The organism is Rhodococcus sp. 14-2496-1d, assembly GCF_002259365.1.
Taxonomy (GTDB): domain Bacteria; phylum Actinomycetota; class Actinomycetes; order Mycobacteriales; family Mycobacteriaceae; genus Rhodococcoides.
In genome coordinates this window covers 115,223-230,565 of sequence record NZ_NPFV01000009.1, presented here as the reverse complement: position 1 = coordinate 230,565, position 115,343 = coordinate 115,223, and the positions used below count along the sequence as shown (strand labels likewise).

Here is a 115,343-nt window from a genome sequence, read left to right as displayed (position 1 = left end):
GGATGCACCGAGCCAGACGAAATACAGTGGCCCCAGAAAACCTTCGGTGATGGCAAACAGTTGTTTCGCAAGTCGTCGCGGTTCTCCGATGGCAGCGACGGCCAGCCCGAAGCCGAAGCCGGCCAGCATCACCGATGCGTGGGTGTGGACCGCGAGGGCCGCGAGGCCGAACAGCAGAATCAGGTTGAGGCGCAGTTCGAGCGCGAGTTTGCGTTGGGCAGACACATGATGCACGCGACGGCGCAGTCCCGAGGCGTCGAAGTGGCGCAGGACGACAAAGATCACGGCGGCGGCGATCAGGACCGTCGCCGATCCGAGTGCGGCGGGACCGGCCTGCCGTGGATCGATCACGAGAGGCAGCGCGACGATACAGACCGCGTCCGCCAGCGCGATCTGCGGCAGGAGGGCCATCAGACCGGGTGCGGTCATCGTGGTGGACTCGACGATCGGCATGATGACAGCGGCCGAGGACGATGCCATCAACACCGCGTACAGGCCGAGGTGAGGTGGATCGAACGCGGCGGAGACGGCCCAGCCGAGCACGGTTGCCAGCAGCCCGACGGTCACCGCCCGCGCAGTACCGACCCCGAGACCGATGCGCAGTCGCGGGTCGCGAATCGGTATCTGACTGCCGGCCACGAACATGACGAGCGCAAACCCCACCTGTGCCAGGAAGCTCAGCGTCTGCTCGCTGGGGTCGACGATGCCGAAGCCTGTGTGGCCGAGAGCAATTCCGGCGACGAGTTCGCCGACGACGACGGGTATCCGAAGCCCGCGCGGAAGCGCCAGCAGTGGGCCGAGCAATCCCACTGCGGCACACAGGGCGAGCGTCTCGAAGGTCATACGCCCGCTCCGACCTCAAGCAGAGTTCAGAAGGGGTCGTCGACTCGACGGCAGCGCCGACGCCACGAGGTCGCGAGGGTGCAGCGCGCCCTGCTCGTCCATCATCACCTGTATTCGAAGATCGACCACGCGTAATTGTGCAGCCAACGGGCTGCACATGAGCGCACGCTCGTAGTCCGCACTCGCGGAACAGAATTCGGTGCCGGTACCGATCATGTCATCGCCTCCTCGAACGTGGGAGCTTCGTGTCGACGAGTTCAAGGACGACGGTCCTGAGCGTACGACTACACACGCGATGTGCCATCGGCACAAAGGCCTTTTTTCGAGGACGCTCGGCCCTCCTCGTGGTGACCGGCCGCGTCGCCGGGCTTCGACGGCGCTACCGCGAGCGATGGTCGCGGGCCTGTAGAAAGTGTTGCCAATCTCTGTCCCACTGCCGCATTCGTGAACGTTCGCCGGCTTTGGTGGTGAGATAGACCAGACCGCCGATGACGAGGGCACCGAGGAACCATACGAACACGGCCGTGGCAGCTCCGTTGACGACGGCACCGGCAGCAGTGTCGGGAGCGCGCACCAGATTCCCGTCCGCATCACGCCAGATCGGAGTCGTGTCACCGACTCGCAATGCCGACGGTACGTCGGTTGCCCCGGAGCGCAGCGAGCCGTCCGGCGCGCTCCACTGCACGGTCGCGGTACCGGCCACGGTCGTCACGCCGTCGGTATCGGACCGAGCGGATTTCGTGGCGTCGATGACACGGGCGTCGACTCGAACATATTCTGCGCGTTGCTGTTGCGAGCGCAGCGACAGGTCGCTGTAGGTCACCGAACCGATCGTCGCTGCCACAGGGATGAGCAACAGAAGCACCGCGATCCCGACGGCGACTGCCGCTCGTTCGATCCTGCCCGGCAGCCGCATCAGTGGATTGGAAATCCATGGACTGTGTCGCCACGATCGGTGCGCGAGTTTCGAGAACATGGCCGCCACCTACTCCCACCCGAAGTGCATTCGTCTCCTACGAGTGTCCGGCGTCGAGCAGTGGATCCGTAAGGGCACAAGGTCCCGATGAGGCGGGGGTCGTCGGCTGATCGAGGGCTCAACGCACCACGAGAATCGGACAGCACGATGCGTGCACGAGAGACTGTCCGACCGACCCGGTACGCGGACCCGTCCGTGGTCCGTGGGTGCGGCTGCCGATCACGAGAAGGTGTGCGGTAGCCGATGCGCGTCGTAGCTCGTGCTGCGCCGATGCGTCGAGCAGGTGCAGATGCACGTCTACGGTGGAATGCGCGGACGCAGCAGCATCGACGCGACCTTCCAGCCACTCCAGCCCTCGGATCTGTTGCAGCTCGATGTCGTTCGTGACGGGCCTACTGTGGGGCGATCCGACGTGCAGCGCGGTGAGGGGGACTTCGAGCGCATCGGCGAACCAGAAGGCCGCCTCGATCGCCCGGGTGCAGGAGTCCGAGTGATCCACGCCGACGACAACCGGAGAGGTCGGCGTGAGGTCTGCGTGCTGGGGGCGCCACACCAGGACGGGGCACGTCGATTCTGCAACGATACGAGTTGCGTTGCGGCCGAACAGCACATCGCGGATCGGACCCGATTCACGGCCTCCGATGACAATCAGGTCGGCGGTGTGCGACAGCGCGCCGAGAACGGGGGCGATCGGGTCGTCCGTCAGAATCGAATCGATTGCGATGCGGGGATCGAGACCGACGAGTTCACGGCGAGCCGATCGAAGAAGGCGTCGACCGTGCAGTCGCTCCAACGACCGGGTCGATTCGCGGGGTGTGAGTGCGTGCACGAGCCGAATGCGTGCCCCGGTGACCGAGGCCAGACCCGCTGCCCAGGACAGTGCGTCGCGGGACGTCGGGGTGCCGTCGAGCGCGACGACGATGTCACCCCAGTCTTTCTTCGCCCAGAAGCCGGGAGCGACCGGGGTTCGGGTGGGCTGGGGTCGCGGCTCCGCGCTCACCATGATCGCTCTGCCATGGGCGGCAGGGTGCGGCGAATCTCGGCCGCGACGACTGTGGGGGTCAGATCGGGGAACCTCGCGGCGAGCATCGAGGCAAGCGACGTCGATTCGTCGTTCACCAGCCGAGTGGTCGGTCCTGCGTCGGTGATGGTCATGAAGATCGGCTACCTCGCGGTCCCGGAGACGGAGTGCTCCTGCCTCGAGGGTGCCCGGCGCGGCTCGTGCGGTATAGAGCCTTTCGACCCACGGTTCCGGCCCGACATGGGGCCGGACAATAGCGAGATCAGCTCAGGAAGGCCGCGTCGACGACGACGTACCCGGCCACTGCGAACACCAGGTAGGCGAACAGGCGTTGCAGCCGTGCGGTATCGACCCGCATTCCGAAGTGCGCGGCCAGGAGGGAGCCGACAATTGCGGTGCCTGCGAACGCAAGGGTGATCGACCAGTCGATGGTCGTGCCGCTCAGATGTGAGAACAGACCGGCGACGGAGTTGGCGACGATGATGACCAACGAGGTGCCGACCGCGACCGACATCTCTATCCCGAGCATCAGCACCAGCACCGGAATGATGAGGAAGCCGCCTCCGACGCCGAACAGCCCGGTCATGAATCCGACAGCAAGGCCTGCCGGAATCGAACGTGGAGCGCAGTGTCTCCAGTTGATGCCCGATGCCGATGTCACGCAGGCTGTTCCTGTATCTCCTCGCTCGGCGAGCATCCGGGCTCCTGCGGCAACCATCACGGCGGCGAAGCCGAGCAGCAGGATCCTCTCGGGAAGCAACCGGCCGAGTGCGCTGCCGGCGAAGGTCGCTGGAATGCCGGTCGCAGCGAACACCGCCGCCAGTCGCCATTCGACGCGGCGTGCTCGCAGCTTCGGTATCACTCCCACCGCCGAGGCGGTGCCGACGACGATCAGCGAGACGGGGATCGCTTCCTCCACGCCGAGGCCAAGGGCGAACACCAACACCGGGACCGCAAGAATGGATCCGCCTCCACCGAGTAGGCCGAGGAGAATTCCGATCACAGCGCCGAATCCGAGCGCCAGCCCCAATGTCATCGTGTGTTCACTCCAATCCTTGGTGCCACGGTATACCCCAGGGGGTACTTGACATACCCTAGGGGGTATTACACACTGTGTCTACCACCTCGCGAAACTCGCCCGGAGACGTCTCAGACGGAGGAATCCATGATCCTCGAGCAGTACTACCTCGAATGTCTTTCCCACGCTTCGTATCTGATCGGAGATCAGAGGACGGGGCGCGCGATCGTCGTCGATCCGCGTCGCGACATCGCGGAGTATCTCGACGACGCCGAGAAGTACGGACTCGTCATCGAAGGGGTCGTCAACACTCACTTCCACGCGGATTTCGTCTCGGGCCACCTCGAACTGGTCGACGCGACCGGTGCCTGGATCGGCTTCGGCGAGGCTGCCGAGACCGACTATCCGATCCGGCGACTGCGAGACGGGGAGCGGTTGTCCCTCGGCGACGTCGAACTCGAGATCCTGTCCACTCCCGGTCACACGTGGGAGTCGATCTCGGTGCTGGTTCGCGAGCATCCCGGGGCCACCCCTACGGCCGTGCTCACCGGTGACTCCCTCTTCATCGGCGATGTCGGACGACCGGACCTGGTGAATCTCGGGGACGGCTCGACCACGGACCTGGCCCGTGCGATGTATTCGACGATCCACGACAAGCTGCTGACGCTGCCCGACGACGTCGTCGTCATGCCCGCTCACGGTGCCGGCTCGTCGTGTGGAAAGAACCTCTCCACCGAGCTCACCTCCACCATCGGTGAGCAGCGCGCGAGCAACCCGTCGGTGCAGCCGATGACCGAAAACGCTTTCGTTGCGCTCGTCACCGACGGCCAACCGGCGGCACCGTCGTACTTCTCCGCCGACGCAGCCATGAACAAGCAGGTGCACCCACTGCTGTCTCCTGGCCGCATCATCCCTGCGCTGACACCCGAGGCCGTGAGGGCCGAGCTGGTTTCCGGCACACGAGTGCTCGACGCACGAAGTGTGGACGATTTCGCTGCCGGTCATCTGCGCGGATCGATCAACGTGGGGTTCGACGGTCGCTTCGCCGAGACCGGCGGCATGGTCGCGGAGGTCGGTGGTCGCATCGTGCTGATCGCCTATCCGGGCGAAGAGCAGGAGGCAGCACTGCGGTTGGCCCGAATCGGATCCGACAACGTGACCGGATACCTCGGAATCGGCAGTGACGGTGCGTTTCCAGCCGAGCTGGCGACATTGGTCGAGACGGCACCGCGCACCACGGTCGAGCAGCTCGATGTGATGCTCGCCGCGGACGAGGTGACGCTCATCGACATTCGCAACCCGGGTGAGCGCGACTTCGGCACGATACCGGGAGTGATCCCGATCCCGCTGGCGCAGTTGCGAACTCGCCTCGACCAGGTGCCGACCGGTAAACCTATCGTGATGCACTGCGCCGGAGGATGGCGCTCGAGCGTGGCGGCGTCGCTGCTGCGCGCTCAGGGATTCGAGAACGTCTCGGATCTGCTGGGCGGTTACAACGCCTGGGCCGACGCCCACGTCCCGGCCTGACTTTCGACCGACTCGTACCAGGAGGATTCTCATGTGTTATCCCGTCACCTGCAAGAAATGCCACAAGACCGGCTGGGGCGGTTGCGGCAGACATGTCGACTCCGTCATGCGTACGGTTGCCGCAGCCGACCGCTGCGCCTGCAACGAGGATTCGAGCCCGCCCGTGAAGGAGCGTCGAAGCATGCGGTCGTGGTTCGGACGCTGAGACCTGATTCAGGTAGTCGAGCGGCAAGTACTTTGTGCTCTAGCGCAATTGATCTCTTGCCGCACAGACTGGAACGATGACATCGACAACGCGAGTGGCAACCGAGCGCAACCGGCGATCGCCGTGGCTCGGCGCAGTCTGCGGAGGGGTATCGATCAACGCGTTCGGTGCTGCGATCGGATTGGCCTCGGGTGCAATCGATCCGAGTTCCTACGTCGAGGCGAAAGTGTCTGTGACACTGACAGCACTGTCGCTGGTGTTGGTCGTCGGCGTTCCCATGGGGCTCGCTGCGGCGTCTGCCTTCGCAGGCGGCGGACGGTCGGGTCCGATGGCTCATATCGCCGGCGTGCTCCTGGTTGCCTGGATCATCGTGCACTCGGCGGTGACCGGTGAGACGAGTTGGCTGCTGGGATCGTTCGGAGTACTGGGGTTCGTCATTGCGGTCCACGGATGGCGGATGACGGTGGCGGCGGGCAAATCCGCATACCTCCTGTCGGACGAGACATGAAAATACTTGTCTCCACCGCAGGTCGGCATGGAGCGACCCACAGTCTGGGCCAGGAAATGGGTCGAGTCTTCGAGCACTGTGGTGTCGACGTCGATGTGCGGGCACCGGAATCCGTGGTCCGCGTGGACGGCTACGACGCTCTGGTCATCGGGAGCGCTGTCTACTCGGATCGCTGGGTTCCAGCCGCGAAGGCTCTGGTCGACAGGTTGTCGAGGTCCGAACATCCACCTGTGTGGCTGTTCTCCTGTGGGCCGCTGCACTCGAGCGACAGGCCGGTCAACGTCACTTCCGACGCGGCACACGCAGTATCACTGATGCATGCGACCGCACACCGAACGTTTCCCGGGAAGCTGGTGCCAGAGCGACTTTCGGCGGGGGAGCGTCAGATTTTCGAGAACTCCGGGGCAGTCGCAGGAGACTTCCGCGACTGGGTACTCGTGTGCAATGGGGCCCGAGAGATACTCGCGTGGCTCAATGCAGAGAAGCGTGGTTCGTGACCTGTTTCGCCGGTGATGTCTCTGCACTCGTGCGGTGCGCCGACGGACAGACGTGCGTGTGAATCTCGGCCGCCAGCTGCGCCACCGATTCCGTCAGGACGGTATTGGCCTCGATCATGTCCTGGAGTAGGGCGGTGTTCGAAAGTGTGTGTACGGCAACCTCACTGCTCACCGAGTCCGCGCGTTTCGCCGAGATCAGCAGAATCGCTCCCTGGAGTCCCGCGATCATCGACAGGAACAGGTTGAGCAGGATGAACGGGTACGGGTCGAATCCGTCGCTCTGGTTGTAGGCGGCCCACAGCGCCATGGTGCCCAGAAACAGGAACACGAACGGCCAGGAGCCCATCCCGTTTCGGACGTAGTCCGCCGCTCGCTCACCGGCGGTCAGGGCATCACCGGTCCGGACGCCCGGGTGTCTTCGCCACAGGTTCATCGCTCGCAGGTCTTCGATCGGGAGTGTGCAGCAGAATCCATGCTGCCGAGTGTGGTCCAACTCGTCGATGAGCGTCAGGGGCGAAATCCCCTGCTTCTCGGGCCTTTCTGCTCCCGAGCTGCCGGTTCGGTAGACGTCCCCAACCGGCGGTGACTTCCGGCCCTACATGCCGAGTGCCGCAGCGCCGACCATCGACAGTGTGCATTGCTCGATGGTCGAGAACGGCACTGGTTTCGATAGTTGGAGGAAATCCACGATGAAAGCTGCTGTTGTCACCGAGTTCGGCGGACCCCTGGTCGTCAAGGACATCCCTATCCCGACACCCGCACCGGAGCAGGTGCTGGTGAAGATGGAGACGTGCGGAGTCTGTCACACCGATATTCATGCAGCGCAGGGGGATTGGCCGGCCAAGCCGACCCTGCCGTTCGTTCCCGGGCACGAGGGAATCGGCGTGATCGAGGCCGTGGGATCGCAGGTCGACACGAGTCGAATCGGCGAACGCGTGGCGATCGCGTGGCTCGGTTCGGCGTGCGGCGAATGCGATCACTGCGTGTCCGGATGGGAGACGCTGTGCGAGACACAGCAGAACAGTGGCTACTCGATCGACGGGGCCTACGCCGAATACGCTGTGGCCCATGCGAAATACGTCGTCCGCGTTCCCGACGGCATCTCCTCGTTCGACGCCGCTCCGCTGACGTGTGCCGGCGTCACCACCTACAAGGCAGTCAAGGTCGGCGGTGTCACACCGGCTCAGCGCGTGGCCATCTTCGGCGTCGGCGGACTGGGCCAAATGGCGGTGCAGTACGCCAAGATCGCGGGCGGATTCGTCACCGCAGTCGACATCGAGGAAGAGAAGCTCGAACTTGCACGTGAACTCGGTGCCGATCACACGGTCGACTCGTCGAAGGTCGACCCCGTCGAGGAGATCAAGGCGCTCGGCGGAGCCGATGTGGCCATCGTGTTGGCCGTCATCCCGAGCGTGTTCGATCAGGCCTTCCGTTCGCTTCGCCGCGGCGGTCGACTGGTGTGTGTCTCGATGCCCGCTCACGGTGTGTTCCCGGTCCCGATCTTCGAGACGGTCGTCGGCGGAATCTCCGTCCTCGGTTCGATCGTCGGTACGCGAAAGGACCTACGTGAAGTATTCGCACTGCACGAGGCCGGGCGGACCACGGTATCGGCCGTATCGCGCAAGTTGGACGAAGTGAACGAGTGCTTCGACGACCTCATGGGTGGCCGCGTCACCGCTCGCCAGGTGTTCGAGTTCTGACGTGGACCTCGTCGGTCGCAGTGGACCGATCCCGGTGCTCCTTCGTCCGAGCGACTCGGCTGTCGGTGAAGCCGTAAGGTCGGGGTGGGCAGGCGCATACCCGAAAGGCATGTGTGCCCACAACGGAGTGAGCAGTGATGAACGCAGGGGAACACGAAGACGACCTCCGGTCGAGCCTGGTCGACCTCAGCAAACTGCCGATGACCGATCTGTCTCTGTCCGACACCCTCTCTCACGTGGCGCAACTTGCAGTTCGGGCCGTTCCCGGCGCGGACGGTGCCGGATTGACGCTCCTGCATCCCGACCGCCCCGACACGATTGTCGCGAGCGCGGAATTCGTCCGTGCCGTCGACGACATTCAGTACGGACTCGGCCAAGGCCCCTCCATCACCGCAGCTGCCGAGAGCATCACCGTTCGATCCGGTTCACTCGAAACCGACCCTCAGTGGCCGGAATTCGGTCCGAAGGTCGGTCGAATGGGAGTGCACAGCGTGTTGTCTCTTCCGCTGATCACCGCAGGCGGTGTGCTCGGCGCGATGAATGTCTACGCGCGCCGGCCCGACGCGTTCGATGCTCGCGCTGCAGAGTTGGGCGACCTGTTCGCGGTACCGGCTGCGGTCTCGGTGCAGAACGCGCGGGCGCTGTCGAGTGCCGCCCGGCTCACCGAGCAGCTCGAGATGGCACTGAGCAATCGCTCCGTTATCGACCAGGCGATCGGGGTGCTGATCAGCCGAAGCGGATGCACCGGAGCCCAGGGGTACGACAAGCTCCGATCGTTGAGCCAGAGCGAGCACAAGAAAGTCGCAGTGGTCGCTGAGGCCATGGTGGGCGAGGCGATGAAGACGGCCCGCTCCCGTTCCCGCACGTAAGGGCGTAGCGTTCGAGCCGCGAGCGCATTCCGAGGCATCGAGTCCGACTTTTCCTCGCGCTCGCATACCCGCCCGGCAGGATGCCGCGGGTATATCGGACGAATCGAATCGGCGATCGGGCCGCACCTGGATTCTCGATGAAACTTCCGCCTCGATTGCTGGACGATCTTGCGACGCTGACCGAATCACTGGACAACTCGTCCGTCGATCTCGCGCGCTTGGCCGGGCAGTTGGCGGCCGACATCGATGTGGCCGTCTCGGATGTCGGCTCGATCACCCTGACGTCGATCGTCGACGGTGAACGGTTCGACGTGGTGATAGGGACCAGAGATCCGGTCCGCGGCGGAACCGATTCCCGGGCTTCCGAGCCGCGATCTCTTGCCGATGTGAGTGAGGTGAACCAGGCAATCGGTGTTCTTGTTGCCAGTGGCCGCACGGTTGCCGAAGCGCGTGCAGAATTACGCAGAGTCGCCGAGCGCTGGAACCGATCGACAGTCGACGAGGCCGGCCGCACCCTGCGTGACGCTCGGGGTTGGTTTCCACCCGCTCGGCCGTAGGTCCCGGAGCCGAGCACCCAGGTGGACGAGGGAGTCCGCGGTCACTCGTCTTCGGCGTTCAATTGAGCCGAGAGGCCTCATCGGCCTGGAGCACAAAAGGTGTGAGATGGGAGGCGATGACCACCGCCCACGACATGACCTCTGCTCGTGATCTGCTGTCACCATCGGAGGCACCGATCAGTCGCACGACGGCACGCTCGAACAGTGACAACCGCGAGTTCGTCAGCTTGCCACCGAACACGCGATGCTCGATCACCCAGTCGGCCTCGGTCTCTTTCGGCCGAGCTCTCGGCGGAGTGCTGTCGTCCACCGGGCCACTCGAGAAGAGCCACACAGGAATTGCCTCCAGTTCGGCCTGTTCCCTGGTGACCAGCGCGCGTGCGTCTCGGAGCCATCGGCCCATGTACACGCCACTGCCGATTATCGCGGCGTCGTACTCGGCAATGCTGTCCACGTCGCGGGCATCACGAACATCGACTGTCGTCGTGCTGTCGATGCTGGACAGTTCCCGCAGAATCGACGAGCCCAGCCACTGTCCGATTTCTCGGGTGGCGCCGTGGCGGCTTGCTGTTGCGATCAGTATGCGCATGTGGATGTCCTGTCGGTTCGGCTTCGGTTGAATTGCAGTGCAAAATGATTCATGTCCGTCAGGTGCTGCAGTCGATCCGGATCGGCGCACGCATGTCGCGGGTCGAACAGTTCTTCCGCAGTTTTCACAGGTACTCCTTCGTCGCAGGCGTTCTGTTGCGCGCGGCACTGGGCACAACGGTGACCGGACACGATGCGCGTGCCATCACCGAGCGGCTGGTCGAGCCGAGCATCATTCCGGCGAATCCTCCGCGACCGTGACTGCCCAGCACCACCAGTTGGGCGCTCTGCGCGTGGTCCAGCAGTGCGTGGACCGGTCGGTCTCTGACCGCCACCTGTCGTAGTGTCACCGTCGGATGCCGACGCGCGCAATCATCGACGGCCCTTGCCAACACGCCGTCGGCTTCGGGTCGATGGTCCGCCCAATCGAGGCCGGGAACCGACATCCCTATCGACAGATCCGAATCGGCCCACGCGTGCAGTGCGGTGAGTGGAGCGCTTCGGACTTCTGCCTCTTCGAACGCCCGCTCCACCGCGGCCATGGCGGCCGAGGTCCCATCGACGCCGACCACGACCGCCTCGAACCCCGTGTAGCCGCTCATCGGCCATGCATGTACGACCGTGACCGGGCAGTGTGCATGCGTACTCAGCGCGACGCTGACCGAACCCAACGACGTGCGTTGTGCCGCACCGAGTCCGCGTGTCCCGATGACAACCATCCGAGACGTCTCGGACATCTCGAGTAGAGCGGCAGCGGCGGGGCGGTCCGACAGAACCACGTCGACGGCGATGGTGGACACGGCCGACCCCGTCGGCCGGGCTATCGACATCGCCTCGTCCAGAATGCGGTTCGTCTCGAACCTCAGATGCGCGGATGTCCGTTCGGGTAGGGCATCGAGGCCCGTGAGAACCGTCGGGACGGCCGAGACGATAGTCAGGTCGGAGCCGTGCAGTTCGGCATCGAGCACGGCCCACCGGACAGCGTCCAGAGACGCGGCTGAACCGTCGACTCCGACGACGGTGTGGGATCTGCCCATCTGATGAGTCCCTTCGAGGTGGTGCCAGAGCTCCATCAGACTCTTCGGCTCGGCATCCGCGCGCCAGGACAACTACACCGAGATCAGGGACTTTCGACCCCACTTTCGATGACCAAAGGTCGAGCTCTCCCGTGTGCGGGTCCGTAGTGTTGGGAAAGGATGCGCCCACCGAGGACGCGGGTGAGGGGTTGGACGTGGTCACAGTGTTCTTGGTCGACGACCACGAGATCGTGCGTCGAGGTCTGATCGATCTCATCGATTCCGATCCCGATCTTTCCGTGATCGGTGAAGCCGGAAGTTGCGCACAGGCACTCGCTCGTATTCCCGCGTTGAGGCCGGACGTCGCCGTTCTCGACGTTCGACTGCCCGACGGCAACGGCATCGAGCTCTGCCGCGAATTGCTCGACCGACTGCCCGATCTCAAGACCATGATGCTGACCTCGTTCACCGAGGACCAGGCCATGCTCGACGCGATCCTCGCCGGCGCGAGCGGCTACGTCGTCAAGGACATCACCGGTATGGAGCTGACTCGCGCGATCAAGGATGTCGGCTCCGGTCGGTCGCTGTTGGACAATCGCGCAGCGGCCGCGCTGATGGACAAGCTGCGGGCGGGCACGGCCGCTCCCGGACCGATCGATCACCTCACCGGGCAGGAACGGACATTGCTCGACCTCCTGGGGGAGGGGCTGACGAATCGGCAGATCGCCGCTCGAATGTTCCTGGCGGAGAAAACCGTCAAGAACTACGTCTCCCGGTTGCTGGCCAAGCTCGGGATGGAGCGCCGCACCCAGGCAGCGGTGTACGCGTCGAGGCTGGCCGAAACGCATCCGCGAGCGCAATCCGGGCCGTCGGATGGATGATCACCGCGGACCGGGTCTTCCGCAGCTCCGCCTCGGTGAACTGCTGGCCGAGGTGCAGGACCGAATCGGTCGCATCGCGGATGCACGAGTACAGGCGGACGGTCTGCTCGATGCGATGTTCGTCATCACCTCGGGCCTCGACCTGGAGGTGACGTTGCGGTCGATCGTGGAGTCGGCCGTCAACCTCGTCGGTGCCCGGTACGGTGCACTCGGCGTGCGCGGCGAGGGTCACGAGCTGAAGGCGTTCATCCATCACGGCATGGAAGAGCAGGTGCGCGAGGCGATCGGCCCACTTCCCACCGGACGAGGTGTGCTGGGTCTGCTCATCGACCAACCTCATGTGCTCAGACTCGACGACTTGTCGTCGCATCCGGAGGCAGTGGGCTTCCCTCCCAACCATCCGCCGATGAAATCGTTTCTCGGCGTGCCCATTCGGGTGCGTGACGAGGTGTTCGGAAACCTGTACCTCACCGAGAAGAAGGACGGAGCCCAGTTCACCGAGGACGACGAGGTGGTCACCCGGGCTCTCGCCTCGGCGGCCGGAATCGCGATCGAGAACGCACACCTGTACGAGGAGTCGCGGATCCGGCAATCGTGGATGGAAGCGATGCGGGACATCGGTACCGAACTGTTGGCCGGGAGCGACATCGACGAAGTGCTGCACATGGTGTCGAGGCGGGCATTGCATCTGACCGGGGCCGACAGTGCGTTCATCGCTGTTCCCGCCGACGCGGCTCCGAACTCGGACACGGTCTCCCGGTTGGTCATCTCGGTCGCCGAGGGGCACGACGCAGACGCTCTGGTGGGTTCGCTCATCCCGATCGAGGGATCGAGTTCCGGTGCGGCATATCGCCTTCGGACCGCTACCCGCAAGGAGGAGCTGGACTACCGACCCAACGCGCATGTGGCGAACACCTTCGGCCCGGCCCTGATCTCGCCGCTTCGGGTAGCCGACGGCGTGCGAGGCGTCCTGGTGACGCTGCGCCGAAAGGGCGGACCGGTCTTCAGCGACTCTCAACTCGATCTCATTTCCAGCTTCGCCGACCAGGCCGCACTCGTGATGGAGATGGCCGACACCACGCGGCGCATGCACGAGCTCGACGTTCTCGCGGACCGTGATCGGATCGCCCGAGACCTTCACGATCACGTCATCCAACGGATCTTCGCGGCCGGATTGTCGCTGCAGAGCACGTTGCAGAAGACCGAGCTCGACGACATTCGTCAACGTCTGACTCGCACCATCGACGACCTGCAGGACACCGTGCAGGACATTCGTACGACGATCTTCGACCTGCAGAGCTCGACACACTCGACCACTCGTCTACGGCAGCGCGTCAACGGAGCCGTCCTCGAACTCACCGAAAGCGTTCCCATTCGCGCCGTGGTTCGCATGTTCGGGCCCCTGTCGGTCATCGACAGTACCCTCGCCGACCACGCCGTTGCCGTCATTCGCGAAGCGGTGAGCAACGTCGTCCACCATGCTCGGGCCCAGACCGTCAACGTCACCCTGGCGGTCGGGGACGATCTCCGCATCGAGGTCTCCGACGACGGAATCGGACTGGACGAGAACATCACTCGCAGTGGACTGGCGAACCTCGAGGCGCGGGCAGTCGACTGCGGCGGCACGATGACCTTCGGGTCGTCCGCGGCCGACGCAGGTGGCACCGAGCTGATCTGGTCGGTACCGCTGCCCTGACGGCGGACGACCTAGGTCACTTGTTCCGATGACCTCGGACTGCTGTGCCAGGTGTGCCTGCGCTCGTAGCGTTCTCGTCGTAGACGCGCACCATCGAGAGGCATCTGATGAACACTTCACATTCCACCGGACCGGTCGTGGTCGGAATCGACGGATCGGAGACCGCACTCGATGCGGTTCGGTTCGCCGTGCAGGAGGCACGCGGGCGGGGCACGTCACTTCGCTTGATCCACGTGATCGACAGACATGCGGTGCCCGAAACCGTCTACGGCGCTCCGGATGTCGACGGTGACTATGCCCGCGCGGCATTGAGTCGCGCAGAGGATGCGGCCGCAGCGATCGATCCGGCGGTTCTCGTGGAATCGGTCGTTCTGCAGGGTCGGCCCGAATCGGTGATGTCGACCGAGGCCGGATCTGCGTCTCTGCTGGTACTGGGGACCACCACCGGCAGTGCGGTGGCCGCCTGGGTACTCGGATCGATGGTCGGTGCCGTGGTCGAAGCATCGCCCCACCCCGTCGCGATCGTCCGTCATTTCGACGCCGAACGCCGCGGCCCGGTCGTTGCAGCCCTGGGTGACGCCGACGTCTCGCAAGCCGATGTCGTGGTGGCTCAGGCATTTCACGAGGCATCGATCAGGGCGGCCAGCGTCTTGGCGGTGCACACTCAGGCTGTCTCCTCCATTCTCGCGTCCGCTCTCAGCGGCCCGGGCGACGGGCTACACCCCGAATCGGCAATGGACGTTCGGCTCGAACCCTTCGGCGCGGACTATCCCGACATTCGTGTGGCGTCGGTGTATGCCGAGGCCGACTCGGGATCGGAACTGGTGGCGGTCTCCGAGACAGCCCAGCTGATGGTGGTCGGTCACGAGCGAGACCGAGTGCCCGGACGAACACTGACCGCCGTACTGCGGCAAGCCCATTGCCCCGTCCTCGTCGTCCCGCACGCATGAGTACCTCGAGGCAGTCTCCGATCGTTGTCGGTGTCGACGGTTCCGGCTCGTCGCTCGACGCAGTCGGATGGGCCGCGCATGCGGCCGAGTTGCGTGGGGTACCGGTGAAGCTGGTGTCCGCATACCAAGTCAAGGCTCTGTACACCAGCTTCGTCGCGTTGCCGTCGCACATCGGCTCCGAGGAGCACACGGCCGCAGAGTCGATCCTCGCCTGGGCGTCGCTGGTCGCTCGACGTTCGGTGAACAACCCGGACGCGCTCGTCATCACGAGTGAATCGATTGTGGGACCGACGATTCAGGCCATGCTGGAGCAGTCATCGAGTGCCTCGATGATGGTGGTCGGTTCGCGTGGCAACGGCGAATACTTCGCCGAACTGCTCGGCTCGGTGAGCACCGCGGTGGCCGTTCAAGCGCACTGCCCTGTGGTCATCGTGCCGGGAAGCGTGGAGCTGCACTCGTCGGGAGGCCCTGTTGTCCTCGGAATCGACGGGTCGCCGCACAACCAGAACGCTGTTCGGTTGGCCTTCGACGAAGCCTCACTCCGGGGAGCGGAACTGGTTGCAGTCCACGTGTCGACGGACGAACTGATCTCGGCGCCCGACGCGTCCGCCACCGACAGGTCCGATGCGATCCTTTCGAACGGTCGAACCGTGTTGGCAGAGAGCCTGTCCGGCTGGAGCGATCAGTACCCGGACGTCGTGGTACAGCAGAAGATATTGCGCGGCAACGTGGTCGAGAAGATCCTCGAGGTATCACCGCGGGCGCAGGCCGTCGTCGTCGGTTCGAGCGGCCGCAACGGTTTCAGCGACCGACTTCTCGGATCCACCGTCCGGTCGCTGGCCCACCGCGTCGACTGTCCGCTGATCATCGCCCGCGGGTAGTCACCTCGCGGTCACGACCACCGCCATTGTCGAATCTCGGGAAGATCCTCGAAATGTTCCCGGATGTAGGCATCGTGCCGAACGAGTTGGTCCTGGCAGTGCTGCCGCAGTCGTTCGGCACCGGCCGGCGCAGTGCCCGCTCGGTCGAGTGCTGCGAGCGCGAGGTGATAGCGACTGATCTTGTTGAGCACCACCATGTCGAACGGTGTTGTGGTGGTGCCTTGTTCGATGAATCCGCGAACATGGAACCGCTGGGCGTCGGGTCGGCCGTGCATCAGTTGGTGCACCGCGCGGGGATAGCCGTGGAACGCGAAGACCACATCGACAGAGGCGGTGAACAGATCGACGAACTGCTCGTCGGAGAATCCGTGCGGATGATCGACGACGGGGAGCAATGCCATCAGATCGATGACGTTGACCACGCGGACCCTGAGCTCGGGAGTCCACGTGCGCAACAACTGTGCGGCCGCCAGGGTTTCCTCGGTCGGCACGTCGCCGGCACACGCCAGAACGATCTCGGGATCTTCCTCGGTACCGGTCTCCTCGGTGCCGGCCCAGTCCCAGCGGGACGCACCCGCCGCTGCATGCGCCCGTGCCTCGGGAAGCGTCAGATACTGCGGGTGACTCTGCTTGTCCACCACCAGAACGTTGACGTGACCTCGACTGCGGAAGCAATGATCGGCAACGGCGAGGAGGGTATTGGAATCCGGTGGTAGCCATACGCGCACGACGTCCGGTGCCAGGGGAATCACCGCGTCGATCAGTCCGGGACCCTGATGGCTGAATCCGTTGTGGTCGTTGCGCCAACACGTGCTGGTGAGCAGCACGTTGAGCGACGCGACCGGTGCTCGCCATGCGAGTGTGGCGGCGTGCTGCAGCCACTTGGTGTGCTGAATCAGCATCGACACACTCACCATGGCGAAGGCCTCGTAGCTCGCGAACAGGCCGTGTCGACCCGACAGCAGATACGCCTCGAGCCAGCCCTCGCACAGATGCTCGCTGAGCACCTCCATCACGCGGCCGTCGGGACCGAGATCGTCGTCGAACTCGGTGGTCGGCAGCTGCCAGCACCGGTCGGTGGCCTCGAACACGGCCTGCAGGCGGTTGCTCGCGGTCTCGTCGGGACAGAACAGGCGAAAGTTGCCGCCGCCGTTGGGCTGGGCGTTGTCGAGGTAGATATCGCGCATCATCTCCCCGAGTACGGTGGTCGTCTCGTGCGACGTGCGACCAGGGGACTCGACGGTGAGCGCGTAGTTCTCGAGGTCTCGAATGACCAAGGGCTGCAGCAGCACACCGCCGTTTGCGTACGGGGTGGCACCGAGACGTTCGGTGCCCGACGGTGCGAGCTCCCGAATCGACGCCACCGGGGCACCGTTGTCGTCGAACAACGATCGGGGATCGTAGGACAGCAGCCACTTCTCGAGCAGTTCCAGGTGTGCAGGATTCTCTCGGACACCCGACAACGGCACCTGGTGCGCCCAGTGGGTGCCCTCGATGCGCTTGCCGTCCACCTCGTGCGGACCGGTCCAGCCCTTGGGCGTACGCAGAACGATGGCGGGCCAGGCGATGTCGCCTCGTGGGTTGCCGCCTCGTGCGGCGTGCCGAACTCTCCCGATCGCATCGTGGGCGCGGGTGAGGGCAGATTCTAGGGCCGGGAACACCTCTCGCGGGTCGGTGCCCTCGACGAAGATCGGTGTCCACCCCTGGCTCCGTAGGAAGCGTTCGACTGAAAGGTCGGCGCTACGACCGAGAACCGTCGGGCCGGAGATCTTTCCATCGTTGAGATGCAGGATCGGCAACACTGCGCCGTCACGGACCGGGTTGAGAAATGCGGGGATCTTCCACGAACCGGACAGGGGACCGGTTTCGGCCTCACCGTCCCCGACTACACAGGCGACGATCAGATCGGGATTGTCGAACGCTGCGCCGGCGGCGTGGACGAGGGCGTAGCCCAGCTCGCCGCCCTCGTGAATGCTGCCCGGGGTCTGGACGCTCACGTGGCTCGGAATGCCTCCGGGAGTAGAGAATTGACGGCACAGCCGTCGGACTCCGTCGTTGTCGAGCGAGACGTCCGGGTAGATCTCGCTGTACGTGCCTTCGAGGTAGGTGTTCGCCACCATCGCCGGGCCGCCGTGTCCCGGCCCGGTGACGTACAGCCAGTCCGAATGGGTTCGGCGAATCACGCGGTTGAGGAGGGTGTAGATCATCGACAGGCCGGGACTGGTGCCCCAATGCCCGAGCAGCCTCGGCTTGATGTGCTTCGTTTCCAGTGGCCGACGCAGCAATACGTTGTCCTGCAGGTAGATCTGAGCCACCGTCAGATAGTTCGCCGCAGCCCAATAACGCAGGTCTGCGTCCAATTTCTCGGAATCGTATGTGGTGTCGACGGTCGGCGTGGTCATCGGTTCGTGGGAACGACGACGACGGGAACGTCCACCGAATGCAGCACCGCACGTGAGGTGGAACCGAGAAGCATCGACGCGAATCCGCCCCGACCACGGCTCCCCACGACGATCAACTGCGCAGTATCGGACGCACGGACCAGTTCACGAACCGGCCTGTCCCGAACCACCACCCGGTGGATGGTGACGTCCGGATAGTCCTCCGACCATCCGGCCAGGCTCTCCGCCAACGACGTCTTCTCGGCGAGTTCGGAGTCGACCCACGGTCCCTCGTCGTCGCGCGTCAACACGCTGCCCAGTTCGAGGTCACTCCAGGCGTGCACCGCAACGAGGTCGACCCCCCGCAGCGATGCTTCCTGGAGGGCGAACCCGATGGCCGGTTGGCTGTTGGACGTGCAATCCACACCGACGACGACCGGTCCGTCGCCGACGATGGTCGATTTGATCACTGCGACAGGGCATTTGGCGTGCGATACCACCGCGGTGCTGACCGACCCGATCAGTCCACCGGTGAACTCGCCGAGACCCCTCGACCCGACGACGATCATGGCGGGTGCGACGTCGAAATGCGTCAGGTTTCTTGCAGCGGAGCCGTGCTCGAGGCGAGTGTCGAGAATCAGTGAATTACCGGCCGCCGTCTTGTGCGCAACGTCGACCGCTGCGGTCAGCACACGCTTGGCCTCGATATCGGGGTCCGTGAACGCGCCCATCCGAAGGCTGATGGCGTCACCGTAGGTTCCCGGTGCAAACAGCGACGACGTGACCAGCTCGAGCGGGGCGTGGCGTCGAACAGCCTCGCGCGTCGCCCAGCGGACCGCGCCGAGGGATGTGGCGGATCCGTCGACTCCGACGACTATCCGGTTCGATGCAGTCATGACCTTGTCCCGTCCATTGACCTTCGCGTGTGGAACACCTCGAGCATTACCGAGTGGGGCCGATGCGGACAGAGGCGGAAGTCCTTCGGTGCGGGGCGGAAGTCCCTACCAGTTACCCCTAGGGGGTATGTCTTGCTATCGTCGATGTCATGCATTCAGTGATCCGACGCAGTCGCCCGGGCTTCGCCTCGGCGACCGGATTGCTGATCGCGCTGACGATCTTCGGGGTGCTGCTGATGCACTCGGTGACACCGACCATGTCGGTGAGCAGCGAACACGCTGCCATGGCGTCGACGACCCACCACGAGGATCCGGTACAGGTGGCGGACGGCGAACACGACTGCCCGTCGACGCATCAGATGATGCATCCGTGCGCGGGAACCACGGTGGCGTGGGCTGCGTTGTCGGTCCCGGCGACGAGCGTCGATGTCGTCCACGCCCCGATGTCGGACGACGGTATCGGTGGGCGCACCGACTCCATCTCGGAGCGTGCGCCGCCGTGGACCCTCTGGGAGCTGGACAGATCGGTGACCTTACGAGTGTGACATGCAGTCCGGTGGAGGCACACCACCGGCGGATCGGCATACCCAGATCCCTGTATTTCGCACTTGTTCAAGGAGTTTCACATGCGTACAACACTCGTCGCGTCGCTGGCTGCCGCCACCGTGAGCGTATTCCTCGTCGCCGGCTGCAGCAGCGACACTTCCGACATGCCGATGGAGGGCCATTCGATGGGCGCGTCGAACTCGTCGTCGGTGCCATCTACCCAGGCCGACGCATCCGCTCAGTTCGATGATGCGGACGTGATGTTCGCTCGGATGATGTACCCGCATCATGCACAGGCAATCGAGATGGCGGCAATGGTCGAGGGCCGCACCGACAATCCGGACGTCGTGGCATTGGCGTCGGCGATCGAAGCCGCGCAGCAACCGGAAATGGAGCGGATGACCGCCTGGCTCGCCGAATGGGGTCAGCCCGCACCCTCGTCCGACATGGGCGAGATGGACCACGGCTCGGGCACAGGCATGATGACCCAGCAGGACATGGACGCGTTGACTGCGGCCGCCGGTCCCGAGTTCGACCGCCGATGGCTGACGATGATGATCGAGCACCACGAAGGTGCGATCGAGATGGCGAACATCGAGATCGCCGACGGCTCGAACCCCGACGCGCAGGAGATGGCTCGCACGATCGTGGCCTCACAGCAGCAGGAAATCGACACCATGCGGACGTTGCTCGGCTGAGCTGCACCGAAGCGAGGGCCGCATCCCCGTATCGGGGGTGCGGCCCTCGAGTAGGCTGAAAAATCGGAGAATCCTTCTCCGCACATCGGTCCGAGGGAGACAGTTCGCAATGGCACGTCGACGGGTTGTGGTCATCGGTGGAGGATTCGGCGGACTCCACGCGGCACGGCGTCTGCGCAACGAAGACGTCGATGTCACTGTGCTCGAGCGCGGTACCTCGCACGTCTTCCAGCCGCTGCTCTACCAATGCGCCACCGGTCTGGTGTCGGAGGGCTCGATCGCCAGTCCGCTGCGACACCTGCTGCGCAAGCAGAAGAACGTGTATGTGGCATTGGGTGAAGCGACCTCGGTGACCCCCAGTGTCGACGGCTCAGCGGGTGACGGCGGAGTGGTGACGGCGAGTCGGTTCGACGGCTCGACGTTCGAGCTGCCCTACGACTACCTCGTCGTTGCCGTCGGAATGCAGCAGGCGTACCACGGCCACGACGAATACGTGCAGTGGGCACCGGGGATGAAGACCCTCGACGACGCCCTTGCGATCAGGCGAAAGTTGATCTCCGCCTTCGAGATGGCCGAGTCTCTCCCCACCCCCGAGGAGCGCAGGCCGTGGCTCACCTTCGCGGTGGCCGGTGGAGGCCCGACCGGAGTCGAATTGGCCGGCCAGATAAGAGAACTCGCCACCAGAGCGTTGGCAAAGGAGTTCGATTCGATTCACCCGTCGGAAGCGCGAGTTCTGCTGTTCCACGGCGGCGACCGCGTACTCGAATCGTTCCCCGACTCGTTGACGAAGAAGGCGCAGCGCACCCTCGATGCCGTGGGTGTGGAGACGCATCTCGGGGTGCACGTCACCGATGTCACGGCCACCGACGTCGAGGTCACGGCCAAGGCCGAGCCGAAGACGGTCACTCGCTACGACACTCACACGGTGCTGTGGACCGCAGGCGTCGAAGCCGTTCCGTTCGTGAAGCAACTCGCCGACGCGATGGGCGTCGAACAGGACCGATCCGGGCGCATCGCCGTGCAACCGGATCTCTCGATCCCGGGACACCGCAACGTCTTCGTCGTCGGAGACATCATGTCGCTGAACAAGCTTGCGGGCGTCGCCGAAGTGGCGATGCAGGGCGGCCGAGCAGCGGGCGCGGCGATCGCAGCGGACCTGTCCGGTTCTGCGCGAAAGGATTTCGAGTACCGAGACCTCGGCACCGCGGCCTACATCGCCCGTGGTCACGCGCTGGTGCAGGCCGGGCCGCTGCGCATGTCCGGGTTCCTCGGCTGGGTGTCGTGGGGCGTCATCCACATCGCGTTCCTGGCCGGCAACCGCAACCGCGTGGGGACACTGATCAACTGGGCCGCAACCTTGGCCACCGGCACCCGACGCGAACGGGCCATCACGTACGGCGACCCGGAAACGGCGCGTAAGCCGTACAACTGACGTGAGCGTCCACTATTTTCACCCTCACACGGAATCCCGCTTTCGGGGGCGAATAGTGGACGCTCAGGTCAGTTGCTTCCGGTGTCGACGGGGTCAGCCGATGCCGGGGATGAAACCGGGGTAGACGAAGTGCCCGGGACCGCCGCCGGGCAGCAGCTGGCCCGTCGAACCCGGATAGTTCATGTTCAGCAGAATCAGCTTGTGCGGGTTGCCATTCGAATCGGCCTGCCAGCAGGAGCCGAGCACGCCGTGAAATCCGGTGCACACGATGCGGGTGCTGTTGCCGTAGGGCGAGGTGAGTCGATTCTCGCTGACGAAGGGGTTCCAGTAGTCCGGGTCCTGAGGCGTGAGGAACAGTCCGGTGACGTCCTGTGGAGCAGACGGACTCGGATACGGCGGCGGAGTAGGCCACTCGTCGGCGGCGGCCGTTCCCATGCCGAGGGCGGCGGCACTTGCAATGACGCAAGCAATGACGGCGGTGCGACGAAACATCTCGATCGACTCCTTCGCGGGGCGGGCACCCAATAGACCACAGACACTCGTCTGGTGGGAACACCTCTAGGTTGAAGGCATGATCGCGGATCGGTACGGGCCCGTTGCGGCAACGGTATGCGGTGGATTTGTTGCCGGACACTCGATTCGGGAATCGCTCGGCCAGGATTCGTTCCACATCGAGTCCTCGGGTAAGTGGTACGGGGCATTCGTGACCGCGCAGTGGGCAGGCTCACTCGCCGTGATGGCCGCTGTGGTCGTGCTCGCGGCAATTCATCGCCGCCGCCCCCGGGTGTCGGCTGCAGTGGCCGCCACGCTCGGGGCGGTGGTGATCGCACTGCCGTCATTCGTACCGATCGCTTCCAATCAAGCTGTGACGACCAACGCCCTCGGCTCCGGCGTTTTGGTCGGCGTCTGCGGATTCATCGCCGCTGGACGGGGGTTTCCGTCCGCCGGTATTGCAGCAGGACTGCTGGGCTCGATGCTGTTCTACAGCGCAATCTCGCCACTACGCGGACCACGTGAGGGACGGTGGATGGACAGTTTGGCGCCGCAGTACGTCGAATCGACCGTCCCTCTGCTCGTTCTCCTCGTGACCGCAGCGCTGCTGGTCACCATGACCCTGCGATCACCCGTTATCGGATTGGAGGCGTCCGATGCTGCAGTCGTCGGCGTACTCGCCCTCGTGTACCTGATCGTCTACACCTACCTCGGCAACACGGCGTCGACGATGAGGATGTGGATCTTCGCCGTCGCGATCGCCGTCGCGCTGACCTACGCCGCCGCGCTGAAGCTCGACGGTCGCGACGGCCGATACCTCATGCTGGGCTTGGCGATCGCGGCGTCCGGGGTGAACTCGCTGGCATGGTCGGACGCGTCGTGGTGGGTATTCGCCGTCGCCGCTGTGCTGTTCGTCGGCGCGATACGGGTGGGTCTGCACCGAGACCTGTCGACCCTCGCGCTCGTGGTCCTCGCCGTGGTCACGGCCACCGGTCTGATCGCGATGGACAACAGTGCGGTCAATGTCGTTGGAACCGTTGCGTATTGCACTCTGTATCCGGTCGCCCTCGGCCTGGCCGTCGGATCGATGCAACCGGTGCGCGCGGTGGCGTCGAGCATCACGCCCCTGATTCCGTTCGCGCTGACGCTGTTCTGGGTGTCTGCTCCGGTGCCGCCGCGAGAATTCTTCTGGACGGACGGCACATCCGACGACCACGAGCGGCCCATCGTCTCGCTGTATTCGCCGCTACCCGTGGGTGTGGTGACTGCGGTGATCGTCGTCGCGGCCTGCATTTTCGCCACCCGCGGCGACCGCCCGGAGCATCACGATCGAGTCTCGGAATCGTCCGGTCCGTGACGCTTCGGACGGTTGCTCGAGGTAACGTCACCTCATCTTCGGCCGATGTAGAGACTCGACCGGTGTAACTCGACGAAAAGGTGAAACAGCGTGCCACGATCTCGACGACACGGCTTCCGGCGAATCGGTTCGGCTACGGCCGTCGCCCTCGCAGTGGCGATTCTTCCGACCGCGCTGATGACGCCCGTCGCGTCCGCAGACGAACTGCCTGCGGCCACGACGCAGTCGAGCAACGGATCGCGAATCGAGTCGGTGAACACCCTCGACAACCGCCAGGTTCAGCTCCAGGTGTTCTCGGCGTCGATGAACCGCACCATTCCCGTGACGGTGCAGCGCCCCGCCGACGAGAGCGTGTCCCGCCCGGTGCTGTACCTGCTCAACGGCGCAGGCGGCGGCGAGGATGCAGCATCGTGGCAGTCGCAGACCGACGCCGAGGCATTCTTTTCGGACAAGAACGCGTACATCGTGACCCCGCAGAAGGGCAAGTGGTCGTACTACACCGACTGGCTGCAGGACGATCCGAAGCTCGGTAGCAACAAGTGGAGCACCTTCCTCGGCGAAGAACTGCCCCCGCTGATCGACGCCCAGTTCGACACCAACGGCCGCCAGTCGCTCGCAGCGCTGTCGATGACGGGCACCTCGGTTCTCAACATCGCGATCAAGTACCCGGGCAAGTTCGCCGGCGTCGCTGCCTACAGTGGCTGCGCTCAGACCTCCGACCCCATCGGTCAGCAGTTCGTCAAGCTCGTCGTCGAGACCTACGGCGGCGGCAATGTCGAGAACATGTGGGGCCCGCTCGACGGCCCAGTGTGGCGCGAGAACGATCCGCTGCTCAACGCCGAGAAGCTCCGCGGAACGCAGATCTACATGAGCACCGGTAGCGGCCTGCCGGGTGCACCGAACGACACCTTCGCCAACCCGCGCCTGAAGAACGATCCGGCGACGCTCGCCAACCAGGTCATCGTCGGCGGCGGCATCGAAGTTGCCACCAACTTCTGCACCTCGAACCTGGCCAAGCGCCTCGACCAGCTCGGCATCCCGGCCACCGTGGACTTCCGCCCGATCGGAAACCACTCGTGGGGCTACTGGCAGGACGACCTGCACAAGTCCTGGCCCTTCCTGGCGGGATCGCTCGGCATCTGATCCTCGGAACACCGAACAACGGCCACCTGCACCCCGCGTGCAGGTGGCCGTTCTTCGTTTCCCGAGGCGGTGGATCGGTGCAGAAATCGAACGTATGATCGAACGATGGCACGGCGCGCACAACCTCGACCGGCGTCCGCCGTGCGCCCCTTCAAGTTGCTCCGCCCGCCGCTGAAGGTCTGGATCGACCTGAACATCCTCTATCCACTACCGCCACACCACGCGTCGAAGTTCAACCCCGAGGGATTCGACGTACGACGCGTCGTACCGGGCGACCTGGTCGAATGGTCCATCACCGTGGACGGGGATTGGCTCGGTCGCGTCACGTACGAGTTGATGTCGCGAGACCGAAGCGAAACCGTCACGCACTGGGTGCCGAGCCGGGCACTCAAGCCCCTGTAGGGACGACAGAAGCTGTAGGGACGACAAAAGCTGTAGGGACGAGAAAGCCCCGCCTCGATGGAGGCGGGGCTTTCTGCGCAATTACCTTCAGAAGCTGTGCTTGCGGGCCTTCTTGGCGAGCTTGCGGGTGGTGCGCTTCGACGGCACGAACAGGTGCGCAGCACTGTTGCGACGGTTGCGTCGACGGATCAGCACGAACGCGACAGCGCCGGCAACGGCTGCGATGGCGGCGATGACGGGGGTGCCGACCTTCGCGGCCTGGGCGACATCGTCGCTGTCGATGTTGCGAACCGTGTTCCTCACGTCGTCGGCGACGGCGGAGGCCTTGTCGGCTGCCTTGTCGGCGACCTGGGAGGCCTTCTCCTTCACGTCGTCGGCATCGACGTTGGCGACCTTGTCCTTGACGGTGTCCTTGACGTCCTCGGCAACGTCGGCCGCCTTGTCGGCGACGTCGGAGGCGGCATGCTTGGCCTCCTTGGCTGCACCGGCAGCGGAATCGGCAACATTCTCTGCTACGTCGGAAGCCTTGTCGGCGGCCTGGTGGGTGTTGGCCTTGGCCTGGTCGGTGGCACCTTCGGCGCGGAGGCTGTCGTCACCGGTTGCCTCGCCTGCCTTCTCCTTCGCAGTCCCGGCCAGTTCTTCTGCCTTGTGCTGAGCCTTGTCGATGAAGTCGGCCATATCGGTGCGTACCTCTTTCGTGTAGGTCGTCTCCGGTCATCCGGAGCTGGGGGCGTCGCGGAGGACGCCGATAAGTATGAGTCGAACCGGCTGCTCCGAAACATACGTCCGACGGGAGTGTGATGGGTCACTATCGACCGGGCGCACTCGGCGTTGTGCATTGTGTCCATCCAGGCGGTCGAAATGTCGGTGAAGTGCACCTGTCGAAAAGATCGGTTCTACGCCACAGTCGACGGGTGTCCGCACGGATGCGCCGACCGCCACCGTGGTCGATTCCATGCCGAGGGGAGCGCCCAGAACCGTGAGCGGCAACAGAGTGTTCGTCATCGGCGTCGGGATGACCAAGTTCGAGAAGCCCGGCAGCAAACCGGGGTGGGACTATCCGGACATGGCCCGGGAATCCGGTACCGCGGCCCTCGCCGACGCAGGTGTCTCGTACGCAGACGTCGAACAGGCGCATGTGGGGTACGTGTACGGAGATTCGACGTCCGGTCAACGCGCCGTCTACGAGCTCGGCATGACCGGCATTCCTATCACCAACGTCAACAACAACTGCTCCACCGGATCGACGGCCCTGTATCTGGCGACTCAGACGATCCGGGGCGGCCTCGCCGACTGCGTCCTGGCGCTCGGGTTCGAGAAGATGCAGCCCGGTTCGCTGTCGGTGGCCTACGAGGATCGAGCCATGCCGCTCGGGCTGCACATCCAGGCCGAGGCAGAGCTGTTCGACTTCCAGTTTCCGGCCGCGCCCTGGATGTTCGGCGCGGCGGGGCGCGAACACATGGACAAGTACGGCACCACCACCGACCAGTTCGCGCGGATCGCGGTGAAGAACCATCGCCATTCGGTGAACAATCCGTACGCGCAATTCGACGACGAGTACTCGCTGGACGACGTCACGGCATCGAAGATGATCTACGAGCCTGCGGGATTGACACGCTTGCAGTGTTCGCCCACCTCCGATGGATCCGGTGCGGTGATACTCGCAAGTGAGGCATTCGTGGAGCGGCGTGGACTGTGGGATCGGGCGGTCGAAATCGTGGGGCAAGCAATGGTCACCGATCTGCCGTCCACGTTCGACGACCACAGTGCCATCAGCATCGTCGGCGCGGACATGACCCGTCACGCAGCTCGAAAAGTGTACGAGCAAGCGAACATCGGCCCCACCGACATCGATGTCATCGAATTGCACGACTGCTTCTCGGTCAACGAGCTGTTGACCTACGAGGCTCTGGAGCTGTGCGACGAGGGCATGGGCGGGACGTTGATCGATCAGGATCTGACCACCTACGGCGGCACCTGGGTGGTCAATCCCTCCGGTGGACTGATCTCCAAAGGTCATCCCCTCGGTGCCACCGGTCTGGCCCAGGCCAGCGAATTGACGTGGCAGCTGCGTGGGACAGCCGGGGACCGTCAGGTGCCCGGTGCGCGAATTGCTCTGCAGCACAACATCGGGCTGGGCGGTGCTGCGGTGGTGACCGCCTACCGTTCGGTGATGTGAAACCTGGGCACCGCGCGGTGCCGGACTTGCTGACGTTGAACAGGGATCGCGTTCGTCGCCTCGACGGTTTCTACGATGTGGATCGCTTCACCGTCGACGACGAAGCGCGAACTCACATGCAGCACTGGCTCTTTCGAGCTGCAATCGATGTCGGGGCGATAACGTGGGATATCGCGAGGTGGGGGCATCCGGAATTCGTTGCGGTGTTCGCGCATCGGAATCAACACGAACTCGAATTCGCGATAGTCTACGACGTTCGGTCGGCGCCTCCGGTCGTGTCCAGTGACGTGACGGCTTACCCTGCGAATGCTCGCTCGCTGTCCGGCGACGCATTCGCTCGCCTGCCTTCGACTCTGATTCCCGATCCTCCGACAGAGTTGGCGTGGCTGGCGTATCTGGTCTGCCGTTTCAACGATCTGCATCGTCGCACCGCAGCGCTGGTGGACAGGTGGCCTCGATGAAGACCACGAGTGTCTCAGCGGCATCTCATTGCTTGAGCTTCGCCAGGATCACGAACACAGGTTCTTCCGGGTCGATCTCGACTCCGGTTCGCTCCAGGAAGGCTCTCAGGAGTCCGCCGATCAGATCGGTCAGCTGGTCCACGAACCGATCGATATCCATGGTCTCGGATTCCTCTTCGAGCCACAGATCCGTCGTCGCGACGATCGCGCCCACCGCAGCTCGACTGGTGAACTCGACCCCGTCGTTCTCGAGGCCTATCGACTGCAGCACGGAGGTTGCCACTCCGGCGAATCGGCGCGCAACGTCCCTTCCGATATCGAACGCACCCGAGGAACTGTCCTCCGTCCACGAACGCGATTGGGCCAGAACGCGGAACACATTAGGGTGTCGATCCACGACGTTCGAGTAGCCACGCAGCGCGTGGCGCAATGCCGACGACGGAGCGTCCAGAAGGAAGTTGAAGTCCGCGACGGCGAGTTGATACACCTCGTCGGCCATGCGTTCGCCGAGCGCGGAGAGCAGGTCGGACTTGTCCGAAAACTGTCGGTACAAGCGCGGTTTCGTCGATCCGGCCTCACGAGCAATGGCGTTCATGCTCGGATTCGGACCATCGGCATCGATGACTCGGATCGCAGCATCGACGAATTCCTCGCGGGCGCGGGTCTGCCGGGAGTTCGGAGATCTTCGAGAGTCGGGCACGGCGGTCAGTCTAGGACGCTCTCGCGAGCTCGGTGTTGTCCGACAGGGGTTGACATACCGCGTCGGACTGCGCCATGGTGTAGCCGTAACCGCCGGTAACGAAAAGCGTACCGACGGTCCATTTCACTGAGGAGCGTCCTGCCGATGCCAGTCTCCTACGACCGGTCGTTTCAGCCACAACACAGAACGGTGGAGGTAACCGGTGCGCAGCTGTCGGTATTCGAGCAGGGAAACCTGCACGGTCCGACGGTGATTCTCGTGCACGGGTGGCCGGACACCCACCACCTGTGGGACGGCGTCGTGCCGGGTCTGGTGGATTCGTTCAGGGTGGTCACCTACGATACCCGCGGTCATGGACGGTCCACCTCGCAAGGAACTGTCGCCGAGATGCGGATCGAGCAGTTGGCGGACGACTTTCTCGCTGTCGTCGACAGCGTTCGGGCCGATCGACCCGTTCATGTTCTCGCGCACGATTGGGGATCGGTGCAGGTGTGGGATGCCGTATGCAGGCCAGGAGCCCATCGGGCCATCGCATCGTTCACCTCGATCTCGGGACCGAGTCTCCATCACATGGGTCGGTGGATGCAGTCACGGCTCGCCGCGCGAACCCCGATAGCGCTGTGGCAGTGGTTCACTCAAGTCATCTCCGGCATGTACACGCTCTTCTTCATGTCGGGGATTCTGTCGAGGACCTTCTTCAGGGTCTTCGGGACGCGGTATCTGTGGTCGTTGTTCCTGCGCATCGTCGAACGGGTCGACCGTCGAGACATCCACCTGGCAGAGAGTTTCACCGACGACATGGTCTCGGGTCTACGGATATACCGGGCCAACATCTTCCGCACCGTTCTGTTTCCGAGCAACCGTTTCACCTCGGTGCCGACCCAGTTGCTGATACCCACTCGCGACCCGGCCGTTCGCCCGGCCTCGTTCTCGGACATCGACCAGTGGGCCGCCGAGGTCGACATCCGTCGAGTGAAGTCCGGGCACTGGCTTCCCTTCAAGAATCCCGAGCTGGTGGCCTCGGCCACAACAGCTTTCATCGACAAGCACACAGCAAAGGATTAGCCGTGGACCCCCTCGATCCAGGTGTCGTCTCGCTCACCGCGCGCAACGTCGAGTTCGATTGGACGGATACACCTCTGCACTGGCTTCCCGACGAGCCCGTGGCCTCGCACACGATCAGCGCCCTGAACTTGTTGCTCCCGGAAGGTGAGCGCTGGTTCTGCGCCACGTACGCCGAAGCCCTCCCGTTGATCGAGGACGACAGGCTGCGCGAAGACGTCCGTGGCTTCATCGGACAGGAGACGATGCACGCCGAGACCCACAATGTGGTGCTCTACGACTTTCTGGACACCCATGGCATAGATCCTCGGCCGTTCGCTGCGCAGGCAGAGTTCCTGATGCGACGTGTCCTCGGTCCACGCCCCGGCCGCTCACCGAGGGGTGAACGTCAGCAACTCGTCGAACGTATTGCGTTGATCGGTGCCATCGAGCACATGACGGCATTTCTAGGTGACTACGCACTGAATTCGCAGTGGGACACACTGGGCGGCGACCCCACCATGATCGATCTCTATCGATGGCACGGTGCCGAGGAGGTCGAGCACCGGAATGTCGCACACGATGTCGCCCAATACTTCGGCGTCGGCTATTTCCGACGCAACATCGCCATGATCATTGCGTTCGTCGGGTTCTTGATACTCATGCTCCGCGGCACGAAGTACATCGTTCGACAGGACCCGTCGTTGAAGAACCGGGGATACCTGCGCATCTTCGTCGCCTGGATGGGCGCGATGAGGCGTGACGCATTGCCATCGCTTGCGCATCTGACCTGGGGAGTCGCACGATATCTCAAACCTTCCTACTCGCCGGAACACGAGGGCAACACCGCGCAGGCGGTGGCCTACCTGGCCTGGTCTCCGGCCGCGCGAGCGGCTGCGCGATGACAAGCGCACGTCCGGTGCCCACGGCCGTTCCGCCGGATCTTTACGGACGCCGCCGCCGGGATCTGTTTCTCGGTGTCATCTCCAACCTGATGAACGCGCACATGGCCGCGGTCGGTCGGCTCCGCAGGACTATGCCCGTCGGGCAACCGGTGGACAGATCCCTCACAGTCGTCGTCAGCGCCCGTAGCGTCGAGGCCCGCGACGACAACGTCGTCGCCCTGACCTTCACCCGACCGTCAGGAGACGCTCTCCCGCCGTGGCGACCCGGCGCACACATCGATCTCACGCTCCCATCGGGGCTCCGCCGTCAGTACTCGCTGTGTGGAGATCCGGCCGACGCGGACCGATACCGGATCGCTGTGCGGCGAATCCCCGATGGCGGGGGCGGGTCGGTGGAAGCGCACGACGTTCTGGACGTGGGGACCGAGATCGTGATTTCGGAACCGCGCAACGCGTTCGCTTTTGCCGTGCCGGGCTACGGATCGCCGGCCCGGCATCTGCATTTCGTTGCCGGCGGTATCGGGATAACCCCCATCCTGCCGATGCTGCGCCTCGCAGACAGCCTCGGCATCAGCTGGTCGATGGTCTACACCGGTCGCAGCACCGATTCGTTGCCGTTCGTGCCGGAGGTGCTCGCATTCGGTGACAAGGTGACTGTCCGCACCGATGATGTCGACGGCCTACCGACCTCCGCCGAACTTCTCACCGGCATCCGCCCGTTCGCAGCGATCTATGCCTGCGGACCCCCGCCGATGATCGGTACGTTGCGGACCGGTGCCGATGCCCTCGCCGACTGCGAGTTCCATTTCGAGAGATTCTCGGCACCGACGATCGTCGACGGTCGAGCGTTCACGGTCGAACTCGCCCGATCCGGTCGAGTGGTCGACGTGCCCGCCGACGTCTCTGCACTCGACGCGATCGTTGCGGCGCAACCCGACACCACGTACTCCTGCAGACAAGGATTCTGTCGCACGTGCATCGTCGGAGTGCTGAGCGGTACACCGGATCATCGCGACGGCGCTCTGACCGATGCCGAGCGAGCGGACCACATGCTGATCTGCGTATCACGCTCGCAGGGCGAACGGCTCGTGCTGGACCTCTGACCCTTTTCAGGACCACATCCCGAACCAGAAGGAGCACCAACGATGCACGACTTCGATCTCGTCGTAGAGAACGGGCTGTGGTTCGACGGCACTGGTGCCGAAGGGCGGATGCGCAACCTGGGCATTCGCGACGGACTCGTTGCCGAAATCTCCGCCGACCCGCTTCCCGTGGGTCGTGACACCGACGTTCTCGATGCCCGGGGAAAGTGGGTGATGCCCGGATTCGTGGACATACACACGCATTACGACGCAGAGGTACTCGTCGATCCACTGCTGCCCGAGTCGGTTCGGCACGGGGTGACGACCGTTGTCATCGGCAATTGCTCGCTCTCGACCGTGTTTTCCACCCCGGAAGAATGTGCGGATCTGTTCAGTCGAGTCGAGGCGATACCTCGTCAGTCGATGCTCGACATTCTCGACGATCACCGAAGCTGGACGAGTCCCTCCACCTACGTGTCGGTACTCGAATCGCTGCCGCTCGGTCCCAACGTCGCGGCGTTCATCGGTCATTCCGACATCCGTACCACGGTCCTGGGAATGTCCAAGGCCACCTCGACCCGCTACCGCCCCAGCGCATCCGAGCTCGATGCAATGGGTGAGATGCTCACCGAGAGCCTCGATGCCGGGTTCCTGGGCCTGTCGTCGATGACCAACAAGCTCGACAAGATCGACGGCAAGGAATTCCGGTCCAGGTCACTGCCCTCGACGTACTCGCGGTGGCGCGAACTGCGTTTCCTGAACCGAATTCTGCGTGATCGCGGACGAATCCTGCAGAGCGCACCGACCATCAACTTTCATCCCAACATCGCCGCGTTCTTCGCCGAGAGCTCCGGTTTGAGCGGCCGCCCCAAGCTGAAGACGTCGTTGCTCTCGGCAGCGGATTCCAAGGCGTATCCACCGATCGTCTACCTCATGCTTGCCGTGGCTCCGCTGCTGAACAAGTTCGCCAAGACCGACTTCCGCTGGCAGCACCTACCGGTTCCGTTCACGGTGTACGCCGACGGTATCGACCTCGTCGTGTTCGAGGAGTTCGGTGCCGGCGCCGCCGCATTGCATCTGCAGGACGAAGTGGAACGAAACGAACTGCTGCGCAACGAGAATTATCGTCGGTGGTTCCGCAAGAACTACGACGACAAACTCAGCCCCCGTATCTGGCACCGAAACTTCTACGACGCGGTGATCGTGGCGAGCCCCGATGCATCCATGGTCGGCAAGACATTCGGCCGACTAGCCGATGAGCGGGGAATCCACCCCGTCGATGCCTACCTCGATCTGGTTGTGCTGTACGGAAAGTCGCTGCGTTGGCGGACGACGATAGCGAACGACCGGCCCAAGTATGCGGACAGACTGGCCCGAAGTTCGGGAGTGCACATGGGTTTCGGCGATGCCGGGGCACATCTGCGAAACATGGCGTTCTACAACTACCCGATTCGATTGCTGAAGCGAGTGCACGACACCGGATTCATGAAGGTCGAGCACGCCGTGCACCGACTGACCGGTGAACTGGCCCAGTGGTTCGGAATCGATGCCGGTCATCTACGGCTCGGTGACCGTGCCGATCTGGTGATAGTCGACCCATCGGGACTGAACGCGAGTGTCGACGGCGTGTACGAGGCACCGATCGAACAATTCGGCGGAATCTCTCGCATGGTCAACCGCAACGACGAAGCGGTCGACGCAACCGTCGTTGCCGGAGAAGTCGTGTTCCGCGGCGGGCGATTCACTGCGGGCAAGAACGGCGGTAAGACCGGCCGCTTCCTCAGAGCCGGTGCGTATTCCAGAGACATCGACTCGACCGAACAATTGATCAGGAGTGCACTGTGAGCGTCAATTTCTTCGTCACCGGCGGAACCGGATTCCTCGGCAGGCGAGTGGTCCAGGAGATACTCGATCGGGATCCATCGGCCTCGGTCCACGTGCTGGTGCGAGCGGGATCGCTGGATCGCGTTGCGTCCCATCACCGGGTGCTGCCGATCATCGGGGATCTCACCGAACCGGGTCTCGGTATCGACGACGGGGTGTTGCCGGACCGTCTCGATCACGTCGTGCATCTCGGTGCGGTCTACGACCTGACCGCGGGTGACGATCAGGCCGTGACGAACGTGGAGGGAACACGCGAGGTAGCGCTCCTGGCCCTGCGCACCGGTGCCGTCATGCACCACGTGTCGTCCATCGCAGTCGCGGGCGATTTTCGGGGACGATTCACCGAGCACGACTTCGATCTGGGGCAGGGCTTTCCGACTGCGTACCACCGCACCAAGTTCGAGGCGGAGAAGCTCGTGCGAGGCATGGACGGACTCGAGTGGAAGGTCTATCGCCCGGCAGCGGTGATCGGAGATTCGAGAACCGGCGAGATGGACAAGATCGATGGTCCGTACTACTTGTTCGGCGCGTTGAAGTTGCTCTCCGCGCTCCCTGCCGGTCTTCCGGTGGCTGTGCCCGCTATCGGCGCGACAAATCTGGTTCCGGTCGATGTGGTCACTCGCGCGCTGGTGCATCTGATGCTCACCGACACCGGGACGGAGCGGGTGTTCCATCTCGTCAACCCCACACCTCAGCCCGTGCGCGAGGTGTACAAGGCATTGGCTTCTGCGGCCGGAGCTCCGCATCCGGTCGCCTCGCTGCCCGGGTCCGTGGGGCGATTCGCGTTGCGAAATCCTCGTCACCGGCAACTACGGCTGCTCCGGTCGGCGGTACTGAGACGTCTGGACCTACCGAGCGTCGTGCTCGAACACTTCGCGATCCCCACCGAATTCTCCTCCGCGATAACGTCGTTGGCCCTGAGGGGGAGTGACATCACGTATCCGCCGCTCGCCGACTACGCCACAGGGCTGTGGACGTATTGGTACAACCACCTCGATCCCACTCGCGCCCGGCGCCCGTCCACCCGGGGCCCGTTGGTGGGCCGACACATCGTCATCACCGGGGCGTCGTCGGGCATCGGCCGCGCGACTGCGATCAGGGTGGCCGAAGACGGCGCCCTCGTCGTACTGCTGGCCAGAAACGAAGAACAGTTGATGGCAACGGTGAACGAGATCCGCAGCAACGGTGGGCGGGCGTTCGGTTACGTGTGCGACGTGACGGACACAGAGGCCGTGGACGCCACCATCATTCGTATTCTCGCCGACCACGGTCACGTCGACATGCTGGTCAACAATGCCGGCCGATCCATTCGTCGCTCTCTTGCTCGGTCGACGGATCGGTTCCACGACTTCGAGCGAACCATGGCCGTGAACTACTTCGGTGCCGTCAGAATGACCATGGGTCTGCTTCCGCAGATGCAGGCACGCAGATTCGGCCACGTGGTCAACATCTCCAGTGCTGCGGTGCAGAATCACGCGCCCAGGTTTGCCGCCTACGTGGCGAGCAAGTCGGCACTCGACGGATTCAGCGAGGTGGCAGCGACCGAGCTGTTGCACGAAGGGATCACGTTCACCACCATTCACCTCCCGCTGGTCGATACGCCGATGATCTCCCCGTCCGACGGCTATCACGCCGGACCGATCACGAGTCCCGAGACGGCGGCCGCCATGGTGGTGCGGGCTCTGGTCAAGCGACCCCGGAGAATCGACGTTCCTCTCGGCACGATCGGCGAATGGGGACATACGTTCACACCGCGCTTGAAGCTGTGGATCGCGAGCGCCATGCATCAGGCCATGGGCGACTCTCCGGCTGCCCGGGGTGCGTTGCGGGCCGACATGTCCGACACCTCGGTGCTCGAGGACGTGCCCGCATCGGATCGACGTGATCGGCACGCGCCCAAGCCCTTTCGTCGTCTCGCCGCGATGGTTCCCGGCGCGCAGTGGTAGACCCTCCGGCGTCGTCGTTCGGGAAACGGCGTGATCCGTCCCGTCTGGATAGTCGGATTCGATTCCGATGCAGGCAAATTCGACTCTGCTGGCACCAAGTGAAAATACATCTTGTCAGATAGGTGTGGTGTGGCTTACGCTGATTCTCGGAAGCCACTCGGCTCACTCTCACCCTCTCGCGGGTACTTCGTCGGGACAGCAGAACGGATATCTCATCCAATGATCGATTCAGGTGGTCGGTGGGCGCGACGCGCTCAGGTAATTCTCTTGGTGGTCGGGGCAGTGCTGGCCGGGGGAGGAGTCGCAGAGGCGAATCCGCAATTCCCACCGGCCTTTCCGTCGGACCAGAATCAGCTGCCACAGCTACCGTCGGAACCGCAGTTGTACGAGGTGCTGCCTGTGCCGGTCCCCGACGAGGATCCCTGGTACGACGACCCGTCGGATATCGAGAACTTGGAGCCTGGTGCAGTCGTGCGCACGCGTGAGGTGCAAACGCGCATTCTGGGTATTCCTTTTCCCGTCTACACCCGGCAAATTCTGTACCGGACATCGGACGTGCACGACACACCGACCGTGACTGCGACGACGGTTGTCGTTCCGGGAATTCCGTGGACGGGAAGCCCGCGACCCGTGGTGTCTTTCCAGGAAGCGATAGATTCCACCGACTCGTCGTGCAACCCTTCCTTCACCCTTCAGGTCGGAACGATGAAAGAGTCTGCGCTGCTTGCAGGGTGGTTGGCGCAGGGATTTGCCATCAACATTCCTGACTTCGATGGCAAGAACAACACGTTCAACACGTACGACGAGGGCAAGATGGTGCTCGACTCGCTGCGGGCGATGAAGAACGAGATGAACCTGGGGTTGTCGGAATCCGCGATTGCGCTGTACGGCTACTCGGGCGGCGGTTCGGGATCGTTGCGTGCTGCCGAACTTCGGCAGAGCTACGCGCCGGACATCGCGTTGAGTGGTACGGCGATCGGCGGGACGCCCGGCGACCTCGTAACGCTCTCGAATTACGCGACCGAACCCCAGACGGGAATTGCAGGCACCGGGAACTTCACGATGTGGCTCGGATTCGCTGCGCTCTCGCGTCAGTACCCCGAAGTCTTCGACAGCAGTGAATTGTTGACCGTGGAAGGTCAGCAGTTGGTGGCCGATCTGGAGAGCCGCTGCGTCTACAGCGCAGCCCTCACCGGCGTGTATCGGCCGATCAGCGAATACTTCCAACCCGGAAAATCTCTGGCCACCGCACCGGGAGTCCTGAAGGTGCTGCAAGACAACAGTCTCGGACAGCACATTCCGGACAGTCCGATCCTGTGGTGGCACGGAGTGTGGGATGAGCTCATTCCGCAGTCTTCGGTTCTGCCGACGGTGGAAAAATACTGGGCGAGCGGAGCCGATCTCCGGTTCTACACCTCACCGATACCGGAACATCTCGTGAACTCCACAGTCGGTTTTCCGCCGGCGGTGGCATGGATTTCTGCCGTGCTTCGCGGACTTCCCCCCGGCCCGACCTTCAAGGCGGATTTCGCGCCACTGCCGGAGGGATTTCCAGGAAGTTGAGGTGACGGGCTCGGTTGGTCAGCCGCCGTCGGCCATGCCAACGCGCCGGGAAGCCACAGAGCTGCGCCGACGGTGTGGCTGATGGTGTCGTACTCGTCGTCCTGAATGGACAGGCCGGCGTCGCACCCGATCAGCCCGATCTCTGCGTCGTCGTCGATTGCGGGGTAGCGGCAGTGTGGTGAGGCGGGAGTGTCGGTTCTCTCCGAGGCTTCCTGATGCGTCGACGCATCTCGGCGGCCTCGTCTTCCAGGCTGCTTCGGGAGATCACCGTGCCCATGCAGACGGCCAGCATGGTCGACACGACCAGCCATAGAAGAAAAGCGATGTAAACGACGAGCCACATCGTGCACCTTCTCTCGCTGCCACACAGCACATAAGCCATCACCGGATGGTTCATCGATAACTGGCATGCTAGCAGGGTGCATGTCCGGGCGCATCGCGTGACCTGGGGAACCTCACGGCAGCACGCCCGGCTCGCTACCGCCGTTCGTTGTCCAACTGCACAACCGGATGCGACCGGGGGTACGCGAATGTCCGATGGACCACGGCGCTGTGCCGGTGATGAACTGAACGAGTCCTGTCACGCACTCGATGACGGGACCGAGCGCGAACGCGGTTGCAGCAGTTGATCGACAGAGACGGAGGCGTCGATGCGTAACTCGACCGAGGATGCGATGCTGCTCGATTTCGCGGCGCAATGGCAGCCGTACGGCGGTCCCGAGGCGTCCGAGATCTTTCTCCGGTTCGGCATCGGGCGCGGTGAATTCCGAGCCCGAGTCCACCGGGCACTGATACGTACCGGCGCTGTCGACATGGACATCAAGGTCTATCGGAGCCTGCTGCGATATGCGACCGGATGACGGCGAGATCGTCGTTCGCTCGGTCGTGATCCACCAGAGCTGCCCTGGCCAGTTCGACCAGGGTGTCGACGTACGGCGCGAAAGTGGCATCGGGCGAAGGTGCAAGTGCCCATTCCTGGGCAAAGATGTTGGCAGCACCGATAATTGCGAGAACGACCAGCCGATAGTCCCTGTCCGCCAGTTCCCCTCGGGCCGCCGCAGCCGATGCAAGTCCACCGAACATATCGACGATCACGTCTCGCTGGCGGGTTCGCCACAACTCGATATCGGTGCTGACGCCGACGACCTCGACGTAACAGACGCGAGCTGCTGTGCGGGTGTGGCACGTGACGTCGAGATACGCGCGAATCGCGGCTTCTATCGATGTCGTCACCGGTTGCGGGCCGGTCGCACCGATGGCATCACGCGCCGCGTCTTCGCCGCTGCGGTTCAGTGACGTGACGAGCAGCTTGAGCAACTCCGAGCGACTGCCGATCTCGCGATAGAAGTGTCGCGTCGAGACATTGGACTCGGAGCAGAGCATGCCTATCGTCGTCGCGGCGTATCCGCGGGTGCCGAACAGCGTCAGGGCTGCGTCCAACAGTCGGGTGACACGCTCGGATGCGCGCTCCTCCGCAGATCTGCCTGCATACTTCCTGTCGGACATGACGCGAGCTTACTGACCGGTGTTGTGGGCGGTCAGCTCGTCGAGCGCAGCCTGCACTTTTCTCGGGGAGCGCGCGCCGAGCTCGAGGCGTACGCCGCCGTGAGGGAACGTCGGTTGAAGTCCAGACCCGATCCCCTCGACGCGAGTAGGACGAGGGCGATGACTCCTGCGGCCCCGACCACCACAGGAGTCATCGGGTACTGGTTCCGGGCGCGATGGGGGTGCAGCCAACGGAGGGAGTGAAGTTCATGAGGGGTTCCTGTCTTCGGTATGCCTTGAAGACTGTCATTGACACCACCACTCGTCAATGGCACATTATGTGATGTAAGTCGCGATCCGCTGCTTAGTCGGTCGACATTGCGATGGTGTTCGGCAAGACAGTGAGGCGTGGCGTGACGAAAAGCCCAGGTAGATGGCCCGAGGTCGACGATACTGTCGACAACTTCAAGGACGTTCTCATCATCGGTGCCGGCATATCGGGCGTCGGCGCCGCATATCGCTTGCAGGAGATGGCTCCGGAGCTGAGCTACTCGATCCTCGAGGGCCGCGAGCGGGCAGGCGGTACCTGGGATCTGTTCAAATACCCCGGAATTCGGTCGGACAGCGACATCTTCACGTTCTCGTTCCCGCACACGCCGTGGCAGGGAGACACTCTGCTCGCGCACGGCGAAGACATCCGCAACTACATCGTCGATACCGCCTACGCCAACGGTATCGACGAGCACACGCATTTCTCGACCATGGTCACTGCGGCGAACTGGGATTCGTCGACGGACCTGTGGACGGTCGACGCGCTGACGAACGGTGTTCCCACTACCTACCGCAGTCGATTCGTGTTCCTGTGCACCGGCTACTTCGACTACTCGGGTGGGTACACCCCCGATCTTCCCGGGCTCGAGGAGTTCAGCGGGCAGGTGGTGCACCCCCAGCAGTGGCCGGAAGGGCTCGACCACACCGGCAAGAGGGTCGTCGTGATCGGAAGTGGCGCAACCGCAATCACATTGGTGCCCTCTCTGGCGGCCGACGCCGCGTCGGTGACGATGCTGCAGCGTTCACCCACCTACATCGCGTCACTACCGATGACCGATCCGTTCACCACGATCACCAAGCGCCTCCTGCCGGACTCGCTGGCGCACAGTGCATTGCGGTGGCGCAATGCACTGTTGATGGTCGGCTCGTACCAGTTGTGTCGACGGGCACCGAAGACGGCCCGCAGGGTGTTCCGGGCGATGACGAAGGCGCAGCTGCCGCGTGGATACGACGTCGACAAGCATTTCAAGCCGACCTACGCCCCGTGGGACCAGCGTCTGTGCGTCGTGCCGGACGGCGATCTCTTCAAGGCCATTCGTTCCGGTCGCGCGACGGTGGTGACCGACCGGATCTCCGGTGTTACCGCCGACGGTATTCGCGTGGAATCGGGAGAGGAGATTCCTGCCGACATCATCGTCACCGCAACGGGGTTGAAGCTCCAGGCCTTCGGCGGAATCGAGCTGTCCCTGGACGGAACGCGGTTCGAGGCGCACGACAAGTTCGTCTACAAGGGCCACATGCTCGAGGATGTGCCCAACGTTGCCTGGTGCATCGGGTACACCAATGCTTCGTGGACGCTCAAAGCCGACATGACGGCCCAGGCGGTAGCGAAACTGTTGGTGTACATGCGATCTCACGGATACACCCACGCGACCCCGGACCGTCAGGGCAAGGCCGTGGAATCTCGTCCGGTCGTCGATCTCGCCTCCGGCTACGTCACGCGGTCTCTGAACGAACTCCCCAAATCAGGGACGGAGCGCCCGTGGTCGGTACGCCAGAACTACATTCTCGACAGAATCGACGCGCGCTTCGACGATCTGACGGAATCGATGACGTTCGGCCGTGCGGCGCAACCGAAGGTGGCCGGATCGAACCCGCCGGGTATGGAGAACGTGTACCGCATCGAGTCGAGAAAGATTGGTATGCAGTGACTTCGGAAATCGATGGGCTGACTCTGGCGCACACGATCCGGGGTGAGGGCCCGACGTTGGTACTCATCCACGGCATCGTGCACCGGCAACATGCGTGGGACAGTGTCGTCGAGACACTGGCACGGCACCGGCGAGTGGTGACGGTGGACCTGCCCGGCCACGGTGATTCGCCGGAGCTCCCCACCGAGGAGTTCGACCTCGGCCCGTGGATCGTCGCCGAGCTCGAGCGGTTCCTCGAGCACGTGGCGGTGGACGGTGAGAAGCCACATGTGGCCGGGAATTCGTTGGGCGGATACTTCGCACTCGAACTCGCCGCCCGTGGGTCGGTCGCCTCGGCCACCGCGCTGTCTCCGGCCGGCTTCTTCCGCGGACACTGGGATCAGACACGTGCGCTGCTCGTGTTCCGATTGCTGCGCGCGTTGTCCCGAGCGATCAGTCCGATCGCACCGGCCGTGATGCGTTCGGTCGTCGGTCGCACGATCGCCAATGGCGTCTTCTACGCCAAGCCGTGGCGAGTTCCCGTGGCCACGGCCACCATCGACGCGCTCAGTATCACCACCAACCGCGCGATCGACGCGGCGGGTAACGCAGTGCCGCGCTTCAGCATTCCGGTTGACGAGTCCGTTCCTGTCACGGTCGCGTGGGGCCGTCGCGACTGGGTTCTGCCGGTGTATCAGGCACCGCTGGTGCGTCGAACCTTTCCGCAGGCGGACGTGACGACGTACCCCGGCCTCGGGCACGTACCGATGTCGGACGACCCCGAGCTGGTGGCGTCGATTCTGTTGAGGGGATCACGAACCGTCTCGCAGTCGGCGTGAGCGTTCCGGAGAAGGTCGACGGGCGAAGCCACCGGTGGCGCGATCACCGGATCGCCCGGCGGCGTGAACTGCTCGACTGCACTCTGGCCGCGATTCGTCAGCAGGGGCACAACATCGGTATGGACGACATCGCATCGGCGAACGGTGTCTCGAAAACCGTTCTGTACAAGCACTTCGCCGACAAGAAGGGCCTGGCGGACGCTGCGATGGCTCGATACGTCGAGACGGCGCTGGTGCCTCGTATCCAGGACGCGATGTCCGACGACCTCGACGAGTACCACCTCACCCGCGCAGTGATTTCCGCCTACGTCACGACTGTCGCCACCGATCCCGAGATCTACATCTACGTTCACGCCAACAACGCCGTCTCCGGCAACCGAGACGTCATCACCGCCGCGGAGGGACTGATCGCAGAATTGCTGGCCGGTGTCATCGCCGACAGATTTCGAGAGCGACAGTTCTCCACGGCCGGCTCGATGCCCATCGCCTTCGCGATGATCGGTGCCGTTCGGCTGGCGTCACACTGGTGGATCTTCGATCGGACCATGACGGTCGACGAGCTCGTCGACTACCTCACCATGATGGTGTGGGGTGGAATCGCGGGTATAGCGCGCGCCGCGGGATCTGCTGCGACGTTCACGTCGGCACCTCACTCGTTGACGCTGGAGAGCTGAGCCTCCTCGCCGTCGGTGATCTGTTTCAACTCGTCGCCGGTCGCGAATTGTGTTGCGCCGTTCACCTTCATTGCAGTCGGGGTAACTCGGCGAACGCAGTGAGGTCGGACATGACACGGCGGTCGATCTTGCCAGTGGTGGTGCGAGGGAGGTGGTCGACGAACACCACGTCGCGCGGAGCCTTGAAGCGGGCGAGTTCGGTTCGGATGTACGTTCGGACGGCCTCCGCAGTCAGAGTCGGATTCGATCGCACGATGACCGCAGACAAGCGCTGACCGAACTCGTCGTCGGGTACGCCTGTCACGGCCGCTTCTTCGATGTCGGGATGCGCGTACAACGTTGCTTCGATTTCGCCGGGAAACACGTTCTCGCCGCCGGAGACGATCATGTCGTCGTCCCTGCCGTCGACGAACAACAGCCCGCTCGAATTCCAATGCCCTACATCGCCGGTGGACATCAGGCCGTGTGCGAAGGCCTTGTTCCCACCGGACGAGTAGCCCTGGAACGAGATGGAGTTTCCGACGTGGATGGTGCCCCTGCGGTCAGGTTCGGACACCACGTCACCGTCGGCGTCGATCAACTTCACGACGATGCCGAGGGGTGGACGCCCCACGGTTCCAGGACCCGCCAGCCAATCTGCCGGAGTGGCGACAGTGGCCGTTCCGGTCTCGGTACAGCCGTAGTAGTTGTAGATGACGGGGCCGAACTTCTCGATGGCGCGGTTGCCCAGACTCGGAGCGAGAGCTGCTCCTGCAGTGAAAATGATGCGCACGCTCGAGGTGTCGTGAGTGTCGATGTCGGGGGAGCAGAGAATGCGGTGCAGCATCGTCGGCACCAGGACGACGGCCTCACATCGGTGAGATTCGATCTGGCGCAGAGCCTTCGCGGTATCGAAACGCCCATGAAGTACTACGGTGCATCCCAAATTGATGGCAATGATGAACTGAAACAAAGCAGTTCCATGGAAGAGGGGAGCGCACAGGAGCACTGTCTGACCGGTCTCGAGGGGTACTCGGTCGAGAAATTGAGCCGAAGCGAAGGCCGAGCCGACCTCACGCGGTGCGCCCTTGGGGGTTCCCGTCGTCCCTCCGGTCAGCAGCACGAACTGGCCCTGCCGAGTGGGTGCCGGTAGCGCAGTGTCGATGCTGTCGTGACCGATTCCGTCCCTCGCCCTTCCGAGTCGGGTGATGTGTGGCGGTAGTTCGGTAAGAACGGCATCGAATTCCTGGTCGTGGACGACTGCAGAGATCCGCTCTCGCACTGCAACATCCGCGAACTGCCTGCCGCTAAACCCGGTGTTCATCAACACAAGCCTGGCACCGAGCTTGGCTGCGGCGACCATCGCCAGTACCAAACCGCGGTGATCACGGCACAGCACGGCAATGGTCGATTCTTCGCTCAGGCCACATGCATGCCAGTTGTGGGCGATGGCGTTGGTGGCACGGTCGACCTCCCGATAGGTCAACGGACCGGCATCGTCGATGATCGCGACCCGGTCTCCGTGCCACCTGGCTCCGGTGGTGATTCCACTGGCGATCGGTCCGAGAGTGCGCACTGCTCTGGACTTCTGCCGAACGCGCAGCGGACGCTTCAGATCGATGATTCCACTGCGCTGCATGACTGCGATCTGGCGAGCTCGCAGCACTGTGGACTCCAAGGCTGGGTATGTGGACATCGAAACGTGAGCCCCCTCGGTGTTTCCGTCGCATCGATGAGACGGGTGAATTCGGTGTGCCACCGATCTCACTGCAGCTCGAACCGTCCGCACAGTGACGATCCGACGATGCTGAACATCCACTGTTGTGCATAGTGCCAATGGGTGGAAGTGTGAACGGATGGACGACGATTCGGTGCCAGGTTCGGAGTCCGCAGTCAGCGAGCGCGTTGCGGCAGTCATCGGTTGGTACGCAAGCCAGGGCGGACCGTCGTATCGTCGTGTGCCCAGTGAGCTGGTGGCACACGAATTCTTCGACGGAATCGAGTTGAACGTCAAAGCACTGTTGGCGTTCATCGAGAGCGGAAAGATGCCGACCGCGCACGATCTTCGGCCGGTGACCGAACTCGCTATGGCGCGCTTGGCCAACGGGGCAAGTCTGCAGGAGGTGATCGGGTCGTACCAGGTGGTGTCCGCCGACCTCTGGCGCCGGTTCATCTCCGAATCCGACCCGTCCGAGCGCGAAGGCCTGCTCGAACTGATGCCGAAGGTCACCGACTACATCTTCAACGTCGTCACCCTCATCGCCACCCAAGCCGCGCACCGGTCGGCCGATCCTCGCGCCGAGGCACGCGAGCGGGACCGCGCGGCCGTCGACGCTCTACTCGCCACCGGTGAGGCTACGGGGCCATTCGAAATCGATCACCCGTGCTTCGTGATCGCCGTGTTCACGCTCGCAGGCTCACCGGGTGCCGGCTCGTCGGTCGCCGCATTCAAGTCCGGAATCGAATCGATTCCCGATGTGCGAATTCGACTCGACCTCAACGGATGGGTGGCGGTGCACTGGTCGTCGCAGGGACGCGAGGCTGCCACAGCACATTTCAGGAACGCGCTCGAACTCGCGCACGACGCCGCGGCAGTGCGGTGCTGGGCAGGTATTGCAGCGTCGACCACCGCCCACGGTGTGCCCGACGCGTTCCGCGTGGCGCGAGGGCTGTCCGGTGCGGCACACAAACTGGACAGACCCGAATTCGTCGCCGATCTTGCGCACCTGACAGTCGAATACCTGGGCGTGGCATCGGGGCCCGATCTTCCTGCCGTCGCGGAGCTGGTCGACGCGCTGTCGACGGCCGACCCGATTTTCGAGGAAACTCTGCGAGTCTTTCTCCAGGAGAACTGCAATCAGCTCGCAACTGCCCGCCGCATGCACGTGCATCGAAATTCGGTGACCTACCGGCTGGGCAAAGTGCAGGCATTGACCGGCTTGAATCCCATGGTGTTCAGCGAGGCATCGTCGCTGCACGCTGCACTCGTCGCCCGCGACATGATGTGAGTCTGTTGTCGAAGTGCACAACTGGGCACTGCCATTACTCATGCTTCGACTGTGGCCCCTCTGATCGGCTCGTGTTGCACTGGACGCACCGTCGCGCGTGCTAACTCGGGTAGTCGGCGTCGGGTGGAGCGATCGTCGGAGAGGATCTTCGATGGATATTTCAGGAACGACAGCAGTGGTGACAGGGGCGGCGTCGGGACTCGGTGCGGCGGTTGCTCGCCGGCTTGTCGACGGCGGAGCACAGGTGCTGGGGCTCGATGTGCCCTACTCGATCGAACGCGCCGGAGACCGCGTGCCCGACGGCATCACCTTGGTCGCAGCAGACGTCACCAGTGAGGCGGAGGTGCAGGCGGCGCTGAGCGCGCTGACCGGTTCTGCCCCTCCTCTACGGGTGGTGGTCAATTGTGCGGGAGTGGGGTGGGCCGGTCGCATAGTGTCGAAGAACGGGCCCCACGATCTCGAGATCTTTCGCACGGTGATGACGGTCAATCTGCTCGGGACCTTCAACGTCATGCGGCTGACAGCGGATCGGATGCAGTCACTCGACCCCGTGAACGACGACCGACAGCGAGGACTGATCGTCAACACTGCCTCGGTCGCTGCATTCGAGGGACAGGTAGGTCAGATCGCGTACGCCGCATCCAAGGGCGGCATCCATGCCATGACCGTCGTGGCGGCACGTGATCTGGCGCAGTTCGGTATTCGTGTCAACACCATCGCCCCCGGCACCGTCGACACACCGATGCTCGCGAGTATGGACGCCGGTTATCGAGCCGCGTTGGAGGCAAGCGTGCCGTTCCCCTCACGACTGGGGCGACCGGAAGAGTTCGCGCAGCTGGTGCAGATGTTGGTCGAGCACGACTACATCAACGGGGAAACGACTCGAATGGACGGTGCGATCCGAATGGCGCCCAGGTGAGGGCGGTCAGTCGGGCAGCGTGATGTTTCGCGCGAGGGCGGCGGCCGCGACCTCGTTGGGCAGTATGTTTCGGAAGAGGAAGAGATCTCGGCCCAGTATCCAGTCGGGAGCCAGTGTGGCCGAGTATCTTTCGAAGTAGCCCAGTTGTTTGCCGAACAAGACCAACTCTTCCGGCGTCGCGACGCCCCAGCGCCTACCGGTCTCGACGAGCGACCCCACCAGCCTGCTCAGATCCAGTCGGCCGGCACCTCGGCCGAGAACCGGCTCGAACAGCTTTCGCAACTGGAGGCCGATCAGTTTGTCGCCCAACGTCGTTCCCTCGGTGATGCCCAGCATGCGGATGCGTCGCGCAGCCTCGGTGTAATTACCGTCGAACAGAGATGCACGGAACATTTCGCGCAACACGTCGCGCCACTCTTCGGGCAGCTCGCCGACGATCCCGAAGTCGAGGAACCCGACCCGTCCGTCGTCCAGCTCCCACAGATTGCCCGCGTGCACATCTCCGTGGAACGGCCCGTGCAGCACAACGGCTTCCAGCCAGACCTTCACGCCACGACGAAGCTGTAGCTCCGAGTCGACCGTGGCCAGACCGTCCGACATGATGCGGCCGACCGGAGTGCCGCGAACTCGCTCCATACAGATCACCCGAGGTCCGCAATGGCTCCAGAAGATCTCCGGAACCATCACGTGGGAATTGTCCCCGAACACGTACAGATTGTCGCGAAAACGTTCCTGGCGCAGCGCTTCTGCTGCGCTGTTGAGTTCCTGGGCCGTCAGGTCGTTGAGATCGCGGACGACGGCCGTCGCATTCGTTATACGGAAGAACTCGAAGAATCTCTCCAGCAACGCGGCTCCGGTGTATGCGACCCGGAGATCGACCCGCATGCGACGTCGAATCTCCGGCCGTTGCACCTTCACCACCGCCTCGCGGCCGTCGGGTAGCACGCAGGCGTGTACCTGCGCCACAGATGCGGCCGAGAGAGGCACGTCGTCGAACGACCGAAACAGCTCAGCAATGCTGCCGCCCAGGTCGCGCTCGACCGCGCGGCGAGCCTTGTGCGCCGGGACGGGTGGGACACCGTCGAGCAGTCGTAGACATGCATCGGCCAGAGCCGGGGGAAACACGCCGGGCGACGAGGCCATGAACTGGCCCAGTTTGACGAACGTCGGCCCCAGCGCCTCGAACCCCTTCACCACACCTTCTGCGAGAGCAACCGTGAAGCGACGGCGTTTGGATAGCCAGGACACCGGCCATCGGATGACGGCTATCGCAGCGGCAGCAACGAGGACCACAGTGATCCAGGCGGCGCGGCCCAACTCCTCGAGTCCGAAATGCGTGAGGTCCGGGTATTCGATGTCGAGGGCTTCGGGAGGCGGGCCGTCCGAGTACGGTCCCGCGGAGAACGCGTCGCCCGAACTACTGCGCGGAGCTGGGATTGGCGACGTCACTGGTCAACCACCTACCGTCTTCCTGCTTCTCGAGCGTCATGACCACTGCATTCACCGCCTCACGGGGTTCGGTGACCGTGGCGTTCGAGGCCGTCTGATCGATGATCACCAACACTTCCACCCGGTCGACGGCCGTGGACTTCGCAGCGATGTCGAGGACCTGCGCCGTCGATGTGGCACCGGCCTCCACCAGAGTCGCCTGCAAATCGCTGCTGGTCTCGGTAAACGTATCAGCCAATGACCCAGTGGCACCAGATAATACGTCGTCGACGTAGGTGTCGAACGTATCCGCACTGTAGGTGAACAGGGTGATCGCGAAGGTACGAGCGGTATCGACGGCCTCGGCGCGGGAGGTGTCGAGCGAGCGTCGGTGTTCGAGCTGGTACGCGAAGACGCCCGCACCGGCGATCGCGGCGATCAACGCCAGCACGAGAGCAGACACCACTGCCGACGGTCGCCGACGTGTGCGAGCCTGCACCGCGGGCTCCTCGGGGATCTCGTCCAGATTTTCGTCGGATATCGGGTCGTCGGTTCTCAGGTCGGTCATGTGTACTCCTTCGTTGGGAAGACGGTCGAGGGGTCGGTCAGCCGCCCGTCCGCTCCTGCCCGGTAGCGCCGGCGGGGGGACCGCCGGTGTCGTCGCCTGGTGGACGAGGAACGTTCTGCGCGCCCCGAACCTGCAGCCCCGGGTCGGTGCTGTTGCAGTACATGTACTTCAGCGGCGGAGTCATCGCGGCGATGGACGGCGAGACAGTGGGGTTGAGGTAGTCGCAGGTGGGTCTCGGATACGGGTCGGCGACGACATTGAGCTGGTTGTCGTGGCCGGCGAGCCCGAACGCGCCTGCGCCGGCCGACATCGCCGGGAACAGGGCCTCGATCGCGGGTGTGTGCAGGCGAGCGGCCCTGGCGATGCGGGCGAGGTTCTTCAGAAGATCCCCGCCGGCATCGCGATTCTCCCCGATGGCCGCCTTGGCGGAATCGAGTCGAGCAGGGGTGTCGTCGAGCAGAGCGCGTATCTCGGCGTCCGACGCAGACAACTGCTCCGCCAACGCCGTGCCGCCGATCGAGAGTCGGGTCAGATCGGGTTCGATGTCGCCGACGGTCTGCAGCAGCGTCCGACCGGTGCGAATCAGGGTGATCGTTTCGGGAAGAACGGAATCCAGACCGGTGAGCAGTGCGCCGCCGCCGTCGATGATCGCTTGCAGTTCCGCGGGCCCACCCGCCATCGCAGCATCGAGCTCGTCGATGATCGAGGACAGCTGCGCGGGGTCGATCTGGCTCACCAGATCGGTGACACTCACGAGCATCGTGGCGAAGGGGACCGGGGTGTCAGTTCGATCCTGTTCGACCACGTCGCCGTCGGCCAGGTACGGAGCATCGTCGGAATCGGGGCGGAAGTCGATGTACTGCTCGCCCGCAGCGGACAGCGCTGCCACCACGACGGTGCCGTCGGCCGGAACGCGGTGCCCGGCCGAGATGTCCAGTTGCGCTTCGACACCGTCGACGGTGATGTCGACAGCAGCTACTCGCCCGATTCGTTGCCCGCGCACGGAGACATCTCCGTTCGTCTGCACCCCACCGGATCCGTCGAGCCGCACGGTGACGCGGTAGTCGTCCGAGAGCGGATCGATGCGCAGCGCTCCGACGGTCAGGTATGCCGCCCCCACGAGAAGGACGAGCGCGAGTGCTGTGTTCGAGACGAGTACAGGATGTCGAGTCACCCAGTGGCGCAGTATCATCGGCCGGCCCCCGTGTCGTCGGGAGACGGGGTGCCGGTGGGGGTCGGCAGTTCGACGGTCGGCGCGGGAGTGAGTCCCTGTCCGGTCACCCGACCGTACACACGGTTCAACGTGTCGGTGAGGCTGCCGACGAAGTCCTCGCCGTCCTGGGCCCCCGGCCAATGGCTCTCCGGATCGTCCAGCGCAGCCAGGCTCAGCCAGGAGAGCCGAACATAGATCGCGACGGAATTACCCTTGGTGTTCGAGGCCAGTTTCGGTGCGAGCTGCTCGAGTTGCTTCATGGCCACGTCGAGGTCGTCGCCGATCGCAGCGACCGACGAGAGCGTCTGCTCGGTGCCGACCAACAGATCACGCAGCGCCGGACCTGTTTCGTCGGTGAAGGTTGCGAGCTTGCCTGCCGCACCTCCCGCGGCGGCGATGACGTCGGTGATGCCTTTGCTGTTGTCGGCCAGCGTCTGGGTGAGTTCGGGTAGCTGCTGTGCGACCGCGTCTATCGCGTCGGTTCTGGCACCGAGAATCGAACTGAGCTCCTGCGTTCGGTCCAGCATCGAATCGATTCGATCGGTGCGCTCGTTCAGGTCCGTCACCGTGGCGGTGAGCTCGGTGAGAATGTTCGACGCGTCGGCGCTCCGACCGTCGATCGCGGTGTCCAGTTCTGCGATGATGGTCTGCAGTCTGCTGACCCCACCGCCGTTGACGACGAGCGACGCCGAGGCGAGCAGTTCCTCGACACTGGCACCCGCGGAGGTGGAGGTGATATCGATGGTCGAATCGGGTTGCAGCCGAGGGGTATCGGGACCTGTGCCGGGCGAAGACAGAGAGACGAAGACATCTCCCAGCGGAGTCGCCTGCCGCAGTTCGGCCCGTACGTCGCTCGGGAGGTTCACGCCCGACCGAATGGCCATCTGTACCCGCGCCGTGTAGTTCTCGGCGTCGATCTCCTGGACCTGACCGATGTCGACCCCGCCGAGTTTGACCTTCGCCTGCTGAGGCAGGTTGAGTGCATCGGTGAAAACGGCGTCGATGCGGTACGAGTCGGCCCCGACCCCCGGGCTCGGCAGCGGCAGGTCCTCGAGGGTGGTACTGCAGCCGGTGAGAACCGCCGTCGCCGAGATCGCTGCGATCGGCATCGTCCAGTACTTCACGGCTGACTCAGCCCCAGCAGCGCGGCCGAGATGCCGAAGTCCGGTCCGAAGTCGTACACGCGGCCGGTACGGCAGCCCTCCGACTTCGACTGGATTCGCTGGCAGAACTCGTTGACCAGTTCGGTATCGAACAGCGTTCTGTCGGTGAGGAAGTGGACGCGCAGAGCTCTGGAGACCGGATCGGTGGCGTTCTCGAGATTGCGGAACAGCGTCGGTGCCGTGTCGATCGTCTCCGACAGTTCACGGCTGTGGTCGGTCAGCCCCGCGACCGTGGTCTCCAAGTTGGCGAACAGTGCAGGAAAGGACTCTCGATTCGCGTCGATCAGGCCCGTCAGTCGACTCGTCAGCCGATTGATCTGTGCGACGGTATCTCCGAGCGCGGCCGACTGATCACCTGCTTCACCGATCACCTGCGCCATGTCCGTCGAGAAACCACGAATCTGCGTATCGTTCTCTGCCGCAACGCGGGTCAACTCACTGACGGAGGTGATCAGGCGGGTCAAGGAGTCCTTGTTGTCCACCCCGACCGCCAACGCTGCGGACAGATCGTCGAGAGTGGACCGGATCTTGGCCCCGTTTCCCGTCAATCCCTCGTTCGTCACCGCCAGTAGATCTGCGATCGGCCGATTGCCGTCGCTGCTGTCCGCGAGAGTGGCCGACAGCTCGGTGACGGCGTCGAGCACCCTGTCGATCTCGACGGGTACGTGCGTTCGGGAGAGGGGCACATGCGCCCCGTCCTCGAGAACCGGCCCGTCTCCCGAATACGGTGGCGTCAACTCGACATGCCGATCGGTCACCACCGACGTCGAGATGGTCGCCACGTCCAGATCGGCTGGTAACTGCACCGATTCGTCGACCGTCATGCTGATGCGTACGTGCGAACCCTGCGCCTCGATGCTGTCGACTGTTCCGACCGACATGCCCAACACCGCAACCTCGTTTCCCTCGTAGAGTCCGGCCGCGTTCTCCAGATCGGCGGTGATGGTGATGGTCGAACCGGTCGCCGAGGAGAGCGGTCGAGGCATGCCGCAGCCGGTGCTCGTCAGCAGCACAGCCGACGCGCATACGGCCGTGGCGACCCGAATCCCGGCTCTCATCGGCAACCCTGAACCACGTGGGCCGAACACAACCAGTTGTCCGGCAGCAGCGACCACGGAGTGGCGATGTCGACGTAGGGACCGTTGCCGAAGGCGTTCGTCATCTGCCGCACGGTGACCGGCAGACTTTCGTACACCCGCCGCAGCGTGTCGTCGTTGTTGGCCAGACCCTGACTCAGCGCAGTCAATTGCCCGATCAACGGGTCTATCGCAGCACGGTTCTCGGCGAACACGGTGTCGAGCTGGGCGGTGAGCGCATCGGTCGAGGCAAGCAAGTTCGCCACCGCGCCCCGCTGCGCGGCGATGGTGCTTGCGAGAGCCGCACCTTGGCCCAGCATCGACATCAGGGCGGCACTGTTGTCCGACAATCGCGCCGTCACCCGATCTGCATCGTCGAGCAGCGCCGCTATCTGATCCTCTCGATCGGCGATCACCCTCGACAGGGCCGAGATGCTGTCCAGTGCCTGACCGGTCAGTTCGGGAGTGCCTTCGAGTTGATCGGCAACCGTGGTCAGTGACTCGCGCATCGTTCTCGCATCGATCTGCTCGATCACCGGTGTACCGGTCTGGATCGCCTTCTGCAGATCGAAGGGAACTGTGCTGTGCGACAGCTCGATCGGACGATCACCCAGCGGGGCGTCGCCGTCCGGTGTGAGTGAGACGTAGCGCGACCCCAGAATGGTGGACAATTTGATCTCGGCTTTCGTCTCGGAACCCAACTCGACGGAGTCGTCCACATCGAGCACGACGTGAACGTGATCGCCTGCCAGCGCAAGAGAATCGACCTTCCCGGCGGAGACTCCGGCGATGCGGACGTCGTCACCGCTCCGCAGCCCGGCGGACTGAGCGAAGAGAACGTCGACGGTCCGATCGCCGATGCCTGCATGCTGATAGCCGAGCACCGCACCGAAGATCAGGACGATTGCCACGCATCCGGCGATACCGCGCCAGAAGTCACGGGGCATCGCCCGGGTCGAGGCCCGAACGCGGGCCGATAGCGACGTCATTCGAGGCAGACCTCCGACTGTGCGGTGCCGCCGACTCGACTGAAAACACCTGGTGGGAAAAGAAGTCCGGCGAAACTGACGTCCAGATTGCAGACGTACATGTTGATGAAGCTTCCGTTCTCGGTGATGCGCGAGAACGACGAGAGCACCGAGGGCAGCATCCCGATGGACGTGCTCAGTTGCGCGCCGTCGCGGTTCACGAGATCGGTGGTCGCGCCGAGTCGATCGATGGTGCCCGAGAGCGTCGGCCGTACGTCGTCCACCATCTCGGCGACGGGACCGGCGGAATCTCCGATCGTGCGCACCGCGGTGGCCAGAGGTTCTGCTTGCGCATTGAGATCGGTCATCAATCTCTGCGTGGATTCGATGAGAGCCGTCGTATCGTCACCGCGATCGGCCACCTCGGCCAGTACCTCGCCCAGGTTGGCTACGATCAGACCGAGTATTTCGTCCTTCTCCGCGAATTCTGCTGCCAGCGACGCACTTTGCACCACCAGAGTGCTGATCGAGACGCCGTCTCCCTGCAGGGTGGCAACGATGGACTCGGACAACGAATTGACCTGCTGGGGGTCGAGCACGCTGAACAGTGGTTGGAAGCCGTTGAGGAGAGCGGAGACGTCGAACGACGGCTCGGTGCGCTCGATCCCGATGGTTGCACCCGGCTCGACCGTACCGGTGGATTGCCCGGTGGTGTCGAGGGCGAGGTAGCGCTGACCGATCAGATTCTGGTACTTGATCGAGATCGTAGTGTTCTCGTACACGGTCTGGCCGCGCTCGAGGACGAATTGCGCTCGTGCGGTGTTTCCGTCGAGCGACACATTCTCCACTTTGCCCACGCGCACACCGGCGATCCGGACGTCGTCGCCGCTCTGGAGCCCTGATGCATCCTCGAAAAGCGCAGCGTACGTATCGGTTTCACCTGCCACCGAACGGCCGAGGGTGGTCCAGATCAGCGTGGTCACCGCGATGGCCAAGACCATGAAGATGCCGAATCCGATCAGGGGCCTGCGAATCGACGTCATGGTGCACCGACCGGATCGGCGTTGTCGATCGCGATGGTCTGCCCGCGCAGCAGCGGCCCGAGGAGAATGATCGAGGTGGGATCGGCCGGCCTACCGAGCACATCGCCGATTGCGGCCTTCTCCTCGTCGCTGCCGACGGATCCGATGTTGCCCGGCGAGTACGAGATTCCCTCCGCCGGAACACTCGTGCCGCCCAGCGCGTCGCCGCCCGAGGCTCGCGACGGCGGTGCAGTGGAGCAGCTGGCTCCGGCCATGTCGCCGTAGCGGGGGCAGTCTTCCCGGGTGTACGGAGTGAATGGGGTGGCGGTGATGTCGATCGACCAGATCAGTCGCCCGTTGGGGCCGGTGAAGGCGCGGTTGAAGCCTTCCAACGTTCGGCCGAACTCCCGCACACCGGCAGGAAGGTCGTCTCCGTTGACGGCCAGAGCTCCCATGACCGGGTCCAGGTCTCGAACCAACGAAATCGCCCCGGACAGGTTGGGTGCCAGCGCCGCGTCGAGACTCGACGTGGAACCGGCCGCGCTGGTCAGGAATTGCGTCAGCTGATCGCGCTTCTCCGCAATGGTCGCCGCGGGAATCAGCGAACTTTCCAAGGTGTCCAACAACAGCGGTGCCGTTCTGCTCAGGCTGCCGATCGAGGTGTCGAGCAGGTCGATATCGGAAGTGAGATCCGGCATTTCGGCTCGGAGTGTGGTCAGGTACTCACTGGCTGTCGAGATGGTGGAGCCGATCGATTCACCGCGGCCGTCCAGAGCGTCGGCGAGCGTGGACAGCACCGAACTCGACTTCTCGGGGTCGACTGCGGTCAGCACGTTGCGCAGACTCGTCATCGCGGTCTGCAGTTCGAGCGTTTCCTGTGAGGCGTCGCCAGGAATGGTTGCGCCCGCCTCGATGCTCCGTCCGCCGCCGGTGTCCACCAGTTCGATCGAGGAAACGGCGAAGATGTTGCTGGGCACGACCCGCGCGGTGACGGTGTCCGGGATCGTCTCGGCGCGTGCGGGATTCAACCGAATTTCCACGGTGCTGTTGCCAGTGGGATCGCTGTCCACCCCGGCAACCGCGCCGACCAGAACTCCGCGGAACTTGACGTCCGCATTCTGCGGCAGACCGTCTCCGAGTGTGGACATCGACGCGACGACGTCGACGGTGTTGCGCCAGACACCCGTGTAGCGCGCCAGCAGTAGCCCTGCGATGGTGCTGAACAGCAGGAACACGCACAGGCCCCGGATCACGAGCGCGGACATCGACGGTGCGCGCCCTCCCACATCGAACATCCGGGCCCCTATCCCGAGATCCTGATGCCGGGATCGGATCCCCACATCGCAAGGGTCATCAACGTATTGACGAAGATGACGACGATGATGCTGGTGCGAATCGCCTTGCCTGCCGCCACCCCGACTCCTTCGGGGCCGCCGGACGCGTAGTACCCGTAGTAGCACTGGATTATCGTCGTGAGAAGAACGAAGACAACAGCTTTGGTCACCGAGTACAGGACGTCCTGGACGGACAGGAACGAATGGAAGTAGTGCAGGTACGTGCCCGCGGATTGGCCGCTCTGCACCCCGACCACGATTTGAGCCGTGAGGTAGCTCGCGCTCAGTCCGAGAACGTACAGCGGCAGAATTGCGATGACGGCGGCCATCATTCGGGTGCTGACCAGGTACGCCAAGGGGTCGATCGCGAGTGACTCGAGCGCGTCGATCTCCTCACCGATTCGCATCGAACCCAGTTGTGCGGTGAAGCGACAACCGGCCTGGGCTGCGAACCCGATGGCAGCGATCAGAGGAGCAAGTTCTCGGGTGGTCCCGAACGCGGACACTGCTCCGGTCAACGGGCCCATGCCCAGAAGATTCAGCGCGGTGTAGCCCTCGATGCCGACGGTGGCTCCGGCGAAGGCTCCGAGGAGAACGATCACTCCGATGGTGCCGCCACCGACGACGATGGCACCGTTTCCCCAGCTCACGTCCGAGAGCAGACGCCACAGCTCGGGCCGGTACCGCCGCACCGTGTAGGGCATCGATCCCACGGATCGGCTCAGGAAGGTCGCCTGGTGGCCCAACGTGGCCAGGGCGCGCGTCGGTGCGGCGACGGCGGCGTTCGCCGCGCCGACGAGGGGGCGTAGCAGCGGCGGTGTGTAGCGAGTGGCCATGTCAGATCAACCGAGCCGGGAACACGATGGTGTAGAGCTGGGCGAACAGGACGTTGACAGCGAAGAGCAGGATCACCGAACTGACCACGGCCGCGTTGACCGAGTTGGCCACACCACCGGGTCCACCGCGAGTGGTCAACCCCTTGTCGCAGGCCACTATTGCCACGATCGCGCCGAAGACGACGGACTTGATCAGAGCCAGCACCAGATCACCGATGGTGGCGAAGGCCGCGAAAGTACCCAGATAGCTACCCGGTGTACCGGACTGAACGAACACGTTGAACATGTAGCCGGTGATGAATCCGACGAAGCAGACGCTGCCGCAGAGCAACACACTGACCAGCATCGCGGCGGCCAATCGTGGCACGACGAGTCGTTGCAACGGCGAGATGGCCATGACTTCCATGGCGTCGATCTCGTCCCTGATCGTGCGAGAACCCAGGTCCGCGCACACCGCCGACCCGACCGCCCCGGCCATCAGCAGCGCGGTCACCAACGGCGCGCCCTGACGGATGATGCCGAGACCGTTCGCGGCACCGGCGAACGAGGTGGCACCGACCTGGCCTGCGATGGCACCGACCTGAACCGACACGATGACTCCGAAGGGGATCGCGACCAGCAAGGTCGGGATGACCGATGTGCTTGCCATGAACGCACATTGGCGGATGAATTCGGAGAAGGGAAACGTCCGGTGGACGATGTCCGAGGTCAGTGATCTCCCGGCCCTGACACCCATCCCCATCTGGCGGCCGAAAGTGGAGATCGCGACAACGGGGTGCTGCCGAAGGTAATTCGAGGCCATCCGGCCCATCGCGTTGGGCATCAGCGGTCGAACACCGCGCGGACCGTCTGGGACTCGGGCACGGACTGACATGCCAATCGCACCCCGTGTTCCATCTCGTGCTCGTCGAGCGTCTCGTTCGCGAGCATCGTCACGGTGCCTTCGGTGAGCGTGTAGGCGCAGCCGCCGCAGGTTCCTTCGCGGCAGACGTACGGCGCGTCCAGACCGAGTTCGAGGAGGCGGTCGAGAAGCTTGGTGCCCGCACTCCAGGCGAACTCGGTCTCGGTCCCGTCGATCTCGACCCGAGCGGTGACGGAGTTCGCATCCGATTCGTGAGCAGTTGCGGTCCTGTCGTCCCGAAACGGGTTGGAGTCGAAGGAGGAAAAGACCTCTCGATGCGTTCTACGTGCGACCGTGCCGGTGCGGTCGAGCCACTCCTCGGCGACGTTCATGTACTGCGGGGGACCGCACAGGAATGCCTCGCAGTCGGCCGGAACGGTCGCGCCCGTCGAGGCCAGTCCCGCAGCGGTGGGCAACCCCGATTCCGAGGCGTACCAGTGGTGCACCTCGAGTCGTTCGGGAAAGCGAGACTGCAGTTCGGTCAGTTGCTCAGCGAAGATCACCGAGTCGCGGTTCTGATTGGCATAGACGAGGGTGATCCGGTTGTCGTGCCGCAACAGGGCGGTCTTGATGATCGACATCATCGGGGTGATTCCGCTGCCTGCGGCCAGAAGGACGAAGTCGACGTCCCAGTTCTCGGGTCCGAACATGCCCGACGGCTTCAATGCCTTGAGCCGCATCCCGCGAACAGCGTTGTCGTGCAACCAGTGTGACGCTACCCCGTCCTGGATTCGCTTCACGGTCACGGTGGGGTACGGGTCGCGTACCGGGGAGCTGGAGAAGGAATAGCAGCGGGCAACCGAGCCGCCGTCGGTGCACGGAATCTCGAGGGTGAGAAATTGCCCGGGCTCGTACCGAAAGTGCGGTTCCCGGTGCGCGGGAACCGCAAAGCCGAGGGAGATCGCATCCTCGGTTTCGTGGGTCACCTCGGCGATCTCCAACTCGAAGATTCTGTCCTCGTGACCGACGGCAGACGCATCGAGGTCTGCCGGTGCTGCGTTCCCGAACATCGTCACGTACTCCCTCCTTCCGGCTGGCTTCGTTGTGTCGGTCGTCACTCTTGCACACTGGACCACTAATTAATAGGCCATTGACAAATGGCGAATAGCCAGTGAAGGTGACGAGGTGACTTCCACCACAAACCACGACTACCTGCCTCGCGGTGCCTTCGCGGCGGGTTCCCGACGAACTCGGCTGGCTGCCTTGATGACTCGGCTGACTCTGCGTCCGATCATCAACCTGCTTCCGACGTCCCGAGGCGGCATAGAGTTCTCCCGACGCCTCGTCGCCACCTCGATGAACCTCTTCGGTCCCGTTCCGAAGGGAACGAGAGTGGACCTCGTCGCCGACGGCCCGGTGCGCGGGGAATGGGTACGCGCGCCCGGACTGGCCCCGGGACCCCGGGTGATTCTCTACATCCACGGCAGTGCATACGTCATCTGTTCGGCACGGACCCATCGTGGCCTGACCGCGCGATTGTCCAGCTCGACCGGCCTGCCCGTGTTCACGGTCGACTACCGGTTGGCCCCGGAACACCCGTTTCCCGCCGCCGCCGACGACCTCGAAGCCGCCTACCGCTGGCTACTCGGCCAGGGGTACGACGCGGCGAACATCGTCATCGCCGGGGACTCCGCCGGCGGTCACCTCGCCGCCGACCTGCTCATCGAGAACGACCGGACCGGAACGCCGCAGCCCGGCGCAATGGTGTTGTTCTCGCCGCTGGTGGATCTCGACTTCGAGCTCTCGGCGCGGATGGAGCCCACGCGCAAGGATCCGATGATCTCGGCGAAGGCAGCGCGAGGACTGGTGGCGCTCTACACGGACGGTCACGACTCGAGCCTCCCGCGGTTACGGCTCGATCTCGCCCGCATGCGCGATCTACCGCCCACGCTCATCCAGGTGGGCGGAACCGAGATGCTGCGAGGCGATGCGCGGCACCTGCACACGATGATCGAGGCGGCAGGCGGACGAAGCGAACTCGAGATCTGGCCCGACCAGATGCACGTGTTCCAAGCTCTCCCGCGGCTGATCCCCGAGGCCGCTCACGCGCTCGAGCATGCAGCCGAGTTCATCGTCCACACACTCGACAACCAAGTAGTGCACCATGATTCGAAGGAACAGGTAGGTCGATGAGAAGCAAGACCGGAAAACCCTCGTACGGGTCGAGAGCGGTAGTGACCGGCGCAGGCAGCGGCATCGGCCGGGCCTTCGCTCTCGAGCTGGCTCGACGCGGAGGAGCCGTCATGTGCGCCGATATCTCGTTGCCGCGCGCACAGGAGACGGTAGCGATGGTGAACGCCCTCGGTGCCACCGGATACGCCGTCGAGTGCGATGTGTCGGTACGCGAGAACGTCGAGGAACTGGCGCTTCGTGCCGGCGTCGAATTCGACGGACCCACCACGGTGCTCATCAACAACGCAGGCGTCGGAATCGGCGGAAAGCCCGTCGGAGACATCGGTTTCGAAGATTGGAACTGGGCTCTGGGGATCAACCTGTGGGGCGTGATCCACGGCTGCGAGGTGTTCACGCCTGCGCTGCGGGCAGCCGGTGAGGGCGGAATCATCAACGTCGCCTCCGCCGCAGGCTTTGCCGCCGCGCCGCTGATGGGTCCCTACAACGTCGGCAAATCCGCGGTGATGTCGCTGTCGGAGACAATGGCGGCGGAACTGTCGGGTACCGGTGTGCGGATATCGGTTCTGTGCCCCACGTTCGTCAAGACCAACGTTGCCGTCGACGGCCGGATCACCGCGAGTTCGTCCCGGCTGGCCGAGTTCGCGATGCGCTGGACCGGACGCTCACCGGACAAGATCGCTGCCCGAACACTCGATGCCTTCGACAAGGGTCGGCTCTACGTCGTTCCCCAGTTCGACGCCAAGGCCGTCTGGCGATTCAAGAGACTGCTGCCCGCGGTGTACGTGCGTTTTCTCGGGTTGCTCAATCGTGTGATGCCCGCCGAGCAGGAGCCGGCGAAGAACGAATCCCTCACCTCGACAACCACAGGAGCCTGACATGGCAATGGATTTCGAAGACATGTTGACCAAGATCAAGGACCGTCAATGGGCGCTGGCCGATATCGACTGGGACGGTCCGGGTGCGGAGACCATCAGTCCGGAACTGCACGCCAAGCTCAAGCCCTTCATGTCCGATCTGATGTGGATCGAGAACGTCGGCGCTCGGGGCTTCGCGGCCATGGCGCTCAAGGCCCCGAACGAGACGCTGGCAGAGATCTACCGCTACTTCCACGCCGAAGAACAGAAGCACGCCAATGCCGAGCTCGCTCTCATGCGACGCTGGGGCATGCTCGACGGTGACGAGATGCCCGAGCCCAACATCAACGTCAAGCTCGTCATCGACTGGCTCGACAAGCACTCGGACGGGTTGTCTCTGGCCGTGCTGGGAACCGTGATTCCCATGCTCGAGGTCGCGCTGGACGGTGCATTGGTCAAGTTCATCATGGACGAGATCGACGATCCGGTGTGTCAGGCAGTCTTCAAGAAGATCAACTCCGACGAATCACGGCATCTGGCAGTCGATTTCGCCGTGATCGAGCTTCTCGGGCATTCGCGGATGCGCAAGATTCTGGTCGACACCGTCGGCGCATGGATGAACCCGGCCCTCATCGTCGGCACGCTGCGGTACATCCCGCTGCTGAACAAGATGCGCGACAACATCGTCGAGATGGGCGTCGACGAGGAGCGCCTGTACACCGCGATGAAGCGATTCCGCAGTGTCGGGCAGCGTAGCCCCGAGGCACTGCGTGTGCCGATGTACCGAATAGTGCAGTGGCACGGCAGCATCGTCATCAATCGCAAGCACCCGTATCACCTCCTGGCGGACGGCCTGGTGAAGCTCACTCGCCGGTACCCGAGCAAGACTCTCAATTCCGAGCCGACCTGGGCCAAGGAACTGACCTACGAGCCCGTCGCATGAGCGAGCTCGATGCGCGCGAAGGTGTCCTCGACGCGGTGATCGTCGGTGCAGGCTTCGCCGGAATAGGTTCCGCTATCCGACTGCGCAACAAAGGTATCGACAACTTCGTCATCCTCGAACGCGGTAGTGCGGTCGGGGGAACGTGGCGCGACAACACCTATCCGGGCGCAGCCTGCGACATCCCGTCCAGGTTGTACTCGTACAGCTTCGCGCCGAATCCGAACTGGTCGCACACCTACTCCGGTAGCGGTGAGATTCTCGACTACATCCACACGATGGTGGACGAGTTCGACATCGAGTCGCGTATTCGATTCGGGCACAATGTGGTCGACATCATCTGGAACGAGGCGGCCGGGCATTGGCACCTGAGCATCGACGGGTACCCCGATGTTCGAGCGCGCACGGTGGTGATGGCGTCGGGGCCGCTCGCCAATGCCAGCCTGCCGAACATCCGGGGCATCGACACCTACGAGGGGCGCAAGATCCACAGTGCTCGGTGGGATCACGACTACGACTTCGAGGGTAAGAAGGTCGCCGTGGTCGGAACCGGGGCGAGCGCGGTGCAGATCGTTCCGGAACTGGTGAAGATCGCCGACACGGTGAAGGTGTTCCAGCGCACGCCCGGTTGGACGCTGCCGAGAGTGAACCGAAAGACACAGGGCGGCACCAAGCGTCGGTACGCTCGGTATCCGCAGGCCCAGACCATGGCGCGTTCGCTGTGGTTCTGGGGCCACGAGTCCGTCGCCCTCGGTGTCGTCTGGAAGACCCCGTTGACCCGCATCGTCGAACTGGTCGGTCGCGCCCATCTGCGGCGTCAGGTTCGCGATCCATGGCTGCGGCGTCAGCTGACTCCGCGGTTCAGGGCCGGCTGCAAGCGACTGTTGATGACCAGCGATTACTACCCGGCATTGCAGAAGCCGAACTGCACGCTGGTCACATGGCCGATCGCAACGCTCTCGCCCAAGGGCATTCGCACCGTGGAAGGCATCGAGCATCAGTTCGACGCCATCGTGTTCGCCACCGGATTCGACGTGTCCAACACCGGGACGCCGATCCCGATCACCGGACGCGACGGTCGGGTGCTGGCCGACGAGTGGAGCGCTGGGGCCAAGGCGTACAAGAGCATCGCTGTGTCGGGCTACCCGAACATGTACTTCACCTTCGGCCCGAACTCCGGACCGGGGCACAGCTCTGCCCTGGTGTACATGGAGGCCCAGATCGACTACCTCGTCGAGGCGATCTCCTTGGTTCTCGACGGCAATCTGCACAGCGCCGACGTGCGCCAGGACGTTCAGGATGCGTACAACGAGGAGATGCAGCGCAAGCTGGCCAAGACGACCTGGAATTCGGGTTGCAGCAGTTGGTATCTCACCGAGGACGGCTTCAACGCAACCATGTTCCCCGGTTTTGCCACCCAGTACGTCAACCAGCTCAGAGACGTCGAGCAGGGCGACTTCACGATGGTCCCGCGCCGCGTCGAACGGCCGCGGGAACCGCTACGGGCCGTCGCCCACTCCTGATACTCGAGAAAGAAGCGACCATGGGATTTCTACCCAAGAACCCGGCCGATCTGATCGGCCGTGCCGACAAGGCGCTCGGCAATGTCGACGACGTGCTCGGCCGTGTCGACGGAACTCTCGACGAGGTGGCGGTGACGTTGGCGAGAGTGCAGGAGGTTCTGACCATGCTCGACGCCAAACTGGGAGCACTCGATCTGGTCGAAACCGTGGCGCATCAGGTGAACGCGTTGCACGAGAGCATGCTTCCGTCGCGATGACGTTCGGGTTCGGGTCCACCTTCCGCCGCGTCGTCGACGTATATCCTGTGGGTCGACGCGCGGCGGAGGTAGGGAGCTCGGTGGAGTATCGAATCGACGACTTGGCCCGAGAGGCCAAGACGACCACTCGCAACGTGCGGGCGTACCAGGAACGCGGTCTGCTGCCGCCGCCCACGCTCCGAGGACGAGTCGGCATCTACAACGACGATCACCTGACGCGACTGAAAGTGATCGACTCGCTGCTCCAGCGGGGTTTCACCTCGGCGCACATCGCGGATTTCCTCTCGGGCTGGGAGCAGGGCAAGGACCTGGAAGAGATACTGGGCCTGCAGGAAATCGTGACTCGCAAGTGGTCGTCGGCCGAGACCACGATCATTCCCGTCGAACTGATCGCGCAATTTCTCGGCGAGGACAACGACGACATCGTTGCCCGACTGATCGAAGCGAAACTGATCAGAATCGACGGGGACCAATGCGAGATTCTCGACCCCACCCTCCTCGAGGTGTTCGTCGATCTGAGCCAGTACGGCTTCACCCTGGAACAACTGCTCGACCAGCACGAACGAACCGCCTCGAAGATGAACGCCATCGCCGAGTCGATGGTGGGCAGCGTGACCGACCACTTGATCAACCAACACGGTCCCGGCTGGCTCCCCAAATCGGGGGAGGTGGCCGAGACGACCGAGATGTTCGAGAAGATGCGCGCACTGGCGATGAAATCGGCACAGGCAGAACTCGCTCGCGCCCTCGATCGCGTCCAGGAACAGGCACTGAGCGACTACCTGTCGCAGACGTTGGCCAGGCAGAACGACTAGACACAGTTTGAAGACTGCGACAATCGGACATACCTGGCTCCCGACAGCCGAACGGCGGCTGACCGCCTAAGGGGGCACCATGAGGTTCGTAACACTGATCGTTCTCGTCTGGTTGATCATCGGCGCATTCGCGTCGTACCAGCGCGGAGATTTCGAGAGCGCACCGGAGAACTGCGCAGGCGCAGGCACCATTGCGCTGACCGTCGTCGCAGGCCCGCTCAACTACTTCGGTATCAACCCCGAGGTGACCGACTGCAACGTCACGGTTCCGCAGCCGAGTGAGTGATGTGAGTCGCTGACCGCGCGCCCGCGGAGCGCCTTCCCTAACCTGGGGAGGTGTTCCGCGGACGCCTGCTGCTGTTTCTCGCCTTCGCGATCCCTGTTGTCCTGGTGTCCGCGATCGGTGTCGGCGGATACGTCACGTTCACCAAGGCTCGCGTCGATCCGCTGACCACGGCCGACGCGATCGTCGTACTGGGCGGTGAACACGACGGCCGCGAGGCCTACGGAATCTCGCTCGCCGAACAGGGTCTGGCGAAGACGGTTGTGCTCTCCGACCCCTACGGATCCGGTGACTCGACCATGAAGAAGGCGTGTGCCACATCGTCACAGAAGTTCGAGGTGCTGTGTATCCCGCCGGTGCCGTCGACCACGCGCGGAGAGGCCATCTTCACCCAGGAACTCGCCCGCGAACGCGGGTGGAACCACGTCATCGTCGTCACCTGGCGATATCACCTACCGCGCGCCCGCTACATCTTCGATCGATGCTTCGACGGCACCGTCACCATGCGTCCGACGCCACGCTCGTACGACTTCTCCCTCGTCGAATGGGAATTCACCTACCTCTATCAGATCGCCGGATTCGTCAAGGCCGGACTGCAAGGGTCGTGCGAGGACTCGACGAGCGACTGACGGATCCGAGTCAGACGATCTTGTGATAGAGCGTGATCCCGGACTTCCACGCCAGGAACCCGAACATCACCGCGGCGATACCGCCCACCACATTCGCCGCGACGAACGTTGCAGCGCTGCGATACTGCTGATCCCGAGTGAGCCGAAGCGTGGCCAGCACCACGGTGGCCATCGGAGCCACCGAGGCCAGAAATCCGACGCCCACGAGCGAACGAAACCGGTCCGGTGGATCGAGCGCGAACACCAGTCCCAAGGCCGCGCACGCCACCAGATTCAGTGCGGACAACCGTCGCCGAGACCTGATCGTGTGCGAGAACACGAACTGCCCGAGCGCAGCGAGTCCGCCTCCGGCGGCCACCAGGAGCATCGTCGTCATCGAGCGCTGCCCGTCCTCGGCCTCGTGATCGCCGCGCCGAATGCCATCGCGACGAGCGCCACCACCGGTGTGGCCAGCAGATAGACAACCGAATTCCATGCACCACGATGCGTCACGGCGTGGAATGCGTACAGACCGAACGTGGTGAACCCGCACGCCAGCCCGAACACTGTTGCACGGGCAACCGGAGCCGGTCGGCCCCACAGATACCCCAACGCCGCACCGACGACGAGGCATCCGAACACGTTCACTCCGAAGGTGCTCACCAGCAGCCACCTCGGCGATGCCCGCCACGTCCAGACCTCGTACCGCAACGCCGCACCGACCGCGCCGCCGACCGTGACCGCGACGTATTCGCCGGCCGAACGACGGCGAGATTCGCGACGGTTCGCGCTGTGCAGTCCCTCGATCACCGAAGCGAGCCTAACGGGAGTCGGGTCGGTCGGCCGATCGGGAGAAAGTCCGCCAGGGGGAGGCGAGGTAAAGTCTTCGTGTGACTGCGGACGACATGGGCCTCGGGCCCCAGCACTTCGATGTGATCGTGGAATGGCGTGACCAGGACGTCGTTCTGGCGGTGTCCGGTGAACTGGATCTGGTGACTGCTCCCGATCTGTCCGAGTCGGTCGCTCTCGTGCTCGAGAAATCGCCGACTGCTGTGGTGATCGATCTCAGTGATGTGGGATTTCTCGCCTCCGCGGGCATGTCTCTGCTGGCGTCGACGCATCAGCAGCTCGGCGGCGGGGCCGGGTTTGCAGTGGTCGCGGACGGTCCGGCGACCGGACGGCCTCTCACTCTCGTCGGTTTGGACGAGGTGTTCGGAATCTATGCAACGGTCGACGAAGCATTCGTTGCAATTCATGCGGGTAGATCCTGAACTTTTGGGTAGACGGGATTCATGATGGCGACTCTCTTCGGAGGTGACGACTCACGTACCGACAGCTCGATCTCGACGGCAGGTGCGCGAATGGAAGAACTGCTGTTCACCGGTGAACCTGCCGATGCGGATCGAGCGTCGGAGCTTCGTCGTGAGCTCGGTGACTGGTTGGGCAATGTGGGCGTCGACCCCGATCGTGCGTACGACGTGGTGCTGGCCACGTACGAGGCGATAGCGAACAGCGTCGAGCACGCGTATCGAGACCACACCGATCGCGGGACACTCGACATTCGGGTCACATGTGCCGCGGAGGGTCGGATAGAAGTGCGGGTGACCGATCGCGGGGACTGGGCATCGCACAACTCCGATCCCAACCGCGGGCGTGGTGTGCCGCTGATGCGGGCGCTGGCCGACAGCGCCGCCGTCACCTCGGACCAGGACGGTACGACCGTGCACATGATCTGGAACGCGACCTAGACCCCACCGCCCGATCCGGCACACTGGTGCCATGGTCGACGTGCAGATCGCTACGGCAGAGAAGAAGAAGATCACGGTCCCGAATCTGCGCGTGCTGTGGCAGTTCGTTCGCCCGCACCGCCGGACTCTCTCGCTCGGCATGACACTCGGTCTGATCGGCACCGGAGCAGCCCTGGCGACGCCGATGGTCGCCAAAGGAGTGCTCGACGGTCTCGGCACCGACTCGTCCCTGGTGATGCCGGTGCTGATCCTGGTCGGTCTGCTCGTGGTGGGCTCACTGGTTCTGTATCTGCAGTGGATCGTGCTGGGGGTCCTGGCCGAACGCGTGGTCCTGGACGCCCGTAAGTCCATCGTGCGCAAGTACTTCGGTGCCACCGTCGGAAGTCTGGGCACCCGGCCCACCGGAGAACTCGTCACCCGGGTCACCTCCGACACCGTTCTGCTACGCGAGGCCACCTCGAATGCGTTGGTGGCCATAGTCAACAGTGTGGTCGGCCTCGTCGGCGCACTGATTCTCATGGCCGTGCTGGATCTGGTGCTGCTCGGCGCGATCGCCGTGGCCATCATTGCGATCGCGGTGCTGTTCGCTCGCCTGATGCCTCCGATCGCCGTCGCACAGCGGCAATCCCAGGAGGCAGTGGGCCGCCTCGGCGGAATTCTCGACGGCACGCTGCGGGCGATTCGGACCGTCAAGTCCAGCAGGGCCGAGGCCCGCGAATCGGAGCGAGTCATCTCCGAGGCGCGAATCTCCGCTCAGCACAGCGTCAGGGCGGTCAAGATCTCCGCGTTGGCATGGACGTTCGCCGGAGGCGGAGTGCAGTTGGCGATCATCGGAATCCTCGGCCTCGGCGGCTATCGCGTCAGTACCGGAGCGCTGGCCGTGTCCAGCCTGATCGCGTTTCTGCTGTACGCATTCCAGGTGATGGGCCCGGTGTCCACACTGGCCACGAACATCACCGCACTGCAGGCCGGTATGGCCGCGGCGGCCCGTATTCGCCAGATCGACGACCTGGTCACCGAGAAAGGGGAGACGGCATCGAACCGGTCGGAGAAGACCCGTGCGCCCGCTCCGGCCCTCGAATTCCGCAGCGTCACAGCACGATACGCACCGGGTAGGGAGCCGGCCGTGCGCGGGATGGACCTCGAGGTGCCCGCGCGTGGACACACCGCGATCGTCGGACCGTCGGGGGCGGGCAAGACCAGCGTCTTCTCGCTGATCCTGCGCTTCCTGACGCCCGAGGCCGGCGAGATCAGGCTCGGCGGAACCCCGTACGACGAGCTGACCATCGACGAGGTACGAGCCCGGTTGTCCTACGTGGAGCAGGAGACGCCGGTTCTTCCCGGCTCGATCCGAGAGAACCTGCTGTTCAGCCATCCCGAGGCCAGCGAGGCCGACATCTGGGCGGCGCTCGAATCGGTGCATCTGGACTCGGCGATCCGTGCATTGGACGAAGGGCTGGACACCGACCTGATCGGATCGACCGTCTCCGGTGGACAGCGTCAACGAATTGCGTTGGCCAGGGCCATCGTTCGGCGTCCGGAAATTCTTCTGCTCGACGAGGCAACCGCTCAGGTCGACGGCCGCACCGAGGCGGCGATCCACGAGGTGATCCGATCGATCGCGACCGACTCGGCCGTCGTGACCATCGCGCACAGGTTGTCCACCGTGCTCGACGCCGACACGATCCTCGTGATGGAGGACGGAGTTGTCCGCGCCAGAGGCACGCACTCCGAGCTCATGAACACCGACTCGCTCTACCGAGAACTGGTGGCCGCGTTGCGAATCGGTGACAACACGGCGTTGACGAAGCCCGCCTGAGCGCATTCTGCCGGTGCCTAGGGGCCGGCGTCCGACTCGGGTTCCGTGGTGCTGCTCTCGTCGTCCGAATCCTCCGTCGAGGTGGTGGTCGTCGTGCGGTCCGAGGATGGGGTTCGGCGCGGACTACGCGTCGTGGTCTCGGGCCGATCCGGAGTCGTCGTCGTGGGGCGAGCGGTGGTGGGTACCGCGACCTGCCATGTAGGCGACGGCGGGACGATGACGATCGTCGAGGTCGGTGTCGTCTCGACCGAACTCAGGCTGTCCGACTTCAGAGCCGGCGGACGAACGGTCTCGCTCGAGTCGTCGAACGCACCACCGAGAGCGCCGATGGTCAAACCCACTGCGACGGCCACGCCGGCGCTCGCCACTGCTGCCGACGCGATGACCTTGTCGCGCATGCACAGACCCTAACGCCGTGGCCGGACCCGGATGGTCGGCAATGATGCGAGAACGTTACCTCAGCGAGCGGAGTGGTGAGAGGTGGACGGTCACTGGGTCGCCAACCGCAGAACATGAGGCAGCGTCTCCGCGATCAACTCCCCGGCCTGCTCGTACACCGAGTGATCACGCCGATACGGATCGCCGATGTCGAGTGTGTCGACACGGTGCACCGCCCGTGCGTCGGCCAGGGTGGCAACGGTGCTCGCGCCCGACGCGGCAGCGAGACCGGCCGCCTCGAGCAGCGTGAAGGTGCGACGCATCTGTCGCGGTGCAAGGGCGAGAACGGCGTCTCGGTGTGCCGCCGTCATCGTCAGAACGAGGTCGGCGTCGGCAGCGATCGCAGGCGTGAGGCGTCGGGCGACGAAACCGTCCGGGTCGCCGCCGAGCTGCGTCAGCACCGTCGCAGCCGTCGGGTCCATGGCATGTCCGGTCAAACCCTGCGTTCCGGCGCTGCTCGCGGTCAGCTCGAACCCGCCCTCGCGCGCGAAAGCAGCCGCAAGTCGCTCGGCTGTGGGCGATCGGCAGATGTTCCCGGTGCAGACGAACAGAACGCGCATGCCCGCAACTGTAGTGCTGTGGTCGGGTGCTGCACTGTGCACTGCGGGACGCGCTACAGTGAGCCATTGGCAGGGGGATCGAGACTCGTTCGTGACATCGAGTCTCGGCGTGTGTTCACGGGGAAGTCGACCGAAGGCGGGTAATGACCGAAGTTCTCGGCGTGTCGGTGGGAGCCAGTGCCGTGCGCATGGCTCGCCCCGACGCGCGCCCTCAGGATTCGGGTCGGCTCGACTTCCATCACGACACCGTCGACGCCTACTGGGACCGCGCGGAGGAATTGGCCGCCGAATCGATCGGCGTCGTGCTCTCGCAGCCGGGCGACGGCGGACCGGTGCAAGCGACGGGCGTCGCGTATCGAGACCAGCAGCAGTTCGGCGAGATCCAGCAGGCGATGGCGAGTCAGCGGCTCTACAACTACCGACTGGTTCCCGAGGCGCGAGCAGCGTTGCAGTACCTCGAGGCGTCGGGCGAACTGGGGCACTTCGGCACCATCGCTCTCTACGATCTCGGCAGCTCCGGACTGACGATCAGTGTCATCGACCGCGGCACCGGGCAAGTCCTGCTCGCCGAGCGCACCATCGACATCAGCGGCGACGATTTCGATCGGCTCATCTCGGACAACCAGCTCGCCAAGCAGGGCGTCGACATCGCCGACAACCAGGAACTGAGCGAGTTCACCGCGCGATGCCGAGTGGCCAAGGAGCAGCTCTCGACCAGCGGCGCGGTCTGCCTGCCCGGTGACGGCGGCGTGATCCTGATCTCGCGCGAGTCTTTCGAGTCTCTGGTGACCGTTCCGATCGAGTACTCGGCACGGTTGGTCCGTGACGTGATCAGTCGGTCACCCAAGCACGTCGACGCGCTGTTCCTCATCGGCGGTGGAGCACGCATTCCGCTGGTCGAATCGATTCTCACGGCGTGGATCGGCCTCCCCGTCGTAACCCCGGCGGACCCGGAATCGGTGGCCGCACGCGGCGCGGCGCTGCTCGCGACTCCGGTGGCCGACGCACCGCGCCGACCGGGCCCGCAGCCGGGCGTTCGGCAGTCTCCGTCCGATCCCGCATCGTTGACCGGGGCTCCCGACTGGTTGAGCCCGGAGCCCGGAGCCGACAAGCCCGCCGACTCCAAGCGCAAGGTGCGCGGCGCAGTATTGGTCGCAGGCGGTCTCGTCGCAGTCGCCGCACTCGGGTTGTCCCTGGGGTACGGCGGCAGCTCCACGGAGCCGACGAGTGCACCGACCGAGACGACCGCACCCGCCACTGCGGAGCCCACGACGCCGAGGACCACCGTGCCGCCCACCACCGCAGCACCCACCACCACCGTGCCGCCGACCACCGAGGCAGCTCAGGCTCCGGCCCGGACGTACTCCGAGCCGGAATACGTGCCGCCCGCCGCGCCTGCTCCTGCGCCGGCCCCGGCTCCGCTGATCCCCGGCCTGCCGCAGATCCAGTTGCCGCAGATCCAGCTTCCGCCCGCACCGGTGATCGAGTTGCCCCGCTTCTAGCCGGTGCCGGCGGCCGCCCAGTTCAGGGCAGCTGCAACTCCGCGAGAACGGCCAGGTGATCGCTGTCCGGGATCGCCAACGGCTCGACCGACCGGGCGCGGACGTTCTCACTCGTCACCACATGGTCCAGGCGCGCGAGCGGACGCTCCGACGGGAACGTGCGGAACAGGCCGGCACCCGCCCCGTCTGCCGCGTCGGAGAACGGGGACGATGCCAGTGTGCGGAACTGCCGGTGGTCGTTGGTTGCGTTGAAATCGCCGGCGACCAGCACAGTGCCCTGGTAGGTGTCCATGATCGACCGCATCCGGGCCAGGTCGGCATCCCACTCGGTGGTGTGGCGCGGTGTGGCAGGAGACATGGCGTGGAAGGACACGACGGTCAGCTCCTGCCCGTCGACGGTGGTTCTCGCCTGCACCGGTACGAATCCGAAGTTGTCGAGGCGGGTGCCGTCGGTCAGCGGGGTGCGGCTCCACAGTCCGGTGCCATCGGCGACCGGGAGCGCAGCGGTGAAGGAGAACGGCAGAAGGTCGTCGATGCCCGCGGCCTGTAGATCGGTGACCTCTTCCGGGGTCAGTTCCTGGACAGCGAGAATGTCGACATCGTTGTTGCGCACCGCGTCGACGATGGACGCGGCGTCGGCGTCACCGTGCGCCACGTTGATCGTCAAGACCGACAGTTCCGGTCCGGTGTTGTCCGGGCCGTCCGCGAGGAACATCGGCACCTGAACCCCGACCACCGCGATGGTCACCAGTACTGCGACGGCCGATCCGATACGCGAGCGCGCCGCGGCGAACAACAGCACGGCGACGATCGAGGCGATACCGAGATACGGAGCGCCGACGACGAAGGCAACGAAAGTGATCTCCGTCACACCTATCTGGCGAACGAGGAACATTCCGACTACGGCTGCGAGCAGAGCCCAGCCGATGACCAGCGCTGCGCTGGTTGCAAAACGGCGCATCGCGCGTGTGCCTCCTCATGCGAACCCGAGTTGGGCGTGGATGTGTCAGGTGTTGTCTACACTCGGCATGTGCCCAGCTCAGAGCCATTGTGTAAGTGCCATCACGAACAAGCTGCGCACCAGCATTACCGGCGCGGAACCGACTGCTCGCTCTGTGATTGCCCCCGGTATCGGGGTCAGGAATCACTGCTGTCGAGGTGGTGGCCGCGCAGGTAGTTCGTCCGGGCAAAAACAATCCTACCGTCCGATCGAGTGCGAAGAACAAACCGATTCGTTAGGATTAGGGGCCTGGATACAGGCAATACGGACAAATGCGGCTCGGGGACCGTCCGACATTCGATCCGGTAGGAGAGGCTTCATGTCGAACGATGCAGTGCTGGACAGGCTCGGGACCAGCCTTCGAGTCCTGGAACTCGACCCCATCAGTTACCGACCGCACCCGATACACAATCACGACCGCATCTGGACCGAAACCAACTGTTACGTCGACCTGTGGATCGAAGTTCTGCATTCGTTCGGTGCCGATCCGACCCCCGCTCTCGCTTTCGTGCTGAGCGCCGGATGCGACGGGCGACAGTGGGACTTCGTGAAGATCGCGCCCGAGGACCTACGCACCCTGTACGGCATCGGTGTCGCCGAGATGAACGTGTGGCGCCCGGTGCTCGAGCACGTCCTCGAAGGCCTGGAAGACGGCATCCACGTCACCGTGGAGGTCGACGGCTTCTGGCTGCCCGACACCGCGGGGACCAGCTACCGCAATCAGCACACCAAGACCACCATCGTGCCCAACCTCGTCGATCGCGACGCCAAGGTGATGGGGTACTTCCACAATCGGGGCTACTTCGAGCTCACCGGGGCCGATTTCGACGGCATCTTCAATCTCGCTCCGGAACCGCACGCCGAGGTGCTGCTGCCGTACGTCGAGCAGATCAAAGTGGACGCCACGGTTCTCGACGCCGGTTTCGGTGACCGTGACCTCGATGTCGCTCGCGCACACCTGGCGCGCCGCGCTCCTGGTAACCCGGTCGATGCGCTGGCCCGCCGAATCATCGCCGACATCCCGCTCGTGCAGACCGCCGGCCCCGACGCCTTCCATCTGTGGTCGTTCGGCCTGCTCCGGCAGTTCGGCGCAACGGCAGAACTCGCCGCGAACTATGTGCACTACCTCGAAGGCCGAGGCGTGGCGGGCACCGCCGTTGCCGCTCCGCACTTTCTCGCCGCCGCCTCCGGTGCCAAGGCCGTTCAGTTCCGGATGGCACGCGCAGCACGTGGCCGGGACGTGGTGCTCGACGAGCCGCTGATCGAGATGAGCAAGAACTGGATGGCGGCCATGGACATCGTTGCGGGTGCATTGGGCACGTGATCGATCTGCTCGACGGCGTTCGGTGGCGTCTGGCCCGAACCGACGCCGGTTCCGTTCTCGACCCCCGCGACCTACGAGACGATCTCGACTGGATCGACGCGGTGGTGCCGGGCACGGTTGCCACCGCGCTCGGAAGCTCACTGGCAGTGAATCCGGACGATCACGACTGGTGGTTCGTCGCCGATGTCCCCACCGGTGACCATCGCCGGGTGCGAACGAGTTTCGGTGGCATCGCAACCCGTGCCCAGATCTGGATCGACGGCGTCCATCGCCGAACCGTGACGTCGATGTTCGTTCCCGAGACTCTCGATCTGACGGACTGCGGTGACACCGTCGCCGTCGCCGTCCACATCGAATCGCTGAGTGCGCATCTGAAGTCTCGACGCGCACGCGGTCGGTGGCGATCGTCGATGATCGCCGCGCAGGGGCTGAGGCACGAGCGGACGACGATGCTCGGACGCGCACCCGTGTACGGGCCCCTTCCGGTGCCGGTCGGACCGTGGCGCCCGGTGTCGATGTCGGTGATTCCCGACGTTCGTCGTGTCGCCCTGTCGACGGCGGTATCGGGTACGGACGGCATCGTCACACTGCGCGCCGAGCTCGATGCGCCAGCGGCGGCTCGAATCATGATCGACGACACCGTGTCCGGAGTTCACACGGTCGAACTCGGAACCGTCGAGCATATCGACCGGTCGGTGACGCTACCCGACGTCGAACTCTGGTGGCCCCACACTCACGGCCGACCGCGGACCTATCGCGTCGCGCTCGAGGTGGACGGCGTCGTGCATCCCATGGGTGTCGTCGGGTTTCGTACGGTCGACCTGGACCGCACGGCCGGCGGCGCAATGCTGACGGTCAACGGTGAGAACGTCTTCTGTCGCGGAGGAACGTGGACCCCGCTTGACCCGGTGCGGTTGTGGTCGCCTGAGCCCGAACTGCGGGCGGCACTCGAGCAGCTCCGGTCGGCGGGCCTGAACATGGTGCGCGTCGTCGGCACCCTGGTGTACGAGCAGCCCGAATTCTGGTCCCTGTGTGCGGAACTGGGCATCATGGTGTGGCAGGACGTCATGTTCGGCACCATCGACCCGCCCACCGACGACGCCTACACCGCAGCGGTAACCCGCGAGCTCGACGCGTTCGCCGACACCGTCTCGGCCAACCCTGCCCTGATGGTCGTCAGTGGCGGAAGCGAGACCCAGCAGCAACCCACGATGGTGGGACTCGCGGCCGATGATCAGCGAATGACGATGCTGGACAGCGTCGTTCCCGATTTTCTCGCCGATCGCCTACCCGGAGTCGCGTACGTGACATCGAGCCCGTCCAGCGTGAGCGGAGAACTGCACACACACGTGGGCGATGGCATCGCGCACTACTTCGGCGTGGGCGGATACCTCCGGCCACTGTCCGATATCCGCACTGCCGGCGTGCGTTTCGCGGCAGAATGCCTGGCCTTCGCAGTCCCCCCGGAGCGGGCGCAGGTGGAGAAATTCTTCGGGTCCGCGGCCGTCGCCGGTCACCACCCGGACTGGAAGGCCGCCGTCCCCCGTGACCGCGGCTCGTCCTGGGATTTCGAGGACGTGCGAGATCACTACGTACGCACGATCTTCGGCGTCGACCCGCACCTGATCCGGCGGGACGACGCAGAGCTGTACCTCGATTACGGCAGAGCGGCGATCGTCGAAGCCTTCACCGAAGCGTTCGGCCATTGGCGTCGAGCATCCTCGGGGTGCGCCGGAGCCCTCGTGCTGACGCTACGAGACACCGTCCCCGGCGCAGGCTGGGGCATCGTCGACACCGCCGGTGTGCCCAAGGCTCCCTTCTACGCATTGGCGCGGGCAAGCGCCCCGGTGGCATTGCTGTTGTCCGACAACGGACTCGACGGCTATTCGGTGGAACTGGTCAACGACGGGCCGGCACGCTCGGGCAGTATCCGAGTGGTGTTGCACGCCTGCCGCGGCAGCCACGAGTACGAACGTGCGGTGCACGCCCCGGCGAACGGATCCGTCGCACTGACGGTGGATTCGATCGTCGGTACCTTCACCGACGCCAACCATGCCTACCGCTTCGGCAGTCGAACCTACTCCGCCGTCACGGTCGTGTTCTCGGACGACAATGGTGTGGAGGTGGCGCGAACCACCGCGCTCGTCGGCGCGCAGAGTCGGCAGAACACGGTGGGATTGGTCGCCAGTGTCGTCGAAACGATCTCGGGGAACTGGGAACTGACCGTCCGAGCCGACTGGCCGGCGCAGTACGTCTGCGTCGACATCGACGGCTTCGAGGTGTCGGACTCGTGGTTCCACCTGGCACCGAACGAACCTCGTACCCTGACTCTCGTCGGTCGTGGCGCGAGTGCACCGCGCGGACATGTGCGCGCGCTCAACTCGGTGGAGCGGGCCTCGGTGGCACCGAGGTCGTGAGCAGAAAATCGTAGTGGGCTACGAAGTTCTGTGCACGTGCTGCTAGCGGCTCGTGCTGAGTCTGCCTCGGGCATAGCCGATTCCGGCTGCACCGACGCTTGCCACCACGGCCATCGCACCCCATGCGCGTGCCGGGTTGCCGCGCGCAGCGGCGCTGGTCTCCCGGCCGACCGCACGAGGCAGAATCTTGGCGGTGTACGCCCGCTCCGAGGACAGTGCGTCCTCGGCCCCGATCAACCGGGCGATGGCGGCCTTGGACACGCCCTCGGCGTAGCTGCGCGTGATTAGGTAACGCGGACGAGTGCGGTCGGCACTGACCGTGTGATCGACGACGATCGAAGGATCGAACACGATCTGGGCGTCCGGATGCGTCTGGCGCAGACGGATGCACAACTCCGTCTCCTCGCAGCCGAGGGGGACACGTCCGATCCGGCCGATGCCGGAGACGAATCCGCCGAGTGCGACGACGGGCTCACGGCGGAACGACATGTTCGCGCCCATGAGATTGCGGACCTGAGCGGTTTCCGTGGGCTGCCCGCGGTAGGTGCACCCGACGACCCAATCGAGTTCGCCGGGTTCACCCACTACCTCGGCCGGTAAGAAGGCCGGACGCTTGTCCGGCCATACCGGGTATGCAGAGCCCCCAACGGCGTACACGGCATCGTCCGAGTAATGGGACAGAATGGCTCCGAGCCACTCTGTGGTGCGCGGTGAGGCGTCGTCGTCCAGAAAGACGACAATCTCACCGGTCGCGATATCGAGCGAGGTGTTGCGCGCTCCGGAGAGGCCGCGAGGGTGGTTGTTCTCCACCACGTTCACGCTCCGGTGCAGCGGCGAGAACTCGTCGCGTGCGCGTTCGGCCAGTTGCGCATTGTGATCGATGACGACGATCAGTTCGTCGGCAGGCACGTCCTGGTCGAGGACGGCCGTCACGGCGGCCCGGAGTTCGGACCATCGAGCCAACGTGTACGCGCAGATGACTACCGAGGAAGTCGGCAGACTCACGCCGTCTTCTCGCGGAGTTCGAGAACCTCGTTGTACGACTCCAGAGCATCGAACTCGAGGTCCATGTCGGTACGGGCGTCGATCGACTCGCGCAACGGGCGCACGATGGACCTGCGCTTGATCCTGCGGGCACGCATGCGTTCGGTCATCAGGGTGCGCAACACCCGGAAGCCGTCCGAGAACGTGCGCAGATTGCTCTGGCCGTAGATGCGGGCCAGTTCGACGCTCGGCACTTCCTCGATGCGCACGGACGCCTCGGCGAAGCGGCAGTTGATGATGGTCTCGATCTCGAAACCGTCGCCCCAGAGCATCATGCCCTCGGCACCCGGCTGATCGACGACGGGCAGGTCGAGGACCGGCACCAGATCGCGCCAGAAAGCGTTGTAGCCGTAGCAGAGATCCGAGAAGCGAGTTCCGAAGAGCGTGTTGGCCACCAGGTGCAGGCCACCGTTGCCCGCGCGGCGCAGCGGCGTGATGTCGTGGCTCCCGCCACCCTCGCAGAACCGGCTGCCCTTGGCGAAGTCGGCACCGGCGATCAGGGCGTCGACGAAGCGCGGTATCTCGGCGGCATCGGCGGAACCGTCGGCGTCGAACATGACGATGATGTCACCGGTAGCGGCCTCGAAGCCGCATGCGAGCGCGTTGCCCTTGCCCTTGCGGGTCTGCTTGATGATGCGAATGTCACCGCGAATCTCGCGTGCCGCGTCGATGGTGCCGTCGACGGATCCACCGTCGACCAGCACGAGCTCGTAGTCGTGAGAGAGCAGGGGGAGGACGTGACGAAGGTTCGCGGCCTCGTTGAGCGTCGGGATGACGACACTGACGCGGGGATTCTGACGATTCAACATATCCATTCCACATGGGTCGAGTGCGATGGGCAGATGTCTCCGAGCTCCGTGAATCGACCCCCGCCGCATCCACAGACAGTGCCTTGACGTTCGTTCTGAAGCGTAAGAACTGTTTCCTTTGACTGAAAGCAAGCTTAAAAGAAGCTGCTGGTTTGTCAAGCTGCAAACAAACCAACTGGAAGATTGTTTGGAGATTCACGTCATAGTTTGTGAACCGAATCAACGAGATCGGTACTGATAGACGATCGTGTCGGCGTCCTGATACCGCACCGACCACGCCGAATTGGTGGCGAGCCACTGCCGGAAACGGGCGACCGCATCGTCGGCGACGAAACCGTAGTACTGCATCGCCTCGAGCGACTGACGAGTCAGCACCATGTAGGTAGGTGTGTCGCTGATCGACGCGTTGTAGTCGATCTGGCCGAGCTTCTCGGGCGTCGGGAAGCCCTCCATGTACTCGGGGCCGAGCGCGTAGAGCGGGACGTCCCAGTATTCGTTGGCCGCGGTCAGTCGTCCGTAGTCCGACGTCGACCGGGCCGGGTAGCCCGAGGAGTACAGCATCGTGATCGCGGTTCCGTTCGGCGACTGCGCGGCCACCGCTCTTGCGTCGTCGATCTGTTCGCGATTCTCGAGGACGATCGGCCACAGGCCGAAGTAGCTCTGCAAGCCCAGTACAGCGGACCCGATGGCCCCGGCAGTGGCGACCGCAACCGAGGTCCCGGCCGTCAGCCTGCGGGCCCGGGACGGGCGATCCTGGGACGGCGTCCGATCGAACAGCGCCAGGAACAGGGGAACGATCAGGAGCACGCAACCGGGAATCGCATAGAGGTACACCCGGAAGATCGCCTCACCGCCGTAGCTCTGGCCGGCGAGGAGCATGATCGAGCCGAACGCCATCACCATCGGAGCCCAGAACGTCTTCTTGGTGCGCCAGGCGTAGACGGCCGAGGCGAACGCCAGCACGAACACCCCACCGGAGAGTGCGCGGCAGACCAGAGACGTGATCTGTTTGCCGAGCACACCCTCCGCCTCGACGTTGCTCGCGGCGTTCTGCACGGGATCGAACCCCTGGAAGAGTCCGTACGGTGCCACGATCGGCAGTCGCGGATACAGGTATCCCAGCAGGATGATGCCGAGCGGAATCATCAACCACCACGGCTTGGCTCGTCGCGTCACCAGCAGCACGCCGGTGACGGCCATCAGCCAGTACGGGGTCAGCTGGTGTGTGGGGACCAGTGCCGCGAACGGAACGATGGACACGTACGCCGCGGACCTGGTGAGTGTCGAGGACATCAACAGCGCCAGGAAGCCCACGGCGAGCAGTAGCGCCCACGCCTGCGGTGAGTAGTAGTCCTGGCCAACCCAGTTGATGACCTCGGCGAGCATCGCCGCCGTGATCGCTGCGCGCTTGTCGAACTTCATGACCCGTGCGAGGCCGTAGACGGCCGCCGCGAGCACCACGTGGATCATCGGCGCGAACACGTGCGCCAGGGACAGCGTGTCGTATCCGGTGACGTGCTGGAACCAGGCCGAGACGAGGAAGAAGCTGGGCCACTCGCTGTAGATGTCGACGCCGCTCGGTGCCAGTCGGTTCAGATCCAGAACGAACTCCGTGACGGCGACGTGCTTGTACGTCCAGTCGTAGATCGGAGCGGACGTGACGAGCGTGACGGTGAATCGCTGCACCACGATGGCCAGGCCGATGGCGACCACCATGGTGCGAAGTTGATGACGCCGCAACGCGATCAGGAACGCCGCCATGACCAGGACCATGCACAGCACCAGTCCGGGGCCGGTTCCGGCGGTCAGAAGCCCGAACTGCGAGTACGTCGCGCGCTCGAGACCCGGCAACAGCGGCAGCCACAGGAAGAACGCCAACGCCAGAATCAGGCCAGCGACGTTGCGTCGCAACGTCTCGCGATCGGTCAGCACGAACCGCACGTGGGCGAGGGCGGACGCTCGCGACGACGGAGCGACGACCTCACGTGCCCGCGAGATCCACACCGGCAGGTCGGGACGGCCGTGCTTGCGGTACCAAAGCAGCGACGACCCGATCAGGGCCAGACACAGCCACAACGTCCACATCCGGGGCGACCAGCGGTAGCCCCACATCGCCGCCGACACCATCAGGGTCACCACCGAGATGCTCAGAATCGGCAGGGCAGCAGGAACCGCGGTGCGAGGAATACGGACCCAGGACAGGATCGCGGCCCCGGGTCCGAAGAACAGCAGGACTGTCAGAAGCACGACGCGAACCAGTGTCGGCAGCGCGATCATGGAGGTCAGACCGGACAGCGCAGCGAGAACGCTGATGTCGGCGTAGCGCAGTCGGCTACCTGCGCGCCGCCGTGTTCCTGCAGCGGAGTCGGTGGTGCCGACGGGCCAGTCGACGGTCCAATCGGACGGAACGAACAGCTTGTGCCGCAGATCCGCGATGGACCGGTATCCGGAATCAGTCGAGGACTGGGTCACGGTTCACCCCCGCCAGAGGAGTGCGTTCGCGACCTTCGCGCCTGCTGCGCCGGATGGCCGCGGGGCCTTTGGCGATGGACAGCAGTTCCATCCGGCCGATGCCGTCGGGAAGGTCGGCAGCGAGATCGTCGGGAGGGGAGGCGACCTTGCTCATCCTGGCGGACAACCGAATCGCGCTGCCGAGTCGGCGGACGGCCACCGTGGCGGCCAACATTGCCGATCTGCGGTCGGTGGCGACCGTGTACAGCCACGCGCCGAGTCCGAGCCCGTATCCGCGGGCCTGTACCGCCAACGCCTCCGAATCGGCGCGATGACGGTGCCACACGATGGCGGCGGGCTCGTAGACCAGCTTGTCGCCGGCCATCAGCACTCGGAAGAACATGTCGAGGTCCTCACCGCCGTTGGTCGGAGATCCCACTCCCAACGCCTCGTCGAATCCTCCCAGGTCGAACATCCGTCCGCGGTCGACGGCGAAATTGGCTCCGGTCCCGTACATCCCGACCTGGAACGGAAACAGCGGCACGTCGGCCGGCGGATTCTTCAGGTCGTAGACCCGAGGAGTCACCGAACTCGCCCACCCGACGCGGCGATCGAAGTACGCCTGCGCCTGAGTTCGGATCTCGCCACTGGGCACGATGCCGGACACGCACGTCACCCGATCGGCCCGCCCGAAACCGCGCGCGATGCTCCGCAACCACCTCGCATCCACGGCGACGTCGTCGTCGGTGAAGGCGACGATGTCGTGTCGGGCCGCCCGCAAACCCGTGTTCCTTGCCCTCGACAGTCCCGCCGTCGGCTCGGACACGACGCGAACGCGGGGGTCGCCCAGCCCGCGAACGTACTGCTGCGTGGCATCGGTCGGAGACGCGTTGTCGACGACGACCACCTCGAAGTCGGGGTAGTCCAGAGCGGACACCGACGCGAGCGCGCCCTTCAAGTGCTCGACTCGGTCGCGGGTGCAGATCACCACGGTGATCGGCGGCAGCGTCCCATCGGGGTCGGGCAGCGCGTCGGGCATCGGAACCTGCGCGAGCGACATCGCAGCCCGTCGAACGTCGTGTGCCGCGACCGCGCCGTCGACGACATCGAGTTCGACGAAGCCCAGCGGGTCGAGTCCGCGTCGGATCAACAGTCGGGCACGGCGGTAACCGTCGGAATCGTCGAGGGTGAGAAACTCCGGAAGATCCTGCTCCAGGTCGATGTCACCGATCCACACGGCACCGTCCCATTCGGGAGCCTGGTGTCTGGGGAGCGCGGGAGGTAACACGGGGATGGTCCTTTCGGGGTGACACGTACGGGCAAGTGCAGCTCGGTCTCAGTCGGTGCGATACCGCACCCAGTCGACCGACATCGTCGCCGGGAACGGCGTGGAGTTGTCGGTGGGACCTGGCCAGTCGCCGGCGACCGCGACGTTGAACAGCAGGAAGAACGGCTTGTCGAAGACCCAGTAATTGTCGCCGCCGATCAGGTCGTCCGGAGTGACGGTGGCCAAGGTGGTGCCGTCGATACCGGTGGTCACGCGACCCGGCGACCGCTCGACCCAGTAGGTGTGGAAGTTCTCGGACAGCGGCTCCGGCGGAATGCCGCCCGCGTCAACTTTCTGGCTTGTCAACGAATCGGGTTGGGGGGCATGGATTCCGGTGTGGTACTGGTCGGCCTGGTTCAGCGTCTCCATGATGTCGATCTCGCCGGACAGCGGCCAGCCGACGGAGTCCAGGTCGGTACCGAGCATCCAGAAAGCCGGATGCAGTCCGGCTCCGGCCGGCATCTTGATCCGAGCCTCGACGCGGCCGTAGGTGAACTCGAACTTGTCCTTGGTGGTCACCCGGGCCGAGGTGTACCCGTCACCGTTGCGCATCGCGTTGACGACCATGTGGCCGTCACCGTCGAGAGACGAGTTCTCGGTCGAATCGGTGTAATTCTGCTTTTCGTTGTTGCCCCAACCGGTCTGGCCCACGTCGTGACTCCAGCGGTCGTCCGACACGGCGTCGCCGGCCGTCCCCGAGAAGTCGTCGTAGACGGTGAATCCGGGCTTGGCGGCGGCAGTGTTGGACGCCGACGTCGTGGAACTCGCGTCGATGGTGCCTCCAGCGGTGGAGTCGGGATCGATGTCGGCTCCGTCCGAGCGGTGAGAAAGCCCGTACACCGTGCCTGCCACGACCAGACCGAGCACGATCAGGAACGCCAGAACGGACGGCCACCGCCGTCGGGGAGGCTCGACGATGAGTCCGGTTCCGGGAAGCCGCGAAACCTCGACGGTCCCCGCGCCGGACTCTCGGCTGGATGCGGCGTGACGACTCACGTGGTCTCGTCGCCGGTCTTCGGTACCCGCGTCGCCTTGAACTGCGACACCGACAGTACGACTATGCCCACGAGGAGCGCATAGGTGGCGATACGTTCCATGGAGCCGATACCGAGTCCGAACTCGTGACCGCTCATGTAGGCGAAGTAGCCGGCCAGCCCGACGGCTCCGAGCGCGGTGACCACGACGCGGATGGGGCGTCGCAGGCTTCCGTGCCCGCCCGCGATGACGAGGCCGAAGTTTCCGAACACGAAGAACACGGTGGCCCCGAACGAGTGGATCGGGTAGTTCACGCCCTGGTTGACGACGCCTGCGGTGATGGCACCGGCACCTGCGACGACGAAGAACGAGGCGGCTCTGCCGTCGATTCGGCGGACGATGTACCAGGATCCGCCCACGGCCGCGATCGCCACGCCGAACAGCACCATCGACGCGTTGAGCAGAACGTAGAGCTCGCTGCACGGCCAGTTGCCGGCGGGCCCGCAGAACGGGATGCCGAGCTCGCTGATGTAGTTGTTCCGGTAGCTGTAGAGCCCGCGCCACGTGGCCGAGACGATGTACTCGACGAGGACGAACTGCACCACCGACAGGCCGGCCCACCGCGCGACATGGGCGACGAAACTCGAGCGCGCGGGCGCGACGGTGTTCGACGTCGGCCGGTTCGCATCGGGTTTCGTGGGGCGTTTCGCTTCGGTGGTCATGCGGTCTTCTCCTGAGGGGCGAGCAATGCGAGGGGGTCTGCCGCTACGAGATCGAGTGCGGCCTGCACGGTGTGGCTGTCGAAAACATTGTCGTGGAACGACGCCGAGACGAAGACGACCGAACCGATGGTCTCCATCGTGATCATCACCGACTCCGGTCGACCCGGATCGGCGATCACGAAGAAGGCGCGGTCGGCGGGCTCGGCCAACCAGGAGACCGGCTCCAGCTGCCTGACTCTACCGACATCGGAGTACATGAGCTTGACCTTGGGCCGGACCGGTACGCGGTCGTCGAACACACCGGACACGGCCCGGTGCTCTCGCTTGTACTTGATGGTGCTGATCGTCGCCGACGCGATGGGACGGCCCTTGGCGATGGCACCGGCCAGTGCGTCGTTCACGTCCCCGGCCGAGGTGGGATCGATGTCGGTGAAGCCGATCCCGGCCGCGAAGTTGCCGAGCACCACGGACGACGGCGGAAGGTATCGCCTGCAGTCGAACAGGAAGGCAGCAGAACGATCGAGAGGGAACGACGTGCGGGCGAACGCCGAGGCCACCGCAGCGCACATCACCGCGCTGACGCTCGCGCCGGGCAGATGGGATTCCCGCCACCGCCGGATTGCGTCGGTGGTACCGAGCCGGGTCACCGCGGTGGCCACCGCGGCCGAGGGTGCCCACGGCCGAAATGCCGTCGGCGACGGGGTGTCGGGTGCGGCGGCCGAGGTGGCGGACTCGGGGTTCGAGCCGGGGCGTACGCGGTCGTAGATCGTGTCGACGACTTTCCTGGGATTGCGAACGACCCAGCGCAGGAGGGCCTTTCGAAGAGGATGGCCGTCGACGGCACGGTAGGCCCACGCCGGAAGCGGTGCATCCGGACGCGCGTCGGCCAGGTACGCGAACAGGTCGACCGGCAACAGAGCGTCGCCGAGACCGTGATTGAGATCGAGGAACAGGTAGCGACCGGCCAGACGCATCCGAAGAGGAATTCCGGGCGTGGACGCGTGCGAGAACTCGGTGAGTTCCTTGGCCAGTTGCTCGTGACCCACGGCCGGTCCATCGGCGATGTGCTCGAGCACCCGCTCCGGTTCGTAGACCCAGCCCGCCGAGGACTGATCGGCGCGCAGGCCCAGCCGTGTGGCAGGACCGATCGAGGCCAGTGCGAGTACGCGGCTCTGCACCCGGGCGAGATCGCCGAAGTCCGCCGGTCCCAGGACGGTCACGATGCGCGAATCGGACCGCAGCATGTCCAACGAGCTGGCGCGATAGGTCTGAGTCATGGTGCCGTCCTGTGTTGAGCATGGACCGGAATACGGCGCGGTGACGGATCGTCGAGCGGCGGTGGACCGTCCTGGCGCTCACGTGGATGCGGTTCACGGTGCCGAGGTCCACCGTCTCGGGGTTGTCGGTGACGCGATCGAGGCGATCCGGCGTCGTGATCGTCGATCGGCCCGCGAGGTCCGGGGGAGTCCGACGGACCCGGGTTCTCACCGGACTCGCCGTTGCTGCCTGCGGACAGTTCACGAATCCAGCGAACGAGCGGCACGATCAGGACGACGGCACCGAACGCCTCGGCGGCGAGGTACGCCCAGCCGACGGCAGCGATGCCCATCGACGACGACAGTGCCACCGAGCCGCCGATGATGATCGAGGTGGCCACCACCTGCACGATCACGGCCAGTCGCATGCGTCGACGGACGCGGGCCAGACCGTCGTACAGCGAACCGACGACGGACAGTGGGATGGTCAGAGCGGCCAGCTGCACGATGATGGTGCCCTGGTCGCGGTAGCCCTGGCCGATCAATCCGAGGCCGAACGGCGCGATGAATGCGAGAAAGATCGACCCGCCCAGTGCGACGATGCACACGAGCGTCATGAACCGCTTGGTCAGGCGGTGGAACTGCGCGGGGTGTGCCGCCACCTCGGCCACGTACGGTCCGATCAGAACGCTGATCAGGATGTAGAGGGCGCTGACGATCGACCAGGTGAGGGAGAAGTACGCGTTCTCCTCGGCGCCGAGGGTGGCAACGACGATCATCGGCACGAGCAGCGGAGCGAGCGAGCCGAGAGCGGTGATGCCGTATGCCGAGCCGAAGTAGGCCCACATCTCGCGCCTGGGCGGAAGGTCCGGCTTACCGGCGTACCGCTGTTCGGTCCGAACGTTCTTCATGATCGCGCGCAGGACGAAGATCGACGCCACGACGGCGGGGACCGCCCAGGCGGAAATGATCGAGGTACTGCGCTCGGTTGCGAAGAGGGCCAACAGCAGCACGAACTTGGCGACGGCGTGGAAGACGTTCTTGGCGGCCGCCCAACGTGCGACGCCCAGGCCGGATGAGGTCTGATCCTGCAGCGCGAACACTGCGAGCACCGCGACGAAGAACGGGAACGACACGATCTCGGCAGTACTGGTGAACATCTCGTCCACCGGCGCAACCAGCAGGAAGCCGCCGCCGAGCACGAACGCGAATGCCGTGACAGTGAGGTAGCCACGCACGATGAACGACTTGGCCAACCGACCCGAGATCGGCAGGAATCGCTCGTACATCGAACCGAGGCTCAGATTGGACAGCGTCGAGAGCATCACCGCCGAGGTGATGACGGCCGACGCGCTGCCCACTTCGGCAACGGGATACAGCCGACCGGCTGCGGCCCAGAACAGCAGGCCGAGAGCGCCGGTGATGGCCGTCGAGAGCATCAGGGCCATCGAATTGAGCGCGAGATTGCGATCGGAGGCCTTCGAGCCCGGTCCGCTGTCGGGTTGCGGTCGTTCGACGACGTCGGCGATCGGGGAAACGTCGACCGAGTGCACGGCATCGTGCCGAGGTACGGTCGGCACCGGCATCGTCGGGCTGTTCATCAGACCCAGGTCGAACCGAGCCGGTTCGACCGGATACCACCGAAGTTGTTCGAGCTGTTCGTGCTTGGGCGGCAGGATCCTGGGAGCGCGGTGCTTCACAATCGAACCTTCCCCACCGGCACGGGCGGCGACGGGGCGGCGATCTCGACGTCGAAGGCAGCAGAGGCGGCCGTCACCAGTTCGGCTCGTACGTTCTCGCGCAGATCGCGACCGTAGAGCGAGTGATCACCGGAGTCGAAGGAGGTGACAGTGGGTACCGACGATCGACGCTGGAGTCGGCGCATTCCCTCCGGGCCCCGATTGGTCTCGAACCAGGTGGTGTCGCTGGGGGAGAGCAGAACCCGCGTCTGCACCTGACGGTCGCTGAGAATGCGCAACGAGATCTCGGGAACCTGGATCAATCCGCGTCGTCCGAGCCAGATCCACAGCGCGTACGGAATCCGCGGCTGCAGTGCATTCTTGGTCCGCACACCCCAGTGGTGGAGACGGTCGAGTGCGCGCGCCTTCAGTCCCGTTTCCTCGATGTGCATCGAGGAACGCTTGACGAATTCGAGACGACGAGTGGTCCAGTCCAGGGTGTTGAGCAGCACTGCGGCCCGAACCCCCAGTTCCCTGGCGGCGAAGCTGGAATACCATGAGCCCGAGCACATTCCGGCAACCATGACGTTGTCCGGAGTGGTCCCCGACTGCCGGACAGCGGTGAGCGCGTCCTCGTTGCCTTCGTCGCTGTAGAGCCGGGTCAACTCCCCATCGGACACGATTCCGCTCTCGCCGGTGCCGCGTCGATCGAAACGCACCGTGGAGACTCCGAAGCGGGGCAGCAGCCGCGCCAGCTCCACCCACATGCGGACCGGGCCCACGCGGTGCTCGTTGGCAGTGGGGTACAGCACCACGGTCGGTCCGCCCGCCCGGCATCGATCCGAGGTGGACCGAATCGCGAAAAGCTGCTGTGCACCCAGGTATTCGATGTTCTCGTGGATTCCGTCGACCACGGACGTCGAGCGATGCTTCAGCTCGATCTCTCGTGCGCGCTCGACCGGAAATCTCGATGCCGTCCACGTCGCGAGGTAGGCGATGTCGGCCGTCGGGATGATGACCTCGAAATCGCTCGGCTCGAGAAAGTCGTCGTGAGCGGTCAACGTGTGTTCCTGAGCCGCGAGAGTCTCGACCAGCTTGCGTACCGGCTTCGTATCGCCCCGCTCGGCGCGGGTGGCGACGAGCACCGGCGCGTCGGTACTCGTCTTCGCGGCGTCCAGTGCGGAGAAGTCCGCGGCCGAATCGGGATGCAGCACAGCGCCGATGATCGACACCCTGGGATCGGACTCGGAGTCGGTGGTGACGCTCACCGAATACAGCGCGCGCTGTTCGTGCAGATACGACCGCCCTTTGACGACGGGATCCCACAGCGTCAACGCGGTCAGTGGCCCGCACTCCGCGGCGACCGAACACGCCAACAAGGCACCGACGCGTAGACCGACGAGGCCGACCTCGCTCACCCCGCAACCTCGAACGTAGTCGACGGCCTCGACGATGCTCCGCCGCCAGTGCTCGACCGCGCCGGGCTGATCCTGATCACCCCACGAATCGCCGGTGCCGCGGTAGTCGAACCGCAGCACCAGAAGTCCCTGCTCACAGAGCTTCTGCGCAAGCAGGGTCATACCGCGATACGAATCGACCTGCTCCTTGCCGAGCGGCGGGCACAGGACGACGCCGCCGCGTGCCCGACCGCCGGACGGCACGTGGACGGCACCGAACAGCGGCGAATCGGACGGGCCGAACCACGTCGGGTACTTGCCGCCCGCCGTACGTGGAGAGGACTCGGCGGGAACTGAGCCGATGCGCCGAGGAGCGGTGCGGGAGCTGTTCACAGATTTGGTCCTTCGTGTACGTACACGGGTGAAGCGGGAACGATCAGTTGCGCAGTGCGGCAGGCCAGCCCGATCGATCGAGTCCGTGGGTGCGGAGCATCGCCAGTGCGATGCGTTCCATGCCGAAACCGACGCACGCGCTGTGGGCGGGTTCACCGTCGACGGTCTCGATGCCGAAGGTGTGCCCGAAGTGATCACGGTGGCAGTTGCACGAGACGACCGCGGTGCCCTCGTCGAGATCTCCGTAGAGCTTGACGACCAGTTCGGTCTTGAGGTTCTCGTTGCGCTGGTTCGCCGCGAGCATGCGTCCGGCGCGACCGAAGAAGGGATCGTTGGCGATGACCGCCTCGGCTTCCAGTCCCAGATCCGCCAGCACCTGGAGCCCGCGCGGTACCCAGCGTTCGCGGTGTGCCACAGCTTCGTCGGGAGTGCCGACTCGAACGAACTCGTGCATCCGAAATGCCTGCATCCGAGCCGGATCCACCGCGGGCTCGTGCCGGAAGCAGTAGCCGTAGATGTCCATCAGCGTGCCCTCTTCGGGCAGCGTGCCGGTGAGCATCGAGTACGACGGGTGGCACGCAGCCGAGACCAGCATGGTGCCCGCGGACTGGAGGAAGTGATCCCAGTCCTTGCCGTCGGACCGCTCGGCCAACAATTCCGCGTGGGCCTTGTTGTCGCCCTCGAACGTGTTGATCGCACCGGTGAGGTTGGGGAACGACGCGATGTAGTCGGTGCGCTCGAACGCTTCTCGCGGAAAGACCGGAGCGAATCGAAACCTGGTGGCCTGACGGCCGTGTTCGGCGACCCCGGCCGCGGTGACTCTGGCGTCGACGAACTCGATGATGTCCTCGAATTCGCCACTGCGCCCGTACAATCCGGGAATCGAACTGGGTACCAACAAGCTGGCGTCGATGAGCTCGGCGCGGAAAGCTGCTCGGGCGGAGTCGAGTTCGCTGATCTCTGTCTCCGGTGCGGAATGCGTGGTAGTCATCACTTGCCCTTGTAGACGAGGGAGAGCTGAGCGTTGTGACCCAGAATGCGTTCGTTGCTGACCATGATCGCGGACCCGTGTGCATCACGAAGATGACGGCCGATGCTCATCTCGCCGCCCTGTCGGTAGCCGGAGATGCCACAGATCTGCAGAGCCTTGCCGACGATGTCGATGACGAGTGAGGACGCGGTGACCTTGACGTTGTTGATCTTGAGCGCGAAACCGATGGCTCCGAGCTCCGCGGGGCTGTCGGCGATCGCCTCGAACTTGGCTGCGGCACCGAACACCGTGTCCACCAACTGCTCGTGCACCACCATCAGCTCCGCGAGACGCAGCGCGCTCGGCGGCGGCGTTCCCGGAGTTTTGCGTGCGGCCTTCTGCACCGACTTGCGGGCCTTGGTGACCGCGGCATCGGCGATACCGAGCCACGCGGATCCCCACAGCACGTGCGCCACCGGGAGCATGGTCTGAGCGGAGATGTCGCCGTAGTTGTCGCCGAGGATGTTCGACGTCGTCGTGCGTGCCTCCAGCATGAAGCCGGGACTGCAGGTGCCACGGAAGCCGAGGGTGTCCCAGGTGCCGGTCTTGACCAGCGTCACGTCGGGCTTCTCGCACACCACGAGCACCTGATCGCTCGGCGGGCTGTCCACGCTGCGCCGCGCCGTCGCCAACACGATCTGTGCGTACTCGCCGTAGGAGATGACCGGTGCGTTCTTGCTGAGCGTGATCTGCTCGCCGTCGTACTCCACCGCACAGCTGCTCGAGCGAACGTCGCCGCCGATGTTGATCTCGGTGGTGGCAGACGCCACCAGTATGCGATCGGTCACGATGCGACGCTGCAGGTCTGCCATCGCGTCGGACTTGCCGTGGCGGACGATGCTGAGCACCTGCGACTGGTGCATCACGAAGATCATCGCCGTCGATGCGCACTCGGCACCGAGAGCACGCGAGATCCGCGCTATGTCGGTCAGTGTTGCCCCGCCTCCGCCGAACTCCCGCGGAATTCCGACCCCGAGCAAGCCGGCGTCGCGCAGCGCATCCACCGATTCGGTGGGAAAACGGGCATCGCGGTCGACCTCGTCGGCATAGGTCCGCAGTACGGCCAGCACGTCGGTGATCGACTGGTCGATCGAGCTCTCGTAGACGGTGGTCATGGCCTCAGTCCGTCAGCTGGGCGATGGCCGCGGCGATCGCGTTGATGCTGCCGAACGTCGACTTCTGCAGCATCGTGTCGGGGAATTCGACGTCGAATTCGTCCTCGAGTGCGATCATCACGTTGACGCTGGCATGCGAGGTGAGGCCGCTGTCGTAGAGATCGGCAGCCTCGTCGATGCCCTCCACGGGGACCGGCAGTTTTCCGAATTTCTCCAGAACGGTTCGCACTCGAACCACGTCGTGAGCATTGAGCGTCTGCATCGAAACCTCCACCGATCGCGTTAACCACGAGACCGGACGGCCTCGTCGTCGACTCAGGGTCGGCTGGCTGTGCGCCTTTTCGACCCAAAGTCTCCCCAGACCCCTCCAAACAATATCGTAGATTGTTTAGTAGCGTTACCGGGATGCCCGCATCGGGTTCGAGGACCGCCGTACACTTCGAGTGGAGCGGGGGCTCGTACGAACGCCTGATCCGGCGTCGAAACACAATCTGCGAAGGACTGTCTGGTCTATGGGTGGCGTCTGCGGGGTGTCAGTGGGTACCGGTGCCGTGCGCATCGCGTACATCGCCGACGGCCGCCGCGTCGAGGACTCCATCGACGCAGAGGGCGCACACGACCTGCTGCCGGGCAAGCTCGTCGACCTCGGACCGTTCGAGGACATCGTGCTCGCCGGGTGGGACACCGCAGCCGTGACGGCTCTGCTGGAGACCCTCGGCGACGGCACCGTGCCGAAAGCCCGCATGGTCGAGGAGTCCCGCGCCCTTCTCGCCTACGCCCGCACCGTTCCGGAACTGGCCGACAAGGACTACGTCCTGGTCGTCGACCTGGGCAAGAAGGGACTCTCGGCCACCGCACTCGACGTCGCAGGCGAGTACGTCGAGTGGACCGCACGCACCGTCGACATCAGCGGCGACCGCTTCGACGAAGTGGTCCGAGGCATCGTGATGGCGAAGGGAATTCTGCCGGCTCCGGTCGGACCCGAGGGCGACCAGGAGTACCAGGCCTTCTTCCGGGAACTGAAGGAACTGGTGAGCTCGTCGGTGGGCGTCAGGGCTCCCAACCGCGGCCCGATGTTGCTCAGCCGAAAGGAGTTCGAGCGAGAGATCACTCCGCTCGTCTCCGACGCCTTGGACTGGGCCTCCAAGCAGGCACCCGACGCGGTACTGCTGATCGGCGGCGGTGCAGCCATTCCCGCAGTGCGCACCATCATCGAAGACAAATGGAACGTCCCGGTCCACGTGCCCGACGCCCCTGCGATGGCCGTCGCCAAAGGCGCGGCACTCGACGAACGACCCGCCCGAGCCTCGCTCGACGCCGATGTGGGAACAATCACTGTCCCGGACGATGCGTCGGAGCTGCTCGACGCACCCGAGGCGCTCGCCGCTCCCGACACCCTCGATGCACCGGACACCTTCGTGCTCGACCCCGTCGAGGAGTGGATGGTCGACGGCCTGACCGTCGACCAACTCGCGACCGAGGACCTGACGATCCCGTCGACCACCTTCGAGACCGACCTTCTCGAACCGGCACCCCTTCGGCCCGAGGTGTCGGAACCGGCTGTACCCGAGCCCGGCGTCGTTGCCGAGCCGGTACGCCGCGGCCGCCGCACCTGGTCGATTCGTGACGCGTCCGTACTCGCCGCTGTGAGTGTGCTGATCGTCGCGATTGTGGGACTGGTGTTCACCCGAGGAAACACGCCGCCACCCACCCCGCTGATCGACCAGCAGATTCCCTTCGATTCCGCGTTCGCCGCGGCCCTTTCCGCCGCCGCGGGTCCCGCCGACGAGGCCGCGCCGGGCCCCGTCGAGTTGCCTGTCCTCGGGCCCGCTCGACTGTCCGACGCGGACCTGTACGAGCGTGCCTTCAGCTACGACGGCGAGATGTACCAACCGGTCGTCGATCCGGAGCTGCCGGAATAGACCGGGGGTCTCGTTCGCGCGGGCCGCTCGGGGAACGCGACCGGTTCCGTCACGCGCGGGTGCGCAGCCCACCGGGGCGCGCGCCCCGCCGATTCGTCCGAAGCGGTAGCCTGGCGCTCTGGACGGGGTGTACCGCGTCCGAGAAACATTGTCGATCGAAGTGAGGCCTGACGCGTGACTGTGCTGCTTGGGGTGTCCATGGGGACCCGAGCCGTGCGCACGGCGCAGCCCCGAGCCGAGCAGTTCGGGACACCGGTCGCCGATCCTTCCGGCCTGGTCAGCGACATCGACCGGCCGCTGTTCTTCCGCAACGAACTCATCGACAGCGTCGGCGGGGACCTTCCGCATCTGGCCGCCGAATCGATCGGTGCGGCAGCCGAAACCGAGCCCGAACTTGCCACCGGCGTGGCCTACCGTGACCCCCGTCAGGCCGACGCCCTGCATGCTGCCCTCAGCGGTGCGCACCTGCACAACTATCACCTGGTCCACGAGGTGGAAGCTGTCGTCGAGTACCTGGCGGCGACCGGTGAAGCCCGCAACTGCAGTTCCGTGGCCCTGTTCGACCTCGGAAGTTCCGGACTGACCGTCAGCGTCGTGGACCTGGTTCAGCGCACCGTCGTCGCCTCGCAGCGATCCGGTGAGTACAGCGGAGATCTGATCGACGCCTACGTCCGCAACAATCAGCTCCAACGCCTCGGCAAGCAGTCGACCGACCCGGACATGGCGCTGTTCGAGAAGCGCTGCCGAATCGCCAAGGAACGCCTGTCCACCCAGGACGCGGTGTGCCTGCCCGATGCGAGCGGGATGATCCTGCTCTCCCGTGAGAACTTCGAGCTGCTCATCACCGACCTGCTCGACGAGGCCATCGAGTTCGCTCGCGAGGTGATGATCGGGGCCAACGTTCCCATCGACGCCGTCGTGCTGATCGGCGGCGGCGCACGCATGCCGATCGTGCAGCAACGCGTCGGACCGCTGCTCGAACTGCCGTCGATCGTGCCGACCGAGCCCGAGACCGTCGCGGCACGTGGGGCTGCACTGACGGCACGGCCGCATTCGCGCACGCGAACCGGAACCCGACGATCGCCGGACGCTCGTCGGCCGGTGGAGTCCGCCGCACCGATCGCACCCACGTCGCAGGTACGCGCGGAACGTGCTCCGGTGCCACCTCCGCTTCCCGCTCCGGTCCGGCCGGTCCCGGCTCGCGCCGATTCGCAGCACGCCGCGCCGGCCGCACCAGCGCCAGGGCCCACTGCAGCGCGTCCCGTCCCCGCCCGTCCCTGGATCGCGGCGGCACCGATCGGCGAGGGCTCGAAGTCTCAGGACACGGTGTCCGATGTCCCGGTGTCCGATGTTGCGGTGTCCGAGGTCCCGGCCGAGCCGATCGAAACGGTGGAGGGTTTCGCGTCCTCGAGATTCACCGACTCGTCGGAGTCCGGTGCAGTCGAAACGGTTTCGGACACGACACCGGTAGTGGAAGATGTTCTCGACGACCACGTGCAGGGGGCGCGGGTCGACGGGGAGGTCGTTGCGTTGAGTACGAACACGGGGGATTCGTCTGCCGAGGGCTCTGTTGCCCAGTCCGAGGCAACCGACGACGGCAAGCCGGTTCCGTTCCAGCTGAAGAACGTCTACTGGCTCGACGCCGATTACGACGACGACGATGGCGAGGACGATCGCACCCGGGCTCGACGCAGGCTTCGCACCGGAGGTGTTCTCGCACTGGGTCTTGCGTCGGTGGTGGGCGTCTCCGCGTTCATGCTCACTCAACAGAACACACCGCAGGTGGTCGACACCTCGGTCAGTCGCACCCAGGCGGAGGTGCCGGCGGTCACCACGACGGTGCCCACGTCCGTGGCGCCGGCTCCTGTGTTGCCGCCGCCCGCACCGGCACCGGAGACCACCGTTGCACCGACCACGGTGCCGCCGGAGACCGAGGTCTACCAGGAGCCGTGGACGCCGGAGCCGACGACGACCACGGCCGAGCCCGCACCGCCGCCGCCCGTCGAGTCCGTTCCTCCGACGACGACGCAGCAGCCGCCGCCGCTGATCCCGGGTTTCCCGGACTTCACGTTGCCGGTGTTCCCGCCGGTCGCTCCTCCCGCTCCCTGATCGAACTCACTTGTCCGCGTGCTTGTTTCGCGGTCGGATGTGCTCGAAGATCAGGATGGTCTCGGTTGCGGCCACGGCCGGGTCGGCACTGAGATTCTCGACGACGAAGTCGCGCAGAGTGGCGGTGTCGACGGTCGCCACATGCACCAGGAAGTCGTCCGCACCGGCAATGAAGTAGATGTTCAGCGTCTCTTTCCGCGAGGCGATCTTCGATCCGAATTCGCTGATGCGGCGTCGAGCATCTGCTTGCAGCCGCACCGAGATCATGGCCTGGATGCCCTGGCCGAGAGCCTCGGGGTCGATGTCGGCGTGAAAGCCGCGGATGACACCGCGTTCGACGAGGGCGCGAACCCGGGCCAGTGCGGTGGACGGAGCGATACCGGCCGCCGCGGCGAGTGCGTTGTTGGGTGTGCGGGCGTCGCGGCGGAGCTCGTCGAGCAGGATGTGGTCGATTCGGTCCAGGGGGACCGGCCGAACATCGTTCGGCTGCGCACCCTCTTCGACCCCCTCGAATGAACTATTGCGTGCCATTTCTCGACTGTACAGAATTATGTTCACTTCCGTTGCGTCGATTTCGTAGATAATTCATAGTTGGCCTACACGGATGGAGCCTCGGCTTCACGTCACCCACCACCGAGGAGGCCGCCATGAAGATCGGAATTCCACGCGAGATCAAGAACCACGAATACCGGGTGGCCATCACCCCGGCGGGCGTGCACGAACTGGTCTCGCGAGGACACGAAGTGATCGTCGAAACCGAGGCAGGGGCCGGATCGTCGTTCACCGACACCGACTACAAGGCCGCCGGTGCGCAGATCCTCACCGATGTCGACGAGGTCTGGGAGACGGCCGACCTGCTGCTCAAGGTCAAAGAGCCCATCGCCGAAGAATATTCACGCTTGCGCAAGGGGCAGGTGCTGTTCACCTACCTGCATCTCGCCGCATCCAAGGAATGCACCGACGCGCTCCTGGAGTCGGGTACCACAGCCATCGCCTACGAAACCGTCACTGCGGCAGACGGTTCCCTGCCGTTGCTCGCACCGATGAGTGAGGTTGCCGGACGCCTCGCGCCCCAGGCCGGTGCCTACCACCTGATGTCGAGCGAAGGCGGACGTGGAGTTCTCATGGGCGGAGTTCCCGGAGTGCGGCCCGCCAACGTCGTCGTCATCGGGGCCGGCGTTTCCGGAAAGAACGCCACTGCAATCGCTTTCGGCATGCACGCCGACGTCACCGTGCTCGATCTGGATGTGAAGGCGCTGCGCGCCATCGACGATCAGTACCGCGGGGCCGTCAAGACGCTGGTGTCGAACGCCTACGAACTCGAACAGGCCGTTCTGGCAGCAGATCTCGTCATCGGTGCCGTACTGGTGCCCGGAGCGAAAGCACCGAAGCTCGTGTCCAACAGCCTGGTTCAGCGTATGAAGCCGGGTTCGGTTCTGGTCGACATCGCCATCGATCAGGGCGGCTGCTTCGAGGATTCGCACGCAACCACCCACGCCGATCCCACGTACAAGGTGCACGAGTCGGTGTTCTACTGCGTCGCCAACATGCCCGGTGCCGTGCCGCGCACCTCCACCTACGCGCTCACCAACGCCACCCTGCCGTACGTCGTCGCACTCGCCGACAAGGGTTGGGAAGCTGCATGCGAGGCGGACCCGGGGCTGAAGGCGGGACTGAGCACGCACAACGGCGCCCTGCTCTCGGAAACCGTCGCGGCCGCTTTCGCCTGAGGAGCGGCTGCGCCGCACGTGCACGGAAATTCGTAGCCCACTACGAACTTCTGCTCACATGGGGCGAAGCCGCTCTACGCACTGTGGCGGCCGGAGCGCCGGGTCTTGCGGGTAGGTACCGCGGCCCGGCGCTCTGCTCGGTTCGAGGTTCCTGCGACGGTGATCGGCCGCGCCAACAGCACAGCGATCGCCGTGGTCAGCGGAACCGACAACGCCAGCGCCACACCGCCCACCGCGGACCGAACGATCTCGATGGCCACCGAATCGCCGGTGAGTACGTCCTGGATGGACCGGTCGGCGACGCTGAAGAGCAGCAGCAGCGGCAGCGCGCCACCGGCATAGGCGAGCACGAGCGTGTAGACCGTGCTGGCGATGTGGTCACGCCCCACCCGCATCGTGGCGGTGAAGATCTCGCGCCGCGACGCCGTCTCGTCCACCGAGGCGAGCTCGAAGGCGGCCGAGGCCTGCGTGATCGTCACGTCGTTGAGCACTCCGAGCGAGCCGATGATGAAGCCGGCCAACAGCAGGCCGGTGACGCTGACGTTGCCGATGTACGTCTGTACGGCGGTGTTCTGTTCCTCGGACAACCCGGTCAGGTGGGTCATACGGATGGCGACGTAGGACAGCACCGCCGCCACCGCCATGGAGGTCAGAGTGCCCAGCAGCGCCGAGCTGGTGCGCAGATTCACCCCGTGCGCCAGATACAGCACGGCGTAGAGGATCACCGCCCCGGCGACGAGGGCGACCGGAATGGCGGGTGCACCGTCGAGCAAGGCGGGCAGCATGAACACCACCAGCACGGCGAACGCGATGAGCAGCCCGACCAGTGCACGGAATCCCCGCCAGCGCGCGACGACACAGATGACCACGGCGAACACACCGACGATCAGCGCCAGCGGCAGTCCGCGGGAGTAGTCGTTGAAGGAGTAGCGGACTCCACCGGCGGGGTCGGTCTGCACGACCAGCCGGATGTCCTCACCGGCGCTCAGAGTCGGTTGGCCGGGCCCGGGCGCGATCTCGAGTACCGTGCGCTTGCCTGCGTCGGCACCGGTGGTGATGTCGACGATGCTGCGCTGACATTCGTACGAGTCGTTGACCGCAGGCGTCGGGTCGCCGGTGAACGCCCGGCCTGCGTCGGGACTTCCGCACGGCCCGATGCTCTGCGAGGTGATGGTGCCTGCCTCGGTGGACACCGCTCCACCGCCTGCGGTCTGGAACGGCAGCGGGATGTCGATGCTCTGCTGGCTGGGCCACAGAGCGATGGCCCCGCCGATCACGGCGATGGCTATGGCGACCAGCAGTCCGACGACCACCTTGGCCGCCACCGGTCCCAACGGCACCGGTGAGTCGCTGTGGCCGTGACCGTGACCATGACCCACATGAGATCCGAGGCTCGGTTTACTGCCGTCGGAAGGACTGCCGTGTGATTCCACGGTGTCAGGCTAGTGGCCGATGCGAGGAGCTCGGTGGCGGGGAGCAGGGGGGGGCGTCCCCCGCCACCACCTGACCGACCCGGGGGGGAGGGGTACGACCAGGGCTCGCGGGCACCGAAGTGCCGTCCGCCAATGTACAGATCATTCGTCGTTCAGGCGGGATCGCCCCGATGTTTTGTGCATCACTTTCAACTACTTTTCGGTAACTTCGTGTCTCACTGCTTGTACGACGCGAGGAAATTGCCGAACCTCTCGATTGCCACGGCCAGATCTCGTGCCCACGGCAGCGTGACGATGCGCACGTGATCGTGGCCGGGCCAGTTGAATCCGGTGCCCTGAACCACCAGGATCTTCTCCTGCAGCAGCAGATCCTGGACGAGCTTCTCGTCGTCGTAGATCTCGTGGACTTCGGGATCGAGTCGCGGGAACGCATAGAGTGCACCCCGCGGTTTGACGCACGAGACGCCGTGGATCGCGTTGAGCTTCTCCCACGCGACGTCGCGCTGCTCGAGCAGTCGGCCGCCGGGCAGGATCAGATCCTCGATACTCTGATATCCGCCGAGTGCGACCTGAATGGCATGTTGCGCAGGCACATTGGGGCACAGTCGCGTCGACGCGAGGAGGTCGATGCCCTCGATGAAACCTGCGGCGTGGGCCTTCGGTCCGGTGATCGCCAGCCATCCGGCGCGGTACCCGGCCACCCGATACGCCTTGGACAGGCCGTTGTACGTCAGGCACAGCAGGTCGGGAGCCAGGCTCGCCAGCGAGGTGTGCTCTGCGTCGTCGTAGAGGATCCGGTCGTAGATCTCGTCGGCGAGCAACAGCAGCTGGTGCTTGCGCGCCAGATCGACGATGCCTTGCAGTACCTCTTTCGAGTACACCGCGCCGGTCGGATTGTTCGGGTTGATCACCAGCAGTGCGACGGTCTTCGGGGTGATCTTGGACTCGATGTCCGCCAGATCGGGATTCCACCCGTTCTCCTCGTCGCACATGTAGTGCACGGCCTTGCCACCGGACAGCGTCGTCATCGCCGTCCACAGCGGATAGTCCGGGGCCGGGATCAAGACCTCGTCACCATCGTCGAGCAACGCCTGCATCGTCATCGTGATGAGCTCGGAGACTCCGTTGCCCAGATAGATGTCGTCGACGTCGAGCTCGGGGAAACCCGGTTCGAGCTCGTAGCGCGTCACGATGGCCCGTCGCGCCGACAGAATGCCCTTGGACTCCGAGTACCCCTGGGCCACCGGCAGCGCCGCGATCATGTCCCGAACGATCACGTCGGGGGCCTCGAATCCGAACGGTGCCGGATTGCCGATGTTGAGCTTGAGGATGCGATGCCCCTCGGCCTCGAGCCGGGCGGCATGGGCGTGTACCGGTCCGCGGATCTCGTACAGCACGTTCTGCAGCTTGGTCGATTGCTGCAACGTGCGATAACGCGGCTGGGAGTGGATCTGCGGAGTGGTCACCCGTCACATCGTGCCAGGTGGGCGGTATCGGTTTCCACGAGGTTGTTTCGCGCGGGGTTGTTCGAGCGCGTTGTCGGTGCCGGGTGGAACAATCTCGTTCCATGTGCGGACGGTATGCCAGTACCCGGAGTGACAGCGACCTGCAGGCGGTGTTCGACATCGCCGAGACCGTCGGTGCGGAGGTGCCACCGTCGTACAACGTGGCCCCCACACAGACGGTGCGGACAGTGCTCGAACGGTCGCCGAAGGACGAACCCGAGGCCGACGCCGTGCGGCAACTGCGGTCGGTGCGGTGGGGCCTGATTCCGTCGTGGGCGAAGGACGCGAAAATCGGTTCCCGACTGATCAACGCCAGATCCGAGACCATCACCGAGAAGCCGTCGTTCAAGAAGGCGGCAAGCCGTCGACGATGCATCGTCCCTGCCGACGGGTACTACGAGTGGGAGAAGCGCGACGGCGCGAAGGTGCCGTACTTCTTGCACCAGGACGGCGTGCTCGCGATGGCCGGGTTGTACGAGCTGTGGCGAGACCCCACCAAGGCCGAGGACGACGAAGCACGTTGGGTCTGGTCGGTCACCGTGCTCACCTCGCCTGCCGCCGATGCGCTCGGCCACATCCACGATCGCTCGCCCGTCGTGCTCCCGCCGGATCTGCGCGCGAGTTGGCTCGACCCTGCGGTGACGGACCTCGGTGACGTGCGAGACCTGTTGGCCGCGATCCCGGAACCACGGCTCGAGCCCTACGAGGTGAGTACCGCGGTGAACAGCGTGAAGAACAACAGCCCGGAGCTCTTGACGCCGGTGTAGGGGTGGCTCAGGCGAGTCGCAACCGGCAGATGTCGGCGATCGCGGCCCGTTCGTCCGGCGTCAGCTCCTCGGCGACCGGCGAATCCAGTATGCGACGCAGTCGCTGGAAGTAGGTACGCGCGTCGACGCCGAATGCCACGTAGATGTCCTCGTCGCTGCCACCGCCGTACCCACGCCAGGTTCGGCCGAATGTCAGAATCTCGTGGTCCACCGAATGGGTAGTGGTCCGGCGCATGGTGTTCCCCCTCGTATTACTTGCCTCCCATCATCCGGGTCACGGTTGAAGAGCCGGTGAACACTGCGTTACGTGCGCGTCAGTTCACTAGGGTGGTCGGGGTGACCGCACTCGCCTTCGGATCCTGGCCCTCACCCATCACCGCAGCAGATCTGTCCTCGGCGGGCCACCCCGTCGAGGGTGGTTGCTTCGTAGGCAGCGAGATCTGGTGGTCGGAACTGCGGCCCGCCGAGCAGGGCAGGACGGCCATCTGCCGCTATGTCGACGGCGAAGTGCAGCCCATTCTGCCCGCACCGTTCAACGCCCGCACCCGCGTCCACGAATACGGCGGGGGAGCCTGGACCGCGACGGCAGACGGAGACCTGGTGTTCGCCGAGTTCTCCGATCAACGCGTCTACCGACTCACCCCAGGCGGGGCACCGGTACCGCTGACTCCGAAACCTGCTGTGGCGTCGGCCATCCGGTACGGCGATCTCTCGGTGGTCGGCACCGACGTGATCGCAGTTCGTGAGATGCACGACGCAGGCGCGGTGTCGCGAGACATCGTGGCCATCGATCTCGGCGGCGGTGGGGTGCGTTCGCTGGTGGCGGGCTCGGACTTCCTTGCGTTCCCGAGACTCTCGCCCGACGGCACCCGAATTGCCTGGATCGCCTGGAACCATCCGCAGATGCCCTGGGACGGAACAGAATTGCGCGTGGCTTCGCTGGCCGATCCGTCGTCCTGGACGGTGCTGCTCGGTTCGACCGAGGAATCGGTGATGCAGCCGGAATGGATCGACGACGAATCGCTGTACGTCATCAGCGATCGAAGTGGTTGGTGGAACCTGTATTCGGTCACGCTCGACGGTTCGGTGACTCCGCTGGTGACGCTCGACGCCGACTTCGGGGCTCCGCTGTGGCGGTTGGGGTCGATCTGGTATTCGGTGCTGGACGACGGGAAGCTGCTCACCGTGCGCACCGTCGGCACCGACACGTTGGCGGTGCTCGATCCTGCCTCCGGGGCACTGGAGGACATCACGCTCGACGGTGTGACCTCGGTGGGGCTCGGTGGGCGCGCCGGGTCGACGGTGCTCCTCAAGTGCGGTGGAGCCAGGGTGGCAGCGGGGTTGTTCGCCCTCGACCTGGAATCCGGCGAACTGACCTCGGTACGTTCGGGTTTCGAATCCGTACCCGACAGCGCATACCTGCCCGAGGGACGTCAGGTGACATTCCAGGGGCCCAACCGTGAGGTGCACGCCATCACCTATGCGCCGCGCAATCCGTCGTACGAGGGCTTGGACGGCGAACTCCCGCCGTACGTCGCGTTCGTTCACGGCGGCCCGACAGCGCACGTCGCCCCCGCTCTGAACCCGTTGTTCGCCTACTTCACCAGCCGCGGCATCGGCGTCGTCGATGTGAACTACGGCGGGTCGAGTGGATACGGCCGCGAATACCGCAACCGGCTGCGCGGGCAGTGGGGAGTGGTCGACGTCGAAGACACCATCGCCGCGGTGCAGGGTCTGGCCGACAGCGGGCTCGCCGACCCACGCCGGTTGGCCATCGAAGGCGGGTCCGCAGGGGGTTGGACGGTGTTGGCTGCGCTGACATCGTCCGACGTGTTCGCCTGCGGTGCATCGTACTTCGGCGTCGCCGAGCTGGAGCTGTTCGTCGCCGAGACCCACGACTTCGAGTCCCGCTACATCGACGGGCTCATCGGACCTCTGCCCGAGGCCATCGACCTGTACCGCACCCGCGCGCCGGTCAACAACGTCGACGGACTGTCCTGCCCGGTGCTGTTGTTGCAGGGGCTCGACGATCCGATCGTGCCGCCGTCGCAGGCCGAGCGGTTCCGAGATGCCATGGTGAACAAGGGAATTCCGCACGCCTACCTGGCCTATGCGGGCGAGTCGCACGGATTCCGCAAACTGGAAACGCAGGTGAACGCGCGGGAATCAGAACTGTCCTTCTACGGCCAGGTGATGGGCTTCACGCCGCCCGGAATCCCGGAGCTGCAGTTGTGGCGTCCCGCTAGCTGAGTGGTGGGTGCGCGCGCTTCGCTTCCAGAAATTCGAGGAGCGCGCTGGGGATGGCGCAGTACTTGCTGTTGCCCTCGGACAACCTGCTGCCCACCTCGAACGCTGCCTTCGACGGGCCGTCGTTCTCGAGGATGAGGGCACAGAGGCGCTCGTCGGTGCGGCCGGACTCGCAACACTGCTCGACGTGCGCTCGGTCGTCGGGGGTCAACGCCGTCCACCACTCGTCGTAGCGGCGAAAGAGCTTGTCCGCGTCGTCGGTCATGCCTGCTCCCTACTTGTCGGTACGCCTTCGGGTCCGACCATACTCACGGTGTCCGATTCGGGCACTTTCGAGGGGGGTGCTCGGCAACCTCACACCGCTTGTGCAGGGTGCGCGCCCGTGTTTCGACGCGACGAGGGGCGCGCGGTCGATAGAAGGGTCGCTCGGTTGCCCAGGTTGCCTACGTTGCCTCGTGCGGCTCTGTCGGCAGCGTCGCGGATCATCCGATCGACGAGCTCGGGGTGATCGAGATCCGACCAGGCGATGCGCACCACCTGGCGGCCGGTTGCGCGAATGCGATCCTCGCGACGCTTCTCGTCCCACAACACATCGGCCGCAGACTTCCCTTCGGGCACGTAGCGTCCGTACTTCACCTTGCCGTCGAATTCGACAACGGTCTCGAGGTCGGGCAGATCGAAATCCACGCGCCCGACGAAACCGCGGGAGTCCGTGATCTGCACCTGCAGCTGCGGTGTGTAGCCCAGCTGATGCAGCACTATTCGTGCACGTGACTCCCCGACACTCTCGGACCGGCCGTCCATGAATTCCGCGACTCGGCGCGCCAACCGGTTGCCTGGATGGTTCGGACATGAATCCAGCGCTGCAACAACATCTTCGGAGGTGAGCCTGCGGGTTCTCGCAGCGAAGTCCGCGATGCAGACGGCCGTCTCGAACGGAAGCGTGCGAGCACAATCGGCAACCGTGCGCGCCGGACCGGTGACACGCACACCGCCGAGGTCGACGATCTCTTCGTCGGTGTACGGCGAGGTGTGCACTGCTCGAACGGCACTACTACGACCGCCGCCCCGGGCACGATTGCGGGTGATGTGCACCCGGCTCAGGTCGGCATTCCACACGTCGAGACCATGGAATATCGCTGCGCTCACATGGCTGACCACAGCATCGGGAGCGATGGTCGCGTCGAACACCGCCTCGGCGACGACCCGATGCTTGTCTTCCCTGGGAAGTGCGTCGAATTCGTCTCTGCTGACGAACCGTCCTGGACGGAGTCGACGCCACGCTCGCGTTCGGCAGTAGCGCTGCAACTCTGCGTCGGAAATGCCGCGGGAGAGTGCGTCGGATCGCGAGACGATGCGGGTCATGAACGAATGCTCTCGGGCGCAATCGCTTTCGACAACCCCCACTCGGCAGATTGTGGATAACCGGTGTGCCTGTGGATAACTCGTAGGAGTGGACCTCACACCCTTACTGACGACTGCGCGCCCCTGCTCTGAGGTGAGCAAGGGCGCGCAGTCGGTGAAAAGGGTGTGAGGTTACTTCCGGCGACCGGGAACCTTTGCCCCCGGAGCGAATCCGAGTCCACCGGCCTTCGGCTTGGGCGGAGTGCGATCGTCGGATTCACCTGCTCCGTCCGACGCCTCCGCCTTCGGTGCCTCTGCTGCCGGTGTCTCGGACTTCGGGGCCTCGGGTGCAGCGGCTTCCTCGGTCGGCTCGGCCTTCTCGGGCTCTGCAGTCTTCGGCTCAGCGGGTGTCGCTGCGGCCGCACCGGGCGTGCGTGCGCCCGGCTTCTTGAATCCGGACTTCACGGCCAGGCCCTTGGGCTGGACGGTCGGCTTGGATTCGGTTGCGGCCTCGGTGGAGGGTGCTTCCGGGGCAGGGGCCGAAGCCGTAGGAGCCGCTGCAGCAGGAGCCTCGGACTCGGGAGCCTCAGCAGCAGGAGCTTCGGCAGCAGGCTTACCCGGTGCCTTGGCGCCCGGCTTCTTGAATCCGGACTTCACGGCCAGGCCCTTGGGCTGGACGGTCGGCTTGGATTCGGTTGAAGCCTCGGTGGCGGGTGCCTCCGACGCCCTGGCCTCGGCAGTAGGGGCTTCGGCGGGCTTACCCGGTGCCTTGGCACCCGGCTTCTTGAAGCCCGACTTCACGGCCAGACCCTTGGGCTTGACCGACGGAGTCGACTCCGAGGTCTCTGCGGTGGCAGGTGCTTCGGCCGCCGCGGGAGTCTCGGCAGGTGCAGGTGCAGCCGCCTTCGCGCCGGGTGCCTTGCCCTTCATCTGCAGGCCCTTGCCGCCGGGTGCCTTGCCGCCGGCCATGCCGAGACCCTTGGGCTTGGCGGCGGGTTCTGCGTCGGCGCTGTCGGCCGGTGCAGCGGAACCGGGTGCCTTGGCTCCCGGAGCCTTGGCCAGACCCTTCATCTTCAGTCCGCCGGCCTTGGGAGCCGGAGCTGCCGGAGCGGACTTCGCCTCGGCCGGTTCCTCGACGGGTGCGATCCGCTCGGCCTCTTCGACCTCGGCGGCATTCTCCGTTGCCAGCTCCTCCTGAGGAGTGCGCTCGCGGGGGATGACCTTGATGTTCTCGGCCAGCACCGAGGACTCGACGCGGGTGATCGACTCGAGCATCAACTGTGCGACGTCGACGACCTCGACGCCCTCGTGTGCGCCGCCTTCCTGACGTGCGGTGACACCGTCGGTGAGCATGACGCGGCAGAACGGGCAACCCGTGGCGATCTTCTTGGGGTTGGTCGCCAGTGCCTCGTCGACCCGGTCGATGTTGATGCGCTTGCCGATGTTCTCTTCCATCCACATGCGTGCGCCACCGGCACCACAGCACATGGACCGCTCACCGTGACGCGGCATCTCCTTGAGGTTGGAGCCCGATGCGGCCATGAGCTCACGCGGGGCGTCGTACACCTTGTTGTGACGGCCCAGGTAGCACGGGTCGTGGTAGGTGATGTCCTGGCTGACCGAGGCCACCGGGATCAGCTTCTTCTGCCGCACGAGTCGGTTGAGCAGCTGGGTGTGGTGGACCACCTCGTAGTCGCCGCCGACCTGCGGGTACTCGTTGCCGAGTGCGTTGAAGCAGTGGGCGCAGGTGACGACGATCTTGCGCTTGTTCTGCTCGACACCCTCGAAGACGTTGTTCAGCGTCTCGATGTTCTGCATGGCGAGCTGCTGGAACAGGAATTCGTTGCCTGCGCGGCGAGCGGAGTCACCGGTGCAGGTCTCGTCGGCACCGAGCACCAGGAACTTCACGCCTGCAGTGGCGAGCAGCTCGGCGACGGCCTTGGTGGTCTTCTTCGCGCGGTCCTCGTAGGCACCAGCGCAGCCGACCCAGAAGAGGTACTCGTAGTCCTGGAACGAATCGGCGTCCTGGCCGAAGACCGGGATGTCGAAGTCCATCTCGTTGATCCAGTTGAGCCGGTCCTTGGAGTTCTGGCCCCACGGGTTGCCCTTGTTCTCCAGGTTCTTGAACAGACCTGCGAGCTCGGACGGGAACTCCGATTCGATCAGCACCTGGTAGCGGCGCATGTCGATGATGTGGTCGACGTGCTCGATGTCCACCGGGCACTGCTCGACGCACGCACCGCAGGTGGTGCAGCTCCACAGCACCTCGGGATCGATGATGCCGCCCTCGATGGCGTCGGCGACGAGCTTGCGATCGGCTTCGTCACGAGCGTTCTGCGGGATGGCGTCGAGCGCCTTCTGATCGACGTTGCCCTCGGCGTCGACGAGGCCGACCTCGTCACCGGCCATGTCCTTCTTGCCGCCGGCCAGCAGGTACGGGGCCTTGGCGTGGCTGTGGTCGCGCAGCGACATGATCAGCAGCTTGGGGGAGAGGGGCTTGCCGGTGTTCCAGGCGGGGCACTGCGACTGGCAGCGGCCGCACTCGGTGCACGTGGTGAAGTCGAGCCAGCCCTTCCAGCTGAAGTCCTCGATCTTGCCTGCGCCGAATGCGTCGACGTCGGGGTCGGCCTCTTCCATCTCGAGGACCTTGCCGCCGGACATCATCGGCTTGGCCGGGCCGAGTGCGACGGTGCCGTCGTCCATGCGCTTGAAGTAGATGTTGGGGAACGCGGTGAAGCGGTGCCACGCGATACCCCAGTTGATGCGAGAGCCGACGATGTAGAGCCAGATCATGCCGGACATCAGCTTGATGAAGGCGAACACCGAGACCATGTTCGAGTTGGCCGGCAGGAGCTCGGCCAGGCGCATCGTGAAGAAGTCGGTGTACGGGTTCGAGTGTCCGTAGGTGGCGATCTTGCCCGCCTTGACGAACACCATGCCCAGGCCCTCGATGAGCACGACGGCCTCGACGAAGTAGGCGGCCTTGAATCCGGAGCCGGCGAAGCGTGACTGACGCTCGGGCTTACGCGGGTGGTTGAGCTGGCGAATGATGATCAGCGTGGTGATGCCGATGACGGTGCCGAGTCCGAGCAGCTCGTCGATGAGGTGGTACGCAGCGGTGTCACCGACGATGGGCCAGTGGAACTCGGGGTTGAACGTCTGGCCGTAGGCCTCGAACCAGACGATGGCACCGAGCATGAAGCCGATCATGACCAGCCAGTGCGCCCAGCCGACGGTGCGGAACTTGACCATCTTGGTGTGAGCCAGGAACTCGACGACCATCTGCTTGAAGCGAGGGACTATCGGTCGCCAGCGGTCGGGTGCCGGCTGGCCCAGTCGCACGATGTTGAACATCCGCAGGCCCCCGCGAATGAAGACGTACCAACACACGAGGCTGAGCAGAGCACCGACTGTGCCCAACGTGATCGTCAGGGCGTTCATGTCGCGGCCTTTCGCTAAAGGTGGCAGCTGGAGGGCTACCGCGGGTTCAGCCCGTCGAGCTGGATTCCGGTCTATGTTACTCGCCAGTAGTAATTCCGCTGTACTGATGGGTAACTTAGCATCGCCGGGTGAAGCGATGCTGGTTGGTGCGCAAATGAGGCCGTCCGACGGGTGGGCTGAACTCGTCAGTAGGTTGTCTCGCAGATCACCGTATGCGTAGGCCGTCGAGGTGTTCTCGCAAAGGCAGTCCTTACTTGGCGGGGAGTCGTCGTATCGGTATCCGGCGGAAACCGACGCCGAGTACTGGTTGCGCTCCAGTCTCGGGGGCTAGGACAGATTGCAGCGACTTCGATGGAGTTCACGTATGCCGATGCTGCACAGGCGGCGAATCCGATTGTGACAGTGAACAAGTGGTGGAGGTCGGGGCGGTTTCAGAAGGACAACGATCGGTCCGATTTGTACGCTACAATTTCGAGCGCACCACAAGTCTCAGACGCGTCATCGGGGTGACTTTGCGTTTGACGGTTGCCTAGCGGAACTGCCAAGCACCCACTGCACAGAAACGGAACTGAACTCCACATGAAACTTCGCAAACTGGCCGTCACATCGGCCCTCGTCGCAGTCGCGATGGGCCTGGCCAGCGGAACCGCGTACGCGCAGCCCGCCGAGGAAACAGCCCCCGGTGACACCAACTACACCGTCGACCTCGAAGATCGCACGATCGTCACCACCATCGATGCAGGCGTCTTCAAGGTCGCCGACGACGGCAAGACGGTCGACGTCCTCGACGCCGCCGACAACACCCTCGTGACGCTTCCGCTCTCGTTCAACCTCGGCGGACTCAACTTCCCGTACGAGCAGAACGTCGACGACAACGGCAAGACCCTGCGTCTGGTTCCGAACCTCGACTTCACGAAGGCATCGGCCAACTCGCGCAGCATCGGCGCGACGACCGTCGCCTCGCCCGAGGAGAACCTCAAGGCGCAGCAGAACTTCTCGTCGCAGCTCGGTATCGCGACTGCGATCGGTGGCTTCACCGGAACCGCCATCGGATTCGGTGTCGGTGCACTTGGAGTCCTGGCCGGACCTGTTGTTTTGGCTTCAGTTCCCCTGTTTGCAACGATTGGCGGAATTGTAGGCACCATCGCCGCCGGCGGACCCACTCTCGTCGTTGCCGGTATCGACTTGATCAACACGTTGAACGCGGCACCGGGCACCACGGTCTGGGCCAAGTAAGCATCTCTTCGCAGAAGCCCGCACTCCTCACGAGGAGTGCGGGCTTCTTGTTTTCGAATCGTTCAGGCTCCGTGGATGGTGGCGAGCGAGATGGCCTCGACGACGATGGTGTAGGCGTAGCCGAAGAGTGTGAATCCGACGGACAGCAGTTCGGTCATGGAAGGTTCCGCCTCAGCAGTCGAACGGGTGCACTGTTCGAGCGCGACAATGCGCCTCGCAGCGATGGACTCGTCGGATCATACGGAGCGCGGGTGTGTTTGTCCGGGTGGACGCCTACGAGGTGCGGATGGTCAGACCGGGGTTCTCTGCGAGTACGTCGTTGATGGGGGTGGCGAACAGCTCGGGTCGCTGACCCTGCAGCATGCTGACGACGGTCGCGATCTCGCACGAGGGCTGGTCTCCCACGTTCGACGCATTGGCGATGCCGACGGCGAGGGTGCCGCTGACGACGGGGCCGCCGCTGTCGCCGCGTAGCGCGCAGATCGAGGTGGAGAAACTGCGATCCAGGACGTTGTCTCCCAGTGCCACCTTCAGACCGGTGGAAAGAATTGTGCCGCAACTGAATCCGGTTCTGGATCCGGATTTGCAGACCGGCGCGCCCACGATCGGGTCGACCGTGCCGGTGACATGCAGCGGGTCCGCTCCGGGGACTCGCACTGCGTTGCTCTCGAATTCGGCGACGTTGGCGTCGTCGATGTCGATCAAGGCGTAGTCGTTGCGCGACTGGCTCGTTCGGTAGAACGTTCCGAATTTCGAGCCCACGAGACTGCCGTACATCGGGTACGCGCCCGTCAGTGCTGCGGAGCCGGTATCGGTGGTGCTCGGATTGCAGTGGCCTGCAGTGATGTTCACCGATCCGCGCGTCGGGTCGACGGCATTGAACCCAAGGGAGCAACGTTGTCCGAGGCCGGCCGGTGTACCCGCGAGAAAGCTGTCGCCGCCGAGATACGAACTCGCACGGATCGGGCCTGCCGTCGGTGACGGATCGAAGGGGAGCAGGTCCCACAGCGGCTGGACGGCATCGAACATGGCCTGCGGGATCACGATGGGCGGGGCATCGATCTCGAAGCCGTTGGCGGACGCGGCATCTGCCACGTCGGCGCGGGTAGGTCCGTCCGCCACCGCGACGACGGGGCGTCCGTCGGCGTCCAGCCACGCGCTCGCGACCCCGTCGGATCCGACCGTATCGGTGAAGTCGGCGAGTCGACGTGCCGCGTCGGCCCGATCGAGGAATTGTTGCGGAGTCAGGCCGAGGTCACGGGCCACGGCGTCGGCGAGGGCGGGAGGCAATGGTGGTTCTGCGCTCGCGGTCGGTGCGAACACCGCCATCGTCGCCAGAATCGGAACCGCGACGAACGACAGCCGGAAAGCTCGGCGACGCATAGAAACCTCTCCCCCGGGCATCTGGTGATGTGATGCCGTTCACCCTGGAGTACGACTATAGGCGGTGGAGGGCTCCCGAAGTACCCGACTCAGTCGGTTCGCAGCGTGGCTCCGGTTGCGCGCGTGACCTGATCGATGGGAATGCCCAGGCTGGCGGTGCCGCCGTACTGTGCCAGCGCGAGGTTCGCCTCGTTGCAGTCGGGTGCGCCGCCGCTGTTGGATCCGCTGGTGATGCCGAGGGCGAGTGTCCCGGTCACGATGGCTCCACCGCTGTCGCCTGCGAGAGTGCATGCGGTGCTGGCGAATCCGCGTACGGTGCGGGACGTGCCGTCCTCCATGTAGAGCTGCGTCTCGACGCGATCGGCCGCAACCACTCCACAGGTGAACGACGACGACTGCCCGGACTTGCAGACCGGTGCGCCGATGACCGGTGATGCTGTTCCGGTGACGGTGACGGTGCTGCCGTTCGCGCCACGGACAGTGGGGCGGTCGAGTCCGGACGCGATGCCGGTGTCGTTCAACGCGATGACCGACCAGTCGAGGCCGTCCTCCGCGCCCAGACTCGACCGATCGAACGACCCGATCTGCGTGCTGCGTGCGATATCGGCCGGGTCGGGAAGATAGACCGGTGCGCCGCCGGATCCGGTGGCCTTGTCGGGATTACAGTGGCCTGCGCTGAGATTGACGGCGTCACCGGAGGGGTCGACGGCGTTGAAGCCGAACGAGCAGATGCTGATGTCGGTGGCCGGAGCGTCGGCTATGGGTCCGGAGGTGGTGACGTAGGTGTCGCCGCCCATCGGAGTCGGGTCGACCGGCTTGTTTCCGCCGGGAGAGAGAATGACCTTGATGTTCGCCAGCAGTGTCGGCAGATTCAGTGCGCTGCCGATCGGGCTGTTCACCAGGTCGATGACGATCTGATTGTCGATGAAGTCGATGGCGGTGCCGTTGATCTGCTCCGAGATCTCGCGGGGGAGGCCTGCGATCCAACTGTTGAGATCGGCCAGCGACTTCTCGAGTCCGTCTGCCGACACGGGCGACTGCGCGGTGGCGTATCCGTCCTTGGCGACGGCCTGTGCCGCGGCAGGCGAGGTGACGGCGACGACGGCATTGCCGTCGGGCCCGATCCAGGCACCGGCGAAGTCGGCGGGACGGCTGGCCCGGAAGTCCGATGCGTATGCGGACAGTTCCTGCGCGCGAGCAGCACGATCGAGGTACTCCTGCGGGGAGATCTTCAGATCTCGCTGCACGGCCTCGACGAGCTCGCGGGGAAGCTGATCGGCGGGTGACTGGACGACGGGGTCCGCTGCTGCCGTCCCGGAGAACGAAGCGAGAAGAACGAAAGCCGTCGAACACAGCACTGCGGCACGCAGCGCCCCGGTGTTACGCATGAAATCCCTTCATCGGGTGCTTGGCATCAGCGACCCACCCTAGGGCATCGGGCGCAGAATCAGTGTTCGTGCAGGTCAGGGGTTGGGGACCGGGTCGGTCGTGGTCGTCACCGGAGCCGAGGTCGTGGTGGTGGTCGTAGTCGTGGTGGTGACCGGGGTTGTCGTCACCGGAGTCGTGGTGACCACCGGTGTCGTGGTGGGGACCACCGTCGTCGACGCGGGCACCGGCGCAGGCGGCGGGGCAGGCTGGGGAGCAGGCGCGGGCGGGACGTACGGCTCGTACGTCGGTTCGTCGATCACTTCCGGAACGACGACGGGCTCGACGGGGCTTACGGTGGTGGTCGACGGCGTGCGAGTCGAGGTGACAATCGGCGAGCCGGCATCGGTGACGGTCGGAGGCGTCGCGGCGGGGCCGGAGCCGAACACTCCGCTCACTGCCGCGATGGCGAGCACGATGACCACGCCTGCCGCTGCGCCGGCCACGATGGTGGCGATCGTTCGGGAGCGCTCGCTGCGTTCCTTCTTCGCCCCTGCCGATGCGTCGACAACCGGGGTGGCGGGAACGTAACCGGTTGTCGCGGGTTTCTCATCGACCGGAACGATCGGCTCGGATCGAAATTCCGAATGGTCGAACACCGGAGCGACCGCGGGAATGGCTTCGGAGAAGGCGAGCGACGGTTCCGGCGCGACGACCGGGATGGCGTCGGTGTCGAGGGACTCCGTGCCGTCGTTGCGGGTGACGATCGGCGCGGCACCGGTCACCAGCGAGTTGCCGTCGACGTCCTCGACCTCGGCGAGTACCAGTGCGCCGCGGGTCGCAGCGAGCGGCTCGACGAGTACTCGGCCCGACGAGCGTTCACCGAGGTGCGTCGCGACCGACGGGAGTGCGGCGCTGGCACCGGTGAGTATCACGGTGCCGGTCCCCGGTACGTCGAGCCGGTGGAGCAACGGCGCGACGAGGTCCGCGAACTCGGCTCGTGTCACCGTCGTGGACTGCGAGACACCGGGAAGTTCGACGGAGATCGTGGCGGTCTCGGCCGTGCTCAGGGTCTGCTTGGCCGCCTCGCACGAGGCGACGACGCCGGCAAGGGCAGCCAGCACTGCCGCGTCGGACAGGTCGATGTGCTCGCGATCGGTCACCACGTGATCGAAGAGTGCGTCGGTGAAGGTGTCTCCGCCTACGCCGGAGACACGGACGGTCCCACCTCCGGGATAGGTGGAGATGTCGGTGCCGGTGGCTCCGATGTCGACCACCGTGACCGCAGCCGAAGAGCTCGGCTGCGCGAACGCGCTCGAGGCTTTGGCGTCGGGCACCAGGGCAACCTCGGCGAGGCCGGTGTGATCGAGGGCGTCGCGCAGCAGGGCGACGGCGGCCCGGGTCCACCGCATCGGGTACGTCATGGTCGTGACGGGCATGTCGCCGACCACGCCGTCCTTCGCCGACACCATCGTCTCGAGGCAGTTGGCGGCGTTGGCCATCAGGTCCTCGGCGCGGTAGGCGTCGGCGTCGGGCTCGAGATCCTCCTGCTGACCGACCAGATCGACGAACCGGGTGAACGGGGCCGTGTCGGCCGGTTCACCGAGGTGGGCGCGGCCGTCCTCGTCGAAGCGCAGGGTCGTCGGCAGGACGACGATCGTCGGTTCGTCCTCCACCGATGCGCGGTAGGCCGCGACGGACCTGGTGTTGCCCACGGTGATTCCGAGGTGACCGGTACCGCTCATCGAGTGTCCCCTGTCGATCGGTCGTTCGGCTCTCGGTCGGAGGGTGTGCCGCCGCGGGCCGCCGGAACCTGCTCGGATGCAGTCTGCTCGGTGTCCTGGCCGGATTCGGGAGTCTCGGTGGGCGGATCGGTCGGCTCCTCGACCGGCAGTTCCGGCTCGACCGGTTCGACGAAGATCGGAGGCTTTTCGGGGGTGGTGTCCTCGGGTGCCTCGTTCGCCGGGCGTGTCGAGATCTCGGTCGGCTCGCTCCGCGGGAGGTCGGAGGTTTCGGTCGGAGTCGTCTCCTCCGCGAACGTGGTGGTCGCGGGCAGCGGAACGACGGGAGCGATCTCGGCGGCAGGCTCGAGAACGACGGTGGGGAAGTCGATCGGGCCACCCGACCCGGAGTCGATCGAGGACGTCGGCGGCACCACCTGGGCATTGTCGATGGTGGGGACCGCGGTATCGGTGGACGTACCGAGTTGCAGCGCGACGAGTGCGGCACCGACGGTCAATGCAGCAGCGAACGCCGCCGCAGCGAAGAGTGGGCGACGGTCGGATCCGGTCGGGGAGACCACCGCGAACCGCTCGGTGACGGCATCGACGGGGAATTGAGCAGCCAGAATCGCAGCACCGCGGGCGGCGGCGACGGCGGAGTCCTTCTTCTGCAGGGTCTGCAGGACCGACGCGTTCCACGCGGCGAGCGCCTCGGCTTCGGGCACCAGCGAGACGTGGGCGAGGCCGTGTGCGTTCATCGCCGAACGCAGAGCGAACACCTGCTCGGCCGTCCAGCGGGCAGGGTAGGTCGCGGCCGCCGCCAGATCGCGCGGCTGCAGATCGATCGACGACGCGACCTCGGTGAGCAGGCACAGCAGGGCCATCGACGTCAGCTGCTCGGCGGGCAGAACAGTGCCCTTGCTGCCGCTGACACCCACGCCGTCGGCGAGGGTGTCGAGAAAATGTGTGTAGGCCTCGGACTCGTAGTCGGTCGCATCTCCGAGCGAGACGGTGCCGTCGGGATGAGTGTTGAGCACGGTCGCGTGCAGTGACGCCAGGTGCAGCGAGGGTCCGGGCGCGATCGGATGGGACACGGCGGCGACGGCGCGCTCGTCGTCCAGGTAGAGGCCGACATCCGGTGCGCCGACACTCGCACTGCCGGGCTGCTCGGTCATGGTGCTGCTACCTGTTCTCGACTCGGGGAGTGGTGCTCGGTCGTTATGTCGCTCCCGGTCCCCGCACAGTTACAGGGTCGACGCCCACGCTGGTCGAGGCCCCGTAGCCCATGGCGCGCAGCATCGAGATCAGCTCCGATCGCGACTGGGCACCGAGCCTGCGCCGGATGCGGGCCACATGATGCTCGACGGTCTTCGGGGAGATGTAGAGCCGGCTGCCGACCTCGCGATAGGTGACTCCGAGGACGAGCAGTTCGGCGACCTCGGCCTCGCGTTCGCTCAGCGAGCCCGTCGGCTGCGGCGTCGACCGCGGGTTGTCGCGCCCGGTCGAGCTGGGTTGGCGCAACGACCTGGCGATGTGCAGCAGCGACGTCGCCGTCGCAGTATCGGTGACGGTCAGGGCGGCCTCGCTCGCCAGTCGGGCTCCGTCCCATGGCAGCCCGAAGGCGGTGAGGGTGCGCGCGGAGGTCTCCACCTCGGTTGCGTCGGGTCTGCCCTGCAACACCCCGAGCCATGCGCGACCGGCAGCGGCGAGAGCGGCGCTGTACGGGTGAGTCGGAGCGGCAGCGGCCAGGGCCTTGGCGTGCGGCACCAACGCGTCGGGAGTCTGGGCCACGATGGCCGCCTGAACCTGGTACCAGTGCAGCGCCGACGCCCAGACGGGCGGATCGCCGAGCGCTGCGAGCAGATCGGTTGCCTGCGACACCAGATGTTCGACGCGGTCCACCTGGCCGAGTCGTGTTGCGGCCAGTAGCAACTCGCCCAGGGGCAGCAGCGCGAACAGGTCTGTGGAGTACTCGGCGATCACGCTCTGCGCCTGGGTCCATGCCGTGATCAGTGACCCCGAGTCACCGGACCTACGAGCCAGACCCACCCGAATCGCGTGCAGAAACAACTGATTGCGTACGTGCGACACCGGAATCCGCAGTGCCTCGATCGCGGCACCGGCATCGGCGGTCTCTCCCCGCAGCATCGACGCCCAGGCCCCGACAAGGCTCAGCCTGGTGTGCGCCTCGGAACCAGGACGATGTTCGCCGAGTGCCCGCGTCACGATGGAATCCACCCGGGGCAGATCGCCGCAGTGCACCGCGTGCAAGGCCGAGACGGCAGCGGCAGTATCCGGTGTGCACGAGCGATCGGATGCATTGCCCGTCAACGTCATTGCCCGCATCAGTGCATTCGCACTCGCACTCGACGCCGCTGCGTTTCGCGAATCGATCGACCCGATCACTCCGGTGACGAGCAGGCTGCCCGACGCGGTACTCGACGTCGGCGCGAGAGCGGCCACCGCAGCCATGGAACGGTCGGCGGCGCTGCGATCACCGGCTGCCGCGGCGGACAGGGCAGCCCACACGGCGTCGGGTCCGAGTCGGTCCTCGCCGAGCCACGCGAACAACTGCGCACTGCGCGAGGACATTCCGCGTTGCGCCGCAATCGACGCCGACACTCGCACCGCGGTCCGCAGATCCGCCGCATCGCACCCCGCGGCACCGTCGAGAATCGCATCGGCGAATCTCGCCGCCTCGTCCAGATCCCCGGTGGCCGCCGCGACCTCGGACCGTCTCGCAGCCAGCATCATCGAATCGAACCCTGCCTCGACGGCCGCGCCGTACAGGGCACCGGCAGCATCGACAGGAGCCGAATCTGCCTGCTGGACAAGATAATCGGCGAGACCGGCATGAACGACGCCGCGCTCTGCCAACGCACGGGCCGCGGTGGCGTCGAGCAGGCGGGATCGGGTGGCGACCTCGGTGATCGACGAGAGCAGGACGCGGCAGCGCCCGTCCCCGATCATCTCGATGAGCGGGGCCTCGGCGGACGGAATCAACGTGCCCGTGGTGTCGAGCATGCCGGAGCTGCAGGCCAGATCGACGATCGACTCGACATCGGTCGCACGCGGAACGATCTGCGCGGCCGATGCCGGGTCGGGCGTGACGCCGAACCGAGCTGCGAGCAGCAGTGCCCGTGTGTCGTCGGTGGTCTCGATCAGCATCCGACGGTGTTGTTCGGCAATCGATTCGGCGACCACGCGAAGCGGAGCCGGATCGGAACGGTCCCCGCCGAGTGCACCCAGGGCCGCGTCGACAGCGGCGAGAACTCCGCCGGTCGCCTTGGCGACGGCAGCGGCGAGCGACGCCGAGATCGGCCGGACGGTTGCTGCTGCCCTGGCCGCGATGGCCACCTTGTCCAGCGGAACCAGTGTCAGTCGGTTGGAGCCGGCGGACGCGATCAGCTTCTCGATGCGTGAATCGAAACTGCGCGGCGCGGTGGCGACGATCAGAGTGATATCGGATCGGGTTGCAGCCGCTGCGATCTCGTCGAGACGCTGCTCGGACAGCAGGTTCGCATCATCGACGAGAATCGTCGAGCCGGACGGAGCGTCGGCGATGGTGCCCGCGTACACGTCCGTCGACGCCGCAACGGACTCGAGAACCGCGGATCGGCCGGAGCCGTTCACTCCGACGACGACATGAAATCCGTTGGCGACGAGAGCATCACGGACGAAGCGATCGGCACGCTCGACGCCGACGAGTCCGGAACGCGTACTGGTCACGATCGACCTATCGGCCGGTCAAGCCGCCGAGGGCTCCGCCGAGTCCGTCACCGACGCCGCCGACGACACCGCCGAGCCCGTCACCGACGCCGCCGACCACTCCGCCGAGCCCGTTACCGACGCCCTGTCCGACATCACCGAGGGTGGGGCCCTGATAACTGGGAACCTGCACGCTCGGTGCCTGCGGAACCTGCACGGCAGGCGGTTGGTAGTTGGGAACGGTCGGAGCAGCGACGGACGGGACAGTCGGAACCGTGGCCGCGCCGTTGTCGGCTGGGGCTGCAGCAGGCGCTCCCGCGACCGGAGCGCCGGTGGCGGGGTCGATCTGCGTCACCGTGCCGTCGGCGTTGACCACCGTGGTCGGTGCGCTCTCGGATCCGGTTGCGGCGACACCGTTCTCGCCGGTGGCCGCCGTCGTCGTAGCGGCATCCGCCACCGCTGCGGTGGTTCCCGGCGTCTCGGTGCTCGAGATCGACGTTTCCGCGTTCGATTCGGCCGGAGTTGTGTTGTCGGAGGTCAACGCCGTTCCCACCGACAGGCCTCCGCCGGCCAGAAGGGCGAGGACGAGAACGGATCCGGCCACGACGCCGGCCTTCTTGCGACCGGACATCCCTGCGTCGGATTCGACGGCGGTCGGCGTCGGTGCGGGCCGGGGGGTGGGGCGAGGCATCGGCGCGGCCGCCGCAGCGGCCGCCACTGCCGTGGTGGGGGCCGCGGCCAAGGCTGCGGCGTCGTCGGAGGCGGTGGCGTCGGCGATGTCGCTGCCGAGAATCGCGG

The 115,343-nt window shown here is 64.9% G+C and carries 109 protein-coding genes (2 of these 109 running past the window's edge); 50 read left to right on the top strand and 59 right to left on the bottom strand.

Annotation, left to right across the window (positions count from 1 at the left end; all coding sequences use genetic code 11):
• The 6 genes from CH296_RS06465 to CH296_RS06445 form a co-directional block, all read right to left on the bottom strand.
• Positions 1-843, bottom strand: the 5' portion of a protein-coding gene (locus CH296_RS06465; RefSeq protein WP_094657344.1) for a cation:proton antiporter. 285 nt of this gene lie to the left of the window's left edge; 843 of the gene's 1,128 nt are visible here — the first part of the coding sequence; it begins with the start codon at positions 841-843; its stop codon lies beyond the left edge, outside the window.
• Positions 844-858: 15 nt separating this feature from the next.
• A complete protein-coding gene (locus tag CH296_RS06460) occupies positions 859-1,059 on the bottom strand; it encodes a hypothetical protein (RefSeq protein ID WP_094630242.1) in 201 nt (66 codons plus the stop codon).
• A gap of 163 nt (positions 1,060-1,222) precedes the next feature.
• Positions 1,223-1,819 carry a hypothetical protein gene (locus CH296_RS06455; RefSeq protein ID WP_094684282.1) on the bottom strand — a complete coding sequence of 199 codons (597 nt, stop codon included), beginning with the start codon at positions 1,817-1,819 and terminating at the stop codon, positions 1,223-1,225.
• Between the two features lie 118 nt (positions 1,820-1,937).
• Positions 1,938-2,822, bottom strand: coding sequence for a universal stress protein (locus CH296_RS06450; protein ID WP_094630244.1), 885 nt, complete (start codon positions 2,820-2,822; stop codon positions 1,938-1,940).
• Positions 2,816-2,974 (bottom strand): hypothetical protein, encoded by a 159-nt coding sequence (locus tag CH296_RS28845; RefSeq protein ID WP_176459108.1) that lies wholly within the window; start codon positions 2,972-2,974, stop codon positions 2,816-2,818. The genes CH296_RS06450 and CH296_RS28845 overlap by 7 nt, the downstream gene beginning before the upstream one ends.
• Before the next feature lie 128 nt (positions 2,975-3,102).
• Entirely contained in the window at positions 3,103-3,876 is a 774-nt protein-coding gene (locus CH296_RS06445; RefSeq protein WP_094684281.1) for a sulfite exporter TauE/SafE family protein, read from the bottom strand.
• A 129-nt stretch (positions 3,877-4,005) separates the two neighbouring features.
• Between CH296_RS06445 and CH296_RS06440 the strand changes: the two genes are divergently transcribed.
• From CH296_RS06440 to CH296_RS06430, 3 genes are all read left to right on the top strand, one after another.
• Positions 4,006-5,385: a rhodanese-like domain-containing protein gene (locus CH296_RS06440; protein WP_094684280.1), complete on the top strand. Its 1,380-nt coding sequence runs from the start codon at positions 4,006-4,008 to the stop codon at positions 5,383-5,385.
• A gap of 281 nt (positions 5,386-5,666) precedes the next feature.
• Positions 5,667-6,098, top strand: coding sequence for a hypothetical protein (locus CH296_RS06435; protein ID WP_141214667.1), 432 nt, complete (start codon positions 5,667-5,669; stop codon positions 6,096-6,098).
• On the top strand, positions 6,095-6,595 hold the full coding sequence (locus CH296_RS06430; protein ID WP_179277646.1) for a flavodoxin domain-containing protein: 501 nt from the start codon (positions 6,095-6,097) through the stop codon (positions 6,593-6,595). The genes CH296_RS06435 and CH296_RS06430 overlap by 4 nt, the downstream gene beginning before the upstream one ends.
• Here CH296_RS06430 and CH296_RS06425 read toward each other — a convergent pair.
• On the bottom strand, positions 6,570-7,028 hold the full coding sequence (locus tag CH296_RS06425; RefSeq protein WP_094630249.1) for a DUF1003 domain-containing protein: 459 nt from the start codon (positions 7,026-7,028) through the stop codon (positions 6,570-6,572). The two genes, CH296_RS06430 and CH296_RS06425, sit on opposite strands and share 26 nt — an antisense overlap.
• Positions 7,029-7,284: 256 nt before the next feature.
• Here CH296_RS06425 and adhP point away from each other — a divergent pair, with 256 nt between their 5' ends.
• From adhP to CH296_RS06410, 3 genes are all read left to right on the top strand, one after another.
• Positions 7,285-8,295: an alcohol dehydrogenase AdhP gene (gene adhP / locus CH296_RS06420; protein ID WP_094684278.1), complete on the top strand. Its 1,011-nt coding sequence runs from the start codon at positions 7,285-7,287 to the stop codon at positions 8,293-8,295.
• Positions 8,296-8,432: 137 nt separating this feature from the next.
• Positions 8,433-9,164 carry a GAF and ANTAR domain-containing protein gene (locus tag CH296_RS06415; RefSeq protein ID WP_094684277.1) on the top strand — a complete coding sequence of 244 codons (732 nt, stop codon included), beginning with the start codon at positions 8,433-8,435 and terminating at the stop codon, positions 9,162-9,164.
• A gap of 137 nt (positions 9,165-9,301) precedes the next feature.
• Positions 9,302-9,721, top strand: coding sequence for a hypothetical protein (locus CH296_RS06410; protein ID WP_094684276.1), 420 nt, complete (start codon positions 9,302-9,304; stop codon positions 9,719-9,721).
• A 58-nt stretch (positions 9,722-9,779) separates the two neighbouring features.
• Here CH296_RS06410 and CH296_RS06405 read toward each other — a convergent pair whose 3' ends face one another.
• Positions 9,780-10,310, bottom strand: a complete 531-nt coding sequence (locus CH296_RS06405) for a flavodoxin domain-containing protein (RefSeq protein ID WP_094630252.1) — start codon at positions 10,308-10,310, stop codon at positions 9,780-9,782.
• Between the two features lie 124 nt (positions 10,311-10,434).
• Positions 10,435-11,346 carry a universal stress protein gene (locus CH296_RS06400; RefSeq protein ID WP_179274706.1) on the bottom strand — a complete coding sequence of 304 codons (912 nt, stop codon included), beginning with the start codon at positions 11,344-11,346 and terminating at the stop codon, positions 10,435-10,437.
• Positions 11,347-11,540: 194 nt separating this feature from the next.
• Between CH296_RS06400 and CH296_RS06395 the strand changes: the two genes are divergently transcribed.
• The 4 genes from CH296_RS06395 to CH296_RS06380 all read left to right on the top strand — a co-directional run bounded on the left by CH296_RS06395 (position 11,541) and on the right by CH296_RS06380 (position 15,733).
• Complete coding sequence (locus tag CH296_RS06395; protein WP_094684340.1) at positions 11,541-12,206, top strand: response regulator transcription factor; 666 nt, start codon at positions 11,541-11,543, stop codon at positions 12,204-12,206.
• Positions 12,199-13,902 carry a GAF domain-containing protein gene (locus tag CH296_RS06390; protein ID WP_037193952.1) on the top strand — a complete coding sequence of 568 codons (1,704 nt, stop codon included), beginning with the start codon at positions 12,199-12,201 and terminating at the stop codon, positions 13,900-13,902. Before CH296_RS06395 ends, CH296_RS06390 begins: the two co-directional genes overlap by 8 nt.
• Before the next feature lie 107 nt (positions 13,903-14,009).
• On the top strand, positions 14,010-14,852 hold the full coding sequence (locus CH296_RS06385) for a universal stress protein (RefSeq protein ID WP_094683555.1): 843 nt from the start codon (positions 14,010-14,012) through the stop codon (positions 14,850-14,852).
• A complete protein-coding gene (locus CH296_RS06380) occupies positions 14,849-15,733 on the top strand; it encodes a universal stress protein (RefSeq protein ID WP_094645882.1) in 885 nt (294 codons plus the stop codon). The genes CH296_RS06385 and CH296_RS06380 overlap by 4 nt, the downstream gene beginning before the upstream one ends.
• An 11-nt stretch (positions 15,734-15,744) precedes the next feature.
• On the opposite strand, the gene CH296_RS06375 is transcribed toward CH296_RS06380, so the two are convergent.
• Positions 15,745-18,135, bottom strand: a complete 2,391-nt coding sequence (locus CH296_RS06375) for a phosphoketolase (RefSeq protein ID WP_094684274.1) — start codon at positions 18,133-18,135, stop codon at positions 15,745-15,747.
• Positions 18,132-19,010 carry a universal stress protein gene (locus CH296_RS06370; protein WP_094630258.1) on the bottom strand — a complete coding sequence of 293 codons (879 nt, stop codon included), beginning with the start codon at positions 19,008-19,010 and terminating at the stop codon, positions 18,132-18,134. The genes CH296_RS06375 and CH296_RS06370 overlap by 4 nt, the downstream gene beginning before the upstream one ends.
• Before the next feature lie 149 nt (positions 19,011-19,159).
• Between CH296_RS06370 and CH296_RS06365 the strand changes: the two genes are divergently transcribed.
• The 3 genes from CH296_RS06365 (at position 19,160) to CH296_RS06355 (ending at position 21,686) form a co-directional block, all read left to right on the top strand.
• Entirely contained in the window at positions 19,160-19,555 is a 396-nt protein-coding gene (locus tag CH296_RS06365; protein ID WP_094630259.1) for a DUF6153 family protein, read from the top strand.
• 81 nt (positions 19,556-19,636) lie between these two features.
• On the top strand, positions 19,637-20,254 hold the full coding sequence (locus CH296_RS06360; protein WP_094684339.1) for a DUF305 domain-containing protein: 618 nt from the start codon (positions 19,637-19,639) through the stop codon (positions 20,252-20,254).
• Positions 20,255-20,363: 109 nt separating this feature from the next.
• The gene (locus CH296_RS06355) at positions 20,364-21,686 is read left to right on the top strand and encodes an NAD(P)/FAD-dependent oxidoreductase (RefSeq protein ID WP_094684273.1); all 1,323 of its coding nucleotides are present in this window, start codon (positions 20,364-20,366) and stop codon (positions 21,684-21,686) included.
• Between the two features lie 93 nt (positions 21,687-21,779).
• Here CH296_RS06355 and CH296_RS06350 read toward each other — a convergent pair whose 3' ends face one another.
• Positions 21,780-22,178: a hypothetical protein gene (locus CH296_RS06350; protein WP_094684338.1), complete on the bottom strand. Its 399-nt coding sequence runs from the start codon at positions 22,176-22,178 to the stop codon at positions 21,780-21,782.
• Between the two features lie 79 nt (positions 22,179-22,257).
• Between CH296_RS06350 and CH296_RS06345 the strand changes: the two genes are divergently transcribed.
• The 3 genes from CH296_RS06345 (at position 22,258) to CH296_RS06335 (ending at position 25,080) form a co-directional block, all read left to right on the top strand.
• Positions 22,258-23,535: a hypothetical protein gene (locus CH296_RS06345; protein WP_094684272.1), complete on the top strand. Its 1,278-nt coding sequence runs from the start codon at positions 22,258-22,260 to the stop codon at positions 23,533-23,535.
• Positions 23,536-23,712: 177 nt separating this feature from the next.
• The gene (locus CH296_RS06340; protein ID WP_373453486.1) at positions 23,713-24,678 is read left to right on the top strand and encodes an alpha/beta hydrolase; all 966 of its coding nucleotides are present in this window, start codon (positions 23,713-23,715) and stop codon (positions 24,676-24,678) included.
• Between the two features lie 105 nt (positions 24,679-24,783).
• Positions 24,784-25,080 carry a hypothetical protein gene (locus tag CH296_RS06335; RefSeq protein WP_032376174.1) on the top strand — a complete coding sequence of 99 codons (297 nt, stop codon included), beginning with the start codon at positions 24,784-24,786 and terminating at the stop codon, positions 25,078-25,080.
• A gap of 87 nt (positions 25,081-25,167) precedes the next feature.
• Here CH296_RS06335 and CH296_RS29860 read toward each other — a convergent pair whose 3' ends face one another.
• Entirely contained in the window at positions 25,168-25,758 is a 591-nt protein-coding gene (locus CH296_RS29860) for a CsbD family protein (protein WP_094630263.1), read from the bottom strand.
• A 301-nt stretch (positions 25,759-26,059) separates the two neighbouring features.
• Here CH296_RS29860 and CH296_RS06325 point away from each other — a divergent pair, with 301 nt between their 5' ends.
• Positions 26,060-27,259, top strand: coding sequence for a lipid-transfer protein (locus tag CH296_RS06325; RefSeq protein WP_255137228.1), 1,200 nt, complete (start codon positions 26,060-26,062; stop codon positions 27,257-27,259).
• Here the strand turns inward: CH296_RS06325 and CH296_RS28540 are convergent.
• Positions 27,241-27,486: a hypothetical protein gene (locus CH296_RS28540; RefSeq protein WP_143546328.1), complete on the bottom strand. Its 246-nt coding sequence runs from the start codon at positions 27,484-27,486 to the stop codon at positions 27,241-27,243. The two genes, CH296_RS06325 and CH296_RS28540, sit on opposite strands and share 19 nt — an antisense overlap.
• Before the next feature lie 60 nt (positions 27,487-27,546).
• On the opposite strand from CH296_RS28540, the gene CH296_RS28840 reads away from it, so the two are divergent.
• Positions 27,547-27,720, top strand: a complete 174-nt coding sequence (locus CH296_RS28840) for a hypothetical protein (protein ID WP_179277645.1) — start codon at positions 27,547-27,549, stop codon at positions 27,718-27,720.
• 25 nt (positions 27,721-27,745) lie between these two features.
• Here CH296_RS28840 and CH296_RS06315 read toward each other — a convergent pair whose 3' ends face one another.
• Positions 27,746-28,420, bottom strand: coding sequence for a TetR/AcrR family transcriptional regulator (locus CH296_RS06315; protein ID WP_068055593.1), 675 nt, complete (start codon positions 28,418-28,420; stop codon positions 27,746-27,748).
• Positions 28,421-28,564: 144 nt separating this feature from the next.
• On the opposite strand from CH296_RS06315, the gene CH296_RS06310 reads away from it, so the two are divergent.
• The 6 genes from CH296_RS06310 (at position 28,565) to CH296_RS06285 (ending at position 36,841) form a co-directional block, all read left to right on the top strand.
• Positions 28,565-29,485 (top strand): alpha/beta fold hydrolase, encoded by a 921-nt coding sequence (locus CH296_RS06310; RefSeq protein ID WP_052047947.1) that lies wholly within the window; start codon positions 28,565-28,567, stop codon positions 29,483-29,485.
• Between the two features lie 2 nt (positions 29,486-29,487).
• The gene (locus CH296_RS06305; RefSeq protein WP_094684270.1) at positions 29,488-30,366 is read left to right on the top strand and encodes a metal-dependent hydrolase; all 879 of its coding nucleotides are present in this window, start codon (positions 29,488-29,490) and stop codon (positions 30,364-30,366) included.
• The gene (locus tag CH296_RS06300; protein WP_094684269.1) at positions 30,363-31,469 is read left to right on the top strand and encodes a PDR/VanB family oxidoreductase; all 1,107 of its coding nucleotides are present in this window, start codon (positions 30,363-30,365) and stop codon (positions 31,467-31,469) included. Before CH296_RS06305 ends, CH296_RS06300 begins: the two co-directional genes overlap by 4 nt.
• 42 nt (positions 31,470-31,511) lie before the next feature.
• A complete protein-coding gene (locus CH296_RS06295; protein ID WP_094684268.1) occupies positions 31,512-33,293 on the top strand; it encodes an amidohydrolase family protein in 1,782 nt (593 codons plus the stop codon).
• Positions 33,290-35,278 carry an SDR family oxidoreductase gene (locus CH296_RS06290; RefSeq protein ID WP_094684267.1) on the top strand — a complete coding sequence of 663 codons (1,989 nt, stop codon included), beginning with the start codon at positions 33,290-33,292 and terminating at the stop codon, positions 35,276-35,278. Before CH296_RS06295 ends, CH296_RS06290 begins: the two co-directional genes overlap by 4 nt.
• 219 nt (positions 35,279-35,497) lie before the next feature.
• Entirely contained in the window at positions 35,498-36,841 is a 1,344-nt protein-coding gene (locus tag CH296_RS06285; RefSeq protein WP_094684266.1) for a lipase family protein, read from the top strand.
• 130 nt (positions 36,842-36,971) lie between these two features.
• On the opposite strand, the gene CH296_RS28835 is transcribed toward CH296_RS06285, so the two are convergent.
• Positions 36,972-37,184 carry a hypothetical protein gene (locus tag CH296_RS28835; RefSeq protein ID WP_179277644.1) on the bottom strand — a complete coding sequence of 71 codons (213 nt, stop codon included), beginning with the start codon at positions 37,182-37,184 and terminating at the stop codon, positions 36,972-36,974.
• Between the two features lie 307 nt (positions 37,185-37,491).
• Between CH296_RS28835 and CH296_RS28535 the strand changes: the two genes are divergently transcribed.
• The gene (locus CH296_RS28535) at positions 37,492-37,701 is read left to right on the top strand and encodes a hypothetical protein (RefSeq protein WP_143546327.1); all 210 of its coding nucleotides are present in this window, start codon (positions 37,492-37,494) and stop codon (positions 37,699-37,701) included.
• Here the strand turns inward: CH296_RS28535 and CH296_RS06275 are convergent.
• The gene (locus tag CH296_RS06275) at positions 37,661-38,347 is read right to left on the bottom strand and encodes a TetR/AcrR family transcriptional regulator (RefSeq protein ID WP_094684264.1); all 687 of its coding nucleotides are present in this window, start codon (positions 38,345-38,347) and stop codon (positions 37,661-37,663) included. The genes CH296_RS28535 and CH296_RS06275 overlap by 41 nt on opposite strands.
• 362 nt (positions 38,348-38,709) lie before the next feature.
• On the opposite strand from CH296_RS06275, the gene CH296_RS06270 reads away from it, so the two are divergent.
• Genes CH296_RS06270 through CH296_RS06260 form a run of 3 tightly spaced genes read left to right on the top strand, consistent with a single transcriptional unit; the run spans position 38,710 to position 41,800 of the window.
• Positions 38,710-40,308, top strand: a complete 1,599-nt coding sequence (locus tag CH296_RS06270; RefSeq protein ID WP_256980351.1) for an NAD(P)/FAD-dependent oxidoreductase — start codon at positions 38,710-38,712, stop codon at positions 40,306-40,308.
• Positions 40,305-41,126 (top strand): alpha/beta fold hydrolase, encoded by an 822-nt coding sequence (locus CH296_RS06265; protein ID WP_373557272.1) that lies wholly within the window; start codon positions 40,305-40,307, stop codon positions 41,124-41,126. The genes CH296_RS06270 and CH296_RS06265 overlap by 4 nt, the downstream gene beginning before the upstream one ends.
• Positions 41,123-41,800: a TetR/AcrR family transcriptional regulator gene (locus CH296_RS06260; RefSeq protein WP_094684263.1), complete on the top strand. Its 678-nt coding sequence runs from the start codon at positions 41,123-41,125 to the stop codon at positions 41,798-41,800. Before CH296_RS06265 ends, CH296_RS06260 begins: the two co-directional genes overlap by 4 nt.
• A gap of 67 nt (positions 41,801-41,867) precedes the next feature.
• Here the strand turns inward: CH296_RS06260 and CH296_RS06255 are convergent, their stop codons facing one another.
• Complete coding sequence (locus CH296_RS06255) at positions 41,868-43,475, bottom strand: AMP-binding protein (protein ID WP_094684262.1); 1,608 nt, start codon at positions 43,473-43,475, stop codon at positions 41,868-41,870.
• Between the two features lie 160 nt (positions 43,476-43,635).
• Here CH296_RS06255 and CH296_RS06250 point away from each other — a divergent pair, with 160 nt between their 5' ends.
• Positions 43,636-44,787 (top strand): CdaR family transcriptional regulator, encoded by a 1,152-nt coding sequence (locus CH296_RS06250; protein WP_094684261.1) that lies wholly within the window; start codon positions 43,636-43,638, stop codon positions 44,785-44,787.
• 151 nt (positions 44,788-44,938) lie between these two features.
• Positions 44,939-45,706: an SDR family NAD(P)-dependent oxidoreductase gene (locus CH296_RS06245; protein ID WP_094684260.1), complete on the top strand. Its 768-nt coding sequence runs from the start codon at positions 44,939-44,941 to the stop codon at positions 45,704-45,706.
• A 6-nt stretch (positions 45,707-45,712) separates the two neighbouring features.
• On the opposite strand, the gene CH296_RS06240 is transcribed toward CH296_RS06245, so the two are convergent.
• The 11 genes from CH296_RS06240 to CH296_RS06190 all read right to left on the bottom strand — a co-directional run bounded on the left by CH296_RS06240 (position 45,713) and on the right by CH296_RS06190 (position 57,225).
• Positions 45,713-47,062 (bottom strand): ABC1 kinase family protein, encoded by a 1,350-nt coding sequence (locus tag CH296_RS06240; protein ID WP_373557273.1) that lies wholly within the window; start codon positions 47,060-47,062, stop codon positions 45,713-45,715.
• A 61-nt stretch (positions 47,063-47,123) separates the two neighbouring features.
• Positions 47,124-47,702: a hypothetical protein gene (locus tag CH296_RS06235; protein WP_094684259.1), complete on the bottom strand. Its 579-nt coding sequence runs from the start codon at positions 47,700-47,702 to the stop codon at positions 47,124-47,126.
• Between the two features lie 37 nt (positions 47,703-47,739).
• Entirely contained in the window at positions 47,740-48,876 is a 1,137-nt protein-coding gene (locus CH296_RS06230; protein ID WP_179277643.1) for an MlaD family protein, read from the bottom strand.
• A gap of 14 nt (positions 48,877-48,890) precedes the next feature.
• Positions 48,891-50,024, bottom strand: coding sequence for an MCE family protein (locus CH296_RS06225; RefSeq protein ID WP_143546326.1), 1,134 nt, complete (start codon positions 50,022-50,024; stop codon positions 48,891-48,893).
• 11 nt (positions 50,025-50,035) lie between these two features.
• Entirely contained in the window at positions 50,036-51,136 is a 1,101-nt protein-coding gene (locus CH296_RS06220) for an MCE family protein (protein WP_068055517.1), read from the bottom strand.
• Positions 51,133-52,143: an MCE family protein gene (locus tag CH296_RS06215; RefSeq protein ID WP_094684256.1), complete on the bottom strand. Its 1,011-nt coding sequence runs from the start codon at positions 52,141-52,143 to the stop codon at positions 51,133-51,135. The genes CH296_RS06220 and CH296_RS06215 overlap by 4 nt, the downstream gene beginning before the upstream one ends.
• A complete protein-coding gene (locus CH296_RS06210) occupies positions 52,140-53,165 on the bottom strand; it encodes an MCE family protein (RefSeq protein ID WP_094684255.1) in 1,026 nt (341 codons plus the stop codon). Before CH296_RS06210 ends, CH296_RS06215 begins: the two co-directional genes overlap by 4 nt.
• Positions 53,162-54,439, bottom strand: a complete 1,278-nt coding sequence (locus tag CH296_RS06205) for an MCE family protein (RefSeq protein ID WP_094684254.1) — start codon at positions 54,437-54,439, stop codon at positions 53,162-53,164. Before CH296_RS06205 ends, CH296_RS06210 begins: the two co-directional genes overlap by 4 nt.
• An 8-nt stretch (positions 54,440-54,447) precedes the next feature.
• A complete protein-coding gene (locus tag CH296_RS06200) occupies positions 54,448-55,314 on the bottom strand; it encodes an ABC transporter permease (RefSeq protein WP_037193998.1) in 867 nt (288 codons plus the stop codon).
• A gap of 1 nt (position 55,315) precedes the next feature.
• A complete protein-coding gene (locus CH296_RS06195) occupies positions 55,316-56,137 on the bottom strand; it encodes an ABC transporter permease (protein WP_094684253.1) in 822 nt (273 codons plus the stop codon).
• The gene (locus CH296_RS06190; RefSeq protein ID WP_094684333.1) at positions 56,137-57,225 is read right to left on the bottom strand and encodes a ferredoxin--NADP reductase; all 1,089 of its coding nucleotides are present in this window, start codon (positions 57,223-57,225) and stop codon (positions 56,137-56,139) included. Before CH296_RS06190 ends, CH296_RS06195 begins: the two co-directional genes overlap by 1 nt.
• A 115-nt stretch (positions 57,226-57,340) precedes the next feature.
• Between CH296_RS06190 and CH296_RS06185 the strand changes: the two genes are divergently transcribed.
• From CH296_RS06185 to CH296_RS06150, 8 genes are all read left to right on the top strand, one after another.
• Complete coding sequence (locus CH296_RS06185) at positions 57,341-58,348, top strand: alpha/beta hydrolase (RefSeq protein ID WP_306436970.1); 1,008 nt, start codon at positions 57,341-57,343, stop codon at positions 58,346-58,348.
• Positions 58,345-59,223 (top strand): SDR family NAD(P)-dependent oxidoreductase, encoded by an 879-nt coding sequence (locus CH296_RS06180; RefSeq protein ID WP_037194001.1) that lies wholly within the window; start codon positions 58,345-58,347, stop codon positions 59,221-59,223. The genes CH296_RS06185 and CH296_RS06180 overlap by 4 nt, the downstream gene beginning before the upstream one ends.
• A 1-nt stretch (position 59,224) precedes the next feature.
• Positions 59,225-60,145 carry a hypothetical protein gene (locus CH296_RS06175; RefSeq protein WP_037194003.1) on the top strand — a complete coding sequence of 307 codons (921 nt, stop codon included), beginning with the start codon at positions 59,225-59,227 and terminating at the stop codon, positions 60,143-60,145.
• The gene (locus tag CH296_RS06170) at positions 60,142-61,665 is read left to right on the top strand and encodes an NAD(P)/FAD-dependent oxidoreductase (protein ID WP_094684252.1); all 1,524 of its coding nucleotides are present in this window, start codon (positions 60,142-60,144) and stop codon (positions 61,663-61,665) included. Before CH296_RS06175 ends, CH296_RS06170 begins: the two co-directional genes overlap by 4 nt.
• A 20-nt stretch (positions 61,666-61,685) precedes the next feature.
• A complete protein-coding gene (locus CH296_RS06165) occupies positions 61,686-61,922 on the top strand; it encodes a hypothetical protein (RefSeq protein ID WP_037194006.1) in 237 nt (78 codons plus the stop codon).
• An 80-nt stretch (positions 61,923-62,002) separates the two neighbouring features.
• A complete protein-coding gene (locus CH296_RS06160) occupies positions 62,003-62,737 on the top strand; it encodes a MerR family transcriptional regulator (RefSeq protein WP_045200403.1) in 735 nt (244 codons plus the stop codon).
• Between the two features lie 79 nt (positions 62,738-62,816).
• Positions 62,817-63,023, top strand: coding sequence for a hypothetical protein (locus CH296_RS06155; protein WP_032396107.1), 207 nt, complete (start codon positions 62,817-62,819; stop codon positions 63,021-63,023).
• A 50-nt stretch (positions 63,024-63,073) separates the two neighbouring features.
• Entirely contained in the window at positions 63,074-63,649 is a 576-nt protein-coding gene (locus CH296_RS06150) for a YdcF family protein (protein WP_032396106.1), read from the top strand.
• A 10-nt stretch (positions 63,650-63,659) separates the two neighbouring features.
• Here CH296_RS06150 and CH296_RS06145 read toward each other — a convergent pair whose 3' ends face one another.
• Both CH296_RS06145 and CH296_RS06140 read right to left on the bottom strand, forming a co-directional pair.
• Positions 63,660-64,025, bottom strand: a complete 366-nt coding sequence (locus CH296_RS06145; protein ID WP_179277641.1) for a CrcB family protein — start codon at positions 64,023-64,025, stop codon at positions 63,660-63,662.
• Positions 64,022-64,438: a CrcB family protein gene (locus tag CH296_RS06140; RefSeq protein WP_094645872.1), complete on the bottom strand. Its 417-nt coding sequence runs from the start codon at positions 64,436-64,438 to the stop codon at positions 64,022-64,024. The genes CH296_RS06145 and CH296_RS06140 overlap by 4 nt, the downstream gene beginning before the upstream one ends.
• Positions 64,439-64,518: 80 nt before the next feature.
• On the opposite strand from CH296_RS06140, the gene CH296_RS06135 reads away from it, so the two are divergent.
• From CH296_RS06135 to CH296_RS06125, 3 genes are read left to right on the top strand one after another with little or no spacing between them, the layout of a single operon-like run.
• The gene (locus CH296_RS06135; RefSeq protein WP_373557271.1) at positions 64,519-64,899 is read left to right on the top strand and encodes an STAS domain-containing protein; all 381 of its coding nucleotides are present in this window, start codon (positions 64,519-64,521) and stop codon (positions 64,897-64,899) included.
• Positions 64,900-64,920: 21 nt separating this feature from the next.
• Positions 64,921-65,376, top strand: coding sequence for an ATP-binding protein (locus CH296_RS06130; protein ID WP_052049716.1), 456 nt, complete (start codon positions 64,921-64,923; stop codon positions 65,374-65,376).
• Between the two features lie 31 nt (positions 65,377-65,407).
• Positions 65,408-67,195, top strand: a complete 1,788-nt coding sequence (locus CH296_RS06125; protein ID WP_094684250.1) for an ABC transporter ATP-binding protein — start codon at positions 65,408-65,410, stop codon at positions 67,193-67,195.
• 17 nt (positions 67,196-67,212) lie between these two features.
• Here the strand turns inward: CH296_RS06125 and CH296_RS06120 are convergent, their stop codons facing one another.
• Complete coding sequence (locus tag CH296_RS06120) at positions 67,213-67,593, bottom strand: hypothetical protein (RefSeq protein ID WP_032396102.1); 381 nt, start codon at positions 67,591-67,593, stop codon at positions 67,213-67,215.
• Between the two features lie 90 nt (positions 67,594-67,683).
• Positions 67,684-68,193: a low molecular weight phosphatase family protein gene (locus tag CH296_RS06115; RefSeq protein WP_094630272.1), complete on the bottom strand. Its 510-nt coding sequence runs from the start codon at positions 68,191-68,193 to the stop codon at positions 67,684-67,686.
• 143 nt (positions 68,194-68,336) lie between these two features.
• On the opposite strand from CH296_RS06115, the gene CH296_RS06110 reads away from it, so the two are divergent.
• A complete protein-coding gene (locus tag CH296_RS06110; RefSeq protein ID WP_094684249.1) occupies positions 68,337-69,695 on the top strand; it encodes an Hsp70 family protein in 1,359 nt (452 codons plus the stop codon).
• 22 nt (positions 69,696-69,717) lie between these two features.
• On the opposite strand, the gene CH296_RS06105 is transcribed toward CH296_RS06110, so the two are convergent.
• A complete protein-coding gene (locus tag CH296_RS06105) occupies positions 69,718-70,656 on the bottom strand; it encodes an endonuclease/exonuclease/phosphatase family protein (protein WP_094684248.1) in 939 nt (312 codons plus the stop codon).
• A gap of 358 nt (positions 70,657-71,014) precedes the next feature.
• On the opposite strand from CH296_RS06105, the gene CH296_RS06100 reads away from it, so the two are divergent.
• On the top strand, positions 71,015-72,019 hold the full coding sequence (locus CH296_RS06100) for a DUF1839 family protein (RefSeq protein ID WP_094684247.1): 1,005 nt from the start codon (positions 71,015-71,017) through the stop codon (positions 72,017-72,019).
• Complete coding sequence (locus CH296_RS06095; RefSeq protein ID WP_094684246.1) at positions 72,016-74,436, top strand: glycoside hydrolase family 2 protein; 2,421 nt, start codon at positions 72,016-72,018, stop codon at positions 74,434-74,436. Before CH296_RS06100 ends, CH296_RS06095 begins: the two co-directional genes overlap by 4 nt.
• A 42-nt stretch (positions 74,437-74,478) precedes the next feature.
• On the opposite strand, the gene CH296_RS06090 is transcribed toward CH296_RS06095, so the two are convergent.
• The 12 genes from CH296_RS06090 to CH296_RS06035 form a co-directional block, all read right to left on the bottom strand.
• Complete coding sequence (locus tag CH296_RS06090) at positions 74,479-75,441, bottom strand: glycosyltransferase family 2 protein (protein WP_032396099.1); 963 nt, start codon at positions 75,439-75,441, stop codon at positions 74,479-74,481.
• Complete coding sequence (locus tag CH296_RS06085) at positions 75,438-76,295, bottom strand: glycosyltransferase family 2 protein (RefSeq protein WP_094684245.1); 858 nt, start codon at positions 76,293-76,295, stop codon at positions 75,438-75,440. The genes CH296_RS06090 and CH296_RS06085 overlap by 4 nt, the downstream gene beginning before the upstream one ends.
• 213 nt (positions 76,296-76,508) lie before the next feature.
• Positions 76,509-78,761 (bottom strand): hypothetical protein, encoded by a 2,253-nt coding sequence (locus tag CH296_RS06080; RefSeq protein ID WP_094684244.1) that lies wholly within the window; start codon positions 78,759-78,761, stop codon positions 76,509-76,511.
• On the bottom strand, positions 78,742-80,028 hold the full coding sequence (locus CH296_RS06075; RefSeq protein WP_254924158.1) for a glycosyltransferase family 2 protein: 1,287 nt from the start codon (positions 80,026-80,028) through the stop codon (positions 78,742-78,744). The genes CH296_RS06080 and CH296_RS06075 overlap by 20 nt, the downstream gene beginning before the upstream one ends.
• A gap of 48 nt (positions 80,029-80,076) precedes the next feature.
• Entirely contained in the window at positions 80,077-81,063 is a 987-nt protein-coding gene (locus tag CH296_RS06070) for a glycoside hydrolase family 16 protein (RefSeq protein WP_256980349.1), read from the bottom strand.
• Positions 81,060-81,764 (bottom strand): DUF998 domain-containing protein, encoded by a 705-nt coding sequence (locus CH296_RS06065; RefSeq protein WP_094684243.1) that lies wholly within the window; start codon positions 81,762-81,764, stop codon positions 81,060-81,062. The genes CH296_RS06070 and CH296_RS06065 overlap by 4 nt, the downstream gene beginning before the upstream one ends.
• Entirely contained in the window at positions 81,761-83,041 is a 1,281-nt protein-coding gene (locus CH296_RS06060; RefSeq protein WP_094645866.1) for a hypothetical protein, read from the bottom strand. Before CH296_RS06060 ends, CH296_RS06065 begins: the two co-directional genes overlap by 4 nt.
• Positions 83,038-84,720 (bottom strand): lipopolysaccharide biosynthesis protein, encoded by a 1,683-nt coding sequence (locus tag CH296_RS06055; RefSeq protein WP_179277640.1) that lies wholly within the window; start codon positions 84,718-84,720, stop codon positions 83,038-83,040. Before CH296_RS06055 ends, CH296_RS06060 begins: the two co-directional genes overlap by 4 nt.
• Positions 84,717-86,489: a hypothetical protein gene (locus tag CH296_RS06050; RefSeq protein ID WP_256980348.1), complete on the bottom strand. Its 1,773-nt coding sequence runs from the start codon at positions 86,487-86,489 to the stop codon at positions 84,717-84,719. Before CH296_RS06050 ends, CH296_RS06055 begins: the two co-directional genes overlap by 4 nt.
• Positions 86,490-86,532: 43 nt before the next feature.
• Positions 86,533-87,480, bottom strand: coding sequence for an amino acid--[acyl-carrier-protein] ligase (locus CH296_RS06045; RefSeq protein WP_094684242.1), 948 nt, complete (start codon positions 87,478-87,480; stop codon positions 86,533-86,535).
• The gene (locus CH296_RS06040) at positions 87,480-88,634 is read right to left on the bottom strand and encodes an acyl-CoA dehydrogenase family protein (RefSeq protein ID WP_032396093.1); all 1,155 of its coding nucleotides are present in this window, start codon (positions 88,632-88,634) and stop codon (positions 87,480-87,482) included. The genes CH296_RS06045 and CH296_RS06040 overlap by 1 nt, the downstream gene beginning before the upstream one ends.
• Positions 88,635-88,638: 4 nt before the next feature.
• Entirely contained in the window at positions 88,639-88,896 is a 258-nt protein-coding gene (locus tag CH296_RS06035) for an acyl carrier protein (protein WP_032396368.1), read from the bottom strand.
• 268 nt (positions 88,897-89,164) lie between these two features.
• On the opposite strand from CH296_RS06035, the gene CH296_RS06030 reads away from it, so the two are divergent.
• Positions 89,165-90,556: a rod shape-determining protein gene (locus tag CH296_RS06030; protein ID WP_179277639.1), complete on the top strand. Its 1,392-nt coding sequence runs from the start codon at positions 89,165-89,167 to the stop codon at positions 90,554-90,556.
• Positions 90,557-90,730: 174 nt separating this feature from the next.
• Positions 90,731-92,665, top strand: coding sequence for an Hsp70 family protein (locus tag CH296_RS06025; protein ID WP_256980347.1), 1,935 nt, complete (start codon positions 90,731-90,733; stop codon positions 92,663-92,665).
• A gap of 6 nt (positions 92,666-92,671) precedes the next feature.
• On the opposite strand, the gene CH296_RS06020 is transcribed toward CH296_RS06025, so the two are convergent.
• A complete protein-coding gene (locus CH296_RS06020; RefSeq protein WP_176459116.1) occupies positions 92,672-93,196 on the bottom strand; it encodes an Lrp/AsnC family transcriptional regulator in 525 nt (174 codons plus the stop codon).
• Positions 93,197-93,312: 116 nt separating this feature from the next.
• On the opposite strand from CH296_RS06020, the gene ald reads away from it, so the two are divergent.
• A complete protein-coding gene (gene ald, locus CH296_RS06015) occupies positions 93,313-94,395 on the top strand; it encodes an alanine dehydrogenase (RefSeq protein ID WP_032396089.1) in 1,083 nt (360 codons plus the stop codon).
• Between the two features lie 74 nt (positions 94,396-94,469).
• On the opposite strand, the gene CH296_RS06010 is transcribed toward ald, so the two are convergent.
• Both CH296_RS06010 and CH296_RS06005 read right to left on the bottom strand, forming a co-directional pair.
• Positions 94,470-95,828 carry a YibE/F family protein gene (locus CH296_RS06010; RefSeq protein ID WP_094684240.1) on the bottom strand — a complete coding sequence of 453 codons (1,359 nt, stop codon included), beginning with the start codon at positions 95,826-95,828 and terminating at the stop codon, positions 94,470-94,472.
• Between the two features lie 215 nt (positions 95,829-96,043).
• The gene (locus tag CH296_RS06005) at positions 96,044-97,294 is read right to left on the bottom strand and encodes a pyridoxal phosphate-dependent aminotransferase (RefSeq protein ID WP_032396087.1); all 1,251 of its coding nucleotides are present in this window, start codon (positions 97,292-97,294) and stop codon (positions 96,044-96,046) included.
• A 101-nt stretch (positions 97,295-97,395) separates the two neighbouring features.
• Here CH296_RS06005 and CH296_RS06000 point away from each other — a divergent pair, with 101 nt between their 5' ends.
• A complete protein-coding gene (locus CH296_RS06000) occupies positions 97,396-98,100 on the top strand; it encodes an SOS response-associated peptidase (protein WP_032396367.1) in 705 nt (234 codons plus the stop codon).
• 7 nt (positions 98,101-98,107) lie between these two features.
• Here CH296_RS06000 and CH296_RS05995 read toward each other — a convergent pair whose 3' ends face one another.
• Positions 98,108-98,335, bottom strand: coding sequence for a DUF3263 domain-containing protein (locus CH296_RS05995; RefSeq protein WP_032396086.1), 228 nt, complete (start codon positions 98,333-98,335; stop codon positions 98,108-98,110).
• A gap of 101 nt (positions 98,336-98,436) precedes the next feature.
• Here CH296_RS05995 and CH296_RS05990 point away from each other — a divergent pair, with 101 nt between their 5' ends.
• On the top strand, positions 98,437-100,350 hold the full coding sequence (locus CH296_RS05990; RefSeq protein WP_094684329.1) for a prolyl oligopeptidase family serine peptidase: 1,914 nt from the start codon (positions 98,437-98,439) through the stop codon (positions 100,348-100,350).
• Here the strand turns inward: CH296_RS05990 and CH296_RS05985 are convergent.
• From CH296_RS05985 to CH296_RS05975, 3 genes are all read right to left on the bottom strand, one after another.
• The gene (locus tag CH296_RS05985) at positions 100,343-100,612 is read right to left on the bottom strand and encodes a hypothetical protein (protein ID WP_032396085.1); all 270 of its coding nucleotides are present in this window, start codon (positions 100,610-100,612) and stop codon (positions 100,343-100,345) included. The genes CH296_RS05990 and CH296_RS05985 overlap by 8 nt on opposite strands.
• 89 nt (positions 100,613-100,701) lie before the next feature.
• Positions 100,702-101,712, bottom strand: a complete 1,011-nt coding sequence (locus CH296_RS05980) for a hypothetical protein (RefSeq protein WP_256980346.1) — start codon at positions 101,710-101,712, stop codon at positions 100,702-100,704.
• 171 nt (positions 101,713-101,883) lie between these two features.
• Complete coding sequence (locus CH296_RS05975; RefSeq protein ID WP_094684239.1) at positions 101,884-105,132, bottom strand: (Fe-S)-binding protein; 3,249 nt, start codon at positions 105,130-105,132, stop codon at positions 101,884-101,886.
• 579 nt (positions 105,133-105,711) lie between these two features.
• Here CH296_RS05975 and CH296_RS05970 point away from each other — a divergent pair.
• Positions 105,712-106,368 (top strand): hypothetical protein, encoded by a 657-nt coding sequence (locus CH296_RS05970; protein ID WP_094684238.1) that lies wholly within the window; start codon positions 105,712-105,714, stop codon positions 106,366-106,368.
• A gap of 273 nt (positions 106,369-106,641) precedes the next feature.
• Here CH296_RS05970 and CH296_RS05965 read toward each other — a convergent pair whose 3' ends face one another.
• The 6 genes from CH296_RS05965 to CH296_RS05940 all read right to left on the bottom strand — a co-directional run.
• Positions 106,642-107,751 carry a S1 family peptidase gene (locus CH296_RS05965; protein WP_094645858.1) on the bottom strand — a complete coding sequence of 370 codons (1,110 nt, stop codon included), beginning with the start codon at positions 107,749-107,751 and terminating at the stop codon, positions 106,642-106,644.
• 89 nt (positions 107,752-107,840) lie between these two features.
• Complete coding sequence (locus CH296_RS05960; RefSeq protein ID WP_179277638.1) at positions 107,841-109,139, bottom strand: S1 family peptidase; 1,299 nt, start codon at positions 109,137-109,139, stop codon at positions 107,841-107,843.
• A 75-nt stretch (positions 109,140-109,214) separates the two neighbouring features.
• Positions 109,215-110,861, bottom strand: a complete 1,647-nt coding sequence (locus tag CH296_RS05955) for an Hsp70 family protein (RefSeq protein ID WP_094684237.1) — start codon at positions 110,859-110,861, stop codon at positions 109,215-109,217.
• Positions 110,858-112,012 carry a hypothetical protein gene (locus tag CH296_RS05950; RefSeq protein ID WP_094684236.1) on the bottom strand — a complete coding sequence of 385 codons (1,155 nt, stop codon included), beginning with the start codon at positions 112,010-112,012 and terminating at the stop codon, positions 110,858-110,860. Before CH296_RS05950 ends, CH296_RS05955 begins: the two co-directional genes overlap by 4 nt.
• 43 nt (positions 112,013-112,055) lie before the next feature.
• Positions 112,056-114,566 (bottom strand): helix-turn-helix transcriptional regulator, encoded by a 2,511-nt coding sequence (locus CH296_RS05945; RefSeq protein ID WP_094684235.1) that lies wholly within the window; start codon positions 114,564-114,566, stop codon positions 112,056-112,058.
• Positions 114,567-114,573: 7 nt separating this feature from the next.
• Positions 114,574-115,343 carry the 3' end of an Hsp70 family protein gene (locus tag CH296_RS05940; RefSeq protein WP_094684234.1) on the bottom strand. The gene runs 1,000 nt beyond the window's last position, so only the last 770 of its 1,770 coding nucleotides appear in the window; its start codon lies off the right edge, out of view; it ends in the stop codon at positions 114,574-114,576.

Coding starts and splice junctions, on each gene's coding strand:
- CH296_RS06460 (WP_094630242.1), bottom strand. CDS start 1,059: ATGATCGGTACCGGCACCGAATTCTGTTCCGCGAGTGCGGACTACGAG.
- CH296_RS06455 (WP_094684282.1), bottom strand. CDS start 1,819: ATGTTCTCGAAACTCGCGCACCGATCGTGGCGACACAGTCCATGGATT.
- CH296_RS06450 (WP_094630244.1), bottom strand. CDS start 2,822: ATGGTGAGCGCGGAGCCGCGACCCCAGCCCACCCGAACCCCGGTCGCT.
- CH296_RS28845 (WP_176459108.1), bottom strand. CDS start 2,974: ATGACCATCACCGACGCAGGACCGACCACTCGGCTGGTGAACGACGAA.
- CH296_RS06445 (WP_094684281.1), bottom strand. CDS start 3,876: ATGACATTGGGGCTGGCGCTCGGATTCGGCGCTGTGATCGGAATTCTC.
- CH296_RS06440 (WP_094684280.1), top strand. CDS start 4,006: ATGATCCTCGAGCAGTACTACCTCGAATGTCTTTCCCACGCTTCGTAT.
- CH296_RS06435 (WP_141214667.1), top strand. CDS start 5,667: ATGACATCGACAACGCGAGTGGCAACCGAGCGCAACCGGCGATCGCCG.
- CH296_RS06430 (WP_179277646.1), top strand. CDS start 6,095: ATGAAAATACTTGTCTCCACCGCAGGTCGGCATGGAGCGACCCACAGT.
- CH296_RS06425 (WP_094630249.1), bottom strand. CDS start 7,028: ATGAACCTGTGGCGAAGACACCCGGGCGTCCGGACCGGTGATGCCCTG.
- adhP (WP_094684278.1), top strand. CDS start 7,285: ATGAAAGCTGCTGTTGTCACCGAGTTCGGCGGACCCCTGGTCGTCAAG.
- CH296_RS06415 (WP_094684277.1), top strand. CDS start 8,433: ATGAACGCAGGGGAACACGAAGACGACCTCCGGTCGAGCCTGGTCGAC.
- CH296_RS06410 (WP_094684276.1), top strand. CDS start 9,302: ATGAAACTTCCGCCTCGATTGCTGGACGATCTTGCGACGCTGACCGAA.
- CH296_RS06405 (WP_094630252.1), bottom strand. CDS start 10,310: ATGCGCATACTGATCGCAACAGCAAGCCGCCACGGCGCCACCCGAGAA.
- CH296_RS06400 (WP_179274706.1), bottom strand. CDS start 11,346: ATGGGCAGATCCCACACCGTCGTCGGAGTCGACGGTTCAGCCGCGTCT.
- CH296_RS06390 (WP_037193952.1), top strand. CDS start 12,199: ATGGATGATCACCGCGGACCGGGTCTTCCGCAGCTCCGCCTCGGTGAA.
- CH296_RS06385 (WP_094683555.1), top strand. CDS start 14,010: ATGAACACTTCACATTCCACCGGACCGGTCGTGGTCGGAATCGACGGA.
- CH296_RS06380 (WP_094645882.1), top strand. CDS start 14,849: ATGAGTACCTCGAGGCAGTCTCCGATCGTTGTCGGTGTCGACGGTTCC.
- CH296_RS06375 (WP_094684274.1), bottom strand. CDS start 18,135: ATGACCACGCCGACCGTCGACACCACATACGATTCCGAGAAATTGGAC.
- CH296_RS06370 (WP_094630258.1), bottom strand. CDS start 19,010: ATGACTGCATCGAACCGGATAGTCGTCGGAGTCGACGGATCCGCCACA.
- CH296_RS06365 (WP_094630259.1), top strand. CDS start 19,160: ATGCATTCAGTGATCCGACGCAGTCGCCCGGGCTTCGCCTCGGCGACC.
- CH296_RS06360 (WP_094684339.1), top strand. CDS start 19,637: ATGCGTACAACACTCGTCGCGTCGCTGGCTGCCGCCACCGTGAGCGTA.
- CH296_RS06355 (WP_094684273.1), top strand. CDS start 20,364: ATGGCACGTCGACGGGTTGTGGTCATCGGTGGAGGATTCGGCGGACTC.
- CH296_RS06350 (WP_094684338.1), bottom strand. CDS start 22,178: ATGTTTCGTCGCACCGCCGTCATTGCTTGCGTCATTGCAAGTGCCGCC.
- CH296_RS06345 (WP_094684272.1), top strand. CDS start 22,258: ATGATCGCGGATCGGTACGGGCCCGTTGCGGCAACGGTATGCGGTGGA.
- CH296_RS06340 (WP_373453486.1), top strand. CDS start 23,713: ATGACGCCCGTCGCGTCCGCAGACGAACTGCCTGCGGCCACGACGCAG.
- CH296_RS06335 (WP_032376174.1), top strand. CDS start 24,784: ATGGCACGGCGCGCACAACCTCGACCGGCGTCCGCCGTGCGCCCCTTC.
- CH296_RS29860 (WP_094630263.1), bottom strand. CDS start 25,758: ATGGCCGACTTCATCGACAAGGCTCAGCACAAGGCAGAAGAACTGGCC.
- CH296_RS06310 (WP_052047947.1), top strand. CDS start 28,565: ATGCCAGTCTCCTACGACCGGTCGTTTCAGCCACAACACAGAACGGTG.
- CH296_RS06300 (WP_094684269.1), top strand. CDS start 30,363: ATGACAAGCGCACGTCCGGTGCCCACGGCCGTTCCGCCGGATCTTTAC.
- CH296_RS06295 (WP_094684268.1), top strand. CDS start 31,512: ATGCACGACTTCGATCTCGTCGTAGAGAACGGGCTGTGGTTCGACGGC.
- CH296_RS06285 (WP_094684266.1), top strand. CDS start 35,498: ATGATCGATTCAGGTGGTCGGTGGGCGCGACGCGCTCAGGTAATTCTC.
- CH296_RS28835 (WP_179277644.1), bottom strand. CDS start 37,184: ATGTGGCTCGTCGTTTACATCGCTTTTCTTCTATGGCTGGTCGTGTCG.
- CH296_RS28535 (WP_143546327.1), top strand. CDS start 37,492: ATGCGTAACTCGACCGAGGATGCGATGCTGCTCGATTTCGCGGCGCAA.
- CH296_RS06275 (WP_094684264.1), bottom strand. CDS start 38,347: ATGTCCGACAGGAAGTATGCAGGCAGATCTGCGGAGGAGCGCGCATCC.
- CH296_RS06270 (WP_256980351.1), top strand. CDS start 38,710: ATGGTGTTCGGCAAGACAGTGAGGCGTGGCGTGACGAAAAGCCCAGGT.
- CH296_RS06255 (WP_094684262.1), bottom strand. CDS start 43,475: ATGTCCACATACCCAGCCTTGGAGTCCACAGTGCTGCGAGCTCGCCAG.
- CH296_RS06250 (WP_094684261.1), top strand. CDS start 43,636: ATGGACGACGATTCGGTGCCAGGTTCGGAGTCCGCAGTCAGCGAGCGC.
- CH296_RS06245 (WP_094684260.1), top strand. CDS start 44,939: ATGGATATTTCAGGAACGACAGCAGTGGTGACAGGGGCGGCGTCGGGA.
- CH296_RS06235 (WP_094684259.1), bottom strand. CDS start 47,702: ATGACCGACCTGAGAACCGACGACCCGATATCCGACGAAAATCTGGAC.
- CH296_RS06225 (WP_143546326.1), bottom strand. CDS start 50,024: ATGCCGATCGCAGCGATCTCGGCGACGGCGGTTCTCACCGGCTGCAGT.
- CH296_RS06220 (WP_068055517.1), bottom strand. CDS start 51,136: ATGAGAGCCGGGATTCGGGTCGCCACGGCCGTATGCGCGTCGGCTGTG.
- CH296_RS06215 (WP_094684256.1), bottom strand. CDS start 52,143: ATGACGTCGCTATCGGCCCGCGTTCGGGCCTCGACCCGGGCGATGCCC.
- CH296_RS06210 (WP_094684255.1), bottom strand. CDS start 53,165: ATGACGTCGATTCGCAGGCCCCTGATCGGATTCGGCATCTTCATGGTC.
- CH296_RS06205 (WP_094684254.1), bottom strand. CDS start 54,439: ATGTTCGATGTGGGAGGGCGCGCACCGTCGATGTCCGCGCTCGTGATC.
- CH296_RS06200 (WP_037193998.1), bottom strand. CDS start 55,314: ATGGCCACTCGCTACACACCGCCGCTGCTACGCCCCCTCGTCGGCGCG.
- CH296_RS06195 (WP_094684253.1), bottom strand. CDS start 56,137: ATGCCCAACGCGATGGGCCGGATGGCCTCGAATTACCTTCGGCAGCAC.
- CH296_RS06190 (WP_094684333.1), bottom strand. CDS start 57,225: ATGTTCGGGAACGCAGCACCGGCAGACCTCGATGCGTCTGCCGTCGGT.
- CH296_RS06180 (WP_037194001.1), top strand. CDS start 58,345: ATGAGAAGCAAGACCGGAAAACCCTCGTACGGGTCGAGAGCGGTAGTG.
- CH296_RS06175 (WP_037194003.1), top strand. CDS start 59,225: ATGGCAATGGATTTCGAAGACATGTTGACCAAGATCAAGGACCGTCAA.
- CH296_RS06170 (WP_094684252.1), top strand. CDS start 60,142: ATGAGCGAGCTCGATGCGCGCGAAGGTGTCCTCGACGCGGTGATCGTC.
- CH296_RS06165 (WP_037194006.1), top strand. CDS start 61,686: ATGGGATTTCTACCCAAGAACCCGGCCGATCTGATCGGCCGTGCCGAC.
- CH296_RS06155 (WP_032396107.1), top strand. CDS start 62,817: ATGAGGTTCGTAACACTGATCGTTCTCGTCTGGTTGATCATCGGCGCA.
- CH296_RS06145 (WP_179277641.1), bottom strand. CDS start 64,025: ATGACGACGATGCTCCTGGTGGCCGCCGGAGGCGGACTCGCTGCGCTC.
- CH296_RS06130 (WP_052049716.1), top strand. CDS start 64,921: ATGATGGCGACTCTCTTCGGAGGTGACGACTCACGTACCGACAGCTCG.
- CH296_RS06125 (WP_094684250.1), top strand. CDS start 65,408: ATGGTCGACGTGCAGATCGCTACGGCAGAGAAGAAGAAGATCACGGTC.
- CH296_RS06120 (WP_032396102.1), bottom strand. CDS start 67,593: ATGCGCGACAAGGTCATCGCGTCGGCAGCAGTGGCGAGCGCCGGCGTG.
- CH296_RS06115 (WP_094630272.1), bottom strand. CDS start 68,193: ATGCGCGTTCTGTTCGTCTGCACCGGGAACATCTGCCGATCGCCCACA.
- CH296_RS06110 (WP_094684249.1), top strand. CDS start 68,337: ATGACCGAAGTTCTCGGCGTGTCGGTGGGAGCCAGTGCCGTGCGCATG.
- CH296_RS06105 (WP_094684248.1), bottom strand. CDS start 70,656: ATGCGCCGTTTTGCAACCAGCGCAGCGCTGGTCATCGGCTGGGCTCTG.
- CH296_RS06100 (WP_094684247.1), top strand. CDS start 71,015: ATGTCGAACGATGCAGTGCTGGACAGGCTCGGGACCAGCCTTCGAGTC.
- CH296_RS06085 (WP_094684245.1), bottom strand. CDS start 76,295: ATGGATATGTTGAATCGTCAGAATCCCCGCGTCAGTGTCGTCATCCCG.
- CH296_RS06065 (WP_094684243.1), bottom strand. CDS start 81,764: ATGACCACCGAAGCGAAACGCCCCACGAAACCCGATGCGAACCGGCCG.
- CH296_RS06060 (WP_094645866.1), bottom strand. CDS start 83,041: ATGACTCAGACCTATCGCGCCAGCTCGTTGGACATGCTGCGGTCCGAT.
- CH296_RS06045 (WP_094684242.1), bottom strand. CDS start 87,480: ATGACTACCACGCATTCCGCACCGGAGACAGAGATCAGCGAACTCGAC.
- CH296_RS06040 (WP_032396093.1), bottom strand. CDS start 88,634: ATGACCACCGTCTACGAGAGCTCGATCGACCAGTCGATCACCGACGTG.
- CH296_RS06035 (WP_032396368.1), bottom strand. CDS start 88,896: ATGCAGACGCTCAATGCTCACGACGTGGTTCGAGTGCGAACCGTTCTG.
- CH296_RS06020 (WP_176459116.1), bottom strand. CDS start 93,196: ATGGCACGCAATAGTTCATTCGAGGGGGTCGAAGAGGGTGCGCAGCCG.
- ald (WP_032396089.1), top strand. CDS start 93,313: ATGAAGATCGGAATTCCACGCGAGATCAAGAACCACGAATACCGGGTG.
- CH296_RS06000 (WP_032396367.1), top strand. CDS start 97,396: ATGTGCGGACGGTATGCCAGTACCCGGAGTGACAGCGACCTGCAGGCG.
- CH296_RS05995 (WP_032396086.1), bottom strand. CDS start 98,335: ATGCGCCGGACCACTACCCATTCGGTGGACCACGAGATTCTGACATTC.
- CH296_RS05985 (WP_032396085.1), bottom strand. CDS start 100,612: ATGACCGACGACGCGGACAAGCTCTTTCGCCGCTACGACGAGTGGTGG.
- CH296_RS05980 (WP_256980346.1), bottom strand. CDS start 101,712: ATGACCCGCATCGTCTCGCGATCCGACGCACTCTCCCGCGGCATTTCC.
- CH296_RS05975 (WP_094684239.1), bottom strand. CDS start 105,132: ATGAACGCCCTGACGATCACGTTGGGCACAGTCGGTGCTCTGCTCAGC.
- CH296_RS05970 (WP_094684238.1), top strand. CDS start 105,712: ATGAAACTTCGCAAACTGGCCGTCACATCGGCCCTCGTCGCAGTCGCG.
- CH296_RS05965 (WP_094645858.1), bottom strand. CDS start 107,751: ATGCGTCGCCGAGCTTTCCGGCTGTCGTTCGTCGCGGTTCCGATTCTG.
- CH296_RS05960 (WP_179277638.1), bottom strand. CDS start 109,139: ATGCGTAACACCGGGGCGCTGCGTGCCGCAGTGCTGTGTTCGACGGCT.
- CH296_RS05955 (WP_094684237.1), bottom strand. CDS start 110,861: ATGAGCGGTACCGGTCACCTCGGAATCACCGTGGGCAACACCAGGTCC.
- CH296_RS05950 (WP_094684236.1), bottom strand. CDS start 112,012: ATGACCGAGCAGCCCGGCAGTGCGAGTGTCGGCGCACCGGATGTCGGC.